Source organism: Zestomonas carbonaria (assembly GCF_904061905.1).
Taxonomy (GTDB): Bacteria; Pseudomonadota; Gammaproteobacteria; order Pseudomonadales; family Pseudomonadaceae; genus Aquipseudomonas; species Aquipseudomonas carbonaria.
The window spans coordinates 54582-169114 of record NZ_CAJFCI010000080.1; the positions used below are offsets into that span (position 1 = coordinate 54582).

General features: G+C 63.2%; 99 protein-coding genes and 2 pseudogenes (2 of these 101 cut by a window edge). 48 read left to right on the forward strand and 53 right to left on the reverse strand.

The window, feature by feature from the left end; all coding sequences use genetic code 11:
• The 6 genes in view from trbE to PSEWESI4_RS21310 are tightly spaced (at most 13 nt apart) and all read left to right on the forward strand, a layout consistent with a single transcriptional unit that may run on beyond the window.
• Positions 1 to 1936 carry the 3' portion of a conjugal transfer protein TrbE gene (gene trbE, locus PSEWESI4_RS21285; protein ID WP_187673227.1) on the forward strand. The gene continues 515 nt to the left of window position 1, outside the view, so 1936 of the gene's 2451 nt are visible here — the last part of the coding sequence; the start codon falls outside the window, past its left edge; its stop codon occupies positions 1934 to 1936.
• The gene (gene trbJ / locus PSEWESI4_RS21290; protein WP_187673228.1) at positions 1933 to 2670 is read left to right on the forward strand and encodes a P-type conjugative transfer protein TrbJ; all 738 of its coding nucleotides are present in this window, start codon (positions 1933 to 1935) and stop codon (positions 2668 to 2670) included. Before trbE ends, trbJ begins: the two co-directional genes overlap by 4 nt.
• 13 nt (positions 2671 to 2683) lie before the next feature.
• Entirely contained in the window at positions 2684 to 3868 is a 1185-nt protein-coding gene (gene trbL, locus PSEWESI4_RS21295; protein ID WP_187673229.1) for a P-type conjugative transfer protein TrbL, read from the forward strand.
• Between the two features lie 12 nt (positions 3869 to 3880).
• Positions 3881 to 4585 carry a conjugal transfer protein TrbF gene (gene trbF, locus PSEWESI4_RS21300; RefSeq protein ID WP_187673230.1) on the forward strand — a complete coding sequence of 235 codons (705 nt, stop codon included), beginning with the start codon at positions 3881 to 3883 and terminating at the stop codon, positions 4583 to 4585.
• Positions 4582 to 5574, forward strand: coding sequence for a P-type conjugative transfer protein TrbG (gene trbG, locus PSEWESI4_RS21305; protein WP_187673231.1), 993 nt, complete (start codon positions 4582 to 4584; stop codon positions 5572 to 5574). The genes trbF and trbG overlap by 4 nt, the downstream gene beginning before the upstream one ends.
• A 2-nt stretch (positions 5575 to 5576) precedes the next feature.
• Positions 5577 to 6842, forward strand: a complete 1266-nt coding sequence (locus PSEWESI4_RS21310) for a TrbI/VirB10 family protein (RefSeq protein ID WP_187673232.1) — start codon at positions 5577 to 5579, stop codon at positions 6840 to 6842.
• Between the two features lie 229 nt (positions 6843 to 7071).
• On the opposite strand, the gene PSEWESI4_RS21315 is transcribed toward PSEWESI4_RS21310, so the two are convergent.
• The 5 genes from PSEWESI4_RS21315 to PSEWESI4_RS21335 are packed head-to-tail and all read right to left on the reverse strand — an operon-like array spanning position 7072 to position 13629.
• A complete protein-coding gene (locus PSEWESI4_RS21315) occupies positions 7072 to 8241 on the reverse strand; it encodes a hypothetical protein (protein WP_187673233.1) in 1170 nt (389 codons plus the stop codon).
• Entirely contained in the window at positions 8238 to 9188 is a 951-nt protein-coding gene (locus tag PSEWESI4_RS21320; protein WP_187673234.1) for a hypothetical protein, read from the reverse strand. The genes PSEWESI4_RS21315 and PSEWESI4_RS21320 overlap by 4 nt, the downstream gene beginning before the upstream one ends.
• A 2-nt stretch (positions 9189 to 9190) precedes the next feature.
• On the reverse strand, positions 9191 to 10399 hold the full coding sequence (locus PSEWESI4_RS21325; protein WP_187673235.1) for a hypothetical protein: 1209 nt from the start codon (positions 10397 to 10399) through the stop codon (positions 9191 to 9193).
• Complete coding sequence (locus PSEWESI4_RS21330; protein ID WP_187673236.1) at positions 10377 to 11774, reverse strand: ATP-binding protein; 1398 nt, start codon at positions 11772 to 11774, stop codon at positions 10377 to 10379. Before PSEWESI4_RS21330 ends, PSEWESI4_RS21325 begins: the two co-directional genes overlap by 23 nt.
• The gene (locus tag PSEWESI4_RS21335) at positions 11749 to 13629 is read right to left on the reverse strand and encodes an ATP-binding cassette domain-containing protein (RefSeq protein ID WP_187673237.1); all 1881 of its coding nucleotides are present in this window, start codon (positions 13627 to 13629) and stop codon (positions 11749 to 11751) included. The genes PSEWESI4_RS21330 and PSEWESI4_RS21335 overlap by 26 nt, the downstream gene beginning before the upstream one ends.
• 493 nt (positions 13630 to 14122) lie before the next feature.
• Here PSEWESI4_RS21335 and PSEWESI4_RS21340 point away from each other — a divergent pair, with 493 nt between their 5' ends.
• Positions 14123 to 14623 (forward strand): hypothetical protein, encoded by a 501-nt coding sequence (locus PSEWESI4_RS21340; RefSeq protein ID WP_187673477.1) that lies wholly within the window; start codon positions 14123 to 14125, stop codon positions 14621 to 14623.
• A 39-nt stretch (positions 14624 to 14662) separates the two neighbouring features.
• Here the strand turns inward: PSEWESI4_RS21340 and PSEWESI4_RS21345 are convergent, their stop codons facing one another.
• On the reverse strand, positions 14663 to 14956 hold the full coding sequence (locus tag PSEWESI4_RS21345) for a LexA family protein (protein WP_187673238.1): 294 nt from the start codon (positions 14954 to 14956) through the stop codon (positions 14663 to 14665).
• A gap of 47 nt (positions 14957 to 15003) precedes the next feature.
• On the opposite strand from PSEWESI4_RS21345, the gene PSEWESI4_RS21350 reads away from it, so the two are divergent.
• A complete protein-coding gene (locus PSEWESI4_RS21350; protein ID WP_187673239.1) occupies positions 15004 to 16119 on the forward strand; it encodes an IS630 family transposase in 1116 nt (371 codons plus the stop codon).
• Between the two features lie 658 nt (positions 16120 to 16777).
• On the opposite strand, the pseudogene PSEWESI4_RS21355 reads toward PSEWESI4_RS21350, so the two are convergent.
• A pseudogene (locus PSEWESI4_RS21355) lies at positions 16778 to 17391 on the reverse strand (IS5 family transposase); the annotation flags it as partial.
• 29 nt (positions 17392 to 17420) lie between these two features.
• Here PSEWESI4_RS21355 and PSEWESI4_RS21360 point away from each other — a divergent pair.
• Positions 17421 to 17543 carry a toxin-antitoxin system HicB family antitoxin gene (locus PSEWESI4_RS21360; protein ID WP_268960819.1) on the forward strand — a complete coding sequence of 41 codons (123 nt, stop codon included), beginning with the start codon at positions 17421 to 17423 and terminating at the stop codon, positions 17541 to 17543.
• A 109-nt stretch (positions 17544 to 17652) separates the two neighbouring features.
• Here the strand turns inward: PSEWESI4_RS21360 and phaZ are convergent, their stop codons facing one another.
• From phaZ to PSEWESI4_RS21375, 3 genes are all read right to left on the reverse strand, one after another.
• Positions 17653 to 18516: a poly(3-hydroxyalkanoate) depolymerase gene (gene phaZ, locus PSEWESI4_RS21365; protein ID WP_187673240.1), complete on the reverse strand. Its 864-nt coding sequence runs from the start codon at positions 18514 to 18516 to the stop codon at positions 17653 to 17655.
• Positions 18517 to 18567: 51 nt separating this feature from the next.
• Entirely contained in the window at positions 18568 to 20247 is a 1680-nt protein-coding gene (gene phaC, locus PSEWESI4_RS21370) for a class II poly(R)-hydroxyalkanoic acid synthase (protein ID WP_187673241.1), read from the reverse strand.
• A 246-nt stretch (positions 20248 to 20493) separates the two neighbouring features.
• Positions 20494 to 21012 (reverse strand): 2,4'-dihydroxyacetophenone dioxygenase family protein, encoded by a 519-nt coding sequence (locus tag PSEWESI4_RS21375; RefSeq protein WP_187673242.1) that lies wholly within the window; start codon positions 21010 to 21012, stop codon positions 20494 to 20496.
• 322 nt (positions 21013 to 21334) lie between these two features.
• Between PSEWESI4_RS21375 and PSEWESI4_RS21380 the strand changes: the two genes are divergently transcribed.
• From PSEWESI4_RS21380 to PSEWESI4_RS21395, 4 genes are all read left to right on the forward strand, one after another.
• Positions 21335 to 23209, forward strand: coding sequence for a DUF1302 domain-containing protein (locus PSEWESI4_RS21380; RefSeq protein WP_187673243.1), 1875 nt, complete (start codon positions 21335 to 21337; stop codon positions 23207 to 23209).
• A gap of 14 nt (positions 23210 to 23223) precedes the next feature.
• On the forward strand, positions 23224 to 24573 hold the full coding sequence (locus PSEWESI4_RS21385; protein WP_187673244.1) for a DUF1329 domain-containing protein: 1350 nt from the start codon (positions 23224 to 23226) through the stop codon (positions 24571 to 24573).
• 78 nt (positions 24574 to 24651) lie between these two features.
• Positions 24652 to 25785 carry a YCF48-related protein gene (locus PSEWESI4_RS21390; RefSeq protein ID WP_187673245.1) on the forward strand — a complete coding sequence of 378 codons (1134 nt, stop codon included), beginning with the start codon at positions 24652 to 24654 and terminating at the stop codon, positions 25783 to 25785.
• On the forward strand, positions 25782 to 28133 hold the full coding sequence (locus tag PSEWESI4_RS21395; protein WP_187673246.1) for an efflux RND transporter permease subunit: 2352 nt from the start codon (positions 25782 to 25784) through the stop codon (positions 28131 to 28133). Before PSEWESI4_RS21390 ends, PSEWESI4_RS21395 begins: the two co-directional genes overlap by 4 nt.
• 11 nt (positions 28134 to 28144) lie before the next feature.
• Here the strand turns inward: PSEWESI4_RS21395 and PSEWESI4_RS21400 are convergent, their stop codons facing one another.
• On the reverse strand, positions 28145 to 29197 hold the full coding sequence (locus PSEWESI4_RS21400; protein WP_187673247.1) for an AraC family transcriptional regulator: 1053 nt from the start codon (positions 29195 to 29197) through the stop codon (positions 28145 to 28147).
• A 135-nt stretch (positions 29198 to 29332) separates the two neighbouring features.
• Here PSEWESI4_RS21400 and PSEWESI4_RS21405 point away from each other — a divergent pair, with 135 nt between their 5' ends.
• The 7 genes and pseudogenes from PSEWESI4_RS21405 (at position 29333) to PSEWESI4_RS21435 (ending at position 38089) form a co-directional block, all read left to right on the forward strand.
• Complete coding sequence (locus tag PSEWESI4_RS21405; RefSeq protein ID WP_210768866.1) at positions 29333 to 30784, forward strand: DUF1254 domain-containing protein; 1452 nt, start codon at positions 29333 to 29335, stop codon at positions 30782 to 30784.
• Positions 30785 to 30821: 37 nt separating this feature from the next.
• On the forward strand, positions 30822 to 32222 hold the full coding sequence (locus tag PSEWESI4_RS21410) for a DUF1254 domain-containing protein (RefSeq protein ID WP_187673248.1): 1401 nt from the start codon (positions 30822 to 30824) through the stop codon (positions 32220 to 32222).
• A gap of 228 nt (positions 32223 to 32450) precedes the next feature.
• A complete protein-coding gene (locus PSEWESI4_RS21415) occupies positions 32451 to 34082 on the forward strand; it encodes a long-chain fatty acid--CoA ligase (protein WP_187673249.1) in 1632 nt (543 codons plus the stop codon).
• 91 nt (positions 34083 to 34173) lie between these two features.
• A pseudogene (locus tag PSEWESI4_RS21420) lies at positions 34174 to 34665 on the forward strand (AMP-binding protein); the annotation flags it as partial.
• A 307-nt stretch (positions 34666 to 34972) separates the two neighbouring features.
• A complete protein-coding gene (locus PSEWESI4_RS21425) occupies positions 34973 to 36139 on the forward strand; it encodes a zinc-binding dehydrogenase (RefSeq protein WP_187673251.1) in 1167 nt (388 codons plus the stop codon).
• A 100-nt stretch (positions 36140 to 36239) separates the two neighbouring features.
• Entirely contained in the window at positions 36240 to 37094 is an 855-nt protein-coding gene (locus PSEWESI4_RS21430) for an SDR family NAD(P)-dependent oxidoreductase (RefSeq protein WP_187673252.1), read from the forward strand.
• Positions 37095 to 37243: 149 nt separating this feature from the next.
• Positions 37244 to 38089, forward strand: coding sequence for a SphA family protein (locus PSEWESI4_RS21435; protein WP_187673253.1), 846 nt, complete (start codon positions 37244 to 37246; stop codon positions 38087 to 38089).
• A 572-nt stretch (positions 38090 to 38661) separates the two neighbouring features.
• Here PSEWESI4_RS21435 and PSEWESI4_RS21440 read toward each other — a convergent pair.
• The 6 genes from PSEWESI4_RS21440 to PSEWESI4_RS21465 all read right to left on the reverse strand — a co-directional run bounded on the left by PSEWESI4_RS21440 (position 38662) and on the right by PSEWESI4_RS21465 (position 44733).
• Positions 38662 to 40281: an MFS transporter gene (locus PSEWESI4_RS21440; protein WP_187673254.1), complete on the reverse strand. Its 1620-nt coding sequence runs from the start codon at positions 40279 to 40281 to the stop codon at positions 38662 to 38664.
• Positions 40278 to 40721 carry a DoxX family protein gene (locus PSEWESI4_RS21445; RefSeq protein WP_187673255.1) on the reverse strand — a complete coding sequence of 148 codons (444 nt, stop codon included), beginning with the start codon at positions 40719 to 40721 and terminating at the stop codon, positions 40278 to 40280. The genes PSEWESI4_RS21440 and PSEWESI4_RS21445 overlap by 4 nt, the downstream gene beginning before the upstream one ends.
• An 11-nt stretch (positions 40722 to 40732) precedes the next feature.
• A complete protein-coding gene (locus tag PSEWESI4_RS21450) occupies positions 40733 to 42733 on the reverse strand; it encodes an amidohydrolase (RefSeq protein ID WP_187673256.1) in 2001 nt (666 codons plus the stop codon).
• An 83-nt stretch (positions 42734 to 42816) separates the two neighbouring features.
• Complete coding sequence (locus PSEWESI4_RS21455) at positions 42817 to 43089, reverse strand: XapX domain-containing protein (RefSeq protein WP_187673257.1); 273 nt, start codon at positions 43087 to 43089, stop codon at positions 42817 to 42819.
• A 92-nt stretch (positions 43090 to 43181) separates the two neighbouring features.
• A complete protein-coding gene (locus tag PSEWESI4_RS21460) occupies positions 43182 to 43874 on the reverse strand; it encodes a hydrolase (RefSeq protein WP_187673258.1) in 693 nt (230 codons plus the stop codon).
• Positions 43875 to 44028: 154 nt separating this feature from the next.
• Positions 44029 to 44733, reverse strand: coding sequence for a pirin family protein (locus tag PSEWESI4_RS21465; RefSeq protein WP_187673259.1), 705 nt, complete (start codon positions 44731 to 44733; stop codon positions 44029 to 44031).
• A 176-nt stretch (positions 44734 to 44909) separates the two neighbouring features.
• Here PSEWESI4_RS21465 and PSEWESI4_RS21470 point away from each other — a divergent pair, with 176 nt between their 5' ends.
• The 5 genes from PSEWESI4_RS21470 to dkgB all read left to right on the forward strand — a co-directional run bounded on the left by PSEWESI4_RS21470 (position 44910) and on the right by dkgB (position 50237).
• Entirely contained in the window at positions 44910 to 45839 is a 930-nt protein-coding gene (locus PSEWESI4_RS21470; RefSeq protein ID WP_187673260.1) for a LysR family transcriptional regulator, read from the forward strand.
• Between the two features lie 229 nt (positions 45840 to 46068).
• Positions 46069 to 46767: a hypothetical protein gene (locus tag PSEWESI4_RS21475; RefSeq protein WP_187673261.1), complete on the forward strand. Its 699-nt coding sequence runs from the start codon at positions 46069 to 46071 to the stop codon at positions 46765 to 46767.
• A 170-nt stretch (positions 46768 to 46937) separates the two neighbouring features.
• Positions 46938 to 48116 carry a saccharopine dehydrogenase family protein gene (locus tag PSEWESI4_RS21480; protein ID WP_187673262.1) on the forward strand — a complete coding sequence of 393 codons (1179 nt, stop codon included), beginning with the start codon at positions 46938 to 46940 and terminating at the stop codon, positions 48114 to 48116.
• 6 nt (positions 48117 to 48122) lie between these two features.
• Positions 48123 to 49253 carry a DUF2855 family protein gene (locus tag PSEWESI4_RS21485; RefSeq protein WP_187673263.1) on the forward strand — a complete coding sequence of 377 codons (1131 nt, stop codon included), beginning with the start codon at positions 48123 to 48125 and terminating at the stop codon, positions 49251 to 49253.
• A gap of 180 nt (positions 49254 to 49433) precedes the next feature.
• Complete coding sequence (gene dkgB, locus PSEWESI4_RS21490; protein ID WP_187673264.1) at positions 49434 to 50237, forward strand: 2,5-didehydrogluconate reductase DkgB; 804 nt, start codon at positions 49434 to 49436, stop codon at positions 50235 to 50237.
• A gap of 162 nt (positions 50238 to 50399) precedes the next feature.
• On the opposite strand, the gene PSEWESI4_RS21495 is transcribed toward dkgB, so the two are convergent.
• The 3 genes from PSEWESI4_RS21495 to PSEWESI4_RS21505 form a co-directional block, all read right to left on the reverse strand.
• Positions 50400 to 52805 carry a TonB-dependent siderophore receptor gene (locus PSEWESI4_RS21495; RefSeq protein WP_235978983.1) on the reverse strand — a complete coding sequence of 802 codons (2406 nt, stop codon included), beginning with the start codon at positions 52803 to 52805 and terminating at the stop codon, positions 50400 to 50402.
• A 98-nt stretch (positions 52806 to 52903) separates the two neighbouring features.
• Positions 52904 to 53857, reverse strand: coding sequence for a FecR family protein (locus tag PSEWESI4_RS21500; RefSeq protein WP_187673265.1), 954 nt, complete (start codon positions 53855 to 53857; stop codon positions 52904 to 52906).
• 56 nt (positions 53858 to 53913) lie between these two features.
• The gene (locus PSEWESI4_RS21505; RefSeq protein WP_187673266.1) at positions 53914 to 54414 is read right to left on the reverse strand and encodes a sigma-70 family RNA polymerase sigma factor; all 501 of its coding nucleotides are present in this window, start codon (positions 54412 to 54414) and stop codon (positions 53914 to 53916) included.
• Between the two features lie 264 nt (positions 54415 to 54678).
• On the opposite strand from PSEWESI4_RS21505, the gene PSEWESI4_RS21510 reads away from it, so the two are divergent.
• The 6 genes from PSEWESI4_RS21510 to PSEWESI4_RS21535 are packed head-to-tail and all read left to right on the forward strand — an operon-like array spanning position 54679 to position 59388.
• Positions 54679 to 55035: a Zn-ribbon domain-containing OB-fold protein gene (locus PSEWESI4_RS21510; RefSeq protein WP_187673267.1), complete on the forward strand. Its 357-nt coding sequence runs from the start codon at positions 54679 to 54681 to the stop codon at positions 55033 to 55035.
• The gene (locus PSEWESI4_RS21515) at positions 55032 to 56177 is read left to right on the forward strand and encodes a thiolase family protein (RefSeq protein WP_187673268.1); all 1146 of its coding nucleotides are present in this window, start codon (positions 55032 to 55034) and stop codon (positions 56175 to 56177) included. The genes PSEWESI4_RS21510 and PSEWESI4_RS21515 overlap by 4 nt, the downstream gene beginning before the upstream one ends.
• A 1-nt stretch (position 56178) precedes the next feature.
• Positions 56179 to 56943 carry an SDR family NAD(P)-dependent oxidoreductase gene (locus PSEWESI4_RS21520; RefSeq protein WP_187673269.1) on the forward strand — a complete coding sequence of 255 codons (765 nt, stop codon included), beginning with the start codon at positions 56179 to 56181 and terminating at the stop codon, positions 56941 to 56943.
• A gap of 9 nt (positions 56944 to 56952) precedes the next feature.
• A complete protein-coding gene (locus tag PSEWESI4_RS21525) occupies positions 56953 to 57759 on the forward strand; it encodes an enoyl-CoA hydratase/isomerase family protein (protein WP_187673270.1) in 807 nt (268 codons plus the stop codon).
• Between the two features lie 17 nt (positions 57760 to 57776).
• Positions 57777 to 58172, forward strand: coding sequence for a PaaI family thioesterase (locus tag PSEWESI4_RS21530; protein ID WP_187673271.1), 396 nt, complete (start codon positions 57777 to 57779; stop codon positions 58170 to 58172).
• Positions 58162 to 59388 (forward strand): CaiB/BaiF CoA transferase family protein, encoded by a 1227-nt coding sequence (locus PSEWESI4_RS21535; RefSeq protein WP_187673272.1) that lies wholly within the window; start codon positions 58162 to 58164, stop codon positions 59386 to 59388. The genes PSEWESI4_RS21530 and PSEWESI4_RS21535 overlap by 11 nt, the downstream gene beginning before the upstream one ends.
• A 9-nt stretch (positions 59389 to 59397) precedes the next feature.
• Here PSEWESI4_RS21535 and PSEWESI4_RS21540 read toward each other — a convergent pair whose 3' ends face one another.
• Positions 59398 to 60177: an SDR family oxidoreductase gene (locus PSEWESI4_RS21540; RefSeq protein ID WP_187673273.1), complete on the reverse strand. Its 780-nt coding sequence runs from the start codon at positions 60175 to 60177 to the stop codon at positions 59398 to 59400.
• On the reverse strand, positions 60177 to 60503 hold the full coding sequence (locus tag PSEWESI4_RS21545; protein ID WP_187673274.1) for a nuclear transport factor 2 family protein: 327 nt from the start codon (positions 60501 to 60503) through the stop codon (positions 60177 to 60179). Before PSEWESI4_RS21545 ends, PSEWESI4_RS21540 begins: the two co-directional genes overlap by 1 nt.
• A gap of 93 nt (positions 60504 to 60596) precedes the next feature.
• Between PSEWESI4_RS21545 and PSEWESI4_RS21550 the strand changes: the two genes are divergently transcribed.
• The gene (locus tag PSEWESI4_RS21550) at positions 60597 to 60944 is read left to right on the forward strand and encodes a winged helix-turn-helix transcriptional regulator (protein ID WP_187673275.1); all 348 of its coding nucleotides are present in this window, start codon (positions 60597 to 60599) and stop codon (positions 60942 to 60944) included.
• 7 nt (positions 60945 to 60951) lie between these two features.
• On the opposite strand, the gene PSEWESI4_RS21555 is transcribed toward PSEWESI4_RS21550, so the two are convergent.
• Together PSEWESI4_RS21555 and gcvA are read right to left on the reverse strand one after the other, a co-directional pair.
• Positions 60952 to 61857: an NAD(P)-dependent oxidoreductase gene (locus PSEWESI4_RS21555; protein ID WP_187673276.1), complete on the reverse strand. Its 906-nt coding sequence runs from the start codon at positions 61855 to 61857 to the stop codon at positions 60952 to 60954.
• Positions 61858 to 62024: 167 nt separating this feature from the next.
• Positions 62025 to 62933, reverse strand: a complete 909-nt coding sequence (gene gcvA / locus PSEWESI4_RS21560; RefSeq protein WP_235978984.1) for a transcriptional regulator GcvA — start codon at positions 62931 to 62933, stop codon at positions 62025 to 62027.
• Between the two features lie 239 nt (positions 62934 to 63172).
• Here gcvA and PSEWESI4_RS21565 point away from each other — a divergent pair, with 239 nt between their 5' ends.
• Together PSEWESI4_RS21565 and PSEWESI4_RS21570 are read left to right on the forward strand one after the other, a co-directional pair.
• The gene (locus tag PSEWESI4_RS21565; protein ID WP_187673469.1) at positions 63173 to 64450 is read left to right on the forward strand and encodes an OprD family porin; all 1278 of its coding nucleotides are present in this window, start codon (positions 63173 to 63175) and stop codon (positions 64448 to 64450) included.
• Positions 64451 to 64712: 262 nt separating this feature from the next.
• The gene (locus PSEWESI4_RS21570; RefSeq protein WP_187673277.1) at positions 64713 to 66158 is read left to right on the forward strand and encodes a PucR family transcriptional regulator; all 1446 of its coding nucleotides are present in this window, start codon (positions 64713 to 64715) and stop codon (positions 66156 to 66158) included.
• A 56-nt stretch (positions 66159 to 66214) separates the two neighbouring features.
• Here PSEWESI4_RS21570 and PSEWESI4_RS21575 read toward each other — a convergent pair whose 3' ends face one another.
• The 9 genes from PSEWESI4_RS21575 to PSEWESI4_RS21615 all read right to left on the reverse strand — a co-directional run bounded on the left by PSEWESI4_RS21575 (position 66215) and on the right by PSEWESI4_RS21615 (position 77828).
• Complete coding sequence (locus tag PSEWESI4_RS21575; protein WP_187673278.1) at positions 66215 to 67726, reverse strand: CoA-acylating methylmalonate-semialdehyde dehydrogenase; 1512 nt, start codon at positions 67724 to 67726, stop codon at positions 66215 to 66217.
• Between the two features lie 97 nt (positions 67727 to 67823).
• Positions 67824 to 68174, reverse strand: coding sequence for a cupin domain-containing protein (locus PSEWESI4_RS21580; protein ID WP_187673279.1), 351 nt, complete (start codon positions 68172 to 68174; stop codon positions 67824 to 67826).
• Between the two features lie 12 nt (positions 68175 to 68186).
• Complete coding sequence (locus PSEWESI4_RS21585) at positions 68187 to 69569, reverse strand: NAD(P)/FAD-dependent oxidoreductase (RefSeq protein ID WP_187673280.1); 1383 nt, start codon at positions 69567 to 69569, stop codon at positions 68187 to 68189.
• Positions 69570 to 69621: 52 nt separating this feature from the next.
• On the reverse strand, positions 69622 to 71022 hold the full coding sequence (locus tag PSEWESI4_RS21590) for an amino acid permease (RefSeq protein ID WP_187673281.1): 1401 nt from the start codon (positions 71020 to 71022) through the stop codon (positions 69622 to 69624).
• 368 nt (positions 71023 to 71390) lie between these two features.
• Complete coding sequence (locus PSEWESI4_RS21595; protein WP_023085129.1) at positions 71391 to 72146, reverse strand: hypothetical protein; 756 nt, start codon at positions 72144 to 72146, stop codon at positions 71391 to 71393.
• Between the two features lie 146 nt (positions 72147 to 72292).
• A complete protein-coding gene (locus tag PSEWESI4_RS21600) occupies positions 72293 to 72763 on the reverse strand; it encodes a hypothetical protein (protein ID WP_124167003.1) in 471 nt (156 codons plus the stop codon).
• A gap of 275 nt (positions 72764 to 73038) precedes the next feature.
• Positions 73039 to 75279 carry an nSTAND3 domain-containing NTPase gene (locus PSEWESI4_RS21605; RefSeq protein WP_187673282.1) on the reverse strand — a complete coding sequence of 747 codons (2241 nt, stop codon included), beginning with the start codon at positions 75277 to 75279 and terminating at the stop codon, positions 73039 to 73041.
• An 8-nt stretch (positions 75280 to 75287) separates the two neighbouring features.
• Entirely contained in the window at positions 75288 to 76901 is a 1614-nt protein-coding gene (locus PSEWESI4_RS21610; protein ID WP_187673283.1) for an ATP-dependent nuclease, read from the reverse strand.
• 222 nt (positions 76902 to 77123) lie between these two features.
• A complete protein-coding gene (locus PSEWESI4_RS21615) occupies positions 77124 to 77828 on the reverse strand; it encodes a FadR/GntR family transcriptional regulator (protein ID WP_187673284.1) in 705 nt (234 codons plus the stop codon).
• Between the two features lie 277 nt (positions 77829 to 78105).
• On the opposite strand from PSEWESI4_RS21615, the gene PSEWESI4_RS21620 reads away from it, so the two are divergent.
• From PSEWESI4_RS21620 to PSEWESI4_RS21635, 4 genes are read left to right on the forward strand one after another with little or no spacing between them, the layout of a single operon-like run.
• Complete coding sequence (locus PSEWESI4_RS21620) at positions 78106 to 78891, forward strand: transporter substrate-binding domain-containing protein (protein WP_187673285.1); 786 nt, start codon at positions 78106 to 78108, stop codon at positions 78889 to 78891.
• A 13-nt stretch (positions 78892 to 78904) separates the two neighbouring features.
• Positions 78905 to 79570: an amino acid ABC transporter permease gene (locus PSEWESI4_RS21625; RefSeq protein ID WP_187673286.1), complete on the forward strand. Its 666-nt coding sequence runs from the start codon at positions 78905 to 78907 to the stop codon at positions 79568 to 79570.
• The gene (locus PSEWESI4_RS21630; RefSeq protein ID WP_187673470.1) at positions 79567 to 80217 is read left to right on the forward strand and encodes an amino acid ABC transporter permease; all 651 of its coding nucleotides are present in this window, start codon (positions 79567 to 79569) and stop codon (positions 80215 to 80217) included. Before PSEWESI4_RS21625 ends, PSEWESI4_RS21630 begins: the two co-directional genes overlap by 4 nt.
• Positions 80204 to 80932: an amino acid ABC transporter ATP-binding protein gene (locus tag PSEWESI4_RS21635; protein ID WP_187673287.1), complete on the forward strand. Its 729-nt coding sequence runs from the start codon at positions 80204 to 80206 to the stop codon at positions 80930 to 80932. The genes PSEWESI4_RS21630 and PSEWESI4_RS21635 overlap by 14 nt, the downstream gene beginning before the upstream one ends.
• A 60-nt stretch (positions 80933 to 80992) precedes the next feature.
• Here the strand turns inward: PSEWESI4_RS21635 and PSEWESI4_RS21640 are convergent, their stop codons facing one another.
• On the reverse strand, positions 80993 to 81469 hold the full coding sequence (locus PSEWESI4_RS21640) for an NUDIX hydrolase (RefSeq protein ID WP_187673471.1): 477 nt from the start codon (positions 81467 to 81469) through the stop codon (positions 80993 to 80995).
• Positions 81470 to 81734: 265 nt separating this feature from the next.
• On the opposite strand from PSEWESI4_RS21640, the gene PSEWESI4_RS21645 reads away from it, so the two are divergent.
• Positions 81735 to 82715: an alpha/beta fold hydrolase gene (locus PSEWESI4_RS21645; protein ID WP_187673288.1), complete on the forward strand. Its 981-nt coding sequence runs from the start codon at positions 81735 to 81737 to the stop codon at positions 82713 to 82715.
• A 456-nt stretch (positions 82716 to 83171) separates the two neighbouring features.
• Positions 83172 to 84101 carry an MBL fold metallo-hydrolase gene (locus PSEWESI4_RS21650; protein ID WP_187673289.1) on the forward strand — a complete coding sequence of 310 codons (930 nt, stop codon included), beginning with the start codon at positions 83172 to 83174 and terminating at the stop codon, positions 84099 to 84101.
• Positions 84102 to 84541: 440 nt separating this feature from the next.
• Here the strand turns inward: PSEWESI4_RS21650 and PSEWESI4_RS21655 are convergent, their stop codons facing one another.
• From PSEWESI4_RS21655 to PSEWESI4_RS21670, 4 genes are all read right to left on the reverse strand, one after another.
• Complete coding sequence (locus PSEWESI4_RS21655) at positions 84542 to 84892, reverse strand: antibiotic biosynthesis monooxygenase family protein (protein WP_187673290.1); 351 nt, start codon at positions 84890 to 84892, stop codon at positions 84542 to 84544.
• Positions 84893 to 84921: 29 nt separating this feature from the next.
• The gene (locus PSEWESI4_RS21660; RefSeq protein ID WP_187673291.1) at positions 84922 to 85911 is read right to left on the reverse strand and encodes a zinc-dependent alcohol dehydrogenase family protein; all 990 of its coding nucleotides are present in this window, start codon (positions 85909 to 85911) and stop codon (positions 84922 to 84924) included.
• Between the two features lie 155 nt (positions 85912 to 86066).
• Entirely contained in the window at positions 86067 to 86369 is a 303-nt protein-coding gene (locus tag PSEWESI4_RS21665) for an ArsR/SmtB family transcription factor (protein ID WP_187673292.1), read from the reverse strand.
• Between the two features lie 1177 nt (positions 86370 to 87546).
• On the reverse strand, positions 87547 to 88983 hold the full coding sequence (locus PSEWESI4_RS21670) for an aldehyde dehydrogenase family protein (protein WP_187673293.1): 1437 nt from the start codon (positions 88981 to 88983) through the stop codon (positions 87547 to 87549).
• A gap of 318 nt (positions 88984 to 89301) precedes the next feature.
• On the opposite strand from PSEWESI4_RS21670, the gene PSEWESI4_RS21675 reads away from it, so the two are divergent.
• Complete coding sequence (locus PSEWESI4_RS21675; RefSeq protein WP_187673294.1) at positions 89302 to 90642, forward strand: MFS transporter; 1341 nt, start codon at positions 89302 to 89304, stop codon at positions 90640 to 90642.
• Positions 90643 to 90754: 112 nt separating this feature from the next.
• Here the strand turns inward: PSEWESI4_RS21675 and PSEWESI4_RS21680 are convergent, their stop codons facing one another.
• Positions 90755 to 91645 carry a LysR family transcriptional regulator gene (locus PSEWESI4_RS21680; protein WP_187673295.1) on the reverse strand — a complete coding sequence of 297 codons (891 nt, stop codon included), beginning with the start codon at positions 91643 to 91645 and terminating at the stop codon, positions 90755 to 90757.
• Positions 91646 to 91773: 128 nt separating this feature from the next.
• Here PSEWESI4_RS21680 and PSEWESI4_RS21685 point away from each other — a divergent pair, with 128 nt between their 5' ends.
• The 7 genes from PSEWESI4_RS21685 to PSEWESI4_RS21715 all read left to right on the forward strand — a co-directional run bounded on the left by PSEWESI4_RS21685 (position 91774) and on the right by PSEWESI4_RS21715 (position 100035).
• Entirely contained in the window at positions 91774 to 92604 is an 831-nt protein-coding gene (locus PSEWESI4_RS21685; RefSeq protein ID WP_187673296.1) for an oxidoreductase, read from the forward strand.
• 40 nt (positions 92605 to 92644) lie between these two features.
• The gene (locus PSEWESI4_RS21690; RefSeq protein ID WP_408004330.1) at positions 92645 to 92911 is read left to right on the forward strand and encodes a DUF2790 domain-containing protein; all 267 of its coding nucleotides are present in this window, start codon (positions 92645 to 92647) and stop codon (positions 92909 to 92911) included.
• Positions 92912 to 92958: 47 nt separating this feature from the next.
• Positions 92959 to 94146: an efflux RND transporter periplasmic adaptor subunit gene (locus PSEWESI4_RS21695; protein ID WP_187673298.1), complete on the forward strand. Its 1188-nt coding sequence runs from the start codon at positions 92959 to 92961 to the stop codon at positions 94144 to 94146.
• Between the two features lie 4 nt (positions 94147 to 94150).
• On the forward strand, positions 94151 to 97345 hold the full coding sequence (locus PSEWESI4_RS21700; protein ID WP_187673299.1) for an efflux RND transporter permease subunit: 3195 nt from the start codon (positions 94151 to 94153) through the stop codon (positions 97343 to 97345).
• 27 nt (positions 97346 to 97372) lie between these two features.
• Positions 97373 to 98530 (forward strand): alcohol dehydrogenase, encoded by a 1158-nt coding sequence (gene yqhD / locus PSEWESI4_RS21705; RefSeq protein ID WP_187673300.1) that lies wholly within the window; start codon positions 97373 to 97375, stop codon positions 98528 to 98530.
• Between the two features lie 13 nt (positions 98531 to 98543).
• Positions 98544 to 99401: an oxidoreductase gene (locus PSEWESI4_RS21710; RefSeq protein ID WP_187673301.1), complete on the forward strand. Its 858-nt coding sequence runs from the start codon at positions 98544 to 98546 to the stop codon at positions 99399 to 99401.
• 106 nt (positions 99402 to 99507) lie between these two features.
• Positions 99508 to 100035: a flavin reductase family protein gene (locus PSEWESI4_RS21715; protein WP_235978987.1), complete on the forward strand. Its 528-nt coding sequence runs from the start codon at positions 99508 to 99510 to the stop codon at positions 100033 to 100035.
• A 93-nt stretch (positions 100036 to 100128) separates the two neighbouring features.
• Here the strand turns inward: PSEWESI4_RS21715 and PSEWESI4_RS21720 are convergent, their stop codons facing one another.
• From PSEWESI4_RS21720 to PSEWESI4_RS21785, 14 genes are all read right to left on the reverse strand, one after another.
• The gene (locus PSEWESI4_RS21720) at positions 100129 to 100776 is read right to left on the reverse strand and encodes a methionine ABC transporter permease (protein ID WP_456243229.1); all 648 of its coding nucleotides are present in this window, start codon (positions 100774 to 100776) and stop codon (positions 100129 to 100131) included.
• On the reverse strand, positions 100766 to 101848 hold the full coding sequence (locus PSEWESI4_RS21725) for a methionine ABC transporter ATP-binding protein (RefSeq protein ID WP_187673304.1): 1083 nt from the start codon (positions 101846 to 101848) through the stop codon (positions 100766 to 100768). Before PSEWESI4_RS21725 ends, PSEWESI4_RS21720 begins: the two co-directional genes overlap by 11 nt.
• Positions 101849 to 102640, reverse strand: coding sequence for a MetQ/NlpA family ABC transporter substrate-binding protein (locus tag PSEWESI4_RS21730; RefSeq protein WP_187673305.1), 792 nt, complete (start codon positions 102638 to 102640; stop codon positions 101849 to 101851).
• 100 nt (positions 102641 to 102740) lie between these two features.
• On the reverse strand, positions 102741 to 104117 hold the full coding sequence (locus PSEWESI4_RS21735; RefSeq protein ID WP_187673306.1) for an LLM class flavin-dependent oxidoreductase: 1377 nt from the start codon (positions 104115 to 104117) through the stop codon (positions 102741 to 102743).
• Entirely contained in the window at positions 104117 to 105316 is a 1200-nt protein-coding gene (locus PSEWESI4_RS21740; RefSeq protein WP_187673307.1) for an SfnB family sulfur acquisition oxidoreductase, read from the reverse strand. The genes PSEWESI4_RS21735 and PSEWESI4_RS21740 overlap by 1 nt, the downstream gene beginning before the upstream one ends.
• Before the next feature lie 3 nt (positions 105317 to 105319).
• Positions 105320 to 106615, reverse strand: a complete 1296-nt coding sequence (locus tag PSEWESI4_RS21745) for an SfnB family sulfur acquisition oxidoreductase (protein WP_187673308.1) — start codon at positions 106613 to 106615, stop codon at positions 105320 to 105322.
• A 175-nt stretch (positions 106616 to 106790) separates the two neighbouring features.
• The gene (locus tag PSEWESI4_RS21750) at positions 106791 to 107525 is read right to left on the reverse strand and encodes a sulfite exporter TauE/SafE family protein (RefSeq protein ID WP_210768868.1); all 735 of its coding nucleotides are present in this window, start codon (positions 107523 to 107525) and stop codon (positions 106791 to 106793) included.
• Positions 107526 to 107529: 4 nt separating this feature from the next.
• Complete coding sequence (gene tauC, locus PSEWESI4_RS21755; RefSeq protein WP_187673309.1) at positions 107530 to 108360, reverse strand: taurine ABC transporter permease TauC; 831 nt, start codon at positions 108358 to 108360, stop codon at positions 107530 to 107532.
• The gene (tauB, locus tag PSEWESI4_RS21760) at positions 108357 to 109139 is read right to left on the reverse strand and encodes a taurine ABC transporter ATP-binding subunit (protein ID WP_187673310.1); all 783 of its coding nucleotides are present in this window, start codon (positions 109137 to 109139) and stop codon (positions 108357 to 108359) included. The genes tauC and tauB overlap by 4 nt, the downstream gene beginning before the upstream one ends.
• Positions 109140 to 109308: 169 nt before the next feature.
• Entirely contained in the window at positions 109309 to 110289 is a 981-nt protein-coding gene (tauA, locus tag PSEWESI4_RS21765; RefSeq protein WP_187673311.1) for a taurine ABC transporter substrate-binding protein, read from the reverse strand.
• Positions 110290 to 110485: 196 nt separating this feature from the next.
• Positions 110486 to 111436, reverse strand: a complete 951-nt coding sequence (locus PSEWESI4_RS21770) for a LysR family transcriptional regulator (protein WP_187673312.1) — start codon at positions 111434 to 111436, stop codon at positions 110486 to 110488.
• A gap of 112 nt (positions 111437 to 111548) precedes the next feature.
• A complete protein-coding gene (locus PSEWESI4_RS21775; protein WP_187673313.1) occupies positions 111549 to 113072 on the reverse strand; it encodes a tripartite tricarboxylate transporter permease in 1524 nt (507 codons plus the stop codon).
• 4 nt (positions 113073 to 113076) lie between these two features.
• The gene (locus PSEWESI4_RS21780) at positions 113077 to 113598 is read right to left on the reverse strand and encodes a tripartite tricarboxylate transporter TctB family protein (RefSeq protein ID WP_187673314.1); all 522 of its coding nucleotides are present in this window, start codon (positions 113596 to 113598) and stop codon (positions 113077 to 113079) included.
• 69 nt (positions 113599 to 113667) lie between these two features.
• Positions 113668 to 114533 carry the 3' portion of a Bug family tripartite tricarboxylate transporter substrate binding protein gene (locus PSEWESI4_RS21785; RefSeq protein WP_187673315.1) on the reverse strand. 148 nt of this gene lie beyond the right edge of the window, so 866 of the gene's 1014 nt are visible here — the last part of the coding sequence; its start codon lies off the right edge, out of view — the gene reads right to left on this strand; it ends in the stop codon at positions 113668 to 113670.

Sequence of the window (114533 nt, forward strand, 5' to 3'; positions counted from 1 at the left end):
GCCGGAGATCGACTGGCTGGATGACGGCGAGACGCTGAGCTACCTGCACGCGACGGTCTCGACGCGGCGCTATCGCGTCGGGGTTCCGGAAGTGCCGTTCCACCTCGACACACTGCTGGCCGACGTGCCGCTGCTCGGCGGCCTGGCTCCGATGCTGGGCGATGAGCACCTGCGTGTGATTACCGTGCGGGGTTTCCCGACCTCGACCTGGCCGGGAATCCTGGACGACCTCAACCGGCTGGGCTTCGCCTACCGCTGGAGCACGCGCTTCCTCTGCCTGGACAAGGCCGAGGCGGAAAGGGAGCTCGGTCGCCTGCGCCGCCAGTGGTTCGCCAAGCGCAAGAGCGTCCTGGCGCTGCTGCGCGAAACCCTGTTCCAGCAGGAGAGCCCGCTGCTCGACAGCGACGCCAGCAACAAGGCGGCCGACGCGGATGCCGCGCTGCAGGAACTGGGCGGCGACCAGGTCGCCTTCGGCTTCGTCACCGCGACCGTGACGGTGCTCGATGCCAATGCCGAGATAGCCGACGAGAAGCTGCGCAGGGTGGAGCGCGTCATCCAGGGGCGGGGCTTCGTGACCATCCCGGAAACCCTCAACGCCGTGGAGGCGTGGCTGTCCTCGGTGCCGGGCAACGCCTACGCCAATGTGCGCCAGCCTATCGTTTCGACGCTGAACCTCGCGCACCTGATGCCGGTGTCGGCGGTGTGGGCCGGGCCGGAGAGGAACATCCACCTCGACGGGCCGCCGCTGATCGTCACCCGCACCGAGGGTGCGACGCCATTTCGGCTAGTGACCCATATCGGCGACGTGGGGCACACCCTGGTCGTCGGCCCGACCGGCATGGGCAAGTCGGTCCTGCTGGCCACGCTGGCGCTGCAGTTCCGCCGCTACCCCGGCTCGCGCATCTTCGCCTTCGACATGGGCCGCTCCATGCGGGCCACGGTGCTGGGGCTGGGCGGCGAGCACTATGACCTGGGCGCCGATGGCGCGATCGCCTTCCAGCCGTTTGCGGGTATCGACCAGGCGGGCTATCGCGCCTGGGCGGCCGAGTGGGTCGAAGGGCGCCTGCTGCACGAGGGCGTGGCCGCTGGCCCCGACGAGAAGGCGGCCATCTGGTCCGCGCTTGGCAGCCTCGCCGGCGCGCCGGTCGAACAGCGCACGCTCACCGGCCTGTCGGTGCTGTTGCAGTCGAACGCGCTGCGCCAGGCGCTGGCGCCCTATGTGCTGGGCGGGGCGCACGGCAAGCTGCTCGACGCCGATCTCGATTACCTGGGCATGGCCGATGTGCAGTGCTTCGAGATGGAGGAGCTGATGCCCAGCAAGGCTGCGGTGCTGGCCGTGCTGGGCTACCTGTTCGCGCGCCTGGAGGAGCGTTTCGACGGCGCGCCGACGCTGCTGATCCTCGACGAGTCCTGGCTGTTCCTCGACGACCCGGTGTTTGCCGCGCGTATCCGCCAATGGCTGAAGACGCTGCGCAAGAAGAACGTCAGCGTGATCTTCGCCACGCAGTCGCTCGCCGACATCAAGGACTCGACCATCGCCCCGGCGATCATCGAGAGCTGCGCCAGCCGCATCTTCCTGCCCAACCCCCAGGCGACCGAGCCGCAGATCCGCGTGATCTACGAGGGCTTCGGCCTCAACGGCCGGCAGATCGAGATCGTCGCCACCGCGCAGCCCAAGCGCGATTACTACTACCAGTCCCGCGCGGGCAACCGCCTGTTCGACCTCGACCTGGGGCCGGTCGCGCTCGCCTTCGCCGGCGCCTCGACGCCCCAGGACCAGCGCGCCATCGACGGCGTATTGCGCGACTCCAGTGTGCCGGGCTTCGCCGCCGCCTGGCTGCGTCATTGCGGCCTCGACTGGGCGGCCGATCTGCTGCCGTCCGCGCCATCCGCCGCATCCATCCTCGTTGCCCAACCCCAGGAGGCTTCGCCATGAAGACCCGTGCGCTTTCCGCGTCCCTCGCCGTCGTGCTGTCGGTGTCGTTGCTGGCCGTGCAGCCCGTGTTCGCACTCACCGTGATTGATCCGACCAACCTCGTGCAGAACACGCTGACGGCCATCCGCACGCTGGAGCAGATCAACAACCAGGTACAGCAGCTGCAGAACGAGTCGCAGATGCTCATCAACCAGGCGCGCAACCTGGCGAGCCTCGACTTCAATATCGTCAACCGGCTGCGCTCGTCGCTGGCGAGGAGCGAGCAACTGATCGCCGAGGCGCAGGGGCTGGCCTACGATGTGCGGAACCTCGACCGCGAATTCGCCCGGCTGTACCCGCGGGAGTACGCCGCCACCGTCAGCGGCGACCAGATGTACCGGGACGCCCGCGAGCGCTGGGCGCACACGCTCGATGGCCTGCACACCGCGATGCGCCTGCAGGCGCAGGTGTCGTGGAACCTACGGGAGGATGAGGGCGCGCTGGCCGATTTGGTGGGGCAGAGCCAGTCGGCCACCGGCGCGCTGCAGGCCATGCAGGCGACCAACCAGCTGCTGGCCCTGCAGGCCAAGCAGTCCATCCAGGCGCAGCAGCTCCAGCTCACCCAGGACCGCGCGGCCTCGCTGGAGCTGGCACGGCAGGCGGCGGCCAGCGAGCGCGCCCGCGAGGTACGGCGGCGCTTCCTCGGCGAGGGCACGCCGTACACGCCGCATTCGGTCCGGTTCTACGGGAACTGAGGGAGGCTTCGTCATGAACGACGTGACGGTCATCGACCGCTTCCTCGATACCTTCTCGCGCTACATCGACTCGGGCTTCGGGCTGCTGCAGGGGGAGGTCGCCTTCCTGACCGCCACGCTGATCGCCATCGACATGACGATCGCCGGGCTGTACTGGGCGCTTGGCCATGCCACCGGCCAGGGCGAGGACGTGATGGCGAGGCTGATCCGCAAGGTGCTCTATGTCGGCGCCTTCGCCTACATCATCGGCAATTTCAACTGGCTGGCCGGCATCGTCTTCCGTTCCTTTGCCGGGCTGGGCCTGACGGCGACCGGCGCGCTCAGCATGGAGACCTTCCTGCAGCCGGGGCGGCTGGCGAAGGCCGGCATCGACGCCGGCGCGCCGATCCTGGCGCAGATCGGCGAACTGACCGGCTTCCCCGAGGTGTTCGCCAACCTCGACCCCATCGTCATCCTGTTCCTGGCCTGGCTGGTGGTCATCGTCTGCTTCTTCGTGCTGGCGGTGCAGCTGTTCATCACCCTGATCGAGTTCAAGCTGACCACGCTCGCGGGCTTCGTGCTGGTGCCTTTCGCGCTGTGGAACAAGACCGCGTTCCTCGCCGAGAAGGTGCTGGGCAACGTGGTGTCCTCCGGCGTCAAGGTGCTGGTGCTGGCGGTGATCGTCGGCATCGGCACCGGACTGTTCGCCGAGTTCCAGGTGCACCCCGACGAGCCCTCCATCGACCACGCGCTGGTGGTCATGCTGGCCTCGCTGGCGCTGCTCGCCTTGGGCATCTTCGGCCCGGGCATCGCCACCGGGCTGATTTCCGGTGGCCCGCAGCTGGGGGCGGGGGCGATGGCCGGTGCCGCGCTCGGCGCGGCGGGCATGGCCGTCGCCGTCGGTGCCACCGCGACCGGCGTGGGTGCCGCGGTCGCGGCTGGGGCGCGGATGGCGCCGGCCGCGAAACTGGCCGCCAGGGTGCGCTCGCTCAAGGGCCGGTTTGCCGGCGGCGGCGGGGCTTCATCTGCTGGCAGCGCGGCCACCCTGGGCAAGGCGGCCCAAGGCGCCACCGATGCCAAGGCGCAACCCGCATGGGCCAAGCGCCTGCAACGACGCCAGCGGATCGGCCATGCCGCCACCACTGTCGCGCACACGCTGCGCGGTGGCGACGGCGGCGGTTCAGGCGCTGGCCCGAACCTGCGGGATTCGGATTCGTAAGGAGGACGAGCCATGCGCTTCAGACGACCACGGGTGCGCTACGCCGAGACGCCGCCACCCGCTACCCCATACCAGGCCGCCGCCCAGGCGTGGGACGAGCGCATCGGCTCGGCCCGCGTGCAGGCGAAAAACTGGCGCCTGATGGCCTTCGGTTGCCTGACGCTCGCGCTGCTGATGGCGGGCGGCCTGGTCTGGCGCTCGGCCCAGTCCATCGTGACGCCCTACGTGGTGGAGGTGGACAAGAGCGGCCAGGTGCGCGCGGTTGGCGAGGCCGCCACGCCGTACCGGCCGGCCGATGCGCAGGTCGCCTATCACCTGGCGCGCTTCGTCACGCTGGTGCGCTCGCTGTCCATCGATCCGATCGTGGTGCGGCAGAACTGGCTCGACGCCTACGACTACACCACCGACCGTGGCGCGGCCGTGCTCAACGACTATGCGCGCACCAACGATCCGTTCACCCGTGTCGGCAAGGAGTCGGTGACGGTGCAGGTCAGCAGCGTCGTGCGGGCCAGCGACGCCTCCTTCAACGTGCGCTGGACGGAGCGGCGCTTCGTCAACGGCGCCCCGGCCGGCACCGAGCGCTGGAACGCGGTGATCTCCACGGTCCTGCAAACCCCGCGCACCGAGCAGCGACTGCGCAAGAACCCCTTGGGCATCTACGTCAACGGGCTGTCGTGGAGCCGTGAGCTCGAGGCGTCCGAAGGAGCCAAGCCATGAACCTGTCCTTCCGTAAATCCGCGTTCACTTTGGCCCTGCTTGTCCTGGCCGGCTGCTCCAGCCAGGGCAAGCCGCCGCCGCGTATTTCGCTCGATGAGCCTGTGCAGGCGCAGCCGCTGCCCGAGCCGCAGAAGCCGGTGGAAGTGGTGGCGGTGCCGCAGGTACTCCCGATGCCAGGACAGATGAAGCCGTTGCCAGGGGCTGACAAGGCCAAGTCCGCACCGGAGCCGGCCGACGAGAAGGTGAGGGTGTCACGGGCGAACCAGGAGGCGAGGGTGGCGCCCACGCGAGAGGGCTACGTCAATGCGATCCAGGTCTGGCCCTACAGCGACGGCGCGTTGTACCAGGTCTATGCCGCGCCGGGGCGGGTAACGGTGATCACGCTGCAGGCCGGCGAGGAGCTGGTGACGGTGGCGGCCGGCGACACGGTGCGCTGGATCGTCGGCGACACGTCCAGCGGCACCGGCGACGCGCTGCGCGTCAATGTGCTGGTCAAGCCGATCCGCTCGGATCTGAAGACCAACCTGGTCATCACCACCAGCCGGCGCACCTACCTGATTGAGCTGACCTCCACCGAGCGCGCCTGGATGGCCTCGGTGTCCTGGGACTACCCGAAGGACCGGATGCTGGCCTTGCAACGCCAGGCACGGGCCGCACAGGCGGCCACGCCGATCGATACCGGCCTCTCGCTGGAGAAGATCCGCTTTCGCTACGCGATCAGCGGCAGCAATCCGCCGTGGCAGCCACTGCGTGCCTTCGATGACGGCGAGAAAGTCTATATCCAGTTTCCCGCCGGCATCGCCCAGGGTGAGCTGCCGCCGCTGTTCGTGATTGGCGCGCAGGGGGATGGGCAACTGGTCAACTACCGCTTCCGCTCGCCGTACTACATCGTGGATCGGCTGTTCGGCGCGGCCGAGCTGCGCCTGGGCGGTGACAAGGGCGACGTGGTGCGCATCGAGCGTACGGACGGCGTGACCGGGGGGAACTGAGCATGAGCCAGGATGACAACCCCGACCTTGCCGCGCCACAGGCCGGTAAAGTGGCGCCCGAAACAGTGGCGCTACGCGCCCAACCGCGCCCGGTCACGCGCTTGAACCGGCGTGCCCTGGCGGTGCTTGCCGGCGGACTCTCCGCCGCAGTGCTGGGCGCCACCATCTGGTCGTTGCAGCCAGCGAAGCCTCGGGGCGGAAACTATCCGGCCGAGCTGTACAACGTCGACCGCGTTTCTCGCTCCGAAGGGCTTGACCGACTGCCCTCGGACTATTCCAAGCTGCCGCTGCCGACGCAGCCTCCCGAGCTGGGGCCGCCATTACCGGGCGACCTTGGCCCGGCCATCGTGCAGTCGCAGCGACCTGCCGCATCCAGCTACACGGCACCCGGCCATGATCCCGCCGAGGCCGAGCGGTTGGCTCGGCTGAAGGAGGCGGAAGAGGCGGCCGCCTCCTCGGTGTTCTTCCGCACGGGCGGCCAGCGCCCAGCCGCAACCGCACCGGCCCAACCGGTTGCGGAGAGACCAACACTGGCAGGCTTCGACCCACTGGCAGCCGGTCCAGCTTCGATGGCGGCCCAGCCCGCCGATCCGACAGCCGCGCAGAACCGGCAGGAGCAGAAAGAGGCGTTCCTACAAGGCGGAACTACGGAAATCCGTAATTCCGGGAACCTGCAATTGCCGGCGTCTCCGTACCAGGTCATGGCCGGAACGGTGATCGCCGGCGCGCTGGTGACGGGCATCAAGTCGGATCTTCCGGGTGACGTGATCGGCACGGTGACGGAGCCAGTCTACGATACGGCGACCGGCAAGCATCTGCTGATCCCGCAGGGCTCGCGGATCCTCGGTCGCTACAACAGCCAGGTCAGCTACGGGCAGAGCCGCGTGCAGGTGGTATGGAATCGCATCATCCTGCCGGATACATCCTCGCTGACGCTGGACAACCTCGTGGGCACCGACCCGGCCGGTTACGCTGGTCTGGAGGACGGTGTTGATTGGCATTGGGATCGCATCTTTGCCGGCGCGGCGCTGACGACGCTGCTGGGTATCGGCGCCGAGCTGGCCGCGCCCGAGAACCGCCAGGATGGTGATCGCGTCATCATCGCCGGGCGCGACAGCGTGCAGGACAGCGTGAACCAGGTCGGACAGGAGATGACCCGGCGCAACATGAATATCCAACCCACCTTGACCGAGCGCCCTGGGCTGCCGGTACGCATCATCGTCAACCGGGACCTAGTGCTGAGGCCCTATCAACCGCTATTTGAGTAGAAGAAGCGGGAGAAGTAGTTAGTAAGAGAGGTATTCAAATATATATGTGATTTGAGTCGAAAAGTATTGCGCTTATTTTGGGGCTGTTTCGTGGCTATGTATTGAATAGGCTCCGCTGATCAGATACGAATTTTTATTCGTGTCTAATGGTTAAGCCAAACAACAGCAAGTAGTGCCAGGAATACTAGGGTTTTGCTGTTGCTTGGCTATTCGGGAAAGAACTTGCTAGCTATGCAACACCACCTTCGCCAAGGACTTCTTCTAAAATTTCATTTTCATCCAGAAATTCTACAGATACAGGGCCATCAGCAGGGTTATGTCCTGCGAGGCGCACCTCTTCTATCACTTGTTGCATTGTCGTAACAATCTTGCGTGGTGTGATCTCTGTGAGCTGTGAGGCGATGGTTTCAATCGCTGCCTCATCGAATGGGAAGAAGCCTGTTTCACCATTCGGATTAGCGCGATTACTATTTAGAATCTCGCGAACAAAGGCAACTGTGTCATCTTTGTCAAGAACGACCAGTTCGATCTGGCGATGAATGCGACTTAAGATATAGTCAAAAAATAATATGGACACCTGTGAGATTTCAGCTGAAAGTGCGATCACCATGCAGAAGCAGCTAGGGCAGTTGTCATAGATATGACGAAGAATATCATTGACCTCTCGGGCCTCTTTGACGCTGGATCGCTCTAAGTCATCCAGTTCATCGATAAATAGATATGCACCTTTTTTAAATCTTCTAAGATTGCTCTCCGAAATCTCCATTTCATGAACAAACAGGTTTACCAGGCGGGTAAAAATTATCATGGCCTGATAGTCTGTCAAGGTTTTTGGTGCTACAAGCTTTAGGAAGTCTTCTTCCTTTTGGCAGTGATAGATGTCCTTTGCGAAATTATTTAGTTCCACTGGGTGGATTAATTTCTCAATGATTTTTTCTGCGTCTACGTCATGCCCAAGGCTATGTGCTGTGCGATAAAGCGAAATGCATTCGATAAGGAAATTTTGGTATGCTTTCACATTCGCTATGAGATCGGATTTTGCGATGATGTCATCTAAGAAGGCACCGGCGAAGGTGAGCTTACCTTTTCCTTTTTGGAGCGTTGGAATAAAATAGCACACTGAATCGAATAGATTTTTTTCATCATGAAGAATTCGATTTTGTGCCCAAAGAAGTGCATGGGATTTTCCTGTGCCATAGTTCCCATAGAGCATAAGAAAATTGGCATTTCCAACTTGGTCGGAAAGTGAGCGTTTTAGGTATTTATCGAGCTGCTTTTTCTGTTTTTCATAGCCAACCCAAATTTTGGCTCGGGGATCAGCGGCAAAATTGGGGGTTGAGCGGAAAGGGTTATCCTTCAAATTCGCTTTTTCATAGTAGTCTGCAGGGCCCATCGTCATTTTCTACTCTCCAATTTCTGCCATTGTCCACGGGCCAAAAGGCGTCGCACGTCAGGCAGTTCATAACTGTTTAGCATTAACTCCGCCACATAATCCTCCACGAAGCTTACTTCGTTTTCTGGAGCTGAGTAGCACAGTTCCTCATTAAAGCTCTGGTCTCCCATAGCCATCCCTACTGCTGTTAGATCAGACGAGCCGACGAGAATCAGCGAAGAGTATTTCTCGCTCTCGAGTAAACCGGTCTCATAGCGTCGATTGTTATCGAAAATGAAACAATAAAGTTTTGAATTCAACTGGGGGTACAAATAAATACCAATATTTCGCTCGGCCAGTTTTTCCATCCATTCGATATTCATGTTTTTGGGAGGGGCGGTTATGATTACAACACTTGCCCCGTCTTCAGCCTGTTCGAGTAGAAGCTTGCCAAAAGATTTTGTAGGGGCAAAAAGTTCTTCATCCACCGAAGGAGTGATCAGCCAGATATCTTTATGTGGTAAATTGCGGCGCGAGAATATTTCACGGTGAATTTGAGACGGGGGAATATTGCGTTTGAAGCGACTAATTACCGGGGTGGCAGTACCCAATTGTTGCTGGGCAGCTATAGTGGCTGTCAGTGCTGAAACTTCAGTATCGCCCTCCTGAACAGGCACAGCGGCTTTAATAGTGCCTTCCCCTGGTTTGCTCAGATGATTTTCGACACTATGTTCCCCTGCTCGGAATAGATAAATATTCTCTCCTTTGCGAAGGAAGATGACACGATATGCTGTGGCCTGACGGCTCACATACCGTATCCACGCACCATCAATTCCTTCGTAGGGGTGGTCATCTGAATCTATTCGGAAGCTTCCATCAGGTTTGATGGTTTTTTGAAGGACCCTTCGTGCAAAATTCGCATCATTGTGGTCTTGCAGATCAGCAATGAAATCAGGTAGTAGAAATACAGGCATACTTATCTCTTGATGCTCAAGGCGCCGCCGGTGCGTCTCGACTGCCGTAGTGCCACTCGGCGCTGCTCTCCCTTTTGCTCTGCAAGGATAGCCGCAGGAAGGTCAAGTATCGCATGGTTTTGCGCGTAAGATAGTGCTATAGCCACCGGGTAGGCAATCGTGATTGGTAGCTCTCGCCTTAACATGATTTTTCGCACATGTAAGCTGCGGAATACTTTCATCATGTCTTTAATAAGCTCTACCATGGCGTCTTGATCATCTTCCGGTTTCGAGGTGGCCTGTGCGTTGCCAAAAGCTGCTGAGAAGTCAACAAGACAATTCCATAATCCTTTTGCCTCGCCAAAGATGTTCGGGCGAAGGCCGGACCGAACTAGTTCATAGTCCATAGGCCAATAAGTGAAGCGGTTTTGTCCATCGATGTAACCGCTTTGGCGTAGGCTGTTGAGGAAGTTATGGCCTTTCTGCGTTAATCCTATTTCTCCCTCCCACAGTCCGAGCGAGACTGCCCAATCCCGCCTCCTTGGTGGTACTTTTCGGAGGTAGTCTTCAGAGATATCTATATCATAGTTCTTATCTGAGTTTAACCTGCCTGTAAGTTCGGCATGTAACTGTACAGTACGCCTCAAGGATGCTATAGATTGACCTGACCCTTTACTACCCACATTTTTTTCTTGGCGCTCTATTGTTATAATTCGGTTAATGCGTTGTTCGGTTGCTTTCCCTTTTAATGCTTCAGTTGCAACCATTCGCTTGTTTAGCATCATGGTTGTTAGCGTGTCTTTTATGGCCTGTTCTTCAAACCCTGCCAGCAAAAGATTCACGAAAATCTCGCCATCGTTAGTGAGTATGGCCCAGAGAAAAAGAAAGTCTTGTGCAGTACGTTTTTCTTGTTCATCACTCAGTAGCTCTGACGCGATGGCTAGTGCATCAAGGTTTTCGAGGGCAAGCACATCTCCGGTCGTCCGCTGGATTAGACGAAGAGAATAAAAGAAGTCTGCAATGTGCTTTTCTGCACTCTGGTCTCTGCCCCAGTAGCCCTCACTTTTGCTACCTGTGACAAGCTCATGCCAGCTTGCGGTAGTAATATCGCGATCTTGTAGATATCGGGAGGTCAGATTCCCAATACGATCTGCAGTGAACTCTAAACCTACGGAGTAACCGATCTTCCGCAGCAAGATCGCATAGGGGTCAGAATGGACTGTAGCCGCCATGTGCGCTTACTCTGGGTCGAATTTGAACAAGGACGGCACGACTGCTAGCTTGATCCCCTAAGAAGCACTGGCCAGAATCGAGCACTCGTACCATGTCCCCAAAGTCGGTTAGATTAGTGCCCGCAAATTTCATGGTTTTTACTGATTTTGTTGGAATTCGATCCACTGCTGCATTAATGTCACTTTGAAAGCTCAATCGGTGATTGAAGGTAACATTCACCTGGCTGAGTATACGGTCGTCAAGAGCTGATGGCTGTTGAGTGGCAAGTACTAAGGAGAGCCCGGCATCACGGCCTCGTTTAACGTACTCTACAAGTGCGTCTCGTGCCGGAGAAATATGATCTCTGGGCGCCACTACATGCGCTTCATCGATAACCAGCCAGACACGATCGGGGGTTCCATCGCTCTCAAACGGCTGATCAAAGAAGCTAGCTGTCTTCTTTTTATTGTGATGTCGTCCCAGAATGTCAAAAAGGTTGCGAGCAATAACCGCTGTTATGAGTGACTTGTCCTCATTGCGTAATTCGCGCAGTGAAAGAATATTGCAGGTCCCGTCTTCCAGGAAGTCTCTTATTCTCAGGCCGTCAGCTGAAAATAAGTTAGTGCGTCGGTAGTCATCTAGTTTATAGGTTATGGCATTGCGTGAAGACTCTGCGACGGTCGGCCAATTTGTATCATTGGCGATATAGTTTAGCATGTCTGCAATTTCGAAATCCTGGTCACCTAGAGCTTCAAGTGTTGCTGTAATAATGTGCCCTTGAGGGCTATAGACCTCTTGGCTGAGTAATGCGCACCATTCTTCTGCTCGTACATCCCGAGGTCTAATCTGAAGCTTCTTCTCGGTGCCGAGAAAGGTGGTTGATCCTGGCGGTGTGAAGACCTTTGCTGCTGCTAAATTATTCGGCTTCAAATTCCAACGCTTTAGCTCTTCGAGCTGAATTTTATTTGCCTCAATAGCTTCACGTGGTGCGTAGCCAAGGGTCCAAAATTGGCTCTGGGTGTCGATAATAATTGAGGTGATCGGCTTTACATCGTTTTGGATTGGCGAGGGGCATGCTAGCTTGGATATGCCTTCAACTAGTACGCCAAGATCAAAACTCTTACCGCTTCCGCGAGTGCCGGTGATATAGATTACATGCGGAAAAGTTGTATCCAGCCACGCATCTGCACCTAGGTAGCTCTTGCCCTTAGTGCTTTCCAAGATTTTTCCAACATAGAGCAGGTTGTTGTATTTTTCTTCTTTTAAAGTGCGACCAAAAACAACATTTTGCCCTTTGGAAATATATTGAACTTTTACCAGTGGATCTTCGATTGAGTAGGGGCTTTTATCAATAACCGTACCGAATCGCTCAGCCAACTTGCTCGAGAAACTCATCCTGATATTCCTTGAAAGATAGCCATGCTGGTTCATCGCCGGAGCGAAGCATTAAAACTTTGGTTGGACGCAGTGCGTCTAGGTAATGAATGTGATTGGCTGCTGCGATAAAGGCAATGCGGCCGGTCGCAATAACTTGTTTACGCAAATTGTGTGCAACGATTTTGGCCGTAATTGGGTCGAGATCACTGCAGAACTCATCGAGGAGCCAAACCTCTTCGTCTCGGAGCAAGAGGTCGGCGATCATAGCTCTATATTGCTGCCCGCGGCTCAACATCCAAAAAGGTTTTATAAAGGCTAGTGCCTCTGATAAGCCGACACGGCTAAGGGCAACAAAAGCCTTTTCTGGTGTAAATTTCTCTGCTAAGACCTCGAACACAGGAGCGTCGTCTCGTAGCGGGCGAAGCCAGCCTGCTGAATGCTTCATGCTTCCTGTGCGCTTAACTGTTAGGTTGCCATCTAATGTTTTATCTGGGTCCAGTGAGTTTAAAAAGACACTCTTACCGCTTCCGCTAGTGCCAACTACAAATACTATGTTGCCATTCGAGGCTTTCACTGAAACATTCTGGACTATGTCAGCATAGACTGTATCGCCTTTTAGACCGAACGCGTCCATTACAATTTTCGTTGAACGGGTTTCCGGAATTCGATACGCCGCTCGTATTGATAGGTTACTGATGCTGATCTGCGTACTCTTGGCTGAGAATTCGACCTTATTGAGGGTGGTTTCCTCCGTCGGGGGAAATGCTTTTAGGGCAGCTCGGAGGTAATTAGTCGCGTAGTCATCTAGCGGGCACAGATAATAGGGGATTGGATTGCGAATGACTGATCGCAAGACTGCCCATTCGCCCGTTGTTAGAGAGTCTTGGCTTTGCTCGATCTTGCGGCGGAGAATTTCAAGACCTTCGTCGAAGCTGATCTGCAGTGTTTTACAATAATCTTCCAGTACTCTGAAATATTTGCGCTGCAGGCTCATTATTCCAAATTCACCACCCGGTGCACGCGCCATCGATTGCATGTCCTTCAGGACGCGTGAAATATTTCCTTCGGTTCTTCCAATAAAGCTGAATCCCGAAGATGTGACGAAATCAATATGGCTCAGCATTTCTGCTGAAATTTCCATGAAGATCGGACGTACTCCGCCTATATGCCAGCGCTCAGCTGAGAACGCTTTTGCAGCCTTGATGAGGCGTCGCGTAATGCCAAGACCCCGCAGCTCAGGGCTGACCACGACGCGACCAATACGAACAATGGTGTTCAAATAGTCTTTCATTGCACGCTGATCCCAGCGCTCCCAGCGAATTTCGCGCTTAGGGTGTTCGAAGGGATGGTTAAAAGCTTGGTGCCGAGGCTTGCACATCATGAGCGGCATTTGCAGGTCGATATATCCAGCGGGTAGCCAGCGCTTTCCAAATTTAATGGAAGCATAAAGCACGGCTCGTCGGCCTCCAACAGAAGCAGTTACGCTTTTAGTTTCTTCTTCTTGTGTTTTTTCGTTTAGGGAGTTGTTGGTTTTATAATGAAATTGCTCTAGGAACTCTAGAGCTCGCATGTCGGATTCTGAGTTTATCTCTCGAATGCGAAGTTCAAATTTTTCCTTCCCAATGGAAACCGTATCCTCAATCGAAAACAACGGGGTTAGCGGAATGTCGGGTTCGTTTTCATCTTTGGAAACAACAAAAACCCTATTGTTACCCGCTGCACCAAAGCGAATTTGGTCACCTTTTCCTACAACTGCAAAACGATGTACGCGCAGGGTAACTGGTGCCTCGTCTCCGCCACGCACTGTAATATTTTTGTAGTGCCCCTTTGGGTTTGAGGTTACGACACTATAAGTTTTCGCTGTTTTGCTCATAAAATCATTTTTTCTTTACTGAACGGCACGATGTGCCTTTAACATAGAATCGCTTCTGCAACCATACCATTTTACGGCGCTTGGGGCGAGCAAGTGGTAAAGGAGAGCTTGGCCTATAGCTGTCTCGTTGAAGGCCTGGGGCGCCTAGGAGGGGCGTGCGAGAGGGTAGGGAAGGTAGGCCGTAATCCTTCAGTTTGGGCTGCTAGCGTGCTACAGGTGGGTGCGGGCTCATCTCATCCACACCTTTGCTTCGAGCTGAATTTTTGAAACCTCAGACGCGAGGTACCCCCGACACGGGGTGTTTCGATCTGCAATCTACGACCCTTCCACTCTTCGTCTTCGGGACGGCGGGCTGATCCGACCCTCCAGATGCATAATTGTGCTTAACTTGACTATCTCTTTCGGATCGACAGAAAATTTCTGTGAGCAGTCAGTCATGAGTCTGACTGAGTCCCTGAAGTAACTTAAACCCTTATGTGCTGGAGATGTTTAGTTGGAGCAACTAGAGAGGGCAGGTAGGTATCTTAAGCGGATAGAAAATATCTATGCAGGTATTTTCTCTTCAGTGGGTCATGATAGAGAGGCATTCGATGATGATGTTATTTCTTTTTTTATTCATTGTTATCATGTGCGGGACTGGATAATACATCTCAATAAGATCGGTGTGACTGCGCGGCAAGTGGACGCCTACATAGATCGTCACCGAGCATTAAAGATCTGTGCTGATTTAGCTAACGGATCTAAACACTGTAAGCTGACTCGCTCCTTGCGTACTGATCGCCAGCCGCAAATGGTGGGTAGAGAGCGACATACATCTACCTGGCTTACCGGCGATGAGGGTGGAGAGATAGTGCGGTGCAAGTACACTGTCTTAAGCAATACTGATTTTATTGACGCTTTAGAGCTTGCGACAGAATGTATTTATCTTTGGGATTTGTATGTGAAGGAGCTCAGAGCGCATAACAGCCATGCTAATGAGGGCATTGTGCACTAAAGATTCTCGCATCTTCAGGCTAGTACCGCTGCACAGGAGTTATGACAGTTTGGCAGGGTGTAGGACAGGCAAGCAGTTGTGGTCCACGAGCAGTTCGATGCTGCGGGTGATGCCTGCTTGCCGGCGGATCAATCCATTGCGCTCGAGGTTGAGCACCATTTGATGGACGGAAGGTGCCGTGACGGCGAAAAAGCGCTGCATGTCGCGCTCGGCCGGAGCGCGGCCATTGATCACGCTGTAGGCCCAGATGAAGGCGAGATACTGACCTTGCTTGTCGGTGAAGTCCGGGCAGGCTGAGCGCTCGCCAGACACTGGAAGCGATTTCTGATTCATTCGGAACCCCGGCAGTCAAAGGCTCCTTTGCGCAGGAGGCCATCCGGATGAATCTACGCTATCGAGTCGAACTCGACCAATCCGAGCGTGAGGCGCTTGCTGCCCTGCTAAGCGGCGGCAAGCATGCGGTCCGCAAGCTCAAGCGAGCGCAGATCCTGCTGGCGGCGCACGCTGGCCAGGATGACGCGAGCATTGCCGCCACCGTGTCGGTTGGCGAATCCACGGTGTATCGCACCAAGCGCCGCTTCGTGGAGATGGGGCTGGAAGCGGCGCTGGACGAACAGGCTCGGCGTGGGGCGCAGCGCAAGCTCAGTGGCAAGAAGGAGGCCACCGCCTGCACCAATCCGCCACAGGGACGTGTGCGTTGGACGCTGGAATTGCTCGCCGACACCTTCGTCAAGCTGACCGAGCACGAAGCACTATCGCGCGAGACGGTACGTCGGCGCCTGGCCGAGAACGATCTGAAGCCCTGGCGCAAGGACATGTGGTGCATTCCCAAGGTCGACGCACAATATGTTGCACGCATGGAAGACGTACTCGACCTGTATGCCGAAACCCCGAATCCACAGCACCCGGTGGTGTGCTTCGACGAAAGCCCAACCCAACTCATCGGCGAGGTACGCCAACCGATTCCGGCCGAGCCGGGCAAACCCTTGCGCTACGACTGCGAATACAAGCGCAACGGCACCGCCAATCTGTTCGTCTTCCTCGATGCACACCGTAGCTGGCGCAAGGTGAAAGTCACCGAACGGCGAACGGCCGATGACTTCGCTCAGTGCATGTGCGACCTAGTCGATATCCACTACCCCCAGGCAGCGCGCATCCGGGTTGTGCTGGACAATCTGTCGACCCACACGCCTGCTGCGCTCTACCAAGCCCTGCCACCTGCAGAGGCCCGCCGCATCCTGCAGCGGATCGAATTCCACTACACCCCCAAGCACGCCAGTTGGCTCAACATGGTCGAGATTGAAATTGGCGTGCTGCGAAGCCAGTGCCTGGATCGCCGCATCGACTGCCGCGATCGGCTGATCGCCGAGGTCGCGGCTTGGGAGCAACTGCGAAACGCCAGCGGTGCCCGCATCAACTGGATGTTCTCTACCGAGGCGGCGCGGGAAAAACTGGCTAAAGCCTACCCAGTACCGACTTATGACAAACCGTCATAACCTCTGTGCAGCGGTACTAGTAACCTATGTTGGCTATTCCAAGTTGAGTCCAATGCAACTGATAGGTGAGAGCCTTGCTGATAGGGCTCGTAGCCTCGACGGCATCAATGAGGCGTTGGTAAGTGCCCTAGGGCAGGTTCCCACTATCGACGCTGGCCGAGCAAGGGTATGCGCTTGCTCAGGGACTTTTGCGGGGAATCGTTGAAAATCGTCAGGCACCGTAGGACATCGGTGGCAGCGAGCGCCCTAAGTGATGCTTTTAAAATCAATGGATTATGAGATCGACCTCTGGCATGGGGTGCAAGGGGTAGAGTGTTCGAATCACTCCGTCCCGACCATATACCTCAACGACTTAGGCCGGTAGCGAAAGCTCCGGCCTTTTTCGTTCTTGCAATCTGAGCGTCCTGGTGACCGTTTGGACGAGGCTGTCACGGCTCTCCATAGTGAGGGAGAGAAGCAAGGTGCTATCTAGCCCAAGGGGAGAGCAAAGACGCTTGAAGCAACAATACTGGTACAAGCGTCATTGTCAGTCAGGACTTGCTCGAACCGGATCCCAGGGGGCGTAGCAAGGTAGGAGCAGGCGCTATGGCCTTAAGGTGCGCTTAGGGGGCACGAGGCATTGCCGGCGGTGGCATGAATGAACTCCCATTGCAGCGCCCTAGGTTTTGTACGAAAAGCACTGCCGTAGACCGCGCAGGGTGCAAGCCAGCGTGACCATCGCGGCAAAACTTCTGGCCAACTTGCCGTAGCGGGTGCCGATCCCCGGTTCTCTTTCAGCCAGCCAAACATCCGGGCAGCTCTGGCTTGGGTTTGCGCCTCATGGTGAGCCGCGGGATCACCGGTTGCATCCGGTAGCGGTCGCAGTATTGGCGCAGGTGCTTGGTGTCGTAACCCTTATCAGCCAACAATCAGCGGCAGCGCTTGCGAGGGCGCCACGGTTTTCCGGGAATACGTATCTGTTCCAAAAACGGCTGGGTCTGTCCAATGTTGCGGGTTTGTCCTGCTGAAAGCAGGAAGCGTAGAGGCACGCTGTTGGCATCGCAAACCAGGTGAGTCTTGGTGGTCAGGCCGCTTCGGCTGCGTCCCTGGGTATGGTCTAGCGGTTCTTCCGGCCCCCATTTTTCCGGCGCCTAAAGGGGCTCGGGTGGCACGTGCCACGGTGGAGTCGATCATCCAGGTGTCCAGATCGATCAGCCCTTCCTGATTCAGCCAAATATGCAGACGCTCAAGTACCTGGTCGAACGTGCCGTTGTCTCGCCAATCGCGGCGGCGATTCTGCCCGCATCGACTTTTCGTACAGGATCTGGGTTAGACCGGAGAAGACGACGTCCGGCAAGGTGATGTTGCGTATTCGCCCAGAAGTACATGCTGCCGCCACCATTGGCTCAGGGTGCCGGAAAAGTCTGAGCCAATGGGCTGACTAGCTATTCGAACGCGTTACGCATACAGGATAGAAGGGCTCGCTGGCTTTCCTGCGAGCCATGGAGAGCGGGGGCGCAGCGGCTACTTTGGAGGAGGGGCCCTTCGACATGTTTATGCAGGCTCATCCTGAGGCTCGCTCAGGGGGGCATGAATGCTTGCACGGTATGTCTCTTCGGCCAGAAATCTATTGATGAGCGGTGCGACTGCTGTTGGTTGGGTCACCAGGAATAGGTGGCCGTCATCGAGCACATGAAGTTCTGCATTGGGAATGAGCTTGGTCAGCAGGCGCATGTTGATCAGGGGGACCAGAGGGTCGTCGTCGCCGGCCAGTACCAGGGTTGGTTGGCGGATGCGGTGCAGCCAGTGAATGCTGGTCCAGCCGAAGCCCGCGAGTAGTTGCAGGTAATAGCCGCGCCTGCCGCCGGAGCGGATCTTGCTGGAGAACGACAGGGCGAGGTTGGCGTCATGGCGGAAGGCGCCGCCGTAGATGTCCGGAGCGATGCGAGCACCGTACTGGGGTTGGATATAACGCCTCGGAGTGGCCATCTTCCACAGTACCCCGGGCTTGCCCGGCAGCATGAAAAGGCCGGTGGCGGTTGCCGCCAGGATCAGTTTCTTGCAGCGCTCGGGGTAGTCGCGAGCGAACTGCTGGGCCAGGGCGCCGCCCCAGGACACGCCAATCACGTTGACCCGGCCATAGCCCAAGTAATCCAGCATTCGAGCCACTCGTCTGGCCAATCCGGAAAAGCGGTAGGGCAGCAGTGGGGTGGAGGAGCCACCGACGCCGGGTACGTCGAAGGCGATCACCTCCATGTCCGGGGCCAGTGCCTGCACGAAGGGAAACACCAACTCCAGATTGGCGCCAATGCCGTTGAATACCAGCAAGGGGGGCATCGGTGACGTACCGGGGCGGATGGCAATGCGCAGATGCTCGCCATCCAGCTCGACGGTGCGAAAGACGAAGGAGTGGGTCATTCGGTTCGAGTCCTTGAGGAGTCAGGGGGGGCGGGGCGTACCCCGCCGCTGTCAGCGCAGATGCACGTAGGTACCGGGGGCGGCCTCGCCGGCGGAGTAGGCCCTGTTGCCGAGTTTGGTGGGCGCCTTCTTCAGTTTGCCGGCGCGGGCCTGCAGCCACGCTTGCCAGTGGGGCCACCAGGAGCCGCTGTGCTTGGTCGAGCCTTCCAGCCAGTCATTGGCCTCGGCGGGCCGTTCGCTGTTGGTCATGAAGCGTGCCTTGGGGTTGCCCGGCGGGTTGAGGATGCTCTGGATATGCCCGCTGTTGGACAGTACGAACTCGCACTGGCCGCCGAACAGGTGGACCGAGCGGTAGCAGGCTTCCCACGGGGTGATGTGGTCCGTGGTACCGGCCACGCAGTAGAAGTCGCTGGTGACCTGTTGCAGATCGATCGGCGTGCCACAGACCTCCAGCGCGCCAGGGCGGGTCAGCGGATTGTTCCGGTACATGTCGAGGAATTCGCCGTGCAGAGCCGCCGGCAGGTTGGTGGTGTCGTTGTTCCAGTAGAGGACATCGAATTCCGGCGGCTCGTTGCCGAGCAGGTAGTTGTTGATCCAGTAGTTCCAGATCAGGTCGTTGGGACGCATCCAGGCGAACACCTTCGCCAGGTCGCGCCCCTCCAGCACGCCAGCCTGGTAGGAGTGGCGCTTGGCGGCTTCCAGGGTCTTTTCGTCGGCGAACAGAGAAACCTGAGTATCGACACGGGTATCCAGCACACTGACCAGCAAGCTGAAGGCATTGACCTTCTTCTCGCCCTGCGCTGCGTAGTGGCCAAGCAATGAGGACATGGTTCCGCCGCCGGAGCAGGCGCCGAGCATGTTGAGGTCCGTGCTGCCAGTGATGGCCAGGACCGCATCGACCGCTTCCTTGAGCGCTTCGATGTAGGTGGACAGGCCCCACTCGCGCTGCTCCTTGCCCGGATTGCGCCAACTGACCACGAAGGTCTGCAGGCTGCTGCCGACCAGGAAGCGCGCCATGCTCTTTTCCGGCGACAGGTCGAAGGAGTAGAACTTGTTGATCTGCGGCGGCACCACCAGTAGAGGCCGCTCGTGGACCTGCTCGGTGCTCGGCCGGTACTGGATCAGCTCCAGCACTTCGTTGCGGAACACCACGGCGCCTGGCGTAGTGGCCAGGTTGCGGCCGACCTCGAAGGCCGCCTTGTTCACCTGGCTCGGCATACCGCCATTGTCGATGAGGTCCTTGACCAGTTGGGAGAGGCCATCGAGCAGGCTCTTGCCCCCTGTCTCGTAGAAGCGCTTGAGTGCCGCGGGATTGGCTGGGGTGTTGCTCGGCGCCAAGGCATCGGTGACGAGTCCGATGATGAACTGGCCGCGGCTGACATCCTGTTCGGACAGGTTGCTGTCGCTGATCCAGTCGTCGAGCTCCTTGCGCCAGGCCAGGTAGGTCTGCAGATAACGGCGGAAGAGCGGGTTCTGCTGCCAAGTCGGGTCGGTGAAGCGCTTGTCCCGGTCGTCGGGCTGCAGCTCGGACCTGCCGAGCAGGACATTCTTCAGTTCCATACCGAAGGCGAGTGTGTGCTTGGCGCTATGGCGGGGTTGTTTCATCGCTTGCAGCAGCACCATGCGCGCGCTGCTGAGCAGGTCGCGCCCACGTGGGCCGACCACTGGATTCAGGCTCAAGGTGTATTCGGAGGCTTGCCGGGAAAGCTCAGACTTGTCTTTTTGATCCATGGTGGTACTCCGGGGTGGGGCTGTCGTCGCTTCAGTCCACGTCACTGAGAGGAGTGCAGAGGTGCTCGGCGTTGCACATCCTCCCGCACCGGGCCGGTGGTGGGGCGGCGGAGAATTGCAGCTGGACCGTTCAGGCATCGGTCCATCCGCTTCTGTGTCGACATCGGGATGAAAAAGGGGAGGCTGAGCAGTACCTGCTGTTCGGCGGGCATGGCTGTTCACTGCCATGCCCGCACGCTGGCAGGCTTATGACTCGTCGCTGTAGCGCGCGCCTGCGGGGGTGATGTAGCGAGCCGGTTGCAGGCCGCGTTCCCTGATCAGGTGGTCGATCATGCTCATGACTTCGCTGGCGTCGAGGACGCCGAGGTAGTTGCCGTCCTGATCGAAATTGATGTTGGCGCCGCTCACTACCATGATCACTTCGGTCGGTTCGGTGTTGTCGGCGGGGGTGGTGAACTGATGGACCGAGCCTCCCGGCTCGTAGAGATAGCAGCCGGCGGTCTGCGGCTGGTCCGGGTACTCGAGGTAGTACCATTTGCCCGACAGGGTCCACAGGTGCACTGTCCCGGTGTGGTAGTGCACGGGCATGAGAACGCCAGGCTTGAAGATGATGCGCAACACCCAGACGTTGGAGTGGGTGTCGATGAACAAGGGTTGGGAGTCGATGCCGGGGATACCGGGCACCGCGTCTTCGTAGATCGGCAGTTCGCGAGTGTTGAGAGTGAGCAGTTCCTTGTGCTCGTAGACGATGTTCGGCATGGGCATTTGTTGTTCTCCTGTCTGGGTACGACGACCAGGCTATTGGTCTGTCGTCATCCTGCCTCTCCCTCCGTTCCAGATACTTGATGGAACGCGCCAGTTACTTGCTATATCGCGCCTAGAGTTCCTTGGGGTGCTATTCCTTTTCGGGGCTGTATATCCCGAGAGGAGCTGGCGCGATTTGCAAAATAAATGGCGCCTTATGTCCGGAAGTAAACCACCTTCAGCTTCATGATCTGCTCGCCACCCGCGGCCTCTCCGGTGTTTGTCACCTGGAGGAAGACGCCCCGGATGTGGCTTCCAAGAACAATAAGCAGGAAGGTGGTGTATGACCTCACGAGGTGGCCGAGAGGCCAGGAGTGGATTCCGGGCGGCAGCCAGGATCGCATGGGTGTTGAGTCCCTTGGCTTTCGCGATATCCGCCCACGCTGCGGAATTCGATTGGGGCGAGGTCAGCGGAAGGGCGAACGGCAGCATCAGCGCCGGCGGCATCTGGAACGCTGAGACTCCGGACAAGACGTGGATTTTCCAGGGCAATGCCAGCCGCTTGGGCTATGGCAGTGCTGGCGAGTCCAATCCCAGGGGCGCTCGCAACGTCGACGATGGCCGACTGAATTTTCGCAAGCGCGACCTGGTGTCGTCGCCTGTCACGCTGCTCGGCGAGATCGAGCTCAACTACCGCAACTATGGCGCCTTCCTGCGCGGCAAGGCCTGGTACGACTACACGCTGAACAATCGCAAGGTCGACCATGGGCATTCGGCCAATGGCTACCAGCGGGACAGCAAGCTGGACGACAGCCACTTCGATGATCTGGCCAAGTTCCAGGGTATCGAGTTGCTAGATGCCTATGTCTTCGGCGATTTCGACATAGCCGATCGCCCTCTGCACTTGCGCGCCGGCAACCAGGTGGTCAACTGGGGCGAGGGGCTGTTCTTCCAGAACGGCCTGAATGCGATCAACCCGCTCGATGTGGCGGCCTTGCGCCGTCCGGGCTCGCAGCTCAAGGAGGCCCTGCTGCCGGTGCCGTTGCTGTACGCCAACCTGGGGCTGACCGACAGCCTGAGCCTGGAGGCGTTCTACCAACTGAAATGGCGCGAGACGGTACTGGAAGGTTGCGGCACCTACTTCGCGTCGCTCGACATGCTGCAGGACGGCTGCTTCGGCGTGGACGTCACCGGAGCGGGTAATCCCAACGACGAATTCGCCTATGCCAACGACCTGATCGTCCGACGCTCCTCGGACGACGAGCCGTCGGATCAGGGACAGATGGGCATGTCCTTGCGTTATTTCGCCGAGAGCATCGGTACCGAATTCGGCGCCTATGCGATGAACATTCACTCGCGCACCCCGCTTACCGGCGCGCATACCGATCTGCGTCCCGGCGCCGGACCAGGCTGGATTCCCGGTCTGCAGGCCAGTAATGCCGACTACTTCGTGACATTCCCGGAAGACGTCCGCATCTTCGGTCTGAGCTTCTCCACCAACGTCGCGGGGGCCTCGGTATTCGGCGAATACAGCTATCGGCCCAACCAGCCGGTGGCGTTGTTCACCGGCGACACGGTGCCGGCCATCTATGGCAACCCGCTGACTTTCGCCGGCCTGGGGGCGCCGCTGGCCCGGGACCTGCTCGACGCTCCGCCTGGCTCGGTCGTCAACGGCTACGACCGCCTTGAGGTGTCGCAACTGTCGGTGGGTGTCCTCAAGACCTTCCCGCAGGTACTCGGCAGCGACAACCTGTCCCTGATGGGGGAGGTGGCGATGAAGTACATCCACGATCTGCCCGGGCAGGATGAGCGTCGCTACGGCAAGCCGGACCTCTATGGCAGCAACTTGGTCGATGGCCAGGGGCCCGGTTCGCTCGGCTGCTCGCTCGGGGTCGCTCCGCGCTATCAGAAACTGGGTTGCAGCAGCGACGGCTTCACCACGGATTTCTCCTGGGGCTATCGCCTGTTTGCCCAGTTGAACTACCTGGGGCTGTTCGCCGGGGTCAACGTTTCCCCCTACCTGTCGTTCGGCCAGGACGTCCAGGGCTGGTCCTACGACAGTAACTTCGTCGAGGACAGGTTGCTGGGCTCGATCGGCGTGAAAGCCGACTACATGCAGAAATACAGTGCGGACCTGTCCTGGTCCGGTACCGGCAACACTCCCTTCATTGCCACCGACCGCGACTTCATCGCGCTCAGTGTGCGTATGGGCTTCTGATCTCGAGGCACTCCATGAACAAGCATCTTCTTTCTGCCGCCGTTCTCGGCGGATTTATGAGCCTCGTCAGCACTGGTGTCCTGGCCAAGCTCGGTCCCGATGAAATCTCCCGGCTGGGGCAGGATCTGACGCCGGTGGGGGCGGAAAAGGCCGGCAATGCCAGTGGTTCCATTCCCGCCTGGACCGGCGGCCTCGCCACGGCACCCGCCGGGTACCAGGCGGACAAGGGCTATATCGACCCCTTTGCCGAGGAACAGCCACTGTTCAGCGTCACGGCGGCCAACATGGCGCAGTACGCCGACCAACTGAGCGCAGGTCACAAGGCCATGCTGGAGAAGTATCCCAGCTTCAGGATGGCGGTCTATCCGACCCATCGTACCGCGGCCTTGCCGCAGGCCGAATACGACCTGATCCGCCAGGAAGCCGCCACGGTCGAGCTGGCCGATGGTGGCAATGGCTTGCTCAACTACCAGAAGACCAGTGTGCCGTTTCCGATTCCTTCTTCGGGCCTGGAAGTGATGTGGAACCACATGGTGCGTTACCGTGTCGGCGGCTACGTCGATTACCCCACCGAGATGGTGGTGCAGTCCAACGGGGCTTTCACACCGGTGCGGCGCATCCGCAAGGTCGCCATGGCATCGGCGCTGGGCAATCCCGTACCCAATCGGCTCTATTACTTCTGGGCCACCGTGACCTCTCCGGAAAGCCTTGCGGGCACTCAGAACCTGGTGCACGAGCCTCTCGACCAGACCAAGGAGGACCGCCTGGCGTGGCAGTACAACCCGGGGCAGCGCAGGGTGCTGCGCGCGCCGGAGTTATCCTACGACACGCCGCCGGTCACCGCCGACGGCCTGCGCACCAACGATTCGATCGACATGTACAACGGCGCACCCAACAAGTACGAGTGGAAGTTGCTCGGCAAGAAGGAAATGCTGGTGCCCTATAACACCTACAAGCTGGCCGACCGCACGCTGACTTACGACCGGATCATCCAGGCCAATCACCTCAATCCCGACCTGCTGAGGTACGAGCTGCACCGCGTCTGGGTGGTGGAAGCCACGCTCAAGCCGGGCGAGCGGCACATCTATGCCAAGCGGGTGTTCTACGTCGACGAGGATAGCTGGGCCGTGCTCGCCGCGGATATCTACGACGGGCGTGGCGCGCTCTGGCGAGTCGAGGAAGCGCATTCCCTGCAACGCTACGATGTGCTGTCCGCCCTCCACATCAGCGAAGCCTCCTACGACCTGCAGGCCCGCCGCAGCTATGTATTCGGCCTGGCGAACGAGGAAAAGCCAATCACCTTCGGCGTCACCGACACGATCAAGAGCTTCACGCCTGCGGCGCTGCGTCGTAGCGGCCGCTGACCAAGACACCGCTCCGTGGTCTTGGGGTGGCGGGTACCCGACCCGCCACCTCCTTTTTATTTTCTCGAGACTTGTGCCATGCCTTACGTTCGTTCCGCACTTGCGCTCCTGCTCGGCCTGAATATCGGGCTGCTGTCCGGCCAGGCTGCTACAGTGCCCCTGGTCGACCGACTGGCGCGTCCTTCTCCTGTCTCCGGTTCGATTGCCGATTCCGCATTCACCGACATCCAGGCCCGGGATGGCCGGTTGCTGATCGTCGGTGAAGGCGGCCGTGTGCTTCTACGCGCCGCGGATGGCAGCCAGGTCCAGGCGGATGTGCCTGTTGATCTGTTGCTGACCGCCGTGCATTTCGTCGATGCGCAGCACGGATGGGTCGTGGGGCACGACGGGGTCGTCCTCCATAGCGCCGATGGCGGGCACACCTGGAGCAGGCAACTCGATGGCGTGTCCATCAACCGCATCATGCAGTCCTGGGCCGAGTCCGAGGTGGCCCGGCTGGAGGCGGCCCAGGCGGCTGATCCGGACGATGAGGCGCTGGCAGAGGCCCTGGACAGCGCCATCTTTGCCCTCGACGATATCCGCAGCGGCGGCGAGGCGGGACCGTCGCATCCGCTGCTGGATGTCTGGTTCCGCAGCGATCGCGAAGGCTGGGTCGTGGGGGCCTACGGCACGATCCTGCATACCCGCGACGGTGGGAGTTCGTGGGCACTGGTGCCCGGCCTGGACAACCCCGAGCGCCTGCACCTGAATGCCGTGCTCGGCCTGGCCGACGGCAGCTTGCTGGTGGCCGGGGAGGGGGGGCGCCTGTATCGCTCCGAGGATTCCGGCGGGCATTGGCAGCCGGCCAGTCAACTGGCCGATGCTTCGCTGTACCACTTGTTGCAACTGCGCGATGGCCGTCTGCTGGCCCTGGGGTTCGGCGGCGTATTGCTGAGCAGCCTTGACCAAGGACGGAGCTGGGAAGCTCTCGAGGTGCCGGTACGGGTCAGCCTCTACGGTGGCAGCCAACTGGCGGATGGCAGCCTGCTGCTCGCGGGGCACGGTGGTGTCTTGCTGTACAGCCGGGACGGACGGGCGTTCCGCGTCTGGCGCGGCGAAAGACGGGGGGCCTGGATGGGGGCGGTGGAAGCCGATGCGGGGACGGTGGCGCTGATTGGCAGCCATGGGCTACGGATCCTCCCTCTGGATGAGCTGGAGGGACAATTGCAATGAATGCCGAGATCCATGTGGCAACTGGTGAGCGGGGGCTGGAGCGTCTCGTTTCGGTCTGCGAGCGGTTGCTGTTCCGTCATCGCCTGGCGGTGTTGATGTTCTTTCTGGGAGCTTCGTTGCTGCTCGGCTACAAAGCGCTGGAGCTGCGTCCTGACGCCAGCTTCACGAGGATGATCCCGACCAGCCACCCCTTCGTGGCCAACTACCTGAGGTTCGAGGAGGTGCTGCGGCCGCAGAGCAATGTGCTGCGGGTGCTGGTCGAGAACCCGCAGGGAGACATTCTCAGCAAGGAGTTCCTGGAGACCCTGCGGGAGGTCAATGACAGGATCTTCTACATCCCGGGGGTCGATCGCGGCAAACTCAAGTCGCTGTGGACGCCCAACGCCCTGTGGGCGGAAGTCACCAACGAAGGGCTGAGGTCGGGGAAGGTCATTCCGGACGACTATGACGGCAGTCCGGAGTCCCTGGCCCAGGTGCGTCTCAACATCCAGCGCGCCAACATGGTCGGCAGCTTCGTCGCCAACGATTTCCAGTCGGCGATCATCCGCGTGCCGCTGCTCGAGCGCGATCCGGAAACCGGCCAGCCACTCGACTATGGAGCGTTCACCCAGGCACTGGAGAGCGAAGTACGCGACCACTTTGCTGCTCAGGGAGTGAGCATCCGCGTCATCGGTTTCGCCCAGATCATTGGCGACCTGCTGAGCGCGGCATCCGACATTGCCTTGTTCTTCGCCATCACCGTCGCGCTGATCAGCGCCATGCTGTATCTGTACTGCCGCTGCTGGCGCAGCACCGCGGTTACCGTGCTGACCTGCCTGCTCACCGTACTCTGCCAGTTGGGTTTGCTCAGCCTGCTGGGCTTCGGCCTCGATCCCTACTCGATCCTCGTGCCGTTCCTGATCTTCGCCATCGGCATCAGCCACGCGGTCCAGAACATCAATCTGGTGATGAGCGAAATGGGCAGGGGGGCCACATCACTGGAGGCTTCGCAGCGGACCTTCCGCGTTCTGTTCATTCCCGGCTCGACCGCGCTGCTGGCCGATGCCGTGGGATTCGTGACGCTACTGGTGATCGATATCGGGGTGATCCAGCAATTGGCGATCACTGCCAGCCTCGGTGTCTTCGTGGCCATTTTCACCAAGATGTTCCTGCTGCCGGTGCTGATGTCCTATGTCGGCGTCAGCCCGCGTGGCCTGCGACAGCAGAGCAAGCGCGACGAGTCGTCCTGGTCGCTGTGGCGGGGTGTCGCCGCACTGGTCCAGCCGCGATTCGCCTGGCCGCTGGTGGGGCTCGGCCTGGTCCTGCTCGGGTTGGGGTACTACGGTGCGCGCGATCTGAAGATCGGCGACCTGGATGCCGGTGCCCCGGAGTTCCGCCCCGAGTCGCGCTACAACCGTGACAATGCCTACCTGCTGGAGCACTACAGCACCAGTACGGATGTGTTCGTGGTGATGTTCAAGACGCCCCAGGAGCAGTGCTCGCGCTTCCCGGCCGCCGACCTGGCCAACCGCCTGGAGCGGGAGTTGCTCGAGGTCGAGGGCGTGGAGTCGGTGCAGTCGCTGTACCGGACCATGCGCTTCAACATCATGGCCCGCAACGAGGGCAATCCCAAGTGGGCCGAATTCTCCCGCGACCGCTACGTCATGGGCGAGGCGCGCACCGGCGTGCCCGGCGAACTGGTGGACCGCGACTGCAGCATCGCGCCGATCAGCTTCTACCTGTCCGACCACAAGGCCGAGACCCTGGGCCGGGTGGTGAGCGCGGTGACCACCTTCGCGGAGAAGCATGCCGATGGCGATTTCGAGATCCTCATGGCCGCTGGCAATGCCGGCATAGAGGCGGCGACCAACATCGTCATCAAACAGTCCGAACGGCAGATGCTGATCCTGGTCTTCCTCATCATTGGCGCCATGGTCTGGCTGGAGTTTCGTTCGTTGCGGGTGGCCTTCGCCCTGATGGCGCCGCTGTACCTCTCCACCGTGCTCTGCGAGGCTGTCATGGCACAGATAGGGCTCGGGGTGAAGATCGCCACCTTGCCGGTGATCGCCCTGGGCGTGGGCATCGGTGTCGACTACGGCATCTACCTGTACAGCCGGCTGGAGAACTTCCTGGCCCGAGGGTTGGATTTCCAGAGCGCACTTTTCGAGTCTCTGAAGACGACGGGCAGTTCGGTGGCCTTCACTGGCCTGACCCTGGCCCTGGGGGTGGCGACCTGGGTCTTTTCGGCGCTGAAGTTCCAGGCCGACATGGGCTTGCTGCTGGTGCTGCTGTTCCTCTGGAACATGGTCGGCGCCCTGTTGCTCATGCCGGCACTGGCGTCGCTGCTTCTCGGCAGGAAGGGGCGCTGACGGGCCTGTCCCTACACTGCGCGGCGCCGCTGGCGGGCCAGCTTGCGCCGCGCGGAATGATCGGGAACGTGCTGCTTGCGCCACTCGCGCGGGCTCATGCCGAACCAGCGATGGAAGGCCCGTGAGAAGGCGCTGAGATCGGCATAGCCCAGTATCCCGGCCAGTTGGGTGAGGTCGATGGCCGAGTCGCGCAGATGGCTGCTGGCCATGGCCTGGCGGGTCTGGTCCAGCAACTGCTGGAACGAGGTGCCTTCTTCGGCCAGGTAGCGCTGCAGGGTACGGGGGCTGAGCATCAGGTATTGGGAGATCTGCTCGATGCTCACCCGTCCGTTGGGCAGCAGGCTGCGCAGCACCTGCTGCACATGGGTGGGTAGTTCGCGGATGGTGATCTGGTCCAGAGTGCTCAGGTGCTGGCGGATCAGGCGGTGCAGTTCCGGGTCGGCGGAAAACAGCGGCGTTTCGAGCAGGCGGGCATCGAAGATCCAGGCATTGAACGGTGTGTTGAACTGCGGCACCAGCCCGAGCAATCGCTTGTACGACTGAGGCTCGACGACCGGGGCGTGCTGAAGCAGCAGTGCGCTCGGTTGCCAGCGGCTGCCCAGCAGGGTGCGCATCAGTTGCATGGCGACACCAGCGACGATCTCGATGGCCAGCCGCAGATTGGGCAGGTTGTCGATGTCCACGACGTCATAGTGCAGCAGGGCGTGGTCGCCCTCGATCTCCAGGCGGACCTCCGCCGCGCTGGCATGCAGATGGAAATACTGGCTGAGCTCGCGCAGGGCGTCGCCGACGTCCTTGGCATTGCGGATCAGGTAGAGCAGCGGGCCGAAGACCCCGACACCCTGGTGCAGCCCGAACTCCAGGGCGAAGAACGGATTGCCGGAGCGCAGCTCTCCGATTTCCAGCAGCCTGACGAACTTCCGGTAGGAAATGAGGTGCTCCGGGCGCTCCAGCGAGTCGCCGGGCAGGCCGGCGTCCTTCAGCAGTTGCGCCGCCTGCAGGTCATACAGCGCGGCGAACTCGGCCAAGCCATGAAGGGCCGAGGCCCGTGCGAGATCAGTCATGTCGGGTCCGTTATCGTTATTTTGGCGTAATTTATCAGGTTTATGGCGTTTCCGGTCAAATAGTCATTCATCGAAGTCGCTACCTTTTCCAGCAGATTTGCCTCCGATCATGTGTGCTACCTGGGAGTTCGTTCGATGGATAACAAGAAACTGTGGCTGCTGCTGTTTGCGCTCTCTGCCGGGAGCGCCAGCCTGGGTGCGAGTGCCGTCATGGCTGCGGAGCCCGGTGCTGCGGCTCCGACTTCGGCTCACCAGCTTGCGCCTGAAGAACTGCAGACCCTGGTGCGGGATGTCTACCAGTACGCCTACCCGCTGGTGCTCATGGACATCACCATGCGCCAGGCCACCAATGTCGCGGATGCCACCAGTCATCCGCAACGCGCGCCGCTGAATCAGTTCGCCCAATTCCGCAGCCACCCGGCAGCGGGGGACCGGGATGTGGTGCGCTTCAACTTCGACACGCTGTATTCGCTCGCCTGGCTGGATGTCGGCAAGGAGCCCGTGGTTCTGTCCCTGCCGGATGGCAAGGGGCGTTACTACCTGGCGCCGCTGCTGGACATGTGGACGGACGTCTTCGCCGTACCGGGCAGTCGTACGACTGGCGGCAAGGCTGGGAACTTCGCCATCGCTGCCCCTTCCTGGCAGGGTGAACTCCCCGACGGGGTGGAGCTGATCCGTGCCCCCACGCCGATGGTGTGGGCCATCCTGCGCACCCAGACCAACGGGCCGGCCGACTATGCCGCCGTCCACAAGATGCAGGATCAGTATCGTCTGACGCCCCTCAGCCAGTGGGGGAAGGACTACGCCCCGCCGCGCGGACTGCCGGTCGACCCACAGGTCGATAACCTCACGCCGCCCCAGCAACAGATCAACCAGATGAGCGGTATCGAGCTGTTCACGCGCTTCGCGGAGTTGCTCAAGCAGTACCCGCCGCATGCCAACGACTACCCGATCCTGTTTCGTATGAAGCGCCTCGGGCTGGTGCCTGGCCAGGCGTTCGACGTGAAGGGCCTGGACAAGGCCACCGTGGCGGCGATCAACGACGGGGCACGGAAGGGACTGCTGGACATGCAGGATGTCGTCGCGACCGGTGCGATCGGCAAACGGGTCAACGGCTGGAACTGGTTCGAGGGGTTGGGCACCTACGGCACCTCCTACCGCGCACGCGCCACCGTCGCGATGGCCGGGCTGGGAGCGAACCTGCCGGAAGATGCCATCTATCCCAATGCCTATGTGGACGCCGAGGGACGGCCGTTCTCCGGCGAGCATGCCTACGTGCTGCGTTTCGAGAAGGGCCAGTTGCCCCCGGTAGACGCCTTCTGGTCGCTGACCATGTACGACGAGCAGGGCTTCCAGGTCGCCAACCCGATCGACCGCTTCGCCATCGGCGACCGGGACGATCTGCGCTTCGAGCCGGACGGCGCCCTGGAAATCCTCATCCAGCACCGCACCCCGGAGCAGTCGCGCCAGGGCAACTGGTTGCCCGCGCCCGCCGGCAATTTCCAGGTGACCATGCGTCTGTTCTCGCCGCAGTGGGCGGCCCGTACCGGGGCGTGGGTGCCGCCGGCCATCCGCCGGGTCGAGTGACGGCGGCCTATAGCCGCGTACGAATAAGGAAAAGAACATGAAAAAACTGCTGCTGCCTTCTGCCCTGGGTCTGTCGTTGCTCTGTCCGTCCCTGGCGGTACAGGCCCTGCCGTCCCTCACACCCGAGGAGGCTCGCGAAATCGCCCGTGACGCCTACATCTATGGTTATCCGCTGGTGCTGATGCAGGTGACCCGCGAAGTGGCGACCAACGTCGCCGAGCCCGGCGGGATACGCGCCCCGATCAACCAACTGACACATGCGCGGGTGTTCCCGGACGCGTCCTACACCGATGTGGTACGGCCCAATGCCGATACGCTCTACAGCGCGATGAGCTACGACGTGTCCCGAGAGCCCCTGGTCATCGAGGTGCCGGATTCCGCTGGACGCTACTACCTGATGCCCATGCTGGATTTCTGGACCGATGTGTTCACCTCCTCGGGTTCGCGCACCACGGGCAATGGCGCACAGACCCTGGCGGTCGTCGGGCCGGCATGGCAGGGTAGGCTGCCGGCGGGCGTCAGGATGTACCGCAGCCCCACCGCTTCCGGCGTGCTGATCGGTCGCATCCAGACCAACGGCAAGGCGGATTATGCCGCCGTACACCAGTTCCAGGACGGCATGAAGACCTATCCGTTGAGCGCCTATGGCAAGCCCTACGTAGCTCCCAAGGGAACGGTGAATCCGCAGCAGGACATGACAGCTCCGCCGTTACAGCTTGACCGCATGAGCGGCGAGGTGTTCTTCAGCCGTTTTGCCGAGCTCCTGAAGGACAACCCGCCGCACGCCAACGACAATCCGATCCTGGATCGCATGCAGCGTATCGGCCTCGAGGTTGGCAAGGACTTCTCTTACGACGCTGCGCCCCAGGTGGTGCGCGATGCCCTGGACGCGGCACCGGCCGACGCGCTCAAGCAGATCAAGCAGGCCTTCCGCCATTCGGGCGTGACGGCCAATGGCTGGCGCACCAACCTGACGGCCATCGGCACCTATGGCACCGACTACCTGCGCCGCGCCGGCGTGGCCTATGCCGGGCTCGGCGCCAACCCCATCGAGGATGCGATCTACCCGACGGCGTTCGTGGACAGCGAGGGGCGGCCGCTGGACGGCGGGCAGCGCTATGTCCTGCATTTCGCCAAGGAGCAGATTCCGCCGGTACGGGCCTTCTGGTCGCTGACCATGTACGACGAGCGCCAGCTGTTCACGGAAAACCCCATCGAGCGCTTTGCCATCGGTGACCGCGACAAGCTGGTGTTCAATCCGGACGGCTCGCTGGACATCTACATCCAGCGTGAATCGCCTGGCAAGGACAAGGAAGACAACTGGCTGCCGACTCCGGCCAAGGGGCAGTTCTCGATGAACCTTCGCCTGTACTGGCCCAAGGGCCAGGCCCTCGACGGTGTGACCTGGTTGCCGCCTGCCGTCGAACGCGTGGACTGAGCCCTGGCACCGGTGGCCCGCATCGCGGCCACCGGAGCAGTCGTTCTCCTCCTGCCACATCGGCAGGTTCAACTGGCATCGGCAGGTAAATCATTGGCGCGATCGATCAAGTATTGCCTGGTGTCGTCGATGCAGACTCCCTGTGAATGAAGCGCCCGGGTACAGGCGCGGGATGCCCGCATGCCCGGGCTGCAACGGGCCACCCGGTTCTGGAAAGTAGAGGTTCAGATGCAAGACCTGATGATGGCGGACCAGTTGAACATCGGCATGATCATGCGTCACGCCGAGCAGATCGCGGCGGATGTCGAGATCGTTTCCGTGCTCGGCGATGGGACGCGCCATCGCTATACCTATTCGGAGGCCTTCGCTCGCAGCCGCCGGCTGGCCAACGCCCTGGACCGCCTTGGAGTGGCGAGCGGAAGCTGCGTTGCCACGCTGGCCTGGAACGACTACCGGCATTTCGAGCTGTACTACGCCATTCCTTGTTCCGGGCGGATCTGCCACACCATCAACCCGAGGCTGTTTCCCGAGCAGATCGCCTACATCATCAACCATGCCCACGACTCGGTTCTTTTCTTCGATCCGCAGTTCATGCCCCTGCTCGAAAAGCTCCAGGCCGGCCTGCCCGAGGACATGCAGTACGTGGCGCTGTGCGCGGCCGATGCCCTGCCTGCCTCGACGCTGCCGAACCTGAAGAGCTACGAGGCGCTGCTGGCGTGCGAGTCCGATCGGTACGACTGGCCGGTACTGGATGAGCGTACGCCCAGTGGCCTCTGCTACACCTCCGGAACCACCGGCAACCCCAAGGGGGTGCTCTACAGCCACCGCAGCACCTTGCTGCACAACCTGGCCGGCAGCCTGTCGGAGGCGGCTGGCCTGCGGGCCCAGGATACGGTGCTGCCGATAGTGCCGATGTTCCACGTCAACGCCTGGGGCATGCCCTACAGTGCGGCCATGATCGGCGCGAGACTGGTGCTACCCGGGCCGAAGGCCGGGGATGGCGAGACGCTGGCCAGCCTGATCAACGAAGAACGGGTTACCTACGCCTTGGGAGTGCCGACCGTCTGGCTGGCGCTGCTCAATCACCTGGACCGGAGCGGCGTGCCCATCCCCAGCCTCAAGCGCGCGGTGTCCGGAGGTTCCGCGTGTCCGCCGAGCCTGGTCGAGCGCATGGAACACTATGGTGTGACCCTGGAGATCGGTTGGGGGATGACGGAAACCAGTCCCCTGGGTACCTACAACCGCCCTCAGCCGTGGTACCAGGCGCTGGAGGATGAAGAGCGGATACGGCAGAAGGTCAAGGCCGGGCGGCAGGTATTCGGCATCAGTCTGCGTATCGTCGATGAGCTGGGCGTCGAGTTGCCGCGTGACGGCCAAACCTCCGGAGCCCTGCAGGCGCGCGGCCCGTGGGTGTGCGCCGGCTATTTCGGCGGCAAGCCCACAGAGGGCTGGTTCGATACCGGCGATGTGGCCACGCTGGATGAGCGTGGCTACCTGCAGATCACCGACCGCATCAAGGACGTGATCAAGTCCGGCGGCGAGTGGATCAGTTCGATCGATATCGAGAACGCCGTGATGACCCATCCGGATGTGGCCGAGGCGGCAGTGATTGGCGTGGTGCACGCCATATGGGGGGAGCGCCCCCTGTTGCTGGTCGTGCCCCGCCCTGGAACCTCTCCGCAGGCGGACGATCTGCTGGGCTTCCTCGAAGGCAAGGTTGCCAAGTGGTGGATTCCCGACGCCTGTGAACTACTTGCGCAGTTGCCGTACACCGCCACCGGCAAGGTCAGCAAGAAGGAGTTGCGGGAGCGGTTCGCCGACTATCTGTGGCCTGCCGCGGAGCGTTCGCTCCGACCATAGCCCCGACTGCCTCCAGATACAGAAATCTATCCGGTCCGGCCACCGTGTGCTCGGCAGGTCAGGCCGGAGCGCCTATCCAAAGGTTTCCATCATGTCCATCTATGAGCAGGGGCTTGGCCCCCGCGCAGTAAACCATCTCGCCTTGTCCCCCCTTGGCTTCATTGAGCGAAGCGCCAGTGTCTACCCGGACTATCCGGCCGTCATTCACGGCGCCGTCCGGCGGACCTGGGCGGAAACCTACGCGCGCTGCCGGCGTCTGGCATCCGCATTGGCCAGGCGTGGCGTGGGAGAGGGGGATACGGTTGCGGTGATGCTGCCGAACATCCCCGAGATGCCCGAGGCGCATTTCGGCGTGCCGATGGCCGGAGCGGTGTTGAATACCCTCAACACGCGCCTGGACGCGGAAACCATCGCGTTCATGTTGCGCCATGGGGAAGCCAAGGTATTGATCACGGACCAGGAGTTTCATGAGGTCATCCAGGTCGCGCTGCGGATGCTGGATACCCCGCCGCCGGTCGTTGACGTCGATGATCCCGAATACGGGAAGGGGGAGGCGCTGGGGGCGTTGGACTATGAGACCCTGCGCCTTCGTGACCCTGAAACCAGGGACGGCCGATGTAGCGATCGCGGACATCATCGCCTTCTGCCGGGTGCATCTGGCTCGCTTCAAGGTACCCCGCGACGTGGTGTTCGGCCCCTTGCCCAAGACCTCCACGGGAAAGATCCAGAAGTACCTGTTGCGAGAGGCTGCAAAGGATCTGTGAGGCCGGGGAAGTACGAAACCACCTGGGCTACCGGCCAGAAATGACTGGTTCGTCGCGGCATAGGCTGTAGCGCTCGTGGATGTGGGCACACCATTTCTTGATTTCTTTCTGCTCTGGAGTCACCGGATGAAAGCTGTCGTATGTCAGGGAGCGAAGCTCGAAGTTGCCGATCTGCCGGAGCCGGTACCTGGCCCTGGGCAGGTGCTGCTGGAGGTGCTCCGTTGCGGTATTTGTGGTTCTGACCTGCATGCGCGCCACCACTGCGACCATTGGGCTGATGTGATGGGCAGGAGTGGCTACCCGCGCTTTGCCCGCTCCGGGGAAGCGATAGTGTTCGGTCACGAATTCTGTGGCGAGGTGCTGGAGTACGGACCAGGTTGCAGGAAGCGGCTCAAGCCTGGCACGCACGTGTGCGCATTGCCGCTACGCCGTAATGGTGAGCAGGTGGACATGATAGGCCTGTCGAGCGCTGCGCCAGGCGCCTACGCGGAGCGCCTGGTGGTGCAGGAGTCGGCAATGGTCGAGGTTCCCAATGGGCTGGACGCTGATCGAGCGGCGCTGACCGAGCCGATGGCGGTGGCCTGGCATGCCGTGGCGCGTGGCGAGGTCCGGCGGGATGGAATGGCCATCGTCATCGGCTGCGGCCCTGTCGGGCTAGCGGTGATCGCCATTCTGAAGAGCCACGGGGTGGACACTGTGGTCGCAGCCGATTTCTCGCCAGGGCGTCGGGCACTGGCGAAGTGGATGGGGGCGGATATCGTGGTCGATCCCGAGGTGGAATCTCCCTACGAAAACTGCCGGCAGCGCGACTTCGTCGAGGGAGTCGAGGATTTGATGGGGTTGGCGCTGGGGACTCGCGAGCGGCTTGAGCGGCTGCCGGTTCCCTGGTGGCATTCCTGGCGCCTTGCCGAGGCGTTGGGGGCAAAGCCCAAGGCGCCGGTGATCTTCGAATGTGTCGGTGGGCGGCGGGTGCTGCAGTCGATCATCGAGGGGGCTCCGACCTTTTCCCGTGTGGTGGTGGTGGGCGTGTGCATGTCGCCTGACACCATCGAGCCTGCATTGGCGATCAACAAGGAGCTCGACCTGCGATTCGCAGTCGGCTATTCGCCGCTGGAGTACCGCGACGCACTGCACGCTCTGGCTGACGGCAGGATCCTTTGTGACGCGATGGTGACGGGGCACGTTGGGCTGGCAGGGGTGGCGTCCGCATTTTCGGCGCTGGGCGATGCCGACAGACACGCCAAGATCCTGATCGACCCCAAGAGCGCGCTCTCGAGCGTCGCCAGGTTTTGACGGCAGTGACTGCAAGACATTCGTTGAGTGATGGCGAGCCCACCCATGGTGGGCGGCCCACGGCTGGTTGGCCGGTGGGTTGACTGGTAGGGGGTATTCGGTGAGCAAGTGCGATCTTCAAGGCAAGAGGGTATTGGTGACCGGAGCGGCGTCCGGCATCGGGTTGGAAATCGCGGATGCCTTCGCTCGTCGCGGGGCACGTGTATTTCTCGTGGATATCGACCCGGAGGCATTGCAGCGGGCACGGCGGAGTGTCGAGCTGGCGGGCGCCGAATGCTCCGTGGAGGTGTGCAATGTCGCCGACGAGTCGGCGGTGCAAGCGCTGGCGGAGCGCGTGCATGCCGAAGGCGGCCCCATCGACGTATTGGTCAATAACGCCGGGGTGTTTTTCCTGGGTGGTTTCCAGGAGACACCGATTGCGGCGTGGCGTCGCCTGTTGGATATCAACCTGCTTGGCGTGCTGCACATGACGCGAGCTTTCCTGCCCGCGATGCAGGCCTGTGCCGGCCGACGTCGGATCGTGAATGTCGCCTCGCTTGCGGGTTTTCTGCCAGCGCCCAACATGTCGGCCTATGCTGCCAGCAAGCATGCCGTGATCGGACTCTCGGAGGTCCTGGCAATGGAGCTTGCGGCCGCGACTTGTGTCGGCGAGGTCGGAGTACTGGTGGTCTGCCCGGGGATCATCAACACACCGTTGGCCCAGGGGCCGGCGATCGGCAGCAATATCAGCGAGCGCCAGTTGGCGGCCCTGCGAACCTACTATGCGCGAGAAGGCTGTCATCCGCGCCTGGTCGCCGAAGGCATCGCCGAACGGCTATGGAGCGAGCAACCCTTTTTGTTCGTTGGCCCCCAGGCTCGTCCTGGGCACCTGTTGACCCGTCTGTCTCGACGCTTGGCAAGAGCCCTGTCGATTCGTTCGGCGCGCGCCAACGGTTACCTTGAACCGATGCCATGAACCGGTTGGCAGGGAACACGTGGGAGGTGCTTTGCTCCGTGATGGGAGAGACTGCGCCCCACGGCCTCTTGGGGGCGGGGCTTCGTCTCGTTTCTGCTGTGATGTTGAGCCTCGCCATCCCCGGTCTGGCGCTCGCGAGCGAAGGAGCCATGACGCGCCATTCCCCTGGACTCCTGGCCCTTCCCATGGCTGGTGCGGTGCCTCCGCCAGGCAATTACTGGAGTGTTTCAGCGCTTCACTACGCCGGGAGTACTGGAAGGAGTCTTGAGCTGCCGATTGCCGGAGAGATTCGCACAGGGCTCGATGCCGAGCTGTGGGGGCTGGCCGCCACCGGGCTATGGGTGCCGGATATCCAGCCCTCGGCTGGCGCAACCTTTGCCGTGAGCTTGACGCTGCCTTTTCAATACATGGAGGTGACCGGTCATGTGAATGGCTTCCAGCGCACGGATACCGGCGGCCCGCTCGGCGACATTGTCGTTGCCCCTACATGGGGTTGGACCTTCGACGACCAGTTCGTGTCGACAGCTCTGCGCATCTACTCGCCGACGGGGAGTTACGATGAGGACTCGTTGGCCAATACAGGACTGAACTACTGGACCTTTGCGCCGACGGTTGCCTATACCCATCTCGATATGGCTACGGGAAGGGACCTCAGCATCGTCGCAGGGCTCGACTTCAATACGAGAAACGACACCACTGGATTTAGGAGTGGTGTCATTGCGCACATCGATGCGTTGTGGCTTCGGCCGATCTCGCCGCACTGGGCATTCGGGGGCTTTGCTTCGCTGCTCCGGCAGATTTCCGATGACGACGGCCCCTATGCGGAATCGCTGGATGGATTCCGTGGTCGGGTCTGGTCGGTGGGGCCTGTGGTGAAGTTCACTTCCGGCGCTGAGGAACAGGTCACGGCCACGTTCAACTGGGCACCCGAGTTTGGCGTCGAGAACCGTCTGGAAGGCGATGGGTTATACCTGTCAGTTTCAGGGAGGCTCTGATTACCCATCGGCGTTTTGAGTCTGGCGACACGTTGTGTTCTCGTGTCGCAGGTGACGACCTGTGGGCGCAACGCGCTCTTGAAATGGCTTTCTTGCGACGTATCGGCTCACGCTCCGGTGATAGCGAGGATCGTCGTGGGACGCCTGGCTGGCAACATCTGGGCGCGGCCAGAGGGAGTCGGTATGGTGTTGGGCCATTCCCGGTGCTGTTTTGAAGATGCTGCTCTATCCCCATGGGCGGCGGTGGAGATGCTTTTCTGGGCTCAGGGACTTTGGCGGGGAATCGTTGAAAATCGTCCGGCATCGTTGGGCATCGATTGCAGCGAGCACCATTTCCTAGTGTTTAAAAATCAAATCCTTATACCAAGGCGGTTTGTGTAGTGGGCTGCTGATCCCGGACACCGATTCAGGCGAAAACCCTCGCCTTTAGAGAGAGGCCTGCCAACGCTGCCCGAACCTCCGTGGTACCGATCAGCACCGCCAGTAAAGCCAGACGTTCCCGTGTCAGGACCATGCCGTCGATCTCCGATGAAGCAAGCGAGCCGGTTGGCCGGCTCGCTTGCTGCCAGCCCCTATGCCCGTCCTTCGTTCGGGTGGTTGAACGCCAGGAAGTGCCGCACCACGGGTCTGGCTTCGCCTCGATGGAAACGCAGTACTTCGCTCTGGATATCGGCGTCCGCCTTGGAAACCCGATGATGCTGGCGCAAATGTTCGGCCCAGGATTCGACCTGGAACCATTCGAGCATCAGCTCCGGATCGGCCGCATCCTCGGTGATGCCCCAGGCGTAGGCGCCATCGCGACGACGCTCGGACGACAGCCGGGCCAGTGCCTTCAGGAAGTCGGCACGGTCCTCCGTCGCGACGCGGTATTCGATCTGGATCAGCACCGGTCCCCGGTCATGCTCGACCGGCGCCGCTGTCAGTGGCTCGGGCCAGTGTCTGGAGGGCACCAGGTCGGCCTCGCCCTTGGGCAGCTTGAGCCGGTGGGCGACCAGGCCCACCGCGACCAGCCCGGCGGCCCCCGCCAGCAGTGTGAAGGGCACGCCGATCAGTGTCGCCACCGCGCCCCAGCTCAGGCTACCCGCGGTCATGGCACCGTTGAACACCGTGAGATACACCGCCAGCGAGCGACCGCGCACCCAGTTGGGGAGGATGGACTGTGCCACGCCATTGAGTGTGGTCAGCGCAATGATCCAGGCCGCACCCAGCGCCAGCAAGGCAGCCACCGCCATCCATTGCGGCGGCGCGAGCGAGAGGAAGGCCATGACCGACGCCGTCACCAGCGCCGCCGCCAGCAGCAGGCCGTCGGCATTCAGGCGTTCGCGCAGCTTCGGCAGGATGATGGCTCCAGCGATCGCGCCCAGGCCGACGGCGCCAAGCAGGATGCCGTAAAAACCGGCGCCACCGCCGAGCAGGCCGCGCGCGACCAGCGGCAGCAGTGCCCAGACCGAACTGGCCAGGGCGAAGAACACGAAGGCGCGAACCAGGACGACATGCAGCTCGCGGCTGGCGCGGGCGTAACGTAGTCCCGCCCGGAATGCTCCAGGGAAGCGCTCGGCCAGCACATCCTGCGCGGCCACCGGTCGCCGCCACCACAGTAGCGCGGAGATGACGAAAACATAGGTGATGACATCCACCCCATAGGTGAATGCCGCTCCCAGGCTGGCGAGGATAAGACCACCCAGCGCCGGGCCGATGGCGCGGGCGATGTTGATCCCCAGCGAATTGAGCGCCACCGCGTTCTTGAGGTCTTTCTTCTCCACCAGTTCGGGCACGATGGCCTGCCAGGTCGGCCCCATCAGCGCCGCGCCGATGCCGCCGAGGAACGTCAGGGCCACCAGCGAGGCGACCGACTGCAGACCGGCGTACGACAGCAGCATCAGGCAAATGCTGACACTGGCCAGCAGGAGTTGGATGGCGATCAGGAACTTGCGCCGGTCGAGAATATCGGACAGCACGCCGGCGGGAATGGCCAGCAGGAAAATCGGCAGTGTCGCAGCGGCCTGCACCAGCGCGACGGCCGCTGGCGATGGCGACAGGTCCGTCATGATCCAGGCGCTGGCGACATCGCGGATGAAGCTGCCGGTGTTGCCGATGATCGTCGCGATCCACAGGACTGCAAACAGCGTTTGTCGCAGGGGAGCGAAACTACCGGCAGAGGCGGAAACGGACTGTGATGATTCCTTGCTCATGATGCCTCCCGTTCTTTCAGGTCCAGCCAGGCGACCAGCAGGAACCCACCTACCAGTCCGAGATGTTCGAAGAACGAATTGGCGGCCATGAAGCGCTCCTGTCCGGCTGGCAGTTCCCAGAAGCGCAGGGCGATGCCGGTGGCCAGCAAGGTGAACCCTGCCAACCCCAACGCTCCCAGCCAACGCAGCCAGCCGGCGAGAATCATCACGGAGGCCCCCAGCTCGAGCAGAATCACCAGCACCGCGAACAGCGGTGCCGGTGACAAGCCGAAATGGATCATCTCGCCGATTGCGCCCGGAAAGTCCGTGAGCTTGGCCAACCCTCCTTGCAGGTAAGCCGCACACAGGCCGAGGTAGGCGACGAAGCGCGCGGCAGGCGAGCCGAGCACCGGCCGCACGGTAGCGGCCAGCTTGCGCCCGAGCGAGTTGGACGTTGGCATGGGACAGTCTCCTACACGGCCCAGCAGGAGCAGCCCAGGGCGCCGAAGAAACTCCTGGCGTCCGACACCGGGGCGTTGGAGGCCCAGGCACGCGCATGATCATGGCCATGCAGGCCGCAGGAGCTGGCGCAGCCGCACGAAGCCGCGGCCTGGGCGCGTAGCGGCGCCAGCGAGTTCCTTCCAGCGCCCTCGGGCTCGCCCCAGGCGCCATAGCCCTTGAAGGTACGGGTCGGCGACCAGTCGGGCATGGCCGGCGGCAGCGGGTTGTCGTCCAGCGGCGCGAAGTCGCCCGCACCATAGACCACGCGCCCGCCAACCACGGTCAGGTCGGAGGTGAGGAAGGAGATTTCATCCTCGGGCACCGTGAAGTAGTCCTTGCTCGGCACGATCAGGTCGGCGAACTGACCAGCCTGGATGCGGCCGCGCTTGCCTTCCTCGTTGGAGAACCAGGCGACGTTCTCGGTCCACATGCGCAGCGCCGTCTCGCGGTCGAGCAGGTTGGCCCGCGGATACAGCCCGAGGCCGCCGACTGTCTTGCCAGTGACCATCCAGGACAGCGACACCCAGGGGTTGTAGGAGGCCACACGGGTAGCGTCGGTGCCGGCCGAGACCTTCACGCCCTTTTCCAGCATGCGCTTGACCGGCGGCGTTGCCTCGGCGGCGCGGGCGCCGTAGCGCTCGACGAAGTACTCGCCCTGGTAGGCCATGCGGTGCTGCACGGCGATGCCGCCGCCGAGCGCCGCGATACGGTCGATGGACTTCTCCGAGATGGTCTCGGCGTGATCGAAGAACCAGTTGATTCCGGCAAGCGGGATGTCCTGGTTGACCTTCTCGAACACGTCCAGCGCGCGCGTGATGGTTTCGTCGTAGGTCGCGTGCAACCGCCAGGGCCACTTGTTCTGCGCGAGGATGCGCACCACTTCCTCGAGTTCACCCTCCATCTCCGGCGGCATGTCGGGCCGTGGCTGGCGGAAGTCCTCGAAGTCCGCCGCCGAGAACACCAGCATCTCGCCGGCGCCATTGTGGCGGAAGTAGTCGGTGCCCTGCTTGTACTTCACGCTGGAGGTCCACTTGAGGAAGTCCTCCTTCTCTTCCTTGGGCTTCTGCGTGAACAGGTTGTAGGCCAGCCGCACGGTCATCTGGCCCTCGTCGGCCAGCTTCTGGATCACCGCGTAGTCGTCGGGGTAGTTCTGGAAGCCGCCGCCGGCGTCGATCACCCCGGTCACGCCGAGGCGGTTGAGTTCGCGCATGAAGTGGCGCGTGGAATTGACCTGGTAGTCGAACGGCAGCTTGGGCCCCTTGGCCAGGGTCGCGTAGAGGATCATCGCATTGGGCTTGGCCAGCAGCAGGCCGGTGGGGTTGCCGTTGGCGTCGCGGGTGATCTGGCCGCCCGGGGGCTCGGGTGTGTCCTTGGTGTAGCCGACGGCACGCAGGGCTGCGCCGTTGAGCAGTGCGCGATCGTAGAGGTGCAGCAGGAACACCGGCGTGTCGGGCGCGACCGCGTTGATCTCGGCGATGGTCGGCAGGCGCTTCTCGACGAACTGCTGCTCGGTGAAGCCGCCGACCACGCGAACCCATTGTGGCGCGGGGGTGATAGCCACCTGGCGCCTGAGCATGTCCATGGCGTCGGCCAGCGAACGCACGCCGTCCCAGCGCAGCTCCAGGTTGTAATTGAGACCGCCGCGGATCACGTGGGTGTGGTTGTCGAACAGGCCGGGCAGCACGCTGCGGCGCTTGAGGTCGACGACCCGGGTGGCGGAACCCGCCAGGGCCATGATCTCCTGGTCCGATCCTACGGCGAGGAACTTGCCGTCCTTGATGGCGACGGCGCTGGCGACGGGATTGGCGTGATCGAGCGTGGTGATCTGGCCATTGCGGAAGATGATTTCGGGAACGGAATCGGTCACGGTGGACTCTCCTGTTCTGAGGATTTCGGCGACGGCGTTGCGTCCCAATGCGCTACCCAGCGCCAGCGTCGAGGCGGCGCCGAGGAATTTTCGACGGGATGTCATAGGTGGCGGCCCTCATATCCGGGGGTTCGACAATGCTCGCCCCAGAGGCCGTTGCCTGGTGGGCGAGCGCCAAGACAGCTTGTTCAGGTCCGCTCGGTTTCCTCCGCCTGCGGTTCGGCGTGGCGGCCGGGCAGTTGGCCGAACAGATGGCTGGTGGCCTGCGTCTTGTCGCAGGCGGCACTGAAGGCCGTGCCGCCGAGCAGTTGCTTACCGATCGGGATGATCTGTTCGCCGACCAGAATGCCGAGCAGCCCGACCAGGGCAACCAGGGGCGGCGCCGGCGAGCGCACGTTGAGCAGGCTGTAGACGACACCGACCAGCAGGCCGGCGCCCAGGGACAGGACATAGAGCTTCATGCTTCACCTCGCTTCACGGCACCGGTGTGCCGATGCTCCCGTGGCGTGGAGCCATCGCCCGCAGGCGCGCGACGGCTCCTGCCACAGCGGGCCTACTTGGCCGGGTTGGGGCCGATGCGCTCACCGTGCTGCACACGCTCCGGAGCCTTGTGCACCATGGTGTAGGCATAGTCCACGCCCATGCCGTAGGCGCCGGAGTGCTCCTTCACGATCGCCATCACGTCGTCGTAGGTTTCCTTGCGTGCCCAGTCGCGTTGCCATTCGAGCAGCACCTGCTGCCAGGTCACCGGCACGATGCCGGCCTGGACCATGCGGTCCATGGCGTACTTGTGCGCCTCGACCGAGGTGCCGCCGGAAGCGTCGGCGACCATGTAGATTTCATAATCGGTGTCGTGCAGGCACGACAACGCGAAGGTGGTGTTGCACACCTCGGTCCACAGGCCGGAAACGACGATCTTCTTGCGGCCTGCGGCGGCGTTTTTGGCCAGCGCGTCGCGCACGTTCTGGTCGTCCCAGGAGTTCATCGAGGTGCGCTCGAGGAGTTTGTTCTCGGGGAACACGGCCAGCAGTTCGGGATAGGTGTTGCCGGAGAAACCGTCGGTCTCGACGGTGGTGATGGTGGTGGGGATGCCGAACGCCTTGGCAGCCTTGGCCAGACCCACGACGTTGTTCTTCAGGACCTGGCGGTCGATCGATTGCACACCGAAGGCCATCTGCGGCTGCTGGTCGATGAAGATGACCTGGCTGTTCTGCGGAGTCAGGACTTCAAGGTATTTGCTGGACATGGTGACTCTCCTTCAAGGAGTGAGCGGGTTCGAAAGCGGCGACATGCCTTGCTGCCTGCGCAGCATTCGGCCCGTCTCGGCAGCTCTGGGAGCCACCGGTCCCGGCCCAGTGCGGGGGATGCCGCGAAATCCCCCGCACCTCGAGACTTGTGGCTCAGCCGGCTGCGTCCACCAGCACCAGTTCGGCATCCTCGCGAGCCGTGACCCGGATGAGCTCCTCGTCGTGGATCGCGGCGCCATCGCGCGCCTCCAGCAGCACGCCGTTGACCTCGACCTTGCCCTTGGCTGGCACCAGATAACCGTAGCGCTTGGCATCGGCGAAGCGGTACTCGACCGTCTCTCCGGCCTTCAGCGTTGCCCCCAGCACCCGTGCGTCGGTACGGATCGGCAACGCGTCTTCATCGCCTTTCGCTCCGCTGGCCAGGGCCACGAAGTGGCCGGAGCGATCGCCTTTCGGGAACGGCTTGGAACCCCAGGATGGTGGCTCGCCGCTGCGGTCGGGAAAGATCCAGATCTGGAAGATGCGGGTAATCCCCGGCTCCAGGTTGTACTCGGAGTGGCGGATGCCAGTGCCCGCGCTCATCACCTGGACGTCGCCCGCTACCGTGCGGCCCTTGTTGCCGAGGTTGTCCTGGTGAGTGATGGCGCCTTCGCGGACGTAGGTGATGATTTCCATGTCCGCGTGTGGGTGCGGCGGGAAGCCCGAGCCCGGAGCGATGGTGTCGTCGTTCCAGACCCGCAGCGCGCCCCAATGCACGCGCTTCGGATCATGGTATTCGGCGAAGGAAAAATGGTGCTTGGCATCGAGCCACCCATGGTGGGCACCACCGAGGCTGTCGAAGGAACGGCGTTCGATCATGCTGTTCTCCAGGTCGATTTGGTTTCGATGGAGTCACTATAGGTAGTGGGAATTATATTTAGAATGGAATTGATGGAATTTTATGGTTTCCTGTTTTTATGTGTTTGTGGTGATTTTCATAAGGATCATGGAGAATCGTACGGAATCAATATGAGGGGATTGTTTCCAGAGCTGCCATGAAAAAGCTGCCGGATCTCGAAGCGTGGGCGATCTTCGCCAAGGTGGCGGATACGGGCTCTTTCGCCCGGGCCGCGAACGAACTCGGCCTGTCGCAGGCCACCGTCTCCAAGGCCATCACACGCCTGGAAGGGCGGATGAAGACCATGCTGTTCCATCGCACTTCGCGGCGGATGTCGTTGACGGAGAGTGGCCACGTCGCGCTGGAGCGTGCTTCTCGCATCCTGGCCGAGGGCGAAGCGGTCGAGGCCGAGGTGACGGAGCAGTCGACCAGCCTGCGCGGGCTCATTCGGGTGACGGCACCGATGTCGTTTGGTATCTCGCACCTGGCGCCGATACTGCCGGATTTCATGGCGCGCCATCCCGATGTGGTGCTCGACGTCCATTTCAGCGACGAACTGGTCGATCTGGTTGCCCATGGATTCGACATGGCCCTGCGGATCTCGACCCTGGCCGATTCCAGCCTGTTGGCCCGGCGCCTGTGCACCGTGCGCATTCTGCTTGTCGGCACACCAGCCTATTTCGAGCGCCATGGGCGTCCTGGCCACCCACGCGACCTGGCCGGGCATCGGGCACTGCAATACAGCTATTCGCGTGGAGGCAGCAGTTGGCGTTTCCGGCACAAACGGCATGGCGAGTTCACCCAGGCAATGCCCTCGGCATTGCTGGCCAACAATGCCGAGGCGCTGGAGCCGGCCTTGCGGGCGGGCCTGGGCATGGCCCTGCAACCCGAGTTCCTGGCCTGGAAGGACCTGCAATCGGGAGTGTTGGAGACGGTGATGGAGGACTGGCAGGTAGAGCCGATCGCACTGCACATCGTGACCCCTCCAGGGCGCAGCCGCCCGGTTCGCGTGCAAGCGCTGATCGACTACCTGGCCGAGCGCTTCGCGAGTGCGCCGTGGGCGCAGGCCGGCGGGAAGCTGGAGTGAATTGCCACCTGGAATGACTCACCTGATCGGGTGTGTGCTCGATGCATTCCCGATACGGTTCAAGCCATATACCAGGCCGCGTGCGACTTCTATTTCACCTTGGGAGATTCTTTCCCTGCCCTGCGTTCGAACAGTGGCTGGTTGCTGGCCTGGAAGTGTCCTCCTGTGGACCGCACCCGATGACGGAGCGGTACCATTGCCGCCGATCAAGTGCGAGCAAGGAGGAAGCATGAGTGCCCTGAACGATTTTCTCGTCACCAGAGTGTTGCCGCTGTCCGGGGCTGTCTATCGGGATTTCACGGCTTATCTGCGTGACGCGGATGCGTTTTTCGATAGGCAGGGCAGAAGGAATGCACCCTGCCTCAGGTCGGCCCTGTTCGGGTTGCTGATGGCGGCGATGCTGATGCTGCTCGGCCTGCCCGGGATGAGGCAGGCGGGGATAGATATAAGCAATGAGTTCCTGATCTTCGGGACGGTTCTCAACTGGATGCTGCTGGTTGTCTATGGCGGAGCCTATTGGCTGGGGGCCAGGGTTCTGAATGGGCGTGGCGGCTTTCTCGCCGTGGTCAATTCGTTCTTCTTCGTTTCCATTTTCCTGGTTTTCCTCAAGCTGTTCGAGATTCCAACCCGGGCGCTCAAGTTGCGCATGATGGCCGAGAGTTGTGGCGTTGGCGGTGATTTCGGCGCGAGGGTCACCCAGACCATCGCCGCGGACGGCTCTTTGTTGCTGACCGAGAGCCTCGTGTTGCTGGGATACCTGCTGTTCCTCTACCAGGCCTACCGCATGCAGGTGCGCCTGCATGGATTCGGCAGGCTGCGGGGTTTCGTCTCCGCCGTGCTTGGAACCTTGCTGCTGGCCTTCGTTGTCTCGAAGGTTCAGGAGCCGGCCATACATGCGCTGGTGTGCGGCTACTCGAAAACCGGGTGACCCAGTGTTTCATACCTTGTGGGGATCGCTGGTCGGGTTTGTCGGCGACCTGTCCGGCCTGGGGCGCCAATCTCCTGGCCGGGAGCAAGCGAGAAGCTAAGCTGAGTGCCTGCGACTACATCGAGGGGCCGTGAGGTCCTTCGTTTCCCCGTGGGTTCGAGGGCATTCAGATGAAACAGACACCCGAGTTCGACATCATCGTCTACGGCGCTTCCGGCTATACCGGCCGACTGGTGGCCGAGTACCTGAGCCAGGCGTATGGCGGTGATGGCGAGCTGCACTGGGCCATGGCCGGTCGTGATGCCGGCAAGCTGGCCGCCGTGCGCGACGAGATCGGCGCGCCGGCCGACACGCCACTGGTGGTCGCGGACACCGGCGATCCCGCCAGCCTGCGAGCGATGGTCGAGAACACCCGTGTGGTCCTGACCACGGTCGGCCCCTACCAGCTTTATGGCGAGCCGCTGGTCGCCGCCTGTGCCGAGTCGGGGACCGACTATGTCGACCTGTGCGGCGAGCCGGCCTGGATGCGCAAGATGATCGACGCGTACGACGAGACCGCGCGCCGCAGCGACGCGCGCATCGTGTTTTCCTGCGGCTTCGATTCGATTCCCTTCGACCTCGGCGTGTTCTTCCTGCAGCAGGCCGCGCGGGAACGTTTCGGCGTGCCGCTGTCGCGGATCAAGGGCCGGGTTCGCAAGATGAAGGGCACTTTTTCCGGCGGCACGGCGGCCAGTCTCAAGGCCACCCTGGTTGCGGCCAAGGCGGACCCCGCCATCCTCCAGTTGCTGACCAATCCCTTCGCCCTGACGCCTGGTTTCAGCGGCCCGGCCCAGCCGCCCGCGGCGACGCCCGAATACGACGAGGCCCTGGGCAGTTGGGCGGCGCCGTTCATCATGGCGGCCATCAATACCCGCAACGTGCACCGTTCCAATTTCCTCCTGGGCCATGCCTATGGCGAGGACTTCGTCTACGACGAAATGCTCCTCACCGGCCCGGGAGAGCAGGGCAAGGCCATCGCCGAAGCGGTGGCTTCCGACCGCTCTCTGGCCAGCGACAAGGCGCCCAAGCCCGGCGAAGGGCCGAGCAAGGAAGAGCGGGAAAGCGGCTTCTACGACGTGCTGTTCATCGGCGAGACGGCGGACGGCCGGACCCTCAATGCGAGCGTGGCCGGCCAGCGCGATCCGGGCTACGGCTCCACTTCGCGGATGATTGCCGAGAGCGCCCTGTGCCTGCTGCGCGACGCCACCACCACGCCCGGCGGCATCTGGACCACGGCGCCGGCGATGGGCGAGAAGCTGATCCGGCGCCTCACCGAACACGCCGGACTGACCTTCAGGCTGGAGGCGTGAGGAATCATGGCAACCACGACTTCGCTGGATTTCCTGATCGACCGCGCCGACCTGGCCCGTTGCGAATTCCGGGAGACGACGCTGGACCCGGATGCCCTGGCGCCGGGCCAGGTGCTGCTCAAGGTCGACCGCTTCGCCTTCACCGCCAACAACATCACCTACGCGGCCATGGGTGATTCCCTGCGCTATTGGCAGTTCTTCCCGGCGCCGGAGGGCAGGGGGATCATTCCGGTGTGGGGCTTCGCCGAGGTGCAGGCTTCCCGCTGCGAAGGTATCGAGCCGGGCGAGCGTTTCTACGGCTACTACCCGATGTCCACCCACCTGGTGGTGGAGCCCAGGCAGGTGAAGGAGGGCAGTTTCGTCGATGGCGCGGAGCACCGGCGGCCACTGCCGATCATCTACAACCAGTACCTGCGCTGCTCGCGCGACCCGCTCTACAGTGCCGACAGCGAGGCCTTGCAGATGCTGCTGCGCCCGCTGTTCACCACCTCGTTCCTGCTCGACGACTTCTTCGCCGACAACCGCTTCTTCGGCGCCACGCGCCTGGTGCTGACCAGCGCCTCCAGCAAGACGGCCATCGGCATGGCCTACCTGCTGCATCGCGACCGCGACCAACGCGAGCAGCAGTACGAGATCGTCGGGCTGACCTCGCCGGGCAACCGGGCCTTCGTCGAGGGGCTGGGTTGCTACGACCGGGTGTTCGGTTACGACCAGGTGGCCGAGCTGGACGCCACGGTTCCCACCGCGACCGTGGACTTCGCCGGCAGCGGCGAACTGCTCGGGCGCCTGCATGCCCATTTCGCCTCGCAACTGCGTCATGGCTGCCTGGTCGGCGCTTCGCACTGGGACCAGCGCGGCGGGTTGCCGAAGGACCTGCCCGGTCCGGCGCCGCAATTCTTCTTCGCCCCGGCGCAGGCCGAGAAGCGTTTGCAGGAGTGGGGCGGAGCAGGGTTCCAGCAGCGACTGGCCGAGCGCTGGCAGGCGTTCATCGCCTTCGTCGGGGCGTGGATGGAGGTCGAGCCGGGCCTGGGGCCGGAGGCGGTCGAGCGTGTGTACCGGGAGGTGCTGGCTGGCCGGACGAGTCCGCAGGCCGGCCATGTCCTGTCGCTGTCCGAGAGCCCGGGCGCCACGGCATAGACGGGTTGGCCGGGACCTCTGCCGGCCAACCCGTTTTTCCGCAAGCTTTTGACTGAGAGTCAAAGGTCTTTGGAGGAAAGACCGCTTTTTAGGAAGTTATCCAACCCGCAGACTTCGTGTCCTTTCCAGTTTGCTTCAGCGCCTGGACGCTTCACCTCAACCCACTCCAAGGAGACCTCCATGAGCATTCCCGATTTCGGTGTCGGCACCTTCCGCCTGCAAGGCCAGGTCGTGATCGACTCGGTCCGCAACGCGCTCGAACTGGGCTACCGCGCCATCGACACGGCGCAGATCTACGGCAACGAAGCCGAGGTCGGCCAGGCCATCGCCGAGTCCGGCGTGCCGCGTGACGAACTGTTCGTCACCACCAAGATCTGGGTCGACAACTATGCGAAGGACAAGCTGGTCCCGAGCCTGCGTGAAAGCCTGGCCAAGCTGCGTACCGACCAGGTCGACCTCACCCTGATCCACTGGCCGGCGCCGGGCAAGGGCGTGTCGCTGGAGGAGTTCATGACCGCGCTGGCGGAAGCCAAGGCGCAGGGGCTGACCCGGCAGATCGGCATCTCCAACTTCAACATCGAGCTGACCCGCCAGGCCATCGCGGTGGTCGGGGAGGGCGAGATCGCCACCAACCAGATCGAGCTGAGCCCGTACCTGCAGAACCGCAAGCTGGCCGAGTTCCTGCAATCCCAGGGCATCCGCGTCACCTCGTACATGACCCTGGCCTACGGCAAGGTGCTCAAGGACCCGGTGATCGGCGAGATCGCCGCCAGGCACCGCGCCACGCCGGCCCAGGTGGCCCTGGCCTGGGCGCTGCGACTGGGCTATGCGGTGATCCCGTCGTCGACCAAGCGCGAGAACCTGGCCAGCAACCTGCTCGCCCGCGACCTGCGCCTGGACGACGAGGACATGGCTCGGATCGCCACGCTGGAGCGCAACGGCCGCGAAGTCAGCCCGGCCGGGTTGGCGCCGGACTGGGATTGAGGACATCGCGCCGTTGGCACAGGCCGATATCAATCCGGTTGTGAACCGTCCTGGTTCCAGCCAGGGCCTGGGTGAGGGAGCGGAATCGATCACACACCTTGGTTGCCCGACGAAGGTCGCCTGACGCTGCCACCGCCGGGCGGCATCCCTGCCGCCGTGTCCTCAGAAGCCGACGCTGGCCTGGACGAACAGGGTCCGGGGCTGGCCGAGGTAGATGCCCGCGTTATTGTCGCTGGAGCGGGTGTAGTACTGGTGGTCGAAGATGTTCTTCACCCCGACGCCGAGCTTGAGGTTGGAGAACCGTTCGCCGAAGTCGTAGGCGCCGCGCAGGTTCCAGGTCACGTAGCCGGGAATGTCGCCGTACTGGCCATCGGCGGTCGGCTCGGTGATGTAGTCGCCGGTGAAGTTGCCGTTGGCGTCGATCCCGGTGCCGGGGGCGCGCTGGCGTGATTGCGCGTAGCCGTCGAGGTTGTAGGTCCAGCGGTCGACCTGGTAGCGCAGCCCGAGGTTGGCGACCTGGCGAGAGTAGAACGGCAGGTCGCGGCCCTTGAAGGCGGGGATGTCGCCTTCGTAGGTGGCGCGGGTGTAGGTCAGGCTGCCGTTCACGCTGAGGCCGGGGAGCAGGTCGTCGAGGTCGTAGTGCCCCGACAGCTCGACGCCCTGGTGCTTGGTGGCGCCAAGGTTGGTCCAGCCGACGTCGTTGCTGATGTATTGCAGCTCGTCGTCGAAGTCGATGTAGAACAGCGTCAGCTCGCCGCCCCACTGGCCGTCGTTGTAGCGCGTACCCACTTCGTAGGTCTTGGCCTTTTCCGGTTCCAGGCCGTTGGCGGTGTTGTCGCCGCTGCCGCCCTGGCCGAGCTGGAAGTATTGCAGGCTGCCGAACGAGGTCTCGTAGTTGGCGAACAGCTTCCAGGCATCGGAGAGGTGGTACATGACGCTGAGTGCCGGCAGCGGCTCGTTGTAGTCCTTGCTGCGGTGCTTCTCCTGCACCGGCACGCCGTTGGTGCCCACCACCGGACGGTCGTGCCAGTCGGTGTTGATGCTTTCGAAGCGGATGCCGGGGGTCAGCGTCCAGTTGCCGATGTCGATCTTGTCGTCGAGGTAGAAGGCGTTGGCCTCGGTGCCGCCGGTGCGGTCCTGGTAGACGTGGCCATCGGCGCTCGGGCCGGGCGTCGGGGTGGGCGTGTTGTCGATCAGCGCCAGGCGGCTGGCCTGCTCGCGCATCGCTTCCTTGAGGTAGCGGTAGCCGAGGCCGACCTCGTGGGTGGCGTCGCCGGTGAAGAAGATCCGCGAGAGGCGCGGCTCGATGCCGAAGGTGTAGTAGTTGCGCGGGAACGAGCCGAGGAAGCGCTGGTCGCGGGTGGCGATGTGGCTGCCACGGAAGCTGTCGGAGTAGTAGGTGAGTACTTCGAACTGGGTCAGGTCATCGATCTGCCGCAGGTACTTCAACGAGACGTCCTTGCGTCGGCCGCTGAAGTTGTCCCAGTCGCGGTCGGACTGGTAGGGATCGTCGTCGAACTGCGCCTGGGTCAAGCCGCCGGGCATGTCGGCGCTGGCGTCGTAGTAGTGGAAGTTCAGCGAGATGTCGTCCTGCTCGGTCGGCGCCCAGTGGGTCTTGAGCAGCACGTCGTCGATGTCGTTGCCGTTGTTGCTGTCGCGGTAGCCGGCGCCGTTCACTCCGGAATACAGCAGCGCCACGCCCATGCCGTTGTCGGCGCGGCCGCCGACGAACATGCTGTTGAGGTGCTTCCAGCCGCCGTGGGAGGCGTTCTCCATGGTGGTGGAGACATCCCCCGAGAAGGTCTCGGGAATCGCCCGGGTGACGAAGTTGACCACGCCACCGACGTTCTGCGGGCCGTAGCGCACCGAGCCGGCGCCACGCACCACGTCGATGCTGTCGAGGTTGCCCAGGGAGATCGGCGACATCGACAACTGCGGCTGGCCATAGGGCGCGAAGGCCGCGGGCACGCCGTCGATCAGCACGGTCGAGCGCGGCGACAGGCGCGAGGTGAGGCCGCGCACGCCGAAGTTCAGGGAGATGTCGCTGCCGCCGGTGCCGTTGGATTCCTGCACCTGCACGCCGGGGACGGTGCGCAGGGCGTCGCGCACGTTGACCGCGCCTTTCTCGATCATGGCTTCCCGGCGGACCACGGTGCGTGCGCCGGGATGGTTCTGCACCACCTGCTCATCGGCGGTGCCGAGCCAGTCGCCGACCACCGACACGTTGGTCGGGGCGAGTTCCAGGGCGCCGCTGGTGGCTTGCGTCCGGCGCAGGATCACCGAGCCGTCGACGGTCTCGTAGTCCAGGCCGCTGCCTTGCAGCAGGAGGTTCAGGGCCTGCTGCGGCGAGAGGTCGCCGGTCACCGCCGGCGCCTGCTTGCCGTCGACCAGCTCAGGGGTGAAGAACAGTTGCAGGGAGGTCTGTTGGCCCAACTGGCTGAGGGCGGCCGCCAGCGGTTGCGCGGGGATGTCGATGGGCTCGGCGTGGGCCATGCCGATGGCCAGGGCGAGGCTCAGCGGGAGCCAGCGCCGCAGGGAAGAACGAGGAAACTGCTTGGTGGTGTTCACGTAGGTTGTCGTCCTGATGATCCCGTAAGAAAGCCCCGCCACCGGGGTGGTGAAGCACGGTCGGAGAAGAGGACGAACGGCGGAAAAAAATCCTGAATCTAAAGCGGAATTATTTCGCTGCTGCCATCCGGGAGCGTTCTTACCTGCACCGGCAGCAGGCGCGGCAGGGCGCTGAGCAGGGTATCGGTGTCGTCGGAGCTGAACACGCTGGAGAAGCGCAGGTTCGCCAGCGACGGGTCGACGCGGAGCGGCTGTTCCCGGTAGCGGGAGACCTGTGCCGCCACTTCCGCGAGGGTGGCGTTGTCGAACACCAGCTTGCCATCGCGCCAGGAAACGATGGCCTGCAGGTTGACGTCCCGGGCCGGGGCGACCCGTCCCTGGCCGTCGACGCGGGTACCCTTGCCGGCGGTGAGGATCACCGGCTGGTCCGCCGCCTTCCCGGCGACCTGCACCGTGCCTGACTCGACCGCCACCCGCACTTCGCCGCCTTCATGCAGCACGTCGAAACGGGTGCCGGTGACCGTCACCTGGCCAGGGCCGGCATCGATCACGAACGGCCTGGCGGGATCGCGGCTGACGCTGAACAGGGCCTCGCCGGTCTGCAACTCGACCGAGCGGCGGCCCTCCCGGTAGTGGATCTCCAGCCGGGTGCGGCTGTTCAACTGCACCACCGAGCCGTCGGGCAGGGTCACTTCCTGGCGTTCGCCAACGCGGGTCTGCAGGGTTTCCCGGTAGTCCCCCGAGGGATACAGCAACCAGCCCAGCCCGAGCGCGACACCGGCGACCGTCGCGGCGGCGGCCAGTTGGACGAAGCGGCGGCGGCTGGAGGGGCGTTTCTCTTCGCAGAGTTGGCGCAGGCGCGCGGCGGGAATCAGGTCGGCGGCGGTCCACAGGCCGTCGAGCAACTCGTATTCCTGGCGATGCCGTTCATGGGCGTCGAGCCATGCCGCGAAGCGGGCCTGTTCTTCGGCGGAAAAATCCCGCTCGCGGCGGCGGGCGAACCAATAGGCCGATTCGTCGCGAACCGGGTCGGGGGAGCGGGGCGCTTTCATGCGGGCTTCCGGTCGACCGGACGGGGCGGGCTGTACATCGTATCCATATGACGGGCTCATCGGGCTGGGGCATCCAGCCGGTCTCGCAGATGCCGTAGGGTCCGGATCATATACCGTTCGACCATGTTTCTGGACACACCGAGGCGTTCGGCGATTTCCGCCTGGCCGAGGCCTTCGAGTTTGTTCCAGACGAACACCTTGCGGCAGTTCGCCGGCAACTCGCTCAGCGCCTGTTCGATCGAGTCGGCGAGCTGGACGGCGTGCATGTGTGCCTCGGGATCGTCCGCCGGCGGGGCTTCGTCACGGTCGGCCACCTCTTCGAGCTGGCTGCGCCGCTCCTCCCGGCGAAACCGGTCGACCGCGATGTTGCGCGCGGTGCGGTGCAGATAGGCGCGCGGTTGCAGGACCGTGGCGTCACCACTTTCCAGCACCTTGACGAAGGCATCGTGGGCGAGGTCCTCGGCATGCTGGCGGTTGCGCAGGCGACGTGTCCAGGTGCCGATGAGTTCTTCGTAATAGTCGAAGAAGCCACTTTTCCGGGACGGTCCATGGGGCATGACGAGGTACTGGCTGGGAATTGGCGAATGATAATACTTCCTATTCATTCCCGTGGGTAGCTCGGCCGGTCGGAGCGCTGGAGCCAAGGCTGCGCTTCCGACCAGAGGCTGTCGCCGGGCCCGGTGTGGCGGCGGGGCAGCCAGTGTTTTCGTTTGAGAAAAGCTCAAGCATCAGGTGTTTTTATATCGTTTGTCGGCCCCTGTCCGGATGCCGAACATACCTCCGTCGAGCCGCCGATGCGGCAATGAAAACAGGAGGTCGACATGAATGTTCTGCCGTCTCTCTGGGGAGGCGAAACGCCCCAGCGGTTACTGGCCTCGCGCAAGCTTTCTTCCGGTGAGATCACTTTCCCGCCGGTCTCGCCGCACTCGCCCCTGGCGGCGCAGTACGAGCCCCTGCCGCTGGCGACCGAAGGAGCCATCTACAGCTACACCGTCATCCATCCGAGCCCCAGGAGCGGCCTGGCTCCGTTCGCCCTGGCGTACCTGGACCTGCCTGGCCCGGTGCGGATCTTCGGGCGGGTCGTCGGTAGCGAGCGTCCCGCCATCGGCGATACCTGCCGCATCCTGCGGGACGACACCTTCGGTTATGTATTCGAACGCGTGGAGGCCCACCAATGAGCCAGATGCATGTCATGGGCGGAGCGATGACCCGCTTCGGCCGGCACGAGGGCGTGATGGCGCCGGAGCTGGCGCAATCGGCGATTCTCGCGGCCGTGGCCGATTCCGGCCTGGCGCTCGGGGACATCCAGGCCATCTACTGCGCCAATGTCCTGGGCGGCATGATCCTGGGGCAAGTGATCCTGCGGGACCTCGGGCTCGACGGCATTCCCGTCTACAACGTCGAGAACGCCTGCGCCAGCGGGGCGACCGCCGTGCACCTCGCCCGGCATGCGTTGCTGGCCGGCCAGTACGAAACCGTGCTGGTGTTCGGCATCGAGCAGCTCACGCAGCTCGGCGGCGGCACCATCCCGCTGCAGCGCAACGATGAGAAGACCGACTTCTATGCCAACGCGGGCATGGTCCTGCCGGCCGTCTACGCCATGCGCGCGACCCGCTTCCTCCACGAACGCGACGCCAAGCCCGCCGACCTGGCCGCCGTGGCGGTGAAGAACCGTCATCACGGTTCGCTGAACGAATACGCCCAGCAGCGCAGCGAGGTGACCCTGGAGCAGGTGCTGGCCTCGCGGATGATCGCCGACCCGCTGACCCTGCTGCAGTGCTGCCCGTCCCAGGTCGATGGCGCGGCGGCGCTGGTGCTCGGCAATCGCCCCGGCCCGCATGCCAAGGATGTCCGTGTCCTCGGTTCGATCGTCGTCTCCGGCCTCTGCGAGGGTGCGCGTGACGACATCCTGGATGCGGAGATCACCGCCCGCGCGGCGCGCCTGGCCTATGAACAGTCCGGCGTCGATCCCCGGGACGTTGGCGTCGTCGAGTTGCACGACGCCTTCACCATCGCCGAGTTGCTCTACTACGAAGCCCTGGGCCTCGCCGCGCCGGGCGAAGCCGTGCCGTTTCTGCACTCCGGCGCGACCGCCCTGGGTGGCCGTGTGCCGGTGAACCCGAGTGGCGGCCTGCTCGCCAAGGGGCACCCGCTGGGTGCCACCGGCGTTGCGCAGATGGTCGAGCTGATGTGGCAATTGCAGGGGCGCGCCACCGGCCGCCAGGCGGGCAGCCCGCGCATCGGCGTCGCCCAGTGCACCGGCGGCGGCATCGCCGGCGTCGATCACGCGGCTTCGTCCGTGCACGTGCTGGGGGTGTGAGATGACTGCGCAACGTTTCCAGGTCGGCCAGGTCGCGGCGGTTACCGGCGCCGCCCGTGGCATCGGCCTGAGCATCGCCACCCGGCTGGCTCGCCAGGGTGTCGTCAGCTATCTGCTCGATCGCGACGCAACGGCCCTCGCCAGCGAAGTCGAGCGGCTGCGGGCGGAAGGGCTGCCCGCCCACGGCATCGCGCTGGACCTGACCGATGGCGCCGCCGTCGGGCAGGCCTTCGCGGAGATCGGCGAGGCGCAGGGCGCGCTGGACTTCCTGGTGAACAACGCCGGGGTGGTTCGCGACAAGCGCTTCCTGAAGATGGCCGAGGAAGACTGGGACCTGGTGGTCGATACCAACCTCCGCGCCCAGTTCCTCTGCTGCAAGGCGGCCCTGCCGCTGATGCTGGAGCGCGGCTTCGGGCGCATCGTCAACCTGTCGTCGCGCGCCTGGCTGGGCGGTTTCGGCCAGGCCAACTATTCCGCCGCGAAGGGCGGGGTGGTGAGCCTGACCCGCAGCCTGGCGATCGAGTTCGCCGCCAAGGGCATCACGGTCAACGCGGTCGCGCCTGGCATCGTCGACACACCGCTGTTCCGTGGTTTCGATACGGAGGTCCAGGCCCGGCTCAAGGAGACGGTCCCGGTGAAGCGCATCGGCACGCCGGACGACATAGCCAACGCCGTGGAGTTCTTCCTCGATCCGGCGAGCTCCTATGTCACCGGGCAGACCCTCTATGTCTGCGGCGGGCGCAGCCTGTCGTCGGCCAGCGTCTGAGGAGGGGCCATGTCCGTTCAACTGGAACTCCACGGGGCGGTCGCGCGGATCGTCCTCGACCGTCCCGAAGCGCTCAACGCCCTGGACATCGGCGCGCTGCGCGAGCTTCGCGAGCATCTGGTCGAAGTGCGTGACCGCCGGGAAATCCGCACGGCGATCATCACCGGCGGCGGCGAGCGGGCTTTCTGCGTCGGTGCCGATCTCAAGAGCACGCGGGAGTCGACCGCCTCCTATGCCGAGGCGGTCTTCCTCGCCAACGAGCCGGCGGCGGATGCGGGGCTCTACATCCGCCTGATCGACCTCACCGACCTCGACCTCCGCAAGCCGCTGATCGCGGCGGTGAACGGCCACTGCCTGGGCGGAGGGCTGGAACTGGCGCTGCAATGCAGCCTGCGCATCGCCTCGGCAAATGCCAGCTTCGGGTTGCCGGAGGCGCTGGTGGGTTCGATTCCCGCTGTCTCCGGCCTGCATCGCTTGCTCAAGGCGGTGCCGTCCGCCCATGCCATGCAGATGGCGCTGACCGGACAGCGCATCGATGCCCGGCAGGCGGCGGCGATCGGCCTGGTGTCGGAAGTCGCCGAAAGCCAGGCGGAACTGAGCGAGCGTGCCTTCGCCCTCGCCGAACGCATCGCCGCCGCGGCGCCGTTGGCCATCCAGGCCTTGCAGTCGCTCTCGACGCAGACCGCGCACCTGTCCGACCACGATGCCCAGCGCCTCGCCGAACTGTACTGGGGCGTGCTGCGGGATACCGAGGATCGTCGCGAAGGCCGCGCCGCCTTCGCCGAAAAACGCACACCGGAATACAAGGGGCGTTAGCCCCTGGAGAGGTTCCCATGCAGTTGAGCAATCCCTTCTTGCAGAGTCTCGGTGTCGAGCTGGTCCAGTGGGCCCCCGGCGAGGCCGAGTTCCACATGTCCATCCAGTCCCGCCACCTGAACCGGCAGGGGATGCTGCACGGCGGGCTGGTCGCGACGCTGCTGGATGCCGCCTGCGGTTACGCGGGGCTGCATGCGGGCGATGGCGAAGAGGAAATCCACGGGGTGACCGTGATGCTGAACATCGCCTACCTGAAGGCCGCCCGCTCCGGGTCCGTCATCGCCAGGGGACGGGTCAGCCGCAGCGGCCGCAGCCTCTACTTTGCCGAGGCGACCCTGGTTTCCGAGGGCGGCGAGCTGCTGGCGACCGCCCAGGGAACCTTCAAGCAGGGAGGTGACCGCCATGCTTCGTGATGCCTTGAAGGGCCTGACGGTGCTGGACTTCACCCAGATCGCCGCTGGCCCGACCAGCAGCATGCTGCTGGCCGACATGGGCGCGCGGGTGATCAAGATCGAGCCGCCGGAAGGCGAGCTGGGACGCACCCTCGGCCCGGCCTGGGTCGGCGACGACAGCGCGCTCTACCACGGCTTCAATCGCGGCAAGCTCGGCGTCTGCCTGGACCTCAAGCACCCGGCCAGCCTGGCCATCGTGCAACGCATGGTGGCCGAGGCGGACGTGCTGATCGAGAGCATGCGCCCGGGCGTGATGGCCCGGCTCGGGCTGGGCTACGAGGCGATGGCGGAGATCAACCCGGCGCTGGTCTACTGCTCGATTTCCGCCTACGGCCAGCGGGGGCCCTATGCCGACCGGGCGGGTGTCGACGGCATCCTGCAAGCCGACTCCGGCCTGATGAGCCTGATCGGCACGCCGGGGGCGCCGCCGTGCAAGGTCCAGGCGCCGGTGGTCGACGTGGTGACCGGCTACATGGCCTGCATGGCGATCCTCGCCAAGCTGCAGGCACGGCAGCGCGACGGGCAGGGCGGGCACCTCGACGTCAGCCTGATGAATTCCGCCCTGGCCCTGCAACAGTCGTCGATCACCAGCTACCTGCGGGACGGCGAACTGCCCACCCGTATCGGCAGCGCGGCGCCTTATTCGGCGCCCAACGAAGCCTTCCAGACCCGGGACGGCTGGATCATGGTGGCGGCCTACAACGGCAATCGCTGGGAGCGCCTGTGCGGCGTGCTCGGCCTTCCGGAACTGGTGACCGATCCGCGCTTCATCAGCTCGGCCCAGCGCGTGGCGCACCGGGCCGAGATGCAGGCGGCGCTCAACGCGGTGTTCGGCGGCCGGACCAGCGAGCACTGGCTGCAAGCGCTGCGCAAGGCCGACATTCTCTGTGCGAAGGTCACCGACTACAGCGACCTGCTGGAGCATCCCCAGCTTGCCGGGAACGGCATGCTGGCGGAGGTCGAGCATCCGAGGCACGGCACCTTGCGCACGGTGGGATTCCCGGTGAACAGCGCCGAAGCGGCGGCCGTGTCCTACCAGCCGGCGCCGGATCTCGGCGAGCATTCGCGCAGCGTACTGCGCTCGTTCGCCTTCAGCGATGCGGAGATCGATGCGCTGATGGGCAGCGGGGCATTGCAGGGGGAGCGGGTACGCCGCGACCTCGCGATGGGTTCCTGAGCCTCGGGGCTACGCCGTGGGAACGCTCCCGCCATCGATCACGTATTCCGTCCCGGTGATCGTCGCGGCCCTCGGCGAAGCCAGGAATGCGATGAGATTCGCCACTTCGACCGGCTTCGACGGGCGTCCCAGCGGAATGCCGCCGAGCGAGTCCATGATGATCCGCTTGCCGCCTTCGTAATCGGTGCCGGCCTGTTGGGCGAGCCGTTCGACCAGGGCCACGGAGGCTTCGGTTTCCACCCAGCCGGGGGACACCCGCACCACGCGTATCCCCTTGGGCGTCACTTCCTTCGACAGGCTCTTGCTGTAGGTCGACAGCGCGGCTTTCGCCGCGGCGTATGCGGTCGTGGCTTCCGGCAGCGGGAACCGGTTCTGGATCGAGGTGACGTGGATGATGACGCCGGAGCCCTGGGCGAGCATGCCGGGCAGCAACGCGCGATCCAGCCGCACGGAGGGGAACAGGTTGAGGGACAGCTCCTTGTGCCATTCCTCCTCGCCAAGCGCGGCAAAGCCACCGCCCGGAGCCGAAGAGCCGCCCAGGACGTGGACGATCACATCCACCCCGCCCAGCCTGTGGTTAACGGCATCCGCAACCGTGGTGCAGCCTTCCGGCGTGGTGAGATCGGCGGCGACGAAGCGCTCCTCGGGGAATGCCTCCGGGCGGACCCGCGCCACTGCCACGACCCGCGCACCATGCTCATGGAACAGCTCGACCACGGCGCCACCGATGCCCTTGGTGCCCGCGGTGACCAGCACGCGCAGGCCTTCGAGTTCCAGATCCATGCCCATCAGCCGATCTCCAGCGAGGCGATCCTGTCGCCGGACAGTCGGAATAGGTGTTCGAGCTGGACGGGGCTGCCCGGGAAGTTGCCAACCACCCTGGCAAGCACCCTGATGCTTGTGCCCTGTTGCGAGGCTTCCAGCGGTTCGACGCTGTACTCGTACAGGCGTTGCGCTTCCTGCAGCCAGGCGCGGATCGCCGCATGTCCCTGATGGGTGCGGCCTTCGTCATGCACCGTCGCGCCGGGTGCGAAGCACTGCGCGAGGAGGGCGCTGTCGGCGCCGTTGCTCACTTCGAAAAAGGTGGCGATCGGGTTGGGTAGCTGGGTGCTCATGATTGCTGCTCTCGGTTGAGGATTGCCGTGCAGGAATCTTCAACATAAGATCACTTTTCATCAAGAACGCACCAAAAAGTAAGCTACTTACCCATGAGTAAGGCATATACACCCGCAACGGCGGCCAGCGGTGTCGAGGAAGTGCTGCACCTGCTCGAAGGTCGCTGGAAGCTGATCATCCTGTTCCACCTGTTCGGCGGCCAGGTGCAGCGCTTCTCCGATCTGGAGAAGCTCATTCCCGGCATTTCGCAAAAGATGCTGGCCCAGCAACTGCGCCAGTTGGAGGCGGACGGGATCGTGTCGCGCAAGCTCTACCCGCAGGTGCCGCCGAAGGTGGAATACCGCCTGACGGACTGGGGACAGGCGCTGTGTCCCGCCCTGGATGCGCTGCTGAAGTGGGCGGAAAAGCGGGAAAGCCTGCAGCCGCAGCCACAGGCGTAGATCCGCTTCAGACCCTCGGTCTTTCCTCGATCCGCACCTGGGCCAGCGACTCCAGCACCTGCACCACGTGGGTCATGTCGCGGCTCGGTTCGCCCGAGTTGATGGCCTGGTCGAAGAACTGCTTGACCACCGCGCAGGTGAAGGCGGGCGCGCCGGTGGCTTCGGCCTCGGCGAGGAACAGGCGGATGTCCTTGCGCATCAGGTCCAGGCGGAAGCCGAAATCGAACTCCCGCTTCATCACCGTGCCGGCGAGCATGTTTTCGCTGGTGTAGCTGCGCGCCGTGCTGACGTTGAGTATCTCCAGCATCTGCCTCGGCTCCAGGCCGGCCTTGATGCCGAACAGCAGCGCTTCGCTGGTGGCCACCAGGGTGGCGCCGACGATCATGTTGTTGACCAGCTTGAGGGTCTGGCCGAGCCCGGCCTGATCGCCGATATGCACGACCTTGCGGCCGAAGCTGGCGAATACCGCTTCGCAGCGCGCGTAGGCGCTTGCATCGCCGCCGACCATCACCGACAGGGTTCCCGCTTCGGCCCCGGCCACGCCGCCGGCCAGGGGCGCGTCCAGCGCGGCGATGCCGCGGTCCTTGAGCGCCTGGTCGAGGCGGCGCGCCATGCTCGGGCCGGTGGTGGAGTGGTCGACCAGGATGCGCACCGTCTCACCCTGGATGACGCCGTTCTCGCCCAGCACCACCTGCTCGACGATCTCCGGCGTGGGCACGCAGACCAGGATGATTTCCGCGACGTCGGCCACTTCCCGTGGAGACGCATGGCTGCGCGCGCCGCGAGCCAGCAGGGGAGCCAGCGCGGCGGGATTGGGGTCGTACAGGTCCAGGGCGAATCCATGGTCGAGCAGGTGACGCGCCATCTTCTGGCCCATGGCGCCGAGGCCGATGAAACCGATGTTCTCGCTCATTGTTCTTCTTGCTCCTGTTCGGCGGATGGGAGGCATCACCCGGGCAGGGACACAGCGTCTTGCAGCGATGCCCGGGTGACGATCCGGCGTGGCCGGATTCCGGCATCCTAGGCAGCCGCGCGATGAGCGGACAAAGCACTTTTTGGCGGGGAGGGCTTGAGGAAAACTCAAGCCGCATTGCGGGTGAGGCGTGCCTGCTCCAGCAGCCACAGGCGGAAGGTGGCCATGTCTTCGCTCTCGGCACGGTGCCTGGGTGTCAGCAGGTAGTAGGTGTAGGCGCCCATATCCACCGTCTGCTCGAAGGGCCTGACCAGGGTGCCTTCGCGCAGCTCCTTCTCCACCAGGAACAGTTGCGCCATGGCGATGCCCTGGCCACCGATGGCGGCCGCGTAGGCCATCGACGAACTCTGGTAGGTCATGCCGGCCCGCGCGTCCACGGTGCCGATGACGCCCGTGGCTTCCAGCCAGTGCGCCCAGTCGTCCGGGCGGGCGATGGAGTGCAGCATGGTGTACTCGGCCACGTCGGCCGGCGCATGCAGGCCGGGTTCGGAGTCGAGCAGGGCGGGGCTGCAGACCGGTGCCAGGACGTTGTCGCTCAGGACGTAGCAGTTGCAGTTGGGCCAGTCCCCGGAACCGAGGCGGATGGCGGCGTCGAGGTCTTCCTTGTGGAAGTCCACCGGGTCCAGCGAGGCGGTCAGCAGCACCTCGATCTTCGGGTGTTCCTGGTGGAAGCTGGCCAGTCGCGGAATCAGCCACTGCATGGCGAAGGTGGTGTAGGCGCGCACCTTGATCTGCCGGCGCTTGGGCGGCCGCTTGAGCTTGCGGGTGGCGTTGCGCAGTTCCTCGATGATCCGCGCCACCGCCTTGAAATACTGCTCGCCGGCGGGCGTGAGGGTGATCTGCCGGTGGCCGCGAATGAACAGCGGCTGCTCCATGTACTCCTCGAGGGTACGGATCTGCCGCGAGACGGCCCCCGGCGTGACGTTCAGTTCATCGGCTGCGAGGGTGATGCTCAGGTGGCGGGCGACGGCTTCGAAGGCCCGCACAGCGTTGAGGGGAGGCAGTCGGTCCATCATCGGAATCTTCTTCTTGGAATAGAGTGTTTTCGCGGATCTTACTGTATATCTGCTTGATAAAAACTCAAGCGAAACACCTGTTTTAATCGTTTGTCGCGGTCTCCGGCGGGTTCCTAGCATCGGCCTCGGAACCCATCACAACAACAAGAGAGTACCGCTCCATGACGACTGCAACCTGGGCCGAACCGCTCGGCCTCCGTCTTTCCCGGCCGTTCCGGATTTCCTTTCTTCACGCTTCGATGATCGGGGAGCATCGCACTCCCCGGAGCTTCGCTGGCGCAGCGGTCCTCCTGGGCGTTGCCCTCAGCACCAGCGCACCGCTGCATGCCGAGTTCCTCGCGGACTCGAAGGCCAGCCTGGAGCTGCGCAACTACTACTTCAACCGGGATTTCCGCCAGGAAAGCGCCGTGCAGAGCAAGGCCGAGGAGTGGGCCCAGGGGTTCCTGCTGCGCTACGAGTCCGGCTACACCGAAGGGCCGATCGGCTTCGGCGTGGATGCGCTGGGGCTGCTGGGAATCAAGCTGGACTCCAGCCCTGACCGCACCGGCACTGGCCTGCTCAAGTCCGACCGGGAAGCGCCGGGCCGCGCCCAGGACGAGTACGGCGAACTCGGCGTGACCGCCAAGCTGCGTGTCTCGAACAGCACGCTGAAATACGGCACCCTGTTCCCCAAGCTGCCCATCGCCCTGTCCAATGACAGCCGGCTGCTGCCGCAGACCTTCCGGGGCACCTGGCTGACCAGTGCGGAAATCGAGAACCTCTCCCTGGACCTGGGCCGCTTCGACCGGGTGAACCTGCGCAACTCCTCGGATAACGAGCGGATGCAGGTGTTCAACGGCGGCGCGCGCAACATCGTGCTGGGCCGCGCCAGGGACAGCGATGCCCTGGATTTCGCGGGCGCCACCTACAAATGGCTGCCGACGCTGACGACCTCCTACCACTACGGCGAGCTGGACGGCATCTACCGCCAGCACTACTTCACGCTCGGTCACAACCTGGACCTGAAGGAAGCGGGGACGCTCAAGTCCGACCTGCTGTGGTCCCGCAGTGTCGACGATGGCGGGAGCAACGTGGACAACCGGGCCCTCGGCGCGATGTTCTCCTATGCGCTCGGTGCCCACAAATTCGGCCTGGCCTACCAGCGCATGTCCGGCGACACCGGCTTCGCCTACGTCAACGGGGCCGACTCCTACCTGGTGAACCTGGTGCAGATCAACGACTTCGGCAACGAGGACGAACACTCCTGGCAGGCGCGCTACGACTTCGATTTCGTCGCGCTGGGCATCCCGGGGCTGAGCTTCATGACCCGCTACCTCTCCGGCGACAACGTCCATGTCGTGGGCCGGGCGGAGGAGGGCAAGGAATGGGAACGCAACTCCGAGTTCGCCTACGTCATCCAGAGCGGCTCGCTGAAAGGGCTCGTCATGAAATGGCGCAATGCATCGAGCCGCAGCAATTTCGGCGGCGATATCGACGAGAACCGCCTGATCGTCAGCTACACGTTGCCACTCTGGTAGGCCTGCCCAACGCACCTTCGCCATGCTCACGCCGCGTTTTCCCGCAGAGGCGAACGCGTTGGCCCGGTCGAGCCAGCGGACGGTGGACAAGTAAACGTTGTCCACACGTCGTCCTTGAGCTCGCGTAGGGTGGAAAACCGCGAAGCGTTTTCCACCAGTCAGGCTGCTACGAACGAGGAATGACTGGAACCCTCGCAAACATGGCTCGCTTCGCCGTTAGCCAGTAGCATGACCGTCTCGGAAATCGCGGACCGGTAAACCCATGCTGACGGTGCAGGACCTCATCGATATCGAAGTGCTGAAACTGCATGCGGTTGCGGGCCTGACCGGTACCAACCGGTTGATCACCTGGGCCCATGCCGTCGACCTGCCGGACCCCTGGCGATGGATTTCTCCGGGCGACCTGGTCATGACGACCGGGGTGGGTATTCCATCCGGCGCGGATGATCAGGTCGCCTGGCTGGAGCAACTGGTGCAGAGCAGTGCCAGCGCGCTGGTGGTCGCTCCCAGGGATGACGCACCGAAACTATCGGGCAAGCTGCTGAAAGCTGCCGATCGCCTGCTGTTTCCCGTTCTTCGCGCCAGCTTCGAGCTGGAGTTCGTCAAGCTCTCCCACTATGTGATCGAAAGCGTTCTGCAGGCCCAGCGCGAGCGCTTCAACGCAAGCGAGCGCCTGTTCCAGACCTATGCCGAAGCCTTGCGCAAGGAACCCGACATGGCCGGGCGCCTTTCGATCCTGGCCGCCACGCTGGACCTGAGCCTGGCCATCGAGGATGCGGTCAGCGGCGTCAATATCGTCGAACCCCGGTCACCCCGGCAGCAACCGGTGCGGGTCGAGCGGATACCGATCGGCGGGCGCACCCGGGCCAACCTCGTCATGGCGCGCAAAGGCGAAAGGACGCTGGATGACCCTATCCTGGTGCGCTCGCTGGTCGGGCTGCTGGGCGTCGAACTCGAACGCCTGATGATCCACCGTGACCTGCAGCGCGAAGAGGGAGCGGCGCTGCTGCGCAGCCTGCTGGAGAGCGAAACGGAGTTCACGCTCGCCCGTCCCATCCTGGAACAGCGCGGCCTGGTCGGCACCCTGGTGAGCCTGGCGATCAAGCCGGGTAGCAACGGCCCCTGGGGCGTGGACGAGTTGCACCAGGCGCCCGCCCTGCACCAGGCGAGCCCACTGCTGCTGAGCGACAAGGGCCTGCTGTTGGCAATCAGTCGTGACGACAACAGCGTCTTCGATGCGCTGCGTAGCAATCTCGGCGAGGGTACCGTGATCGGGGTCAGTGGGCCGATCGCCGCGGCAACGGGATTTCATGAAAGCATCAGGCAGGCTCGCCTGGCCCTGACCCAGGCCCAGGAAGTCGAGGCCGGCGTACTTCGCTACGGCGAGGCCGAGACCGGGCTGATCATGGCACCGAAATCCCTTGCCGAAGCCCGGGCGCTGGTAGGGCGCTACCTGGGCCCGCTGATCGAGCACGACCGCACCCAGGGCGCATCGTTGCTGGCGACGCTCCTGGCCTTCCTGGAAAACGACGGGAACTGGAAAGCCACCGCCTTCGACCTGGGCATTCACCGCCAGACCTTGGTCTACCGGCTGAAACTGGTGGAGCAACTGACGGGGATCAAGCCCACCACCACCCAGGGCATCGCGCGCTTCTGGATCGCGATCCAGGCCGGCAAGAACACCGAGCTGTTCGATGACATCCCTTGAACGCAAACGGCCCCGCACCTGGGTGCGAGGCCGTCCGGTCCTGCTCGCCGACAGCGTCAGTTGCTGGTCGGCATGGCGAACTCGGCACCCTTGGCAATGGCCTGCGGCCAGCGCTGCATGATGCTCTTCTGCCTGGTGTAGAAACGCACGCCCTCTTCGCCATAGGCGTGCATGTCGCCGAACAGGCTCTTCTTCCAGCCACCGAAACCGTGCCAGGCCATGGGCACCGGGATCGGCACGTTGATGCCCACCATGCCGACCTGGATGCGCCGGCCGAACTCGCGGGCGATGTGGCCGTCACGGGTGTAGAGGCTCACGCCGTTGCCGAACTCGTGGTCATTGATGAGCTGCACCGCCTCGGCGAAATCCTTGACCCGCAGGCACGCCAGCACCGGGCCGAAGATCTCTTCCTTGTAGATGCGCATGTCCGGGGTGGCGTTGTCGAACAGCGTGCCGCCCAGCCAGAAGCCGTCGCCGCAGCCTTCGCCTGCCGTTTCACCGTCGAAGCCACGGCCGTCCACCAGCAGCGTGGCACCTTCCTTCACGCCCTGCTCGATGTAGCCGGAGATACGATCGAGGGCCGCGCGGGTGACGATCGGCCCCATCTCGGCTTCGAGGTTGGTGCCATTGAGCACCTTGAGTGCCCGGGTACGCTCGATCAGCTTCGGCATGACCTTCTCGGCGGTCTCGTCGCCGACGAAGACGGCGACGCTGATGGCCATGCAGCGCTCGCCAGCCGAGCCGTAGGCGGCGCCGATCAGCGCATCCACCACTTGGTCGATATCGGCATCGGGCATCACCACCAAGTGGTTCTTCGCCCCGCCCAGGGCCTGGACGCGCTTGCCGTGGCGCGCGCCGGTCTCGTAGATATGGTTGGCGATGGGCGTCGAGCCGACGAACGAGACGGCCTCCACATCCGGATGTTCCAGCAGTGCGTTGACCGCTTCCTTGTCGCCCTGCACCACGTTGAACACACCGTCGGGCAGACCGGCCTGCTTGAGCAGGTCGGCGATGAACAGGCTGGGGCTGGGGTCGATCGGGCTGGGCTTGAGCACGAAGGTATTACCGGTGGCCAGCGCCACGGGGAACATCCACATCGGCACCATCACCGGAAAGTTGAAGGGCGTGATGCCCGCCACCACGCCCAGCGGCTGGCGCAGCGTCCAGTTGTCGATGTTGGTGCTGACCTGGTCGGTGAAGTCGGTCTTGAGTAGTTGCGGTGCGCCGCAGGCGAACTCGACGATCTCGATGCCGCGAGTGACTTCGCCCTGGGCGTCGGTGAACACCTTGCCGTGCTCGGCGGTGATCAGACGGGCCAGTTCGTCGCGGTGCTCGTTGAGCAGGGCCAGGAAGCGGTTCAGCACACGGGAGCGGCGCAGCGGCGGGAGATTGCTCCAGGCCGGGAAGGCGGCCTTGGCGGAGGCCACGGCTACGTCCACATCGGCGTGGCTGGCCAGTTGCACCTGGCCGGTGACGGCACCGGTGGCCGGATTGTAGACCGGCAGTTGCTGGCCGCTGGTGGCTTCCACGGGCGCGCCGGAAATCCAGTTCATGATCGTGTTGGTCATCGGTATTTCTCACTCATGGGGGCGGTACGCGAGCTGCCCACCGCCCCGGACAGTAATGGATGACGGGTTGAAGTCCCCGCCAGCGAGTCGGCTTCGATCAATAGATCGCGTAGACCTTCCTGACCGTCTCCAGCACATCCCAGCGCCCGGTCCAGCCCGGGGGCAGGATGATCAGGTCACCGCCGGTGACCTCCACCGTTTCACCGGTCGCATCGTCCGTCAGTTGGGCGCGGCCGGAGATGATGTAGGTGAACTCGGTATCGGGACGATCGACCACGGGCCATCCGCCCGGCTGGCACTCCCAGACGCCCAGGTTGCCGGTCGCCTCGGGCGCCAGCTTCTGGATCGCGATCTGCGGGTCGCCCTGGTCCGCACCGGCACGCTGGCCGGCGGGATTCAGTGGCAACGACTGGATGGCGGCGGACTTGATGATCGTGAAAGTTGTCACGGCGTACTCCTCTTAATGCGCACCTGTCAGCTTCTCCAGCAACATCGCAGTGCGTGATGGACGATGGGTAATGCGCTCTTCGATGTCGCTCAGCGAAGCCGCGGCGAGCCCGGTGTTCACACCCAGCCAGCGCAGCGGCTCGGGCTCCCAGGACGGAGAGCGGTGATTGACCAGGGGCAGGGCGTTGATCGCCTCGTCCCGGTCGAGGATCAGGTTGCGCAGGATGCGGCCCGCCAGGTTGCTGGTGGCGACCCCGTCTCCCACATAGTTGCCCGCCCAGGCGATACGGCTCTTCCGGTCGATGCTCACCGTGGGGCACCAGTCGCGGGAAACCCCCAGTGCGCCGCCCCAGCGGTGGGTGATGCGTGCATCGGCCAGGTCCGGGAAGAACTCGAGCATCGTTTCGTGGATCTTGCTGTGGACGTTGTCCACCAGATCGGCGTCGTCGGAAATCCGCGAACCCCAGTTGTAGGGCGCGCCGCGACCGCCGAACACCAGGCGTCCCTCGGCCGTGACCTGCCCGTAGACGCGCAGATGGCGCATGTCGTTGAAGGCCAGGCGGTGATCGAGGTTCAGCCGGCGGCGCAGGTCGGCGGGCAGCGGTTCGGTCGCCAGCACCAGCGAGTAGAGCGGGATGACGAAGCGCGAGAGTCCAGGTTGCTGCGAAGTGAACGCCTCGGTGGCGCGCACCGTGAAGCCAGCCCTGACCGAGCCCTGCTCGGTGTGGACGACGCCTGGAGCAAGCTCCGTGGCAGCAGAGTGCTCATGGATGGTCGCCCCCATCCGCTCGACGAGCCGTGCCAGGCCGCGCACGAGCTTGCCGGGATGGATGAGCGCACAGTGTTCGGTGTAGAGCCCACCCAACGTACCCTGGGCACCAACCTTGGCGACGGCTTGCGCGCCGTCGAGGACCTGCCACTGGTCCGGCAGCCCGAAACGTACTGAGGCTTCCACCGTTGCTCTTGCCCGGGCCATCTGTGGTGCACTGCGGGCCAGCGAGAGAAAGCCCTGCTTGGCATAGTCCGCGTCGACGCCCTCCAGGGCGAGCACGCGGCCGATCTCATCGACCGTCTCGTTCATGGCCGCCTGTAGCTTCAGGGCGGCGTCATGGGAATACATCCCGGCGACCCTGGCCAGGGAGATCGGGAAGATCGCCGAGGCCCAGCCACCGTTGCGCCCGGAGGCGCCGAAACCGACTTCGCGCTTCTCCAGCAGCATCACGCGCAGCGACGGATCGCTCTCGAGCAGGTAGTAGGCCGTCCACAGGCCGGTGTATCCCGCGCCGACGATGACGACATCGGCCTCCACCGCTCCCTCCAGACGCGTGCGGGACGGGCCCTGCTCGAACCAGAGCGGCCGGTTGGGTAACTGGGTCAAATCGAGTTTTGCTGACATGCTGTTGGCTTCCCATTGACGGCCATGAACATGGGGTTGATCGGTGGGTTGGCTAGGCGCTTCTCGCCGGCTGCGCCTCGCACCCGGCGCCCCGCTGGCGGGCACGGGACATGCGGACCAGGACATACGAGGCGGCAATCGCGGCGATGGCGATCAGGCATTGCAGGAGGCTGATCTGCATCGTCGGGTCGAAGGCCATGCTCACCAGTACGGCCACGATCGACGCGGTCACCAGCAGCGGCAGCCAGGGATGTCCCCACATCGCGAACTTCAGGGTTCCGTTCTCCACCCATTTGCGGCGGAGCCTGATCTGCGACAGGCAGATCATCAGGTAGACGAAGAGGAAAACCGTGCCGGACGAATTGATGAGGAACTGGAAGACGGTATCGGGCCATCGCGCCGCGATGACGACGCAGCCATACCCCACCAACGTCGAGGCGATGACGCCACGCACCGGTACGCCCTTGCGGCTCACACCGGCAATCCAGCGCGGCGCCTCGTCATTGGAGGCCAGCACGTACAGCAGGCGGGACGAGGTATAGAGCCCGGCGTTCAGTACCGACAGCACGGCCACCAGGATCACGGCGGTCAGCATGTGGCCGGCGCCGGGAATGCCGATGTGCTCCAGGGTGGCCACGAACGGTGACTTGCCGGCCTGGATTTCGGTCCACGGCTGGGCGACGACGATGAAGAAAGTCGCCAGGACGAAGAACACCAGGATACGCAGCATCACGGTATTGACGGCCTTGCGGATGTTGCGCGAAGGGTCTTCGGACTCCGCCGCGGCAAGGGTGGCGACCTCCACGCCGGTCATGGAGAAGATGACCACGACCACGCCAGTGAACAGCGACGCCACGCCGTGGGGCAGGAACCCGCCATGCTCGGTGAGGTTGCCGAGGCTGGCGGTGGAGCCTGGCCAGAGCTGGAAGACATAGGCCCCCGCCACGAGCAGGAACACGATGATGGCCACGACCTTGATGCCGGCGAACCAGTACTCGGCCTCCCCGAAGGAGTGCACCGACATCAGGTTCAACAACGTCATGACCACCATCAGGCCCAGGGCGATGACCCACACCGGGATATCCGGGAACCAGCCATTGATGATCTGGCCGCCGACCACGGCTTCGAAGCCCACCACGATCACCCAGAAATACCAGTACAGCCAGCCCGTCATGTAGCCGGCCGGGCGCCCGAATGCCAGGCGGGCGTAATCGATGAACGATCCTTTGGCAGGATGTGCGGCGGCCATTTCGCCGAGCATCCGCATCACCAGCGCAACGATGAGACCGGTGATGGCATAGGTGATGAAAGCGCCAGGCCCGGTCGACGCGATAACTGCGCTGGAGCCCACGAACAGCCCCGCGCCGATGACGCCGCCCAGGGCCAGCATGCTGATGTGTCGCGTCTTGAGTGCACGCTTCAAGCGCGGGTCGTGCTCTGTCTGGATAGGCACTGGTTGTCTCCTTTTATTATTGGTAATCAACGCTGCCTGTTCAGAAGGTTAGGGAGGTCAGCCGAAGGCGAACATCGACAAAATCCAAGTGGCGAGCCGCTGTGCTGTACAAATGTATGAAGGAGACAAACACGCCATGAGGACGTGGGGAAGCCTCGCTGAATGCCTGTGAAGGCACCGGTGATGAGGGATGTGGGGAGGTAACGAAATGCGAGAAGTGCAACCACTGTCGGCGCATCTTCATCGGTCTGGAAGGAAACCTGCGTTGTGCACGCCAAAGCGCCGCTACCGGCCAGAAGCGGTCGCTCTGCCATCGATCTCACATGGTCTCTAACACGGAGTTAAGAGCTGCCAGCTTGGGCGCTGTGTTAAGTCTGGATGGCTAGATGAGGATTATTTTTAAGTATTGCAGTCAGTATAATCTCTAATCTAGTGCCGATAAAATAACCGCCATTTTTCAGATATGTATGTCCGATGCCAATAAGCTTGCGATCATCTGGGATCAAGTCTTTAAGTACGGGTGGCCATATAAAAATTCCTCCCCCGCTTATTCCATGTGGCAGAGGTGCAGATTGTATCTTGCCAATTGATGGGTCGACGGTTTTGTTTCTGTTGTATTTTGCAACTATGTTGAGTCTAGGTTTGCACCTAAGCGTGGCATAGTCCGAGGCGGCTGCGTGATACGCTCCATAAGCGTACTCTTTTGTAGCTGCCACGCTGCCAGCTACATTATGCTTTCGAATAGGAAAGCCGCCGAATGTCATTAGCTCCTTGTCGCTATAGTCTCCCTTTATTCCGAACTCGCTTTCAGGTATGGCATAAAATAATTCCTTCATTCCTTCAGCGAAGGATTTTTCAAGCTTGAAATATCCGAAGTCCAAGTTGTCGGAATTTCTGCCGTCACTTGGATCGATATAAGAATAGCCTCCATCAATCTCAACAATTTTATTGTCAGAGTGAGGCACCATTAAAGCGCCGCGCTCAAATCCGTCAATAACATGCCCTGCGGTTAATAGAAAAGCCTCCCCTCTAAACTCAATCAACACCCCAGATCCGAGAAGACTGAAGCGCTCACCTTCTATGTCAATAAAGATCGGAACTAATGCCTCAAGATGATTGCGCATATTGCTAGGATTTCTTTCTGGTCAAGTGCGGATTGCGGCTACTATTCAGCGGGCGAAGCTAAATACTTTAACCGCTCAGGTACGTCTTGTTTAATGCTCGCAGTGGTGTTTCGCTTGCTGAGCGTGTTGCACATAATAGTGTACAATTAGCTTTTGCCGACCAAGCGATAAATCTCAACCACATCAAACAGTGTTATCAAATAAAGTCCAGATTTCCGCTTGCGGTCAGAGCAAAAGAAGAAGCCTATTAAATTTTTCCCGCCAGGAATGAAAGGCACAAAATGGTGGCTGTGAATAAACTGATTGCAGAGATCGTATATTGATATTTCGGTGTTTTTCAGCGCCCTGAAGTCGTACTGAGCTTCTTTTGTATTTGTAGCTAGCGATGCGGGCTCTTCGCAGCAAGGGACTTCATGGATATTGTATTTCTTTCCCGATATATGGTCGGGCACTCTCTTTGACTCAATTAATTTTCTAACTGAATAAAAGCCGATGAATATTTCTTTCTCTACCGTGTAGAAGTTTTTCTCGCCCCAACGTTCTTGAATCAGCCTGCGCTCAAGCCTACATGCAAGCTTGAGCAAGTCATTTTTCCAATAGCTAGATTCCTGGATCATAAGTATCTACTCAAGTAGAAGCGCGCTGGCGGGGCTGCGGTATTTAGTAAATGCTCTAAGTAAAGAATGGCTATATTTACTCTTTACTCTAACCCCCGCTCAACCTGGATATGCACTCCAGCACTGGCCGGTCCCGGCCAGAAGCGGACGTTTACGAAGGCTCGATTTTGAGGGTTGGAGGCGTCTACGGAACCGGACCCATAACGAGCCACTAAGGCCTGGAAGAGTGGAGGCTTCGAATCGTCACCGCCAATCAACTACTGCCGTTTTTGTAATCAGCCGATCAACTGTTCTTGAAGCAATATCGCAAATAGTGATTCGACATCGGCATCTGAAGCATCAGCGTCTTTCGCAGGGCGGCCTGAGGACGTATATCCTTCCTCCTCTTCCTCAGCTTCCTTTTCCTCCAAGTACTCTCGGTGCTCGAGCACCTTTCGCTGAGCCAAAGACTCGAAAGCTACACCGTATCGGTTGAGTGCCTTGGTTAGGTCGTTCTCGAAGGAATCTAGTTCGCTAGTGGAGGAAACTTCCGATAGCCTTTCAGCCAGTTCGCCTAAGAAGCCGCACAGTGCCTCGCTTGCTGCGCTCTTGGCCAGTTGCGGTTCCTCCCCATAGACGTCAATCGCCTGGGCGACTGCTTTGATCTCATCCAGAGAAAGCTGATCGCCACCTGAGCTAAGCATGTCTGCGGCAGACTTTATGAGTATGGCGCTGGACGGAAGCGCTTCTTGCTCATCCCCAGAAAGATCTTGAAATTTCTCTAGCGCATGGCGGCATACCATCTCATCGCTCGGATCAATACCTTCGCTTTCGAGCGTTTGGAGTGCGTGCTCGGTCAAGCTGAGCACAGCCTCCTTGACGTTAAGGGAACAGCTCATTTCGAGCCCAAGACGGACAACATGAATAATCGAGCAGTTTTTCGCCGTTTTCACACGCTCAAGTGCATCAGCCCATAAGCCCTCGTCACCCATTTGAAGCCTGCACGCTTGATGGTGCTTTCTGTAAAAGTCCCAGGCGTTGTCCAGCTCTTCAAAGGTGCCTGCCGCTTGTACAACTGAACGGAGCAAATGATCTTCAATAATTACGTTACTCAGAAAGTCCCTGACGCCTGGATTGCTGAAATGCACAAACCCATTGGCGAGAGAGATGATGGAACCTTCAAGCGGTTTTAAGGCCTGCCGGAAGCGGTTGATGGTGGTGGAGTCAGGTATCGACACTCCCATGATGCGGGAGTGTCGCTTGAACGACTGATGTAACGTGTCTATTGACACGTAATATCCGCTGAAGAAGAGTGCGTTCATGACGGTACGAGAATCCTCGCTCAAATGTGAGCGGTACGGTGTCTCCCACAACACCGCAGGATTGTCGAGGACTCCTGAAACAACATCCTGAATAGGAGCGCTTTGGAGTGTTAGATAGTCTGCGGTCGTAAGCAGGTCAATCAATCGGGGACTGAAATTTCGATGATCGATCATCTTTAGATAGAAGCTATCGCTAAGTAATGAGCCTTTCTCTTCCTTACTCAGGTCGGAAAAATAGATGTGGTTGAATACAATCTGAGCACGGATACCCCTTGTGTATGCCCCAACGTCCAGAACGAGTTCGCTGGCCACAATTTTTTCAGATGCAAGTCTCACCGACTGCAATTGAGCCTGTGTAAGTAGGTAGCTGCGTGTGGTTAATACGAACCGAATGTCCTTGTTGCTTCGTACCCGGTTCAAGAAGATGGGAAGTCTTTGGTCCACATTGCGGATGGCTTCGTTCGTTAGACTGATTTGCCCGAGGAAGTCGTCTAGGAAAATCAGGCGCTTCTCTCCTGGCGTGCAGACCTCCATGGCTTCCTTGAGATCGTCGACAACAAAGACGCGCCAATCCTGAGCAAGATGCAACCAAGTCAATACTCGCGCCAGAGTGGTCTTTCCAACGCCAGGCTTGCCTGAAATAATCAGAGCGCCACGCTGCTCTAGTATCGCTTCCGCTTCAGCGACACTACGATTTTGAACGAATCTTGGGACAAGGCTTTTAATCAACTCGAGCTCCGCATCCGTGCGATTATAAATGCCGCTGTGAACGATGCGATCGAGTGTCTCAGTATGCGTTAGCCAGAGCTTGAAGTGCTGTCGCAAGACCTTCGGATGTCGCTCAAGAAGGTTGTTGATGTCCTCTCGCCCGAGTACATCCTCACGGGTAAGCGGTGCATTCGGCATAGCTGCAATCAGTCGATCCTTCAGAGCAGGTGTGAGTCCAACCGACGTTGCAATGATGTAGCGATCCGGCTTTAGCTGATCAATCTTCTGGTCTTCTTTCGCTGCGGTCCTTAGCAAAGCCCTGGCGGGGCTATCGATATAATGCTTTACCTGTATAATGGTTGTCTTCCCGGCTCTGGCGAAGCGGAAATCTACGCCACCATCCTTACCCGGCCCAAAGCTTTCAATCCGAAGCTTGATCTCTTCCTGAAGCAAGTCGCGAACAAGGTTCTCGAAGTCAACTGGAGAAAGTTGTCTGAAGTCGTGCATGGCGGAAACTACCTATGCGCTCGAGCCCAAGCCGCTTCAAAAGCCTTGAAGATATGCGGCATCTCCTGCTCAAACTCCACTTTACTGATGTTCAGACCCACCTCCGTTGCAAGTGCAGTCTTGTCCTTCGATGTCATCGCTCTTACCTCATCGGCGGTCTTTCTCCAAGGTGCCGGGTAACACTCCTCCAAAGCCCCGAAGGGGGAGACGATAATCTGACCAGATTGGCTGAGTGCGTCGTAAGCATTAAGAAACTGCTCAAAATCTCTCTGTCGGTCCGCGTGCGGCTTATCGCAAAGTACGACAAATCGTGTCGCGTAAACAGGCGTCTGGTAGAGCGGCGTGAACGCTACGTTGAGCGCGTGCATGCTTCTCCGCTGCATCTCATGATCACCCTCAGCACGAATTACCTTGACCCAAGGCTGATCGCGATAGAATCGCTGCAAAACACGTGAAAGAAAGTGATCCTCTGATGCACCTTCCACGACAAGGAAGTTCTTCGGGAAGAGCAAGTCTGCCGGCGAGCCGCCCAGCAACTCAAAGACCAGGTCTGGTTTATCTTCTGCACCTACCTCGTTGATGGTTGTCGCTCCCAAATTCTTCGCAATTCGCCAAATAGCCTGCCCCTCAATATCGTCAGCAACCAGAACCGAAGAGTGGGTGTTAATGAATACTTGGTCGCCGTTCTTCGCCAGTTGCAACAGTGCAAGTTTAAGTTGGCGCTGAGCTGTGGGGTGAAGGTGGAGCTCCGCCTCATCGATCAGGAAGAGGAAGCGCTTTCCGAGTTCGTCTGCATCTCGGCGATGGTCAGAATAGGTCTTGAGGATGGCAAGCATGAGAGCCCTCTGCATGCCGTCGCCCTTCTCTTCGGCCAAAGTTTCAATACCGTCATCCACTGCTGTCTCGAAAGACTTCAAGAGGTCGTCAAAGATAGGGGGGGTGACTCCGAATCCAATTTTCGTGCACTCGGGGAACTGCTGTTCGAGGTATTCCTTAACCTTTCCGGCCAGCTTGTCGAGCTCTTGCTTGACCTCAGATCCCTCACCTGTGAATAGCTCGTCAAACTTTGCCTTGAAGTCCCGGTAAGGTGCACTGGTTTCGAGAATGGCGTTGAGCACGCCCGACAGCATCTCGCCAATGGGGGTCTTTTTTCCCCACTTAGACACGTCCGATAGGCGCGCTCTCGTCGCCACGTACTGGAGCCGCGGCACACAGTCATTGAACGCTTTGTCGAAGCCAGCGAAGTTCTTTGCCGTCCATTCCCCCTTGCCCTCATCCCAGAGCAGTCGTTTAGACGGCTCTCTGCTTGTTCGAATCACGCGCAAGACATCACGACCGTCGGCAAAGTTGGAAAACTTGGTTCTGGTACCCTCATTTTTGACAGCGTCAATGCCTGCCAAGATTCCGGAATACTCAATTTCGACCGAGACCTCGTTTGCACGGTCTCGACGGTAGGCGATCTGCCCGAGGTCACCAGATCCGGTGTAAAACCACTCGATAGCCTCGAAGAAGTTGGTCTTACCATGGTTATTCTGCCCCGCGAAAACGTTGAAAACACTTGGCGTAAACTCCGCATGCTGAATGGAGCGGAAGTTTTGGATGGTGATTTTGGTGATGCGCATGCCGGCGTCCTTGCTAATGTGAGATTGCGGGATCAGGGAACTATACGACGGACCTCTCACGGCCGCGACCACTCTGGCAGGAGTAGAGGCGCACCTGTTGCACTTCGTTCCTAAGTCGGCCCAGGTGCGAGAATGCGATTCCGACCGGCCGCTTCTGGCCGATTTCAGCCCGTATCAACAGGTCGCTTCGGGCCGACTTCAGCCAACCCCCCACCCCCCAAATCAAATCGAAAAAACAACACCCGTACGAGACGCCGCATTACGAATGTGCTCCTGCATCGCCTTGCGTGCCGCGTCGGCGGCGTGGCGGGATAGGCAGCGGAGGATCTTGCGGTGTTCCTGCCAGGTTTCCATGGCGCGTTCGGGGCGGATGAAGGGGAGTTTCTGGCTTTCCAGGAAGATCGCCTCGCTGGCGGTGACGATGTTCAGGAAGGCCTGGTTGCCGCTGGCCTCCAGGATTCGCCGGTGGAATTCGAAGTCCAGCCGCGCCGCCGCGTCGAAGTTGCCGGCGCGCAGTTCCACGCGCATGGCGTCGACGTTTTCGGCGAGGGCGTCGATGGCATCGGCGGTCAGTGCGTTGGCTGCCTGTCCGGCGGCGAAGCCTTCCAGTACGTAGCGCAACTGGAAGGTGTCGGCCGCCGATATCTGTTCCGCATAGGGCCAGGAGAACTCCTTGGCTGGCGCGCCGTTGCCGGCCTGGAGAGCCTGCACGAATACGCCTTTTCCCGGTTGCACGCTGACGATACCCAGCGCGCTCAGCGAGGACAGCGCTTCGCGTAGCGACGCACGGCTGACGCCCAGGCGTTCGGCCAGGTCGCGTTGCGAGGGGAGGACGTCGCCGGGTTGGTAGCCACCGTCGCGGATCAGCCTCTGAATGGCCTGCAGGGCCTGTTCGGGCACGGCGCCTCGGACGGGAGTATCGAGCATCTGTTCAGACCAGTCGGTTCGGGGAAATGCTGTTTTACGACCTTTCCGGTGCGCCAGGCAAGCATTGCACCAGGCTGGACCATGGGGCGGAGGCCCTGCCTGATAAGGGGGCGATGCATGCGTTGACCGGTCGGACAGGAACCTCAACTGTTCAGACCAGTAAGACCGCGTAATCCCTGGCGAAAACGATTGGACGGCAGTGTTTTCGCCGCTCCTGGCATGGCCTGTGCACTTCGGACGTTTGCAAAACCACCCGCTGCGACCCGAGGTAATCACCATGAGCAAGTTTCGCAATCTTCTGCTGGCCACTCTTTTCTGCGGTGGCGCGCTGGCGCAGACGGCCGCTCAGGCCGATGTGCTGACCGACATCACCGAACGCGGCGTGCTGAAGGTGGCGGTGCCCCAGGATTTCCCTCCCTTCGGTTCGGTCGGCCCCGATCTCAAGCCGCGCGGCCTGGATATCGACACGGCGCAACTGCTGGCCGACAAGCTCGGTGTGAAGCTGGCGCTGACGCCGGTGAACAGCACCAACCGCATCCCGTTCCTCACCACCGGCAAGGTCGACCTGGTGATTTCCAGCCTCGGCAAGAATCCCGAGCGGGAGAGGGTGGTCGACTTTTCGCAGCCCTATGCGCCGTTCTACCTGGGCGTGTTCGGTCCGGAAGGCAGCCCGGTCGATTCGATCGAGGGGCTTTCCGGCAAGACCATCAGCGTCACCCGTGGCGCCATCGAGGACATGGAGCTCAGCGCCGTGGCACCGAAGGACGCCACCATCAAGCGCTTCGAAGACAACAACTCGACCATCGCCGCCTACCTGTCCGGCCAGGTCGACCTGATCGCCAGCGGCAGTGTGGTGATGTCCGCCATCTCCGCGAAGAACCCGGACAAGGTGCCGGTGCTGAAGATCAAGCTGAAGGATTCGCCCGTGTACGTCGGCCTGGCCAAGGAGCAGCCGGCTCTGTTGGAGAGGGTCAATGCGATCCTCGCCGAGGCGAAGGCTGACGGCAGCCTCGACCGCAACGCCGAGAAGTGGCTGAAGCAGCCGCTGCCTGCCGACTTCTGAGCGAACCCAGCCGATGGCTTATCAATTCGATTTCGTGCCGGTACTGCAGCAGGGTGACCTGCTGCTCAAGGGCGCGCTCTTCACCCTGGAGTTGACGCTGATCGGCATCCTCGCCGGCGTTTCCATCGGCGTGGTCGGGGCGGTGGTCCGCGCCTGGCGCCTGCGGCCCTTCGACTGGCTGTTCGGGATCTACGTGGAGCTGATCCGCAATACCCCGTTCATCGTCCAGTTGTTCTTCATCTTCTTCGGCCTGCCATCGCTCGGCATCCGCATGACCGAGTGGCAGGCGGCGGCACTGGCGATGGTGATCAACCTGGGCGCCTATTCCACCGAGATCATCCGCGCCGGTATCCAGGCGATCCCGCGAGGCCAACTGGAAGCCGCCGCCGCACTGGCGATGAGCCGTTTCGAAACCTTCCGCCACGTGGTCATCCGGCCGGCGCTGGCGAAGGTCTGGCCGGCGCTGTCGAGCCAGATCGTCATCGTCATGCTGGGTTCGGCGGTGTGTTCGCAGATCGCCACCGAGGAGCTGTCGTTCGCCGCCAACTTCATCCAGTCGCGCAACTTCCGCGCTTTCGAGACCTACCTGCTGACCACGCTGCTGTACCTGGCCATGGCCATTCTCCTGCGCCAGGTACTGGACTGGGTGGGCCGCTATCTGATCGTGGGGAGGCGCTGATGGATTTCACCCTGTGGGACATCGTTCGCAACCTGCTGGCCGGGTTGCAGTGGACCTTGCTGCTGTCGCTGGTGGCCTTCGTCTGCGGTGGCGTCGTCGGCCTGCTGGCGCTGCTCGCGCGGATCTCCGACAACCTGACCCTGCGCATCCTGGCGCGCGGCTATATCGAGCTGTTCCAGGGCACGCCGTTGCTGATGCAGTTGTTCATGGTGTTCTTCGGCATCGCCCTGTTCGGCATCGACGTTTCCGCCTGGATGGCCGCGGCCGTGGCCCTGACGCTGTTCACCAGCGCCTTCCTCGCGGAGATCTGGCGCGGTTGCGTCGAGTCGATTCCGCGCGGCCAGTGGGAGGCGTCGGCGAGCCTGGCGCTGAACCGCTTCGAGCAACTGCGCCACGTGGTCCTGCCGCAGGCGCTGCGGATCGCCGTGGCGCCCACGGTCGGCTTCTCGGTGCAGGTGGTGAAGGGCACCGCGGTCACCTCGATCATCGGTTTTACCGAACTGACCAAGACCGGCGGCATGCTCGCCAACGCCACCTTCGAACCCTTCCTGATCTACGGCCTGGTTTCCCTGGGCTACTTCCTTCTCTGCTTCCCGCTTTCGCTGGGCGCCCGCTACCTGGAAAGGAGGCTGCATGCCACTGCTTAGAGTTTCCGCGCTGCACAAGTACTACGGCGACAATCACGTGCTCAAGGGCGTCGACCTCAACGTCGAGCAGGGCGAAGTGGTCGCCATCATCGGCCGCAGCGGCTCCGGCAAGAGCACGCTGCTGCGCACCCTCAACGGGCTGGAATCGATCAACGACGGAGTCATCGAGGTCGATGGCGAATACCTCGACGCCGAGCGCGCCGACCTGCGTTCGCTGCGGCAGAAGGTGGGCATGATCTTCCAGCAGTTCAACCTGTTCCCGCACCTGAGCGTTGGCGAGAACGTCATGCTCGCACCGCAACTGGTGAAGAAGGTCAACAACGCCGAGGCCCGCAGCCTGGCGGAGCGGATGCTGGAGCGCGTCGGCCTCGCGGACAAGTTCGCCGCCTATCCCGACCAGCTCTCCGGCGGCCAGCAGCAGCGCGTGGCCATTGCCCGCGCGTTGGCCATGTCGCCCAAGGTGCTGCTGTGCGACGAGATCACCTCCGCGCTGGACCCGGAGCTGGTCAACGAAGTGCTCAGCGTCGTCCGCGAACTGGCCAAGGAGGGAATGACGCTGATCATGGTGACCCACGAGATGCGCTTCGCCCGCGAGGTCGGCGACAAGCTGGTGTTCATGCACCAGGGACGGGTCCATGAAATAGGGGACCCCAAGGAGCTTTTCAGCGCGCCGAAAACCCCTGAGCTGGCCAACTTCATCGGTAGCGTCAACTGAGCCCTGCCGGTTGCTGCCGTTCGTGGCAGGTGGCAACCGAGCCGATGCGGGTTGACTGATTCACCTCGACGGCGCTGAAGGCTCCAGGCCGCGATCCTGCTCCGCCAATACGGACTCGAGCATGGATGGAAGCCACTCCGGCTTGAAGAGCGACTCCGGTTGCTCTCGCATTTCCGAGAGGCTCCACCACTTCCATTTCTGGATGGTGCTTTGCTCTTCCTCGGTCCATTGCGCGGCATACACAGCCGGGTTCGCCGGGCACTCGACAAGAAAATACCTTTCCAACCATCGGGCCGGGGTGGATCTGGCCACGGCGTAGACCTCATCCCGATCCATCAGCACCTTTCCGATCTCGACAGTCAGCCCTGTTTCCTCATGGAGCTCGCGTGCCGCTGCTTCCACGTAGTCCTCCCCAGGCTTCAGCTCTCCACCCGCGGTGGCCCAGAACGGCGGCTGATGTTCATCGTGATACTGGAACAGCAATAGCCTGCCGTCGGCATCCACGATGATCAGGCGGGCTGACTTTCTTACCGCTATTTCCACGGTCAACTCCTTTTAACGGCTGGTTCTGGCGGGGGGAACGAGTAACGCAGGCTGCGGAGCAATGACTCCCCACCGGCCACGCGCGAAACCAAGGTATCGCTCTTCGATACCCATGGACGATGGTGCGAGCCACCGGCCTGGGAATAGGGTTTCCAGGCCGGTGACCTGGGCCCTGTACGGATCGACGACTTTCCTGCAAGACCTGGTCGTGCCGGCTTCCATTCGCCGCGAGAGCGGTACCCAGACGAGAGCTTTCACCATGACCGACGAGACTACAGGAACCACCCGCCGCGCGCTGATGAGCGCCGGCGTAACGGCGGCAGCGCTGGCAGTGGCCGTGCCTGCCCTGGCGGGCCAATCGAGCAAGGGCGCGGCTTCTGCGAAGGGCGGAACGAGCGGCAAGAGCCAGGGCTCGGGCTACCTCACTCTCAGAGATGGCACGCGTCTTTTCTACAAGGACTGGGGCACCGGCCAACCCATCGTGTTCCATCACGGCTGGCCGCTGTCCAGCGACGACTGGGATGCCCAGATGCTGTTCTTCCTCGGCCAGGGCTACCGGGTCATCGCCCATGACCGGCGAGGCCACGGCCGTTCCACGCAAACATCCGCAGGCAACGAGATGGACACCTACGCTGCCGACGTGGCGGAACTGGTGGCCCACCTGGACCTCAGGAACGCCGTGCACGTTGGCCACTCGACCGGCGGTGGCGAGGTAGCCCGCTACGTCGCTCGCCATGGCGGTGGTGGCCGTGTGGCCAAGGCGGCGCTCATTGGTGCCGTACCGCCGATCATGGTCCGTACGGAAAAGAACCCGGGCGGCTTGCCGCTGACGGTCTTCGACGGTTTCCGCCAGGCCCTCGCGGCAAATCGCGCGCAATTCTACCGGGATGTGGCGGCAGGCCCCTTCTACGGCTTCAACCGGCCGGGCGCCAAGGCTTCCGAAGCCGTGATCGACAACTGGTGGCGCCAGGGCATGACCGGTGGTGCCAAGGCTCACTACGACTGCATCGCCGCCTTTTCGGAAACCGACTTCACCGAAGACCTGAAGAAGATAGAGGTTCCGACGCTGCTACTGCATGGCGAAGACGATCAGGTCGTTCCCATCGACGACTCGGCACGACTGGCCATCAAGCTGCTCAAGCGAGGCACCCTGAAGACCTATCCCGATCTGCCCCACGGCATGTGCACCACCCATGCCGAGGTCATCAATGCGGATCTGCTTGCGTTCATCAAAGGGTGATGGGCAAGCCATCGCGAGGCTCGTCCTCACCGTTGGCGATTGAATGCGAAAAGGTCCGGATGCTGTTGCACCGGACCTTACTGACAAATACGCCGTAATATCGGTTTTCGATGATGGCGAACCAACTCGTACGGCACCGGAAAGTTCATTGATATCCAGCGACCGCCAAGCAAGAAGTTATTGCAACTCCTGTAAGTTTTCCGGCACCCAACAGATACCTTCGTATATATCCCTGCCGCTGACGTATAGCTCTACTGACCCGATGTAGAAGTGCGCCAGGAAGAATCCGTCAATAGCATGGACTCACAGCGGGCGATTCGCTGTAACGAATATGGATCCCTGCATTTCGGAGCTCATATATCGCTCCACCGAACTTGAAGTAGCCACTTCCCGGTTGTTGACCACTGTGAGCGGCTTTCGCCTGAGACTCTTGATCCAAGCAACAGGAGAGCGACCATGACAATGCAACTGAAAAAAAACACCGATCAGAAAAGGACCGCTCAGCGGGAGTTCGAGGAGCTGGTTCCTTCGCGCTATGCGCTGCGGGTCGGCGAGATCGACGTGCTGGTGGTCAGCGATGGGGTGCTGCCGCTGCCGACCGCGACGATGTCCACCAATGCCGACCCGGCCGCCCGCGCGGCCTGGTTCAAGGACATGTTCCTGGGGCCGGACGCATTCGATTGGGCGCTGAACGTTCTCGTGGTGCGTAGCGGCGACCAGACCATCCTCGTCGACGCCGGACTGGGAGGGCAGTTCCCCGGCTTTCCACGGGCCGGGCAGTTCCCCAGGCGACTGGAGGCCGCCGGTATCGACCTGGCGTCCGTGACCGACGTGGTGATCACCCACATGCACATGGACCATATCGGCGGGCTGCTCGTCGACGAAGTGAAGAACCGGCTGCGCCCGGACCTGCGGATCCACGTCGCGGCTACCGAGGTCGAGTTCTGGGCGTCACCCGATTTCTCCCTCACCTCCATGCCGTCGCCGGTGCCGGATGTCCTGCGCTCGACCGCCGAGCAGTTCATGAAGGCATACCACGACAAGCTGCGGACGTTCGAGGATGAACACGAGGTGGCGCCGGGCGTGGTCGCCAAACTCACCGGCGGCCACACGCCGGGACACTGCGTGGTCTACGTGACCTCCGGCGGCGAACGGCTGACCTTCGCAGGCGACGCCCTGTTCCCGGTCGCCTTCGACCACCCCGACTGGCACAACGGCTTCGAACATGACCCCGAGGAGTCGGTTCGCGTTCGAGTTCGCCTCCTGCAGGAGGCGGCGGCAAGCGGTGAACTGCTGGTAGCCACGCACCTGCCGTTCCCCTCCGTTGGCCGGGTGGCCGTCGACGGCGACGCCTTCCGCTGGGTAGCGGCCTTCTGGGACTACTGACCGCTTGTTGGATTCGGGCCTCCGTCAAAGCCAAGGCAGCCTGCTCATGCGGGGTGTAGGGGGCGGATGGAGGCCCAGATCTGAATCATGGGATGAGACGGCGTCTACGAGGTGGGGCGTGGCGAGTTCACCGGCGGGGAACTCATTGCGCTTTCGATAGCCGTCGGTTTTTTCCGAAGCCTTGATGATTCCACTCTTGGCTGAAGGCAGTCAGTAGCAAGTGGCAGCGACCGCCCAGGAGCAGTCAGTCGATCCAGTCTCCGATCAGTACCTGTTTAGTTTGATCGCAATAAATCCATCACACTGAACAGTTGAATTTGACCTGACAGTCGTAGACTCAAAAGCAGGAACTGTCAGGTCAAATTGCGATCACTAAAAGTTGGCGACATCTGGCCCGAATATTTATCAAAACGATCAATTCTTTAAAGCCAAGAACCTTCCTAAGGTACTGGCAATGCCGTGTCAAAGGTGCTGTTCTGATCGTTATGTTCTCCAGTAGTAAAAGGTGCACCTTCAATGTGGTAGACCGTCGGTTCTTCCGAAAAATATTCCTCTAAACCCATCATGAAGATCCGATGGTCTTCACTCGCCTCGAAGCTCGGCGTGTGATCTTCGAGGGATTGCCACCGTACTATCAGGTTGAATAGCTGTGGGGTTTCGATACCTTGCGCAAGCATGTGACCACCGTAACCCTTTGCGCGGCGGAGCAAAGGAGCGACTTTGGTAAATGCACGCCTGAACTGTTCAATGTGTTCTTTGTGAACGGGCAGTAGAGCGATTTCATAAATCATGGGGCATTCCCTCAAATTGGGTTCAACGGTTAAACATGCGCGCTGACGGGATGAGCCTGTGGCTCGACTGCAATCGCGATTTTTCCCTGGAGACCGTTGTTGGGGCTCTCCAGCAGCGCGTGGGCGCGTGGAATGTCGGCAAGCGAATAGACGGCGCCAACGTGTGGCCGCAGCTGACCGCGCGCGACCAGCGCGCTCAACTCATCGAGCTTGCCGCGGTTCTGTCTTGTGAAAACGAAGTGATAACTCGCGTTCTTGCCCCAGGCTTGAACGAGGTTTTGTGGCTGGGCAATGTCCACAATCGAGACCACGCGGCCAAGTTGTGCGAGCGCGTCGGGGCTGCGCGACAATGTGTTGCCGCCGATGGTGTCGAATATCACATCGACTCCGTGGCCACCGGTTTCCCGCAGGATGGCGTCGACGTAATCCTCTTTCTCGTAGTCGATGACCACATCGCCACCCAGACTCCGTGCGAACTCAAAGTTTGCTTCGCGCACGGTGGTGAACACCCTGGCGCCCATGGCTTTTGCCAACTGGATCGCCACATGACCGACACCTCCCGCGCCGCCGTGCACCAGGATGCTCTCACCCACTCTGAGCGCCGCACGTACGACCAATGCTTCCCACGCCGTCCCGCCAACCAGGGTCAGGCTGGCCGCCTCGAGATGGCTCAGCGCCGAAGGCTTCTTACCGACAATGCTTTCGGCAGCAACGTGGTATTCGGCATAACTTCCAGGGCCGTCAAAAATTTGCGGGGTGTACCAGACTTCGTCGCCTGGCACGAAGCTCGTCACACCCGGGCCAACCGCTTCGACAACACCCGATACGTCATGTCCGGTAATGCTCGGCAGTGGCACCAGGTCGGTGTAATCACCACGTCGGACCTGGAAATCCAACGGATTGATGGAGGTTGCGTGTACCCGCACCAGCACTTGTCCAGCGTGCGGCACTGGCTTGGGTACGTCGCGCAGCTCGAACGATTCCGGGCCCCCAAATGATTTAAGTATCAGCGCTTTCATGATAGATCCTCGTTTCGGTAAAAAGGGATATAGGGAATTTTCGATATATAAAGGCAAAAAAATTTACGGGCTTTCCCTATGGTCTCAGTTCATTGTCAGTTCCTCGCTTCGGTAAAAAGGAATATCGGGATTTATCGATATATAAGGGTAAAAAATTACAGCTCCTTTCCTATGAGCTCGGCAAGAGCCCTGATGTTTGCTTCATTGCGCTTGTAGTAAGTCCACTGCCCGATGCGACGGACTTCGACCAGGCCCACTCGTTGCAGCGTCGCAAGGTAATCGGACACCGTCGACTGCGACAGGCCGACGCCTTCTTGAATACTGCTGACGCAGACGCCCACCGTATGAACGTCCCCTTCATCTTGTGGAGGGAAGTTCTTCACCGGATCCTTCAACCTCTTCAGGATTTCAAGGCGCGTACGGTTTGAGAGGGCTTTGAATACTTCGATCAGTTCCATGGCTCGATAATATCGAGATTTACCGATATGTCAATGCGAGAATCAGCCGCCCGTCGGACATGCAATCCGAGGGTTGCTGCCGCAGGATCAGCCAGACTCCGTAGCAACTCTCAAATTTGCTAGCCTCCTGAAAGGGAGGGTTCGTACTCAATTCGCCCTCGCTTTTTGACAGTCCGTTCGCCTTCAAAGTCATCACAAAGCACGTGCGAATGAGGCTGACGGTCCGCACCTGTGAGTACCCCTCTTTGCTAGGGTCTGCACGAAAAGTCGTCGAGCGAAGGTCAGGCGAGGCAAAAATCGGTGAGGAACGGACCGGGCTCGCGATCGAGTTTACGAGTGCTAAATGAGCATTCCGAACCGATTTTTAACGAAGCATCACCGAGCGCAGGCACTTTCGTACAGAGCCTAGTGAGGTGCCTTTGAACGGCTCAAGTTCGGTCCGGTACTCCAACGCCACCCGCGGCAACATTGACGTCACGCTCAAACGGGTCGACTGACCCATAGTCACGTATCTGATGAACCGGATTGCCAAGCTTCTCAGGAGATCACCGTGACAGCTTGGCTGACCGCTTTGGGGCGATTCTGTTGAAAAAGTCCCGTCGCGATTTTTGCCCATGAAAGAGCGTGAGCGACGTTGAAATCTGGTGCGTTCAGAAGACAGAGCTGTCTTGGTTTTTACGTAGCAACGCCGGAATCGAGCGATTTTTGAGCTGCCGAAATGCAGCTCTCTCATAAAGCGACTTTTTCAACAGAATCGGGCGGTAGCTACCTCTCGCCAGAGGCAGCAATCGGCCAGTCGCAGGCTGGCGGACAAGTAAACATTGTCCACCCTGCGTCGCTAAACCGTCCGCAGCGGGTCGGTTACCGCCAACTGTCCCAGTGGGACACACGGTATGCAGCGAGATAGTCAGGACGATCACTGGTGGAAAACGCTCCGCGGTTTTCCACCCTACGCGGACTTGATCGCTATGTAGGATGGACAACGCTTTCTTGTCCACCAGCTTTTGCGAGCGATCGCAATGGGTCGAAATCTGCCTTTGCCGAATGGCCGCTCTCTGCCACTCGCTTCGCTTGAGCTCGTAGACATCCCCGCCATCCTCAAAAGCCCCCATAAACGCCAATGCCCCGCGCCGAGTCCAACTCGGCGCGGGGCATCTGGCTAGGCGTCTGGATTGCCTCAGAGCCGGATGATCACCGACTTGAGCTGGGTGTAGTGGGAGAGGGCGTCGATGCCTTGTTCGCGTCCGTAGCCGCTTTGCTTGAAGCCGCCGCAGGGTGTCTGCACGAAGCCGCCGCTGTATTCGTTGACCACGATCCGGCCGGCTTCCAGGCTGGCGGCGACGCGGTGGACGCGGCCGATGTCGCGGCTCCAGATGCCGGCTCCCAGGCCGAATTCGCTGTCGTTGGCGAGTCGCAGGGCGTCGGCTTCGTCCTTGAAGGGGATGACGCAGAGGATGGGGCCGAAGATTTCTTCCTTGGCCAGGGTCATGTCGTTGGTCACGCCGGTGTAGACGGTGGGTTCGATGTACCAGCCGCCGCCGAGATGGTCGCCGCTGGCGGCCTTGCCGCCGATGGCCGGCTTCAGGCCCTCGCGTTCGGCGATTTCGAAGTAGCTCTGGATCTTCTCGAACTGGGCGCGGGTGGTGATGGGGCCGGAGGTGGCGTCATGTTCCGGGCCGACGCGCAGTGCCGCGACCTCGGCCACCAGTTTCTCGACGAAGCGGTCGTGGATGTTTTCCTGGACCAGCAGCCGGGTGCCGGCGGCACACCATTGGCCGCTGTTCCAGGTGAAGGCGGTGGTCGCGCCCTTGGCGGCGGCGGCCAGGTCGGCGTCGTCGAAGACGATGTTGGCGGACTTGCCGCCGAGTTCCAGGGTCAGCGGCAGGATGCGTTCGGCGGCGATCCGGCCCAGTTCCTGGCCGGCGGTCAGCCCGCCGGTGAAGGAGATCTTGCGCATCAGCGGGTGGCGGGCCATGACCGGGCCGATGACGCTGCCCTTGCCGACCACCACGTTGAACACGCCGGCGGGCAGGCCGGCTTCTTCCACCGCGATGCGGGCGAGTTCCACCAGCGAGGCGGAGGTGTGCTCGGAGGGTTTGGCGACCACGGTATTGCCGGTCGCCAGGGCTGGTGCGATGGCGCGGGCCGCCTGATGCAGCGGGGCGTTCCAGGGCAGGATGGCGCCGATCACGCCGAACGGATCGCGGCGGGTGTAGACGTGGTAGTTGGGGCCCTGGTTGATGACTTCGCCGTCCATGACGTTGACGATGCCGGCGTAGAATTCGAAGTACTGGGCGGTCAGGTCCATCAGGGTGGCCATCTCGCGGCCGGGCTTGCCGGTTTCGGCGCTTTCCAGGGCGCCGAGGCGGTCTTCGCTGCGACGGATGATGCGGGCCAGTTCGACGAGGATGCGGCCGCGCTCGGAAGGCCGCATGTCGCGCCAGGCGGGTTGCGCGTCGGCGGCGGACTGGATGGCGAGCTCCACTTCGCGAGGGCCGCTGTTGGCGACCTCGCCCATTTTCTCGCCGGTGCGCGGGTCGATCTTGTCGACGTAGTGTCCTTCGGCAGGTTGGAGGTACCGGCCGCCGACGTAACTATCAACTTTCAACAACATCTTCGAGTCTCCTCACTGTGTTCCAGGCTCATTCATCGATGGGCCTCTCGTTGTTCGATACCTTGCTCATTACCGTCAAGTTCATCCCTGGAAGCGGTCTGTCTTCAATGGAGATTTCGGCTGCAAGGCATTGAGAAAAAGTCAATCGAGTCGAGTGGAGGGACCAGGTCCTGTCTATCTCCAAGGCGTATCCAGGTCGCGTTTTCAGGTTGATATTTAGTCAACCGAACAGGGCGGAAAACTCGCTTCACCCCTCATGGGCTTGCTGCCATCGTTCACGCTATCCAACAACAAGAAGTGTGCTCACGGGAGCCAGCAATGAGTAACGACAATAGTGCGGTATATGCCCTCGCGCCCGACGCCGGCGCGGGCCTGGAAACCAAGGGTCGCAAGCTGACCTATGCGGAGAAGAAGGCCATCGTGGCGGCGACGCTCGGCACCATCGTCGAGTACACCGACTGGGTGATCTACGCGACCTTCTCCTCGATCCTCGCCAAGCAGTTCTTCCCGGCCGGCAACAGCCTGACGGCGCTGCTGTCGGTGCTCGCGGTGTTCGCGGTGGGCTTCCTCATGCGTCCCATCGGTGGCGCGGTGCTCGGCGCTTTCGCCGACCGTTACGGTCGCAAGAAGGGCCTGACCCTGTCGATCCTGCTGATGTCGCTGGCCTCGCTGGTCATCGGCATCTGCCCCAACTATGAAAGCATTGGCATCGCCGCGCCGATCATCCTGGTGCTGGCGCGCCTGGCCCAGGGCTTCTCGGCGGGTGGCGAGTTCGGCTCCGCCTCGGCCTTCCTGATCGAGTCGGCGCCTGCCCATCGTCGCGCCTTCGCCGGTTCCTGGCAGTGGTTCGCGATCAATGCCGGCACCCTGGTGTCCTTCCTGCTGGGCTTCGTGCTGGCCTCGGTCGGCAGCGATACCGCCCTGGAGGACTGGGGCTGGCGCGTGGCGTTCGTCATCGCCGCGCTGATGGGCGTGCTGACCCTGTGGATTCGCCTGTCGGTGCGCGAGACCGAGGTGTTCAAGTCGCGCGTCGCCAAGAGCGCCATCGAGAAACGCCCGGTCCGGGAAATCTTCACCAAGCACCGTAAGGATGTCGGCCGGGTCATCGGGATCGCCATGGCGGGCAACCTGCTCAATTACGTGTGGATGGTGAGCTATCCGTCGCAGGTCCATCTGGTCACCGGCATGCCGATCCGCGAGACGCTGCTGTGCGGGGTGATCGCGGTCTCGGTGTCGCTGCTGCTGATGCCCCTGGCCGGCATGCTGGCCGACCGCATCGGCCGGCGCCCGGTGCTGATCGCCTTCGCCGTGTGCTCGATCCTCTGGGCCTGGCCGAGCTTCGGCCTGCTCTACGAGGGTATCGGCCTGGTGGAGGTGGCGATGTTGCAGACCATCTCGATGGTGATCATGACCGGCTTCGGCGCCGCCTCGGCGGTGACCATGGCCGAGCAGTTCCCGGCCGAGGTGCGGGTGACCGGCATCGCGCTGCCGTATGCGCTGTCGGTCACGCTGTTCGGCGGCACCTCGCCCTACATCATGACCGCGATGTCGGGCTGGGGTTATGGGCATCTGTTCTGGATCTACCTGGTGGCGGTGAGCCTGGTGAGTTGCATCGTCTACTTCCGGATGCCGGAGATGATGGGCAAGCCGCTGCGCTGAGCGCGCAGGTAGTGCGAAGGCCGGATCCCGGGGCGGGTTCGGCCTTTTTTCGTTGGGGGCCGGCTTTTATTGGTTCCCCGCGTTCGCGGGGAACCAATAAACACCAGCAACCCTACCGCGCCGCGCGGGCGAATTCGATGAAGGCCTTGAGCGCGGCGGGCACCTGGCGTCGGCTGGGGTAGTAGAGGTGCAGCCCCGGATAGTAGGGGCACCAGTCTTCCAGCACCTGGACCAGGCGCCCGTCGGCGATTGGCTCCTTGACCATGTCTTCGAAGACGTAGGCGAGGCCGACGCCCTGTAGCGCCGGGCCGACCATCAGGTCGACGTCACTCAGGGTCAGGGGGCCGTCCACTTCGATCTCCTGGGCGATGCCGGCGCGTTCGAATTCCCAGCGGTAGTAGTTGCCGCTGGGAAAGCGGTGCCGGATGCAGGGCAGGCGGTGCAGGTCCTGGGGTTTCTGCGGAACGGGGTGGCGCTGGAAGAGTTCCGGCGCGCCGACCACCACCGAGCGCATGTAGGGGCCGATGGCCAGCGACACCATGTCCGCTTCCAGGCGCTCGCCGAAGCGCACGCCGGCATCGAAGCCGGCGGACACCACGTCCACCAGCGCATCGTCCGCGACGACCTCGATGCGGATGTCCGGGTAGACCTCGAGGAAGCGGCTCACCAACGGCAGCAGCACCAGTTGCGCGGCGGGGCGGCCGGCATTGAGGCGCAGGGTCCCGGAGGGTTTGTCGCGGAAGCTGTTGAGGTCCTCCAGGGCGTCGTCGATGTCGCGGAACGCTGGCTTGACGCGTGAGTAGAGGCGTTCGCCCGCCTCGGTCAGGGCCACGCTGCGAGTGGTGCGGTTGAACAGCCGGACGCCCAGGCGTTCCTCCAGGCCGCGCAGGGCATGGCTGAGGGCCGACGGCGACAGGCCGAGATCGACCGCCGCCCGGCTGAAGCTGAGGTGCTGGGCGATGCTGAGGAAGATTGAAAGATCAGCGGCGGAGACAGGTTTCATTTGTGAATTTTGCTCACAGGCTCATGCCATTTTCTTGGGATTATCACATCAGTAATTGAATCTTAGAGTGACGTCAACTCATCGAGAAACCCCCGCATGGTGTGGGGGTTCGAACAGGAGGAGTTGATATGCGCACTTGGCTGATTACTGGGGCATCTCGTGGTTTTGGCGCCCTGATCGCAGAAAAAGCCCTGCAGGCCGGCGATGCCGTCATCGCCACCGCCCGCAAACCCGCCGACGTGGTCGAGCGGCTGGGCGACCATCCCAACCTGCTGGCCGTCCGACTGGACGTCACCCGTGAAAGCGATGCCCTCCAGGCGGTCGCCGAAGGGATCAAGCGCTTCGGTCGCATCGACGTGCTGATCAACAACGCCGGCTATGGCGTGCTCGGCGCGGTGGAGGAAACCAGCGCCGTCGAGGTCGACCGGCTGTTCGCCACCAACGTGTTCGGCGTGCTCAACGTGATCCGCGCGGTGCTGCCGCACATGCGCCGCCAGCGTTCCGGGCACGTGATCAACATCTCCTCCATCGGCGGCTACCAGGCCTACATGGGCTGGGGGGTGTATGGCTCCACCAAGTTCGCGGTGGAAGGCATCACCGAGGCGCTGCACCAGGAGCTGGCGCCCCTGGGCATCCACGCCACCGTGGTCGAGCCCGGCTTCTTCCGCACCGACTTCCTCGACGAGCAGTCGCTGGTGAAGACCGCGCTGGAGCTGCCGGACTACGACGAAACCGTCGGCGCCATGCGCCGCTTTGCCAAGGACGCCAACCACGCCCAGCCCGGCGATCCGGTCAAGTTCGCCGAGGCGATGCTGGCCCTGGTGAATGCCCCGAACCCGCCGCAACGCCTGCCGCTGGGCAGCGACACGCTGGCGCGGATCGAGGCGAAGAACCGTCTCGTCGCCAGCGAGATAGCCGACTGGAAAGAGCTGGCTCTGTCCACCGATTACACGGCCTGAAAAGGCCGTCCCCCATGTGGAGGAAAGACCGATGAAACCGATGAAGAAAATCCTGATTTCACTGGCGGGCCTGCTGATGGCGGGCCAGGTGGTGGCTGGCGAATCCGCTCCGGTGTCGTCGTCCGGGGCGAGCGGCAATGCCGTGAAGTACCGCTACGGCATGGACCTGGATATCGCCCGGGTGGTGTCCCACAGCGATATCCCGAATGTCTGCGGGGTCGTGCCCGTCGAGATGACCTACGAGGACTCGCAGGGTGATCGTCACACACTGCAGTACCGGGTGATAGGTAACGGTTGCCAGGGCTGACGCCCTGGCCGCTTTCTCCGAAGGTCATCGATAGCGGAGCCGCGATCATGAGCGTTCGATTGATGCAAGGGCGTGCGCGCCTGGTGGTTACTCTCCCGGTACTGGCCGCCGCAGCGGCCGCTACCTTCTGGCTGGCGCAGGAGCCCGCGGCTGCTCCTGCTCCGGCGACGATGGTGCCTGCCGTGGAGGTGACCGTCGCCACCGTGGAGAAGCGCGAGGTGCGGACCTGGGACGAGTTTTCCGGTCGCCTCGAAGCGATCGAGCGGGTTGCGATTCGCTCGAGGGTTTCCGGCGAGGTCCAGGCGATCCATTTCGTCGAGGGGCAGCGGGTCGAGCAGGGTGACCCGCTGTTGACCATCGACCCGGAACCCTTCGCGGCCGCCGTGGCCCAGGCCGAGGCGCAAGTCGCCGCGGCGCGGGCGCGGTGGTCCTACAGCCGGAGCGAAGCGGAACGGGCCAGGCGCTTGTGGCCGTCCCGCGCCATCGCCCAGAACCTGGTGGAGCAGCGCGAGAGCGAACTGCTCGAAGCCGATGCCGGCCTGAAGGCGGCCCAGGCCAACCTGCGGATGGCCCGCCTGAACCTGGGCTACACCGAGATCCGCGCGCCGGTGTCCGGCCGTATCGGGCGCCGGGAGGTGACGGTCGGCAACCTGGTGGATGCCGGTCCCAACAGCCCGGTGCTCACCACCCTGGTGTCGATCGATCCCATTCGGGTCAGCTTCGATGCGGACGAACAGGCCGTCGCGCAGGCCCTTGGCGATCCGGCGCGCCGGGACGACCCGTCCGCCGTTCCGGTGCGAATGCTGGGCAACGGTGCGAGCCAGGCCGAGGGACACCTGCAACTGATCGACAACCAGGTCGATTCCCGTACCGGCACCGTCCGCGTCCAGGCGGTATTTCCCAATCCCGATGGCCACCTGACGCCGGGCCAGTTCGCGCGCCTGCGGATGGGCCAGGCCGAGTCCGTCGAGGCGTTGCTGGTGGATGAGCGCGCCATCGGCACGGACCAGAACCGCCGCTACGTGATGGTCGTGGACGCCGACAACAAGGCGACCTATCGCGAAGTATCCCTGGGCGCGCGGGTAGATGGGCTGCGGATCGTCTCGTCCGGGCTGGCCGAAGGGGAGCGCATCGTCGTCAACGGCTTGCAGCGCATCCGCCCCGGCAGCCTCGTCGCGCCGCAACCGGTCGGCATGGACGGCACACGACTCGCGTCCGCCGATTTCCGGGAGTAGCGCCATGAACATCTCCAACTACTTCATCGACCGGCCGATCTTCGCCGGCGTGCTGTCGGTGCTGGTGCTGGTCGCCGGGCTGGTGGCCATTCCCCAGTTGCCGGTATCCGAATACCCGGAGGTGGTGCCGCCCACGGTGGTGGTCAGCGCGCGCTTCCCCGGCGCCAGTCCGGAGGTGATCGCGCAGACCGTGGCGATGCCGCTGGAGGAGTCCATCAACGGCGTCGAAGACATGCTCTACATGAGCAGCCAGGCGACCACCGATGGCCTGCTGACCCTGACGGTCACCTTCCGTCTCGGCATGGACCCGAACCTGGCCCAGCAACTGGTGCAGAACCGCGTGACCCAGGCCGAGTCCCGACTGCCCGAGGAGGTACAGCGGCTCGGCGTGACCACGGTCAAGACCACGCCGGACCTGACCCTGGTGGTGCACCTGTACTCGCCGGGCGAACGCTACGACATGACCTACCTGAACAACTACGCGATCCTCAACGTGCGCGACCGGCTGGCGCGCATCCAGGGCGTCGGCAATGTCCAGGTCCGCGGGGCCGGCGAGTACGCCATGCGCATCTGGCTCGACCCGCAGAAGCTGAGCGAGCGCGGGCTGGCCGCCAGCGACGTGGTGGCGGCGATCCGCCAGGAGAACGTCCAGGCGGCGGGCGGGATCATCGGCGCCAGCCCCAGCCTGTCCGACGTTTCCACGCAGATGTCGATCAGCGTGCAGGGGCGCCTGCAGGACGTGGAGGAGTTCGGCGACATCGTCGTGCGCACCGGTGCGGATGGCGCGGTGACCTACCTGCGCGACGTCGCCCGCATCGAGCTGGGCAGCGCCGAATACGCGGCCCGGGCGCTGATGGACAACCAGCCGGCGGCGGCGCTGTTCGTCCTGCAGGCGCCGGGCTCGAACACCGTGGCGATCGGCAACGAAGTGCGCCAGGCGATGGCCGAGCTGAAACAGTACATGCCCGAGGGCGTGGACTACCGCATCGTCTTCGACCCCACCCAGTTCGTCACCGCCTCGATCCAGGCGGTGACCACCACGTTGCTGGAGGCGGTCGGCCTGGTGGTGTTGGTGGTGATCCTGTTCCTGCAGACCTGGCGCGCCTCGATCATTCCGCTGCTGGCGGTGCCGGTCTCGGTGGTCGGCACCTTCGCGGTGATGCTGGCGTTCGGCTTCTCGATCAACACCCTGACCCTGTTCGGCCTGGTGCTGGCCATCGGTATCGTGGTGGACGACGCCATCGTCGTGGTGGAGAACGTCGAGCGCAACATCGCGGCCGGACTCTCGCCGAGGGAGGCCAGCTACCAGGCCATGCGCGAGGTGTCCGGGCCGATCGTGGCGATCGCCCTGGTGCTGTGCGCGGTGTTCGTGCCGCTGGCCTTCACCAGTGGGCTGACCGGGCAGTTCTATCGTCAGTTCGCCCTGACCATCGCTATCTCCACGGTGATCTCGGCCTTCAACTCGCTGACCCTGTCGCCGGCCATGGCCGCGCTGCTGCTGCAACCCCACGGCGCGCCGAAGGATCGCCTGACGCGGATCATGGATGCCGTGCTGGGGCGCTTCTTCCGTGGCTTCAACCGCCTGTTCGAGCGCGGCTCGGCGGGCTATGGCCGCAGCGTGCGCGGCTCGCTGACGCGCAAGGGGCTGCTGCTGGGCGTCTACCTCGTGCTGGCCGGCGTGACCGTGCTGTTGTTCAGGAACGTGCCGGGCGGATTCGTGCCGGCGCAGGACCGGACCTATCTGCTGGCGGTGGTGCAGTTGCCGGATGGCGCCACCCTGGACCGCACCGAGCAGATCGTCCGCCAGGTCAGCGACATCGCCCTGCGTCACCCGGACGTGCGTGCGTCCCTGGCGTTCCCCGGCATGTCGGTGAACGGTTTCACCAACAGCTCCAACGCCGGCATCGCCTTCGTCAACCTCAAGCCGTTCGCAGAGCGGGTGGGCGAGGCGCACAGCGCCAGGGCCATCGCCGCCGACCTGGGCCGCGAGTTCGCGGCGATCAAGGAAGCGCGGATCGTCATCTTCAGTCCGCCGCCGGTACGCGGCCTGGGCACCACGGGCGGGTTCCGCCTGCAGCTCGAGGACCGGGCGGCGCTGGGCTATCCGGCGCTGGACGACGCCGCCAAGCAGTTCATCGCCGCCGCCTCCCAGGCGCCGGAGCTGACCGGGATGTACTCCAGCTTCCAGGTCAACGTCCCGCAGTTGCAGGCGGAGGTCGACCGGGTCAAGGCGCGGCAACTGGGCGTCGCCGTCAGCGACATCTTCAGCACGCTGCAGATCTACCTGGGCAGCCTGTACGTCAACGACTTCACCCAGTTCGGCCGTACCTACACCGTACGCGCCCAGGCCGACGCGGAGTTTCGCGCGCATGCCGAAGACATCGGCGCGCTGCGCGTGCGTTCGGCCAGCGGCGAGATGGTGCCGCTGGAAACCCTGCTGACGATCCGCCCGGGATACGGCCCGGAGCGGGCCATGCGCTACAACGGCTATCCCAGCGCCGACATCAGCGGCGCGGCCGCGCCGGGCTACTCCAGCGGCCAGGCCCGCGAGGCCATCGAGCGGATCGCCGCCGAGACGCTGCCGGCCGGCATCGCCTTCGAGTGGACCGACCTGACCTACCAGGAAATCCTCGCCGGCAACTCCGCGTTCTGGCTGTTCCCGCTGGCGGTGCTGCTGGTGTTCCTGGTGCTCGCGGCGCTCTACGAGAGCCTGGCCTTGCCGTTCTCGATCATCCTCATCGTGCCGATGGCGCTGCTCTCGGCGCTCACCGGGGTGTGGCTGACCGGGGGCGACAACAACATCTTCACGCAGATCGGCCTGATGGTGCTGGTGGGGCTTTCGGCGAAGAACGCCATCCTCATCGTCGAGTTCGCCCGCGAGCTGGAGTTCGCCGGCCGCACACCGGTGCAGGCGGCCATCGAGTCCTGCCGGCTGCGCCTGCGGCCGATCCTGATGACCTCCGTGGCTTTCATCATGGGCGTGCTGCCCCTGGTGTATTCGAGCGGCGCCGGCTCCGAGGTGCGCCATGTCATGGGGATCACGGTGTTCGCCGGCATGCTCGGCGTGACTTTCTTCGGCCTGTTCCTGACCCCGGTGTTCTACGTCCTGCTGCGTGCCCTGACCGGCAACCGGGCCCTTCGCCGGCATGGCGAGGCGGCGCCGGCCGGTCATTCGGAACGACCGCTGCCCACCTCCTGAAAACCGCTCTCACCAAGGAGACACCCCATGCATGACTTCATGCTTCACCGGCCCACGCGCCTGCTGTTCGGCGAGGGACAGATCGCGCGGATCGCCGAAGAAATCCCGGAATACGCCCGCCTGATGATCACCTACGGCGGCGGCAGCATTAAGCAGAACGGCGTACTGGAGCAGGTCTACCGCGCCCTGGATGGCCGCTTCCACGTCGAGTTCGGCGGCATCGAGCCGAATCCGTCCTACCAGACCCTGTGCCGGGCCATCGACCTGGCGCGGGAGGAGGGCGTCGACTTCATCCTGGCGGTCGGCGGCGGTTCGGTGATCGACGGCACCAAGTTCATCGCCGGGGCCCTGCGCTACGACGGTGATCCCTGGGACATCGTCGCCAAGCGCCAGCGCCTGGTGTTCGACGCGGTGCCCTTCGGCTGCGTGCTGACCCTGCCGGCGACCGGTTCGGAGTTCAACGAGGGCGCGGTGATCAGCCGCCCGGAGACCGGCGACAAGCTGGACTTCCACTCGCCGAACGTGATCCCGCGCTTCTCGGTGCTCGACCCGACCACCACCTACAGCCTGCCGCCCCGGCAGATCGCCAATGGCGTGGTGGATACCTTCGTGCACACCACCGAGCAGTACCTGACCTACCCGGTGGACGCCAAGTTGCAGGATCGTTTCGCCGAGGGGTTGCTGCTGACCCTGATCGAGGATGGGCCGCGCGCCCTGGAGGAGCCCGAGAACTATTCGGTGCGCGCCAACATCATGTGGGCGGCGACCATGGCGCTGAGCGGCTACATCGGTTCCGGCGTACCGCACGACTGGGCGTCGCACATGATCGGCCACGAACTGACCGCCCTGCACGGCATCGACCATGCGCAGAGCCTGGCGGTCGTGCTGCCGTCGCTGCTGCGCCTCACCCGCGAGGCCAAGCGGGCCAAGCTGCTGCAATACGCCGAGCGGGTCTGGAACCTGCGCGAAGGCAGCGAGGAACAGCGGATCGACGCCGCCATCGAGGCGACCCGGGGCTTCTTCGAGCGCATGGGCATGCCAACCCGGCTATCCGGCCATGGGCTCGATGGCAGCGGTATCCCGACGATCGTCGACAAGCTGGTCGAACACGGCATGGTCGCCCTGGGCGAGCACCGTGACATCACGCCGGACATCAGCCGGCAGATCCTGGAAAACGCCATCTGACGAGGAGAGCATCATGAGTACGGCTTCCAACACACCCGTCTGGTTCATCACCGGTTGCTCCACGGGCTTCGGCCGCGAGCTGGCGCGCCACATCCTGGCGCTCGGCTATCGGGCGGCGGTTACCGCGCGCAATCCCGAACAGCTCCGGGAACTGGTCGCGGGGCACGAGGAGAGGGCGCTGGTGCTGGCCCTCGACGTGACCGATCCCGGGCAGGTTCGCGCCGCCGTCAGCGCGGCGGAAGAGCGTTTCGGGCGGATCGACGTGCTGGTCAACAATGCCGGCATCGGCTACTTCGGCTCGTTCGAGGAAAGCGAGATCGACGAGGTCCGGCGTATGTTCGAGATCAACGTCTGGGGCCTGGCCGACATGACCCGCACGGTGCTGCCCGGCATGCGCGGCCGGCGCAGCGGCACCATCGTCAACATCTCCTCGGTCGGCGGCCTGGCGGCCTTCCCGGCGCTGAGCTTCTACAACGCCAGCAAGTTCGCGGTGGAGGCGCTGTCCGAGTCCCTGTCCCAGGAAGTCGCGCCGCTGGGCATCAAGGTGCTGCTGGTCGAACCGGGTCCGTTCCGCACCGAGTGGGCGGGCCGTTCGGCCAACGAGGCGCCGACGACCATCGCCGACTACGATGCGACCGCTGGCGCCCGCCTGCGCATGATCCGTGGCTACAGCGGCCAGCAGCCGGGCGATCCGGTGCGGGCCGCCGCGGCCATCGTGCAGGCTGTCGAAGCCGGGAATCCGCCGCTACGCTTGCTGCTGGGCAAGGCGGCGCTCGCCGGTGCGCGCAACAAGCTGGAGATGTTGCAGCGGGATATCGACGGCTGGGCGACGGTGAGCGAGTCCGCGGACTATCCCGAGGACGAACGCTGATTGCCTGACTACGCCGGGCGCATCGCGCGGTGCGCCCGGCGTGACCCGTTTCCGCAAGCGAAGGAGGGCAATGGTGGCAACGCATCCCAGGAAAAGGGACTTCCCGGTGAGCCAGGTACGCCGCTACCTGGAGCCCGGCCCCGTCGTGCTCGTGTCGTCGAAGTGGCAGGGCAGGACGAACATCATGACCATGGGCTGGCACATGGTCCTGGAATTCACTCCGGCGCTGGTGGGCTGCCTGATCTCTTCCGGCAACCACAGCTTCGGGATGATCCGCGACAGCGGCGAATGCGTGATCAACCTGCCGACCACGGCGCTGACCGACGAAGTCGTCGGGATCGGCAACACCACCGGGGCGGAGATCGACAAGTTCAAGGAGTTCGGCCTGACCCCCGGCAAGGCCCGGCAGGTTGCCGCGCCCCTGATCAGGGAATGCCACGCCAACTTCGAATGCCGGCTGTACGACGACGTGCTGGTCGACAGGTACAACTTCTTCATATTCGAAGTCGTGAAGGCCCACGTGACCGCCTCGCCGGAGCATCCGGAAACACTGCACTACACCGGCGACGGGGTGTTCATGGTGTCCGGCAGGATCATCGACCGGAAGGCGCTCTTCCGGCCGTGGATGCTGTAGCCACGCTGACGCTCTCGTAGGATGGGTGCAACCCATCACCACGGAATCGATGGGTTGCCCCCATCCCACAAAAAAACCGGAGGCTTACCGGCATCAAGCCCTGCGGTTGAGCCCCTTGGCGAGCCGGTCGCCGCCGAACTGGATCAGGCACACCAGGGCCACCAATACCACGATCACGGTGAGCATCACCTGGCTGTCGAAGCGCTGGTAGCCGTAGCGGTAGGCCAGGTCGCCGAGGCCGCCAGCGCCGATGGCGCCGGCCATGGCCGAGGAGTTGATCATGGTCACCAGGGTGATGGTGAAGCCGCCGACGATGCCCGGCAGCGCCTCCGGCAGCAGCACGTGCCAGACGATGTGCCAGCGCCGGCAGCCCATGGCCTGGGCCGCTTCGATCAGGCCCTGGTCGACTTCACGCAGGCTGACCTCGGCGATCCGCGCGAAGAACGGCGTGGCGGCGATGGTCAGCGGCACCACGGCGGCCCACACGCCGTAGGTGGTGCCGACCACCAGGCGGGTGAAGGGGATCAGCGCCACCATCAGGATCAAGAAGGGAATGGAGCGGAACAGGTTGACGATGGCGCCCAGCACCTGATTCAGCCTGGGCGCCTCGAAGATGCCGCCCTTGCCGCTGGTGACCAGGAACACCGCGAGGGGGATGCCGGCCAGCAGGGCGATCAGCGACGACACGCCGACCATCAGCAGGGTATCCAGCAGGCCCTGCCAGAGGCGATCAAACAGCAGCGACATAACCCAGCACCTCCGCGTCGTCCGCCAGTTGGCGGGCGTTTTCCAGTAGTCGTTCGGCGTCCAGCGGCGAGCCGCCGATTTCCAGCAGCAGGTTGCCCAGGGCATGGCCCTGGATGCGCTCGATGCCGCCGTCGATCAGCGTCACCCGCCCACCCAGGGCCGTGCCCAGTGCCAGCAGGTCCGGCTGGCGGCCCGTGCCGGCGAAGCGCAGGCGCAGTACCAGGGCGTCGTCCGGTTGCGAGCGATGGGGTCGCAGGCGCGCCTGCAAGTCGTCCGGCAGGCCGTGTTGCAGCGGCGCCAGCAGGGTGCGGGTGACGGCATGGCGCGGTGCGCCGAACACTTGCCAGACGGGGCCCTGCTCGACCACCTCGCCGTGCTCCAGCACCACCACGCGGTCGCAGATTTCGCGGATCACCGCCATCTCATGGGTGATCAGCACGATGGTCAGGCCCAGGCGCTGGTTGATCTCGCGCAGCAGGGCGAGGATCGACTGGGTGGTTTCCGGGTCCAGCGCGCTGGTGGCCTCGTCGCACAGCAATATCTCGGGATCGTGCACCAGGGCGCGGGCGATGCCGACGCGCTGCTTCTGGCCGCCGGAGAGCTGCGCCGGGTAGACGTCGTGCTTGGCGCGCAGGCCGACCAGTTGCAGCAGTTCGTCCACCTTGCGCCGGCGCGCTTCGCGCGGCACCCCGGCCACCCGCAAAGGCAACTCGACGTTCTGCCGCACGGTCTTGGCCGACATCAGGTTGAAGTGCTGGAAGATCATGCCGATGCGCCGGCGCAGTTCGACCAGGCGATCCTCGTCGTACAGGGCGATGTCGATGCCGTCGATCAGCACCCGGCCGCTGCTGGGCTGTTCCAGGCGGTTGATGGTGCGCAGCAGCGAGGACTTGCCGGCGCCGCTGCGACCGATGATGCCGAATACCTCGCCGCGCTGGATGTCCAGCTCGATGTCGCGCAGCGCCTGGACGCCGTTGGGGTAGGTCTTGCCGAGGCCGGCGAAGCGCAATTGCGCTTCGCCGGCCAGGCTCGCCGCCTGTTGCAGGTGGGAGTCGAAACCGCTCATTCAGCTTTCCCAACCCGGCTGGTAGAGCTTGCCGTGGGCCTTGTCGAGGGCGGCGCGGACCTTGGGCGAGTGCTGGTAGATGTCGATGAACTTGAGCAGGCGCGGGTCGCCGGCCTTCTGCGGCTGGGCGACGAACTGGATGATGTATTCCGGGTTGTCCACGCCGTCGAACAGCAGGGCCGATTCCGGATCGTGGGTGCCGGCCAGGCGGATGTAGTGGGGATAGCCCTGGGCGAGGTCGACTTCATCCAGGGCGCGTACCAGTTGCACGGCTTCCAGCTCGATGATGCGGATGTGCCTGGGGTTGTCGGTGACGTCCGCGAGGGTGGCCTTGTAGCCGACGCCGGGCTTGAGGGTGATCAGCCCGGCCTTCTCCAACAGTTGCAGGCCGCGTCCGCCGTTGATCGGGTCGTTGGCGATGGCCACCTTGGCGCCGTCCGGCAGGCTGGCGAAGTCCTTGTGCTTCTTCGAGTAGAGGCCGACGTTGTTGATTACCCCGCGAGCCACCGGCACCAGGTCGAAGCCGCTTTCCGCCTTGGCGTTCTCCAGGAAGGGGATGTGCTGGAAGTAGTTCACGTCGATGTCGCCGTTGGCCAGGCTGACGTTGGGCGCGATCCAGTCGCTGAACTCCACCAGCTCCACCTTCAGGCCCTGCTTGGCGGCTTCTTCCACCGCCACTTCCAGGGGCGGGGCGAAGGCGGCGGTGGTGCCGAGCTTGAGCGGCTGTTCGGCCTGGGCCAGGCCGCTGCCGAGCAGCAGGCCGAGGGTCAGGGTTTGCAGGGTCTTGCGCATGTCGTCTGTCCTTTGATGAGAGTGGGTGTAGGAGCCAGCTTGCTGGCGATCCCGGTGTTTGCCGTGACGCCGAGCCAGCGGATCGCCAGCAAGCTGGCTCCTACAGGTTCGAGCGGCGGGTGTTTTCGGGCTGGGCGCGCCAGGCCGCGCCGGCGTGTTCCCGAGGCAGTCGCGAGCCCTGGCCGAACAGCTTGTGGCGCAAGGTTCCTTCTTCGTAGGCGGTCTTGTAGCGGCCGCGGCTCTGCAGTTCCGGCACCACCAGGTCGATGAAGTCGACGTAGCTTTCCGGGGTGACGGTGCGGGTCAGGTTGAAGCCGTCCAGGCCAGTCTCGTCGATCCACGCCAGCAACTGGTCGGCGACCTGCGCGGGCGAGCCGATGGCCAGCGGGTAGCGGCCGCCGAGGGCGTGCTGCTGCAGCAGGCGGCGCTTGGTCCAGCCGGTGAAGGTCTTGACCACCGACTCGATGGCGTTGGTCTTGCGCTCGACGATCGGCTCGTCCAGGCCGAAGGCGGCCAGGTCGATGCCGGTAGAGCTGGAGAAATGCGCGATGCCGGCCTCGGGGCTGGCGTAGAGCAGGTATTCGGCGTGCTTGTCGCGGGCCTGCGCCTCGGTCGGCGCGACGATGACGCTGATGCCCATAAATACCTTGATTGCGTCCGCCGGACGGCCGGCGGCCACCGCACTGGCGCGCACCTTATCCACCTGCGCACGCACCGCCGCGTGGTCGCTGCCGCCGATAAACACGCACTCGGCATGCCGCCCGGCGAACAGCAGGCCGCGTTCGGAGGAGCCGGCCTGGTACAGCACCGGGGTGCGCTGCGGCGAGGGCTGACTCAGATGGTAGCCCTCGACCCGGTAGAACTCGCCCTGGTGGCGGACCTTGTGCACCTTGCCCGGCTGGGCGTAGATGCGCCGCTGGCGGTCGGCCAGCACGGCGTCGTCCTCCCAGCTTCCCTCCCAGAGCTTGTAGAGCACCTCCAGATACTCGTCGGCCTGGTCGTAGCGGCGGTCGTGCTCCACCTGCCGTTCCAGGCCCATGGCCTTGGCGGCGCTTTCCAGGTAGCCGGTGACGATGTTCCAGCCGACCCGGCCATTGGTGAGATGGTCGAGGGTCGACATCCGCCGGGCGAAGGTGAAGGGCGGCTCGTAGCTGAGGTTGGCGGTGACGCCGAAACCGAGATGGCGGGTGACGCCGGCCATGGCCGGGACCAGCAGAAGCGGGTCGTTGACCGGCAACTGGATGCTTTCCTTCAAGGTCAGGTCGATGCCGCCCTGGTAGACGTCGTAGACGCCGAGGATGTCGGCGAGGAACAGACCGTCGAACAGCCCGCGCTCCAGCAGTTGGGCCAGGTCGGTCCAGTAGGCCAACTGGTTGAAATCCGTGGAGCGGTCGCGCGGATGGGTCCACAGGCCATGGTTGATATGGCCGACGCAGTTCATGTTGAAGGCGTTGAGAAGAACCTGCTTGGCGGCCATCAGATGGTCCCCCGGCGCGGCGGCAGCTCATCGTTCAGGTAGTAGTTGCCGACCGCGTGGTATTTCCAGCGCACCGGGTCGTGCAGGGTGTGGGTGCGGGCGTTGCGCCAGTGGCGGTCGAGGTTGTACTCGGCCAGGGTGGCGCGGCTGCCGGACAGTTCCAGCAGCTTGCTGGTGGCCAGCAGGGAGGTTTCGGTGCTGATGGCGCGGGCCTCGGCCACGGCGATGGAGGCGGAGGCCACATTCTGCTCGTCCGGCTCCGCCTGGGCGCGGTCGACGAACTCCCCGGCGCGCTCCAGCAAGGCTTCGGTGGCGCTCAGGCGCACTGCCAGGCGGCCGATCTCCTGCTGGGTCAGCGGGTCGTCGCTGGCCTTGTCCACGCCGGCGTCGATCCACGGTCGCGCCTTGTCGCGGACGAAGGCCAGCAGGTCCTGGTAGGCGGCACGGGCGATGCCGGTGTCGATGGCCGCGTGCAGCAACTGGGCCAGCGGCCCCACGGTGGTTGGCCGGTCGAAGGCGGCCTGGAAGGGCACCACGTCGTCGGCGTCCACCGGCACGCCATCGAGGATCACCGAGCCGCTACCGGTGGTGCGCTGGCCGAAGCCGCTCCAGTCGTCGATCACTTGCAATCCCGGCGCATGGCGCGGAACGAAGGCCAGTTGGCCGGCGCCGTGCTCGTCCACCGCCAGGGTGGGGATACGCTGGGCGTAGAGCGCGCCGGTCGAGTAGAACTTGCGTCCGTCGATGCGGTAGCCGGCGCCGTCGCGGGTCAGGCGGGTGTTGCGATCCAGCGCCGTCCTGGTGCCCAGCTCGGCCAGGGCGTTGCCGAAGCGCTGGCCGGCCAGCACCTCGGCATAGAGGCGTTGCTGCTGCTCCCGGGTGCCGTTCACCCGCAGCACTTCCAGGGCGTAGAAATGGTTCTGCGGAATCTGTCCCAGCGAGGCATCGGCCTGGGCGATACGGGCGATCACCCGGGCCAGGGTGACGTTGGAGACGCCGGCGCCGCCGAACGCCTTCGGCACGCTGATGGCCCACAGGCCGGACTGGGAGAACAGCTCCAGTTCGGCATGGGGCAGGCGCCGCTCGCGGTCGCGCTCGGCGGCGTCCTGGGCGAAACGCTCGGCCAGTCGTTCCGCCATGGCAAGGGCCTGGGCATCGCCCTCGATCAGCGCGGTGGTGGTTTTCAGTGGTGCGTTCATGGCTCAGATCCAGGAGTGACGGGCGGGGTGGCGGCCGTTGAGGTGCCAGGCGCCGATGGCGTGGTATTTCCAGCGCACCGGGTCGTGCAGGGTGTGGGTGCGGGCGTTGCGCCAGTGCCGGTCGAGGCCGAATTCGGCCAGGGTGGCGCGGCTGCCGGCCAGCTCCAGCAGCTTCTCGCTGGCTTGCAGGGATATCTCGGTGGTCAGCGCCTTGGCCTCGGCCACGGCGATGGAGGCGCGTGCCGCGCCGTCCACGTCGATGGGCGCGGCGGCCACTTCGTCGAGCACTCGCCCGGCCTTGCGCAGCAGCGCTTCGGCGGCGTGCAGCTCGATCTGCAGGCGACCGATGTCGGCGATCACGTAGGGATCGTCGCTGGCCCGGTCCACCTTGGCATCGATCCACGGCCGCGCCTTGTCGCGGACGAAGGCGATGGCATCGCGCAGGGCGCCGTCGGCGATGCCCAGGTCGATGGCGGCCTGGATCAGTTGCGAGGAGGCGCCTTGCAGGCTCGGCTTGTCGGTCAGCGGGGCGAGCGGGATCAGGTTGTCCGCGTCCACCTCGACCCGGTCGAGCAACACGGTGCCGCTGGCGGTGGTGCGCTGGCCGAAGCCCGACCAGTCGTTGACGATGCGCAGGCCCGGCCGGCCGCGCTGGATGAACGCCAGCACCGGCTGGCCCTGGTCGTCGAGGGCCTTGGCCGCCACCCAGTGGGCGAACAGGGCGCCGGTGGAATAGAACTTCTCGCCGCTGAACAGATGGCGGCCGTTCACCCGTTCGATGCGCGCACGCATGTCCAGGGTGTGCTTGCTGCCGCGCTCGGGGCCGGCGTTGCCGATGCGCCAGCCGGCCAGCACGCTGGCGAACAGGCGGCGCTGCTGTTCCCCGCTGGCGGCGGCCCGCAGCAGGCCGATGACGCCGAACTGGTTCTGCGGAATCTGGCCCAGGGCCGGATCGACCGCGGAAACGATGCGGAATACCTCGGCGATGGTCACGTGGGACAGTTGCGGGCCGTCGAAGACTGCGGGGATGGCGATGCCGCCCAGGCCGCTGGCGGTGAACCGCTCGACCAGTTCCCAGGGCAGCTTGCGCTCGCGGTCGCGCAGCACGGCTTCGGCCTTCGCGGCCTCGGCCAGTTCATGGGCGGCGCGCAAGGCTTCTTCGTCGGTACGCAGGATTCGGGCGGGGTGGAGCGGCGGGGCGATGTCCTGGTCGGAGGCCGGTAAGGCCGGGTGTGAGCCAGGGTTCGCGAATGCTTCCTGGTGGGAAGCGGTGTCCTCTGGGGTGGTCGGACCGGTCATGCAAACCTCGTCTTTCGGGTACGCCCGCTGTAAGGCGTGTCGAGAAGACAAGGCACCGGAGCGGGAAGTGGAATTACGATGCTCCGGTGGTCCGGTCCATATACCTTAAATGGCGATAAATAATTTCATTAAATACCTTTTGGGAATATTCATAGCGCCGCCTGTCGTAGAGGCTTCAGGCCATTAACAGCTTGCCGCCGGCCACCAACAGCAGCAGGGCCAATAGGCGTTGCACCGTCAGCGTCGACAATCGGCGGCTGCCCAGATGGGCGCCGAGCAGGCCGCCGACCGCCACGCTTGCCGCCAGCAATCCGGTTTCGGCGGGTAGCCGCTGCATCGCGCTCCAGTGGCCAGCGAGGGCGGCCACGGAGTTGACCAGTATGAAGGCCGACGACAGCGCGGCGGCGCTCCTGATCTCCGCCCAGCGACAGTGCAGCAGCAGCGGCGCGAGCAGCACGCCGCCGCCCATGCCGGTGAGGCCGGAGAGCAGGCCGATCGTCGCTCCGGCCAAGACCAGTGCCATGCATGGCGGAGGCACGGCTGGCCTGTCCGACGGAGGGCGCAGCAGGGTGGGGATGGCGGCGATCAGCAGGAGCAGGCCGAGCAGGCGCTCGAACCAGGGGCCGGGCAGCGTCCAGTAGCCACCGAGCAGGGCCATGGGCGCGGCGCCGAGGGCCAGCGGGCGGAACAGTTCCCAGCGGAAATGCCCGGCGCGGCCGAAGCGCCAGACCACCAGCAGCGACACCAGGCTGTTCAGCGCCAGGGCCAGCGGTTTGATCTGGGCCGGAGCGAAGCCGAGCAGCGCCATGACGGCGATGTAGCCGGAAGCGCCGGCCTGGCCGACGCTGGCGTAGAGCAGGGCGACCAGCAGGAAGGCCGCGCAGGCCAGGGGGAGAGGGACGTGTTCCACCGCCTCAATGCGCCTGCCCGTGCCAGGGCACCAGCTTGCGTTGCAGGGCGCGCAGGCCCAGTTCCAGGGCGAAGGCGATCAGCGCGATGACCAGGATGCCGAGGATCACCACGTCGGTGACCAGGAACTGCGCCGCCGACTGGACCATGAAGCCCAGCCCGCGCGTCGCCGCGATCAGCTCGGCGGCCACCAGGGTCGACCAGCCGACACCGAGGCCGATGCGGATGCCGGTGAGGATGTCCGGCAGCGCGCTGGGCAGGATCACGTGGCGCACCAGTTGCGCCTGGGTGGCGCCCAGCGACTGGGCGGCGCGGACCTTGGCGGGATCGACGCTGCGCACGCCGGTGGCGGTGGCGATGGCCACCGGGGCGAAGATCGCCAGGAAGATCAGCAGCACCTTGGACAGCTCGCCGATGCCGCACCAGATGACGATCAGCGGCAGGTAGGCGAGCGGCGGGATCGGTCGGTAGAACTCGATCAGCGGGTCGAAGATGCCGCGCACGATACGGTTGTGTCCGATGGCGATGCCCAGCGGGACGGCGGTCAGCACGGCGGCTACCAGGGCCAGGCCGATGCGCCCGAGGCTGGCGCCGAGGTGCTGCCACAGGCTGGCGTCCATGTAGCCTTCGCCCAGCAGGCGCCAGCCACGGGCGAGCACCGCCTGCGGGCCGGGCAGGAACAGCGGTTCGATCAGCCCGGCGGCGGTCACCGCCCACCAGGCCAGCAGCAGGCTGGCGACGGTCAGGCCGCCGATGAGCAGCAGGCTCGGCTCGCGGCGGGGCCGACGGACGGGGGCGGCGGCCTTGTCCAGGGCGGGCAGTTCCAGGCTGCTCATGCGGGCCTCCTCAGCCGTTCGGCGAAGACCTGGGCGAGCACGTGCTCGCGGGTTTCGATGAAGCGCGGGTCAGACTTGATCGCCCGCGCGCTTTCCCCGGCCGTGTAGCGCTGGCCGAAGTCGAGGCGTAGGCGTTCGGCGATGCGCCCGGGGTTGGGCGCCAGGAGAATCAGGTCGGTGGCCAGGAACACCGCTTCCTCGATGTCGTGGGTGATCAGCAGCACCGGCTTGCGGGCACGCTGCCAGACCTGCAGGAGCAGCTCCTGCATCTGTTCGCGGGTGAAGGCGTCGAGGGCGCCGAAGGGCTCGTCCATCAGCAGCACGCGCGGATCGGCGGCCAGCGCACGGGCCAGGCCGACGCGCTGTTTCTGTCCGCCGGACAGCTCCCAGGTGCGCCGCCGCTCGAAGCCGGCCAGATCGACCAGCGCCAGCAGCTCGCGCGCCCGCGCCTCGCGTTCGGCGCGCGGCACGCCAGCCAGTTCGAGGCCGAAGGCGACGTTGCCGAGCACGTTCTGCCAGGGCAACAGGGCGTCGTCCTGGAACACCACGCCACGCTCCGCGCCGGGGCCTTCGACCGGCACGCCGTCGAGGGTGACATGTCCGTCGCTGGGGGCGACGAAGCCGGCGATCAGGTTGAGCAGGGTGGTCTTGCCGCTGCCGGAAGGGCCGAGGGCGACCAGCAACTGGCCGGGGCCGAGGCGGAGGGAGATGTCTTTCAGTACCGGCTCGGCCGTGCCGGGGTACTGTGCGCCGATGCGCTCCAGTTCGAGTAGGGCCATGGGGTTCTCTGCGTGTGTTGAACAAGGCGAAAGGCGGCGTCCCTGCCGCCGTTCGACACCCCGTCCGCGAACGAACGGGAGCCCGATGCTCTGTCGTAGGGGGCGCCGTGCGCACCGTTTACCTGGGGCCGTGTACGGCGTTCCGCCGGGGACCCAATAAACAAACCTCTCAATTGGCCACGTACCGGTTGCTCACATACGGCGCGTAATCCGGCAGCACCGCCTCGACCTTGCCCTGCTCCTTGAGGAACCTGGCGGTGTCGGCGATCGCCTGGGTGGTCGGCGCGCCGAGGGCCAGGGCCTGGTCGGCGGCCAGCGGGAACACGTTGCCCTGCAGCAGCAGGGGGATGTCCTCGGCCTTGGCGCCGGACAGCTTGACCAGCTTGGCGACGTTGTCCTGGTTCGCCAGCCAGCCCTGCGGGTCCTGGCGGTAGTCGGAGTAGGCATCGAGGGTCACCTTGGCGAAGGCGCGCACCACGTCCGGGTGCTTCTCGGCGAAGTCCTTGCGGACGATCCAGGCGTCGAAGGTCGGCGCGCCGAGCTTGCCCAGCTCGCCGGAGGTGATCAGCACCTTGCCGCTCTGCTTGGCGACGCCCAGGGCCGGGTCCCATACGTAGGTGGCGTCGATGTCGCCGCGCTGCCAGGCGGAAATGATCGCCGGCGGCGCCAGGTTGAGGACCTGTACCTTGCCCGGATCGATCTGCCAGTGCTTGAGCGCGGCCAGCAGGCTGTAGTGGCCGGTGGAAACGAAGGGCACCGCGACCTTCTTGCCGACCAGGTCCTGCGGCTGGGCGATGCCGCTGCCGTCGCGGGCGACCAGGGCCTCGGCGGCGCCGATCTGGGTGGCGATCAGGAAGGTCTGGATCGGCAACTGCCGGGTCGCCGCGGCGGCCAGCGGGCTGGAGCCGACGTAGCCGATCTGCACGTCGCCGGAAGCCACGGCAGTGATCACCTCGGCGCCGCTGTCGAACTTGCGCCAGTCGATCTTCGACTGGCTGGCTTTCTCGTAGGCGCCGTCGGCCTGGGCCACCTTGGCCGGGTCGACGGTGGTCTGGTAGGCGACGGTGAAGTCGGCGGCCTGGGCGGTGAAGGCCAGGCCGGAGAGCGTCAGGGCGCTCAGCAGGCGACGCGGGAACAGGCTGGGGACCATGGCGGTTCTCCATCGAAGATCGGCCATGCGTGGGGCCGGATCGTGAAAAAGTGGTTGTTTTCAGAATCCGGTGGTCCGGTTTAAGAAAGCTAAACGATCTAAAAAAGTAAAAATAAATACTTTTTGGGTATTAGCTTAGGCGGGAAAGCTCTTGAGCGGCCGTGCCACCGTGAGCCGGGCCGGCCGCACCTTTCGTTCAGCCTTCGGACGGAAGCTTGAGCTGTTCGGCACGTACGGCGGCCATGAAAGTCTGCATGGCGGAGGAGTGCACTCGGTGACGGCGGGTGATCAGGCCGTAGGGCGGCAGGCGCGGGCCGATCTGGACGGGCAGCACCGCCAGCAGGTGGCGGCCGGGGTAGTCGTTGACCACCGACAGCGGGGTGACGCCAATCATGTCGGTCTGCTGCAACAGCGAGAGCAGGGTCATGATCGAGGTGGTCTCGACGATGCTGCTGGGGATGTCCAGCCGCGCGTTGTGGAAGGTCTGGTTGATGATCGCGCGCATCGGGCTCGGGTGTTGCTGGAGCACCCAGGTCATGTTCTGCAGTTCCGGCCAGGTCAGTTTCTTGGCCTTGGCCAGCGGATTGTGCGCGCCGGCGACGACGCACAGGACTTCCTCGCCGAGGCTGTCGAACTGCAGGTCGTCGGCCCGCGCGCCGCTGGGGATGCGTCCCAGCACCACGTCGAGCTGGTCCTGTTGCAGGGCCTGGACCAGCACGTCGCTGGTATCCACCTGGATGCTCATCGACAGACGCGGGTGGCTCTGCTTGAGGGTGGCGATGGTGCGGGTCAGCAGGCCCGAGGCGAGGGCGGGGATGGCGCCGACCGTGACTCGCCCGAGGTTGCCGGACTCCAGCGCCACCAGCTCCTCGCGCATGCCGGACAGCTCGGCGAAGATCATCCGCGCGTAGTAGATCAGTGTCTCGCCGAAGGGTGTCGCGCGCATGCCGCGTGGCAGGCGCTCGAACAGCTCGACGCCGAGCAGGTCCTCGGCCTCGTGCAGCATCTTGGTGGCGGCCGGCTGGGTCATGCCGATCTCGTCGGCGGCACGGCGCAGCGAGCCCAGTTCCTCCAGCGCCAGCATCAGCCGCAGTTGGCGAAGCCGCAGGCGGCTATGAATGATGCTGGCGTCGGGGATGCGTGACATGGCTCGGCTCATGGTCGGGAGGTCGGCCAAGGGTGACAAGAAATCGCGGGGCTCGCCAGTCGCCGGCGAGTGCGTCGGCCCCGCCGCGAAGGGCGGGACCGGCGGCAGGCCGTCATGCGGCATGGCTGGCCGGCTTGTGGCCGCGCAGGCCCAGCAGGGCCTTGCCGGCGCGGGCGAGCAGGGGCCAGAAGAGCATCACCAGCGCGGCGGTGGTCAGGCTGCCCACCAGCGGGTTGGACCAGAAGATCGATAGTTGCCCGTCGGAGAACAGCATCGACTGGCGGAACGCGTCCTCGGCCTTGTCGCCGAGCACCGCGGCCAGCACCAGCGGGGCGATGGGATAGCCGAGCTTCTTGAACAGGTAGCCGAGCGCGCCGAACACCAGCATCAGCACCACGTCGAGCATCGAGTTGTGCACCGAGTAGGCGCCGATGGCGCAGACCATGACGATGATCGGCGCGATGATCGAGAAGGGGATGCGCAGGATCGATGCGAACAGCGGCACGGTGGCCAGCACCACGATCAGGCTCACCACGTTGCCCAGGTACATGCTGGCGATCAGGCCCCAGACGAAGTCGTGCTGCTCGACGAACAGCGTCGGTCCGGGATGCAGGCCCCAGATCATCAGGCCGCCGAGCATCACCGCGGCGGTGGCCGAACCAGGGATGCCGAGGGTCAGCATCGGCAGCAGGGCGCTGGTGCCGGCGCTGTGGTCGGCGGTTTCCGGGGCGATCACTCCTTCCACTTCACCCTTGCCGAAGTTGTCGCGGTTCTTCGAGAAGCGCCGCGCCAGGCTGTAGCTCATGAACGAGGCGGCGGTCGGGCCGCCGGGAGTGACGCCCATCCAGCAGCCGACCAGGGCACTGCGCAGCCAGCTCAGCCAGTAGCGCGGCAGCTTGGCCCAGGTGCGCAGGATCACCATCGGCGTGATGCGCGCACGTTCGCCACGGAATACCAAGCCTTCTTCCACGGTGCAGAGGATTTCGCCGATGCCGAACAGGCCGATCACCGCTACCTCGAAGCTCAGGCCGGAGAGCAGCCAGGGCTGGTCGAAGGTCAGGCGCAGGTCGCCGGACACCGTGTCCATGCCCACGGCGGCCATGGCGAAGCCGATCATCATCGCCACCACCGTCTTCAGCGGCGGGTTCTTGCTCATGCCGATGAAGGTGCAGAATGCCAGCAGGTAGACGGCGAAGAACTCCGGCGAACTGAATTCCATGGCGAATTCGGCGATGTGGGTGGACAGGAAGGTGAGCAGCAGTACGCCGACCAGGGCGCCAAGCAGGGCGGAGGTGAAGGCGGCGGTCAGCGCCTCGCCGGCCTGGCCGTTGCGGGCCATGGGGTAGCCGTCGAAGGTAGTGGCCACCGACGAGGGTTCGCCGGGGATGTTGAACAGGATCGAGGTGATCGAGCCGCCGAATAGTGCGCCCCAGTACATGCACGACAGCAGGATGATCGCCGACACCGGCGACATGGTGAAGGTCAGTGGCAGCAGCAGGGCCACGCCGTTGGGGGCGCCGAGCCCCGGCAGCACGCCGACCAGGATGCCGAGCAGCACGCCGATCACCATCAGGCCGAGGTGGTGGGCGGTGAAGATCAGGCTCATGCCCTGCATCAGGGATTCGAGTTCGCTCATCGCTTCAGCTCCTCGCCATGGCTAGCAGGTCGCCCAACACGCCGGCATCCAGCGGCACCTTGAACCAGAGGGCGAATATCAGGTAGCTGGCCAGTGTAGCGCCGCCGGCAATCGTGGCGATCAGGGCCAGGCCATAGGGTTTGCCGCGCTGCCGGTCGCGCCACATGAACCAGGCGATGAACAGCGCGGAAGCCAGGTAGATGCCGGTGAACGGCATGGCTGCCACGTAGGCGGCGATCGGCAGGAACACCGCGAGCACCTGGCGGAAGGCCGTGCGGCCGACGAAGGCGCTGCCCATCGCTTGCCAGCGCAGCAGCGCCACGATCAGGTTGCCGAGGCTGGCGGCGCTCAGCAGCAGGCCGATGTAGAAGGGGAAGTAACCGGCTTCCGGGCCGGCATCGCCCCAGCCGATGCCGATCTCCAGGCTGCCGCACATGACGATGCCGCCCAGCGCGGCGGTGAACAGCGCCAGGCCGATCTCCACCCAGCGGGTGGCGACCAGGGGCGCGTCGGAAGATGTGGACATGGGAATCTCCTTCGCATGGGCACGCGCCCACCGCCCGTCACGGGAGGCGGGGATGGGCGCGGAGGGGAGTCACTGGCGCAGCCAGCCGGCGTCCTTGAACAGCGGAATGACGCGCTGGCGGTCGCGCTCGATGTAGGCCACCAACTCCTGGCCTTCGAGGAAGGTCGGCGCCAGCGCGGAGCGTTCGACGTAGGCCTGGAACTCGGGCGTCTGGCTGACTTTGCGCATCAGCTCGACATAGAAGTCGCGCTGCTCGTCGCTGACGCCGCCGGGCAGGAACACGGTGCGCGGGAAGCGGTACTGGTCGATGCCCAGGCCCTGTTCGTGGCAGGTGGGGATGTCCGCCCAGGACTGCTCGGCGGTGACCTTGCCGGTGTAGATCATGCGTTCGCGGCTGAACACGCACAGTGGGCGGACCTGGCCGCCACGCCACTGGCTGAGGCTTTCGGCGGGGTTGTTGAGGTTGGCGGCGATGTGCTTGCCGGCCAGTTGGGTGGAGGCCTCGCTGCCGCTCTTGAAGGGGATGTAGGTGAGCTTGGCGCCGGCCTGCTGGCCGAGCAGCAGGGTCAGGGTCTGGTCGACGTCCTTCGACTGGCTGCCGCCGATACGCATCTTCGCCGCGCTTTTCGGCAGGTCGTTATAGAAGGCCGCCGCATCCGCCCAGGGCGAGTCCTGGTAGGTCCAGAGGATGAAGTCGTCCTCGGCCACCGCCGCCACCGGGGTCAGGTCGGTCCACTGGTAGCCCAGCCTGGCCACCAGCGGCAGCAGGTAGACGTTGTTGGTGCCGATCACGATCTTGTGCGCGTCGCCCTCGGCGAGCTTCATCTCGAGGAAGGCTTCGGCGCCGTTGCCGCCGCCCTTGTTGAGCACCACGGTGCTGACGTCCAGCAGATCGTGCTGGCTGATGGCCGACTGGATCAGCCGGGCGAGCTGGT

Coding starts and splice junctions, on each gene's coding strand:
- PSEWESI4_RS21770 (WP_187673312.1), bottom strand. CDS start 111,436: ATGTCACGCATCCCCGACGCCAGCATCATTCATAGCCGCCTGCGGCTT.
- PSEWESI4_RS21680 (WP_187673295.1), bottom strand. CDS start 91,645: ATGAAACCTGTCTCCGCCGCTGATCTTTCAATCTTCCTCAGCATCGCC.
- PSEWESI4_RS21700 (WP_187673299.1), top strand. CDS start 94,151: ATGAACATCTCCAACTACTTCATCGACCGGCCGATCTTCGCCGGCGTG.
- PSEWESI4_RS21670 (WP_187673293.1), bottom strand. CDS start 88,983: ATGTTGTTGAAAGTTGATAGTTACGTCGGCGGCCGGTACCTCCAACCT.
- dkgB (WP_187673264.1), top strand. CDS start 49,434: ATGAGCATTCCCGATTTCGGTGTCGGCACCTTCCGCCTGCAAGGCCAG.
- PSEWESI4_RS21505 (WP_187673266.1), bottom strand. CDS start 54,414: ATGCCCCATGGACCGTCCCGGAAAAGTGGCTTCTTCGACTATTACGAA.
- PSEWESI4_RS21405 (WP_210768866.1), top strand. CDS start 29,333: ATGGATAACAAGAAACTGTGGCTGCTGCTGTTTGCGCTCTCTGCCGGG.
- trbL (WP_187673229.1), top strand. CDS start 2,684: ATGAACGACGTGACGGTCATCGACCGCTTCCTCGATACCTTCTCGCGC.
- PSEWESI4_RS21730 (WP_187673305.1), bottom strand. CDS start 102,640: ATGCGCAAGACCCTGCAAACCCTGACCCTCGGCCTGCTGCTCGGCAGC.
- PSEWESI4_RS21325 (WP_187673235.1), bottom strand. CDS start 10,399: ATGGCGGCTACAGTCCATTCTGACCCCTATGCGATCTTGCTGCGGAAG.
- PSEWESI4_RS21515 (WP_187673268.1), top strand. CDS start 55,032: ATGAGCCAGATGCATGTCATGGGCGGAGCGATGACCCGCTTCGGCCGG.
- PSEWESI4_RS21315 (WP_187673233.1), bottom strand. CDS start 8,241: ATGACGATGGGCCCTGCAGACTACTATGAAAAAGCGAATTTGAAGGAT.
- trbJ (WP_187673228.1), top strand. CDS start 1,933: ATGAAGACCCGTGCGCTTTCCGCGTCCCTCGCCGTCGTGCTGTCGGTG.
- PSEWESI4_RS21465 (WP_187673259.1), bottom strand. CDS start 44,733: ATGATCGAACGCCGTTCCTTCGACAGCCTCGGTGGTGCCCACCATGGG.
- PSEWESI4_RS21675 (WP_187673294.1), top strand. CDS start 89,302: ATGAGTAACGACAATAGTGCGGTATATGCCCTCGCGCCCGACGCCGGC.
- PSEWESI4_RS21565 (WP_187673469.1), top strand. CDS start 63,173: ATGATCGGGGAGCATCGCACTCCCCGGAGCTTCGCTGGCGCAGCGGTC.
- PSEWESI4_RS21455 (WP_187673257.1), bottom strand. CDS start 43,089: ATGAAGCTCTATGTCCTGTCCCTGGGCGCCGGCCTGCTGGTCGGTGTC.
- PSEWESI4_RS21690 (WP_408004330.1), top strand. CDS start 92,645: ATGAAGAAAATCCTGATTTCACTGGCGGGCCTGCTGATGGCGGGCCAG.
- PSEWESI4_RS21655 (WP_187673290.1), bottom strand. CDS start 84,892: ATGATTTATGAAATCGCTCTACTGCCCGTTCACAAAGAACACATTGAA.
- PSEWESI4_RS21745 (WP_187673308.1), bottom strand. CDS start 106,615: ATGACCGGTCCGACCACCCCAGAGGACACCGCTTCCCACCAGGAAGCA.
- PSEWESI4_RS21685 (WP_187673296.1), top strand. CDS start 91,774: ATGCGCACTTGGCTGATTACTGGGGCATCTCGTGGTTTTGGCGCCCTG.
- PSEWESI4_RS21530 (WP_187673271.1), top strand. CDS start 57,777: ATGCAGTTGAGCAATCCCTTCTTGCAGAGTCTCGGTGTCGAGCTGGTC.
- PSEWESI4_RS21410 (WP_187673248.1), top strand. CDS start 30,822: ATGAAAAAACTGCTGCTGCCTTCTGCCCTGGGTCTGTCGTTGCTCTGT.
- PSEWESI4_RS21470 (WP_187673260.1), top strand. CDS start 44,910: ATGAAAAAGCTGCCGGATCTCGAAGCGTGGGCGATCTTCGCCAAGGTG.
- PSEWESI4_RS21345 (WP_187673238.1), bottom strand. CDS start 14,956: ATGAATCAGAAATCGCTTCCAGTGTCTGGCGAGCGCTCAGCCTGCCCG.
- trbF (WP_187673230.1), top strand. CDS start 3,881: ATGCGCTTCAGACGACCACGGGTGCGCTACGCCGAGACGCCGCCACCC.
- PSEWESI4_RS21525 (WP_187673270.1), top strand. CDS start 56,953: ATGTCCGTTCAACTGGAACTCCACGGGGCGGTCGCGCGGATCGTCCTC.
- PSEWESI4_RS21645 (WP_187673288.1), top strand. CDS start 81,735: ATGACCGACGAGACTACAGGAACCACCCGCCGCGCGCTGATGAGCGCC.
- PSEWESI4_RS21550 (WP_187673275.1), top strand. CDS start 60,597: ATGAGTAAGGCATATACACCCGCAACGGCGGCCAGCGGTGTCGAGGAA.
- PSEWESI4_RS21570 (WP_187673277.1), top strand. CDS start 64,713: ATGCTGACGGTGCAGGACCTCATCGATATCGAAGTGCTGAAACTGCAT.
- PSEWESI4_RS21475 (WP_187673261.1), top strand. CDS start 46,069: ATGAGTGCCCTGAACGATTTTCTCGTCACCAGAGTGTTGCCGCTGTCC.
- PSEWESI4_RS21650 (WP_187673289.1), top strand. CDS start 83,172: ATGACAATGCAACTGAAAAAAAACACCGATCAGAAAAGGACCGCTCAG.
- PSEWESI4_RS21350 (WP_187673239.1), top strand. CDS start 15,004: ATGAATCTACGCTATCGAGTCGAACTCGACCAATCCGAGCGTGAGGCG.
- tauB (WP_187673310.1), bottom strand. CDS start 109,139: ATGGCCCTACTCGAACTGGAGCGCATCGGCGCACAGTACCCCGGCACG.
- PSEWESI4_RS21520 (WP_187673269.1), top strand. CDS start 56,179: ATGACTGCGCAACGTTTCCAGGTCGGCCAGGTCGCGGCGGTTACCGGC.
- PSEWESI4_RS21605 (WP_187673282.1), bottom strand. CDS start 75,279: ATGCACGACTTCAGACAACTTTCTCCAGTTGACTTCGAGAACCTTGTT.
- PSEWESI4_RS21485 (WP_187673263.1), top strand. CDS start 48,123: ATGGCAACCACGACTTCGCTGGATTTCCTGATCGACCGCGCCGACCTG.
- PSEWESI4_RS21450 (WP_187673256.1), bottom strand. CDS start 42,733: ATGACATCCCGTCGAAAATTCCTCGGCGCCGCCTCGACGCTGGCGCTG.
- PSEWESI4_RS21335 (WP_187673237.1), bottom strand. CDS start 13,629: ATGAGCAAAACAGCGAAAACTTATAGTGTCGTAACCTCAAACCCAAAG.
- PSEWESI4_RS21710 (WP_187673301.1), top strand. CDS start 98,544: ATGAGTACGGCTTCCAACACACCCGTCTGGTTCATCACCGGTTGCTCC.
- PSEWESI4_RS21665 (WP_187673292.1), bottom strand. CDS start 86,369: ATGGAACTGATCGAAGTATTCAAAGCCCTCTCAAACCGTACGCGCCTT.
- PSEWESI4_RS21425 (WP_187673251.1), top strand. CDS start 34,973: ATGAAAGCTGTCGTATGTCAGGGAGCGAAGCTCGAAGTTGCCGATCTG.
- PSEWESI4_RS21310 (WP_187673232.1), top strand. CDS start 5,577: ATGAGCCAGGATGACAACCCCGACCTTGCCGCGCCACAGGCCGGTAAA.
- PSEWESI4_RS21320 (WP_187673234.1), bottom strand. CDS start 9,188: ATGCCTGTATTTCTACTACCTGATTTCATTGCTGATCTGCAAGACCAC.
- PSEWESI4_RS21615 (WP_187673284.1), bottom strand. CDS start 77,828: ATGCTCGATACTCCCGTCCGAGGCGCCGTGCCCGAACAGGCCCTGCAG.
- phaC (WP_187673241.1), bottom strand. CDS start 20,247: ATGGATCAAAAAGACAAGTCTGAGCTTTCCCGGCAAGCCTCCGAATAC.
- phaZ (WP_187673240.1), bottom strand. CDS start 18,516: ATGACCCACTCCTTCGTCTTTCGCACCGTCGAGCTGGATGGCGAGCAT.
- trbG (WP_187673231.1), top strand. CDS start 4,582: ATGAACCTGTCCTTCCGTAAATCCGCGTTCACTTTGGCCCTGCTTGTC.
- PSEWESI4_RS21725 (WP_187673304.1), bottom strand. CDS start 101,848: ATGAGCGGTTTCGACTCCCACCTGCAACAGGCGGCGAGCCTGGCCGGC.
- PSEWESI4_RS21390 (WP_187673245.1), top strand. CDS start 24,652: ATGCCTTACGTTCGTTCCGCACTTGCGCTCCTGCTCGGCCTGAATATC.
- PSEWESI4_RS21695 (WP_187673298.1), top strand. CDS start 92,959: ATGAGCGTTCGATTGATGCAAGGGCGTGCGCGCCTGGTGGTTACTCTC.
- PSEWESI4_RS21440 (WP_187673254.1), bottom strand. CDS start 40,281: ATGAGCAAGGAATCATCACAGTCCGTTTCCGCCTCTGCCGGTAGTTTC.
- tauA (WP_187673311.1), bottom strand. CDS start 110,289: ATGGTCCCCAGCCTGTTCCCGCGTCGCCTGCTGAGCGCCCTGACGCTC.
- PSEWESI4_RS21585 (WP_187673280.1), bottom strand. CDS start 69,569: ATGTCAGCAAAACTCGATTTGACCCAGTTACCCAACCGGCCGCTCTGG.
- gcvA (WP_235978984.1), bottom strand. CDS start 62,933: ATGATGGACCGACTGCCTCCCCTCAACGCTGTGCGGGCCTTCGAAGCC.
- PSEWESI4_RS21555 (WP_187673276.1), bottom strand. CDS start 61,857: ATGAGCGAGAACATCGGTTTCATCGGCCTCGGCGCCATGGGCCAGAAG.
- PSEWESI4_RS21660 (WP_187673291.1), bottom strand. CDS start 85,911: ATGAAAGCGCTGATACTTAAATCATTTGGGGGCCCGGAATCGTTCGAG.
- PSEWESI4_RS21480 (WP_187673262.1), top strand. CDS start 46,938: ATGAAACAGACACCCGAGTTCGACATCATCGTCTACGGCGCTTCCGGC.
- PSEWESI4_RS21610 (WP_187673283.1), bottom strand. CDS start 76,901: ATGCGCATCACCAAAATCACCATCCAAAACTTCCGCTCCATTCAGCAT.
- PSEWESI4_RS21625 (WP_187673286.1), top strand. CDS start 78,905: ATGGCTTATCAATTCGATTTCGTGCCGGTACTGCAGCAGGGTGACCTG.
- PSEWESI4_RS21575 (WP_187673278.1), bottom strand. CDS start 67,726: ATGACCAACACGATCATGAACTGGATTTCCGGCGCGCCCGTGGAAGCC.
- PSEWESI4_RS21535 (WP_187673272.1), top strand. CDS start 58,162: ATGCTTCGTGATGCCTTGAAGGGCCTGACGGTGCTGGACTTCACCCAG.
- PSEWESI4_RS21385 (WP_187673244.1), top strand. CDS start 23,224: ATGAACAAGCATCTTCTTTCTGCCGCCGTTCTCGGCGGATTTATGAGC.
- PSEWESI4_RS21435 (WP_187673253.1), top strand. CDS start 37,244: ATGACGCGCCATTCCCCTGGACTCCTGGCCCTTCCCATGGCTGGTGCG.
- PSEWESI4_RS21500 (WP_187673265.1), bottom strand. CDS start 53,857: ATGAAAGCGCCCCGCTCCCCCGACCCGGTTCGCGACGAATCGGCCTAT.
- PSEWESI4_RS21740 (WP_187673307.1), bottom strand. CDS start 105,316: ATGAACGCACCACTGAAAACCACCACCGCGCTGATCGAGGGCGATGCC.
- PSEWESI4_RS21595 (WP_023085129.1), bottom strand. CDS start 72,146: ATGCGCAATCATCTTGAGGCATTAGTTCCGATCTTTATTGACATAGAA.
- tauC (WP_187673309.1), bottom strand. CDS start 108,360: ATGAGCAGCCTGGAACTGCCCGCCCTGGACAAGGCCGCCGCCCCCGTC.
- PSEWESI4_RS21780 (WP_187673314.1), bottom strand. CDS start 113,598: ATGTCCACATCTTCCGACGCGCCCCTGGTCGCCACCCGCTGGGTGGAG.
- yqhD (WP_187673300.1), top strand. CDS start 97,373: ATGCATGACTTCATGCTTCACCGGCCCACGCGCCTGCTGTTCGGCGAG.
- PSEWESI4_RS21600 (WP_124167003.1), bottom strand. CDS start 72,763: ATGATCCAGGAATCTAGCTATTGGAAAAATGACTTGCTCAAGCTTGCA.
- PSEWESI4_RS21635 (WP_187673287.1), top strand. CDS start 80,204: ATGCCACTGCTTAGAGTTTCCGCGCTGCACAAGTACTACGGCGACAAT.
- PSEWESI4_RS21620 (WP_187673285.1), top strand. CDS start 78,106: ATGAGCAAGTTTCGCAATCTTCTGCTGGCCACTCTTTTCTGCGGTGGC.
- PSEWESI4_RS21375 (WP_187673242.1), bottom strand. CDS start 21,012: ATGCCCATGCCGAACATCGTCTACGAGCACAAGGAACTGCTCACTCTC.
- PSEWESI4_RS21400 (WP_187673247.1), bottom strand. CDS start 29,197: ATGACTGATCTCGCACGGGCCTCGGCCCTTCATGGCTTGGCCGAGTTC.
- PSEWESI4_RS21510 (WP_187673267.1), top strand. CDS start 54,679: ATGAATGTTCTGCCGTCTCTCTGGGGAGGCGAAACGCCCCAGCGGTTA.
- PSEWESI4_RS21445 (WP_187673255.1), bottom strand. CDS start 40,721: ATGCCAACGTCCAACTCGCTCGGGCGCAAGCTGGCCGCTACCGTGCGG.
- PSEWESI4_RS21540 (WP_187673273.1), bottom strand. CDS start 60,177: ATGGGCATGGATCTGGAACTCGAAGGCCTGCGCGTGCTGGTCACCGCG.
- PSEWESI4_RS21775 (WP_187673313.1), bottom strand. CDS start 113,072: ATGAGCGAACTCGAATCCCTGATGCAGGGCATGAGCCTGATCTTCACC.
- PSEWESI4_RS21395 (WP_187673246.1), top strand. CDS start 25,782: ATGAATGCCGAGATCCATGTGGCAACTGGTGAGCGGGGGCTGGAGCGT.
- PSEWESI4_RS21735 (WP_187673306.1), bottom strand. CDS start 104,117: ATGGCCGCCAAGCAGGTTCTTCTCAACGCCTTCAACATGAACTGCGTC.
- PSEWESI4_RS21415 (WP_187673249.1), top strand. CDS start 32,451: ATGCAAGACCTGATGATGGCGGACCAGTTGAACATCGGCATGATCATG.
- PSEWESI4_RS21460 (WP_187673258.1), bottom strand. CDS start 43,874: ATGTCCAGCAAATACCTTGAAGTCCTGACTCCGCAGAACAGCCAGGTC.
- PSEWESI4_RS21330 (WP_187673236.1), bottom strand. CDS start 11,774: ATGAGTTTCTCGAGCAAGTTGGCTGAGCGATTCGGTACGGTTATTGAT.
- PSEWESI4_RS21380 (WP_187673243.1), top strand. CDS start 21,335: ATGACCTCACGAGGTGGCCGAGAGGCCAGGAGTGGATTCCGGGCGGCA.
- PSEWESI4_RS21545 (WP_187673274.1), bottom strand. CDS start 60,503: ATGAGCACCCAGCTACCCAACCCGATCGCCACCTTTTTCGAAGTGAGC.